The sequence below is a fragment of the Metabacillus sp. KJ11-3 genome (assembly GCF_055808295.1).
Genome location: NZ_CM147865.1, coordinates 865,071 through 980,413, shown reverse-complemented (window position 1 = coordinate 980,413; position 115,343 = coordinate 865,071). Strand labels below are relative to the sequence as shown.

General features: G+C 37.0%; 108 protein-coding genes, 1 tRNA gene, 6 pseudogenes, 1 riboswitch and 5 other annotated features (2 of these 121 cut by a window edge). Of the genes and pseudogenes, 10 read left to right on the top strand and 105 right to left on the bottom strand.

What is annotated here, in order from left to right:
* Together secDF and AC0L8O_RS05010 are read right to left on the bottom strand one after the other, a co-directional pair.
* Positions 1-1,154: the 5' portion of a protein translocase subunit SecDF gene (gene secDF / locus AC0L8O_RS05015; protein ID WP_473446834.1), read on the bottom strand. The gene continues 1,090 nt to the left of window position 1, outside the view; only the first 1,154 of its 2,244 coding nucleotides appear in the window; its start codon is at positions 1,152-1,154; its stop codon lies off the left edge, out of view.
* Between the two features lie 117 nt (positions 1,155-1,271).
* Positions 1,272-1,565 carry a post-transcriptional regulator gene (locus AC0L8O_RS05010; RefSeq protein ID WP_473448671.1) on the bottom strand — a complete coding sequence of 98 codons (294 nt, stop codon included), beginning with the start codon at positions 1,563-1,565 and terminating at the stop codon, positions 1,272-1,274.
* 139 nt (positions 1,566-1,704) lie between these two features.
* On the opposite strand from AC0L8O_RS05010, the gene spoVB reads away from it, so the two are divergent.
* On the top strand, positions 1,705-3,276 hold the full coding sequence (spoVB, locus tag AC0L8O_RS05005; protein WP_473446833.1) for a stage V sporulation protein B: 1,572 nt from the start codon (positions 1,705-1,707) through the stop codon (positions 3,274-3,276).
* 46 nt (positions 3,277-3,322) lie between these two features.
* Here spoVB and AC0L8O_RS05000 read toward each other — a convergent pair whose 3' ends face one another.
* Both AC0L8O_RS05000 and AC0L8O_RS04995 read right to left on the bottom strand, forming a co-directional pair.
* Positions 3,323-3,982, bottom strand: a complete 660-nt coding sequence (locus AC0L8O_RS05000; RefSeq protein ID WP_473446832.1) for a DUF421 domain-containing protein — start codon at positions 3,980-3,982, stop codon at positions 3,323-3,325.
* Between the two features lie 77 nt (positions 3,983-4,059).
* Positions 4,060-5,352, bottom strand: coding sequence for an ArsB/NhaD family transporter (locus AC0L8O_RS04995; RefSeq protein WP_473446831.1), 1,293 nt, complete (start codon positions 5,350-5,352; stop codon positions 4,060-4,062).
* A 279-nt stretch (positions 5,353-5,631) separates the two neighbouring features.
* On the opposite strand from AC0L8O_RS04995, the gene AC0L8O_RS04990 reads away from it, so the two are divergent.
* On the top strand, positions 5,632-5,955 hold the full coding sequence (locus tag AC0L8O_RS04990) for a TIGR04086 family membrane protein (protein ID WP_473448668.1): 324 nt from the start codon (positions 5,632-5,634) through the stop codon (positions 5,953-5,955).
* A gap of 227 nt (positions 5,956-6,182) precedes the next feature.
* Here the strand turns inward: AC0L8O_RS04990 and yajC are convergent, their stop codons facing one another.
* The 12 genes and pseudogenes from yajC to nadB form a co-directional block, all read right to left on the bottom strand.
* The gene (gene yajC / locus AC0L8O_RS04985) at positions 6,183-6,443 is read right to left on the bottom strand and encodes a preprotein translocase subunit YajC (RefSeq protein WP_473446830.1); all 261 of its coding nucleotides are present in this window, start codon (positions 6,441-6,443) and stop codon (positions 6,183-6,185) included.
* Positions 6,444-6,468: 25 nt separating this feature from the next.
* The gene (gene tgt / locus AC0L8O_RS04980; RefSeq protein ID WP_078432447.1) at positions 6,469-7,614 is read right to left on the bottom strand and encodes a tRNA guanosine(34) transglycosylase Tgt; all 1,146 of its coding nucleotides are present in this window, start codon (positions 7,612-7,614) and stop codon (positions 6,469-6,471) included.
* Between the two features lie 61 nt (positions 7,615-7,675).
* Positions 7,676-8,704 (bottom strand): tRNA preQ1(34) S-adenosylmethionine ribosyltransferase-isomerase QueA, encoded by a 1,029-nt coding sequence (queA, locus tag AC0L8O_RS04975; protein WP_473446829.1) that lies wholly within the window; start codon positions 8,702-8,704, stop codon positions 7,676-7,678.
* 48 nt (positions 8,705-8,752) lie between these two features.
* On the bottom strand, positions 8,753-8,953 hold the full coding sequence (locus AC0L8O_RS04970) for a DUF2905 domain-containing protein (RefSeq protein ID WP_026558625.1): 201 nt from the start codon (positions 8,951-8,953) through the stop codon (positions 8,753-8,755).
* A complete protein-coding gene (ruvB, locus tag AC0L8O_RS04965) occupies positions 8,946-9,950 on the bottom strand; it encodes a Holliday junction branch migration DNA helicase RuvB (RefSeq protein WP_473446828.1) in 1,005 nt (334 codons plus the stop codon). Before ruvB ends, AC0L8O_RS04970 begins: the two co-directional genes overlap by 8 nt.
* A gap of 9 nt (positions 9,951-9,959) precedes the next feature.
* On the bottom strand, positions 9,960-10,568 hold the full coding sequence (gene ruvA / locus AC0L8O_RS04960; RefSeq protein ID WP_026558623.1) for a Holliday junction branch migration protein RuvA: 609 nt from the start codon (positions 10,566-10,568) through the stop codon (positions 9,960-9,962).
* Between the two features lie 185 nt (positions 10,569-10,753).
* Positions 10,754-11,287 (bottom strand): BofC C-terminal domain-containing protein, encoded by a 534-nt coding sequence (locus AC0L8O_RS04955; RefSeq protein ID WP_473446827.1) that lies wholly within the window; start codon positions 11,285-11,287, stop codon positions 10,754-10,756.
* 126 nt (positions 11,288-11,413) lie between these two features.
* The gene (locus tag AC0L8O_RS04950) at positions 11,414-12,139 is read right to left on the bottom strand and encodes a YhcN/YlaJ family sporulation lipoprotein (protein ID WP_473446826.1); all 726 of its coding nucleotides are present in this window, start codon (positions 12,137-12,139) and stop codon (positions 11,414-11,416) included.
* A gap of 1,351 nt (positions 12,140-13,490) precedes the next feature.
* Positions 13,491-13,641: pseudogene (gene safA, locus AC0L8O_RS04945) on the bottom strand (SafA/ExsA family spore coat assembly protein); the annotation flags it as partial.
* 310 nt (positions 13,642-13,951) lie between these two features.
* A complete protein-coding gene (gene nadA / locus AC0L8O_RS04940; RefSeq protein ID WP_473448665.1) occupies positions 13,952-15,052 on the bottom strand; it encodes a quinolinate synthase NadA in 1,101 nt (366 codons plus the stop codon).
* A gap of 21 nt (positions 15,053-15,073) precedes the next feature.
* Positions 15,074-15,903, bottom strand: a pseudogene (gene nadC, locus AC0L8O_RS04935) (carboxylating nicotinate-nucleotide diphosphorylase).
* A gap of 1 nt (position 15,904) precedes the next feature.
* Positions 15,905-17,455, bottom strand: a complete 1,551-nt coding sequence (nadB, locus tag AC0L8O_RS04930; protein ID WP_473446825.1) for an L-aspartate oxidase — start codon at positions 17,453-17,455, stop codon at positions 15,905-15,907.
* A gap of 148 nt (positions 17,456-17,603) precedes the next feature.
* Between nadB and AC0L8O_RS04925 the strand changes: the two genes are divergently transcribed.
* Together AC0L8O_RS04925 and AC0L8O_RS04920 are read left to right on the top strand one after the other, a co-directional pair.
* A complete protein-coding gene (locus AC0L8O_RS04925; RefSeq protein ID WP_473448662.1) occupies positions 17,604-18,698 on the top strand; it encodes an IscS subfamily cysteine desulfurase in 1,095 nt (364 codons plus the stop codon).
* A 12-nt stretch (positions 18,699-18,710) separates the two neighbouring features.
* Complete coding sequence (locus tag AC0L8O_RS04920; protein WP_473446824.1) at positions 18,711-19,259, top strand: 3H domain-containing protein; 549 nt, start codon at positions 18,711-18,713, stop codon at positions 19,257-19,259.
* Positions 19,260-19,337: 78 nt separating this feature from the next.
* On the opposite strand, the gene pheA is transcribed toward AC0L8O_RS04920, so the two are convergent.
* The 21 genes and pseudogenes from pheA to AC0L8O_RS04815 form a co-directional block, all read right to left on the bottom strand.
* The gene (pheA, locus tag AC0L8O_RS04915; protein ID WP_026558617.1) at positions 19,338-20,216 is read right to left on the bottom strand and encodes a prephenate dehydratase; all 879 of its coding nucleotides are present in this window, start codon (positions 20,214-20,216) and stop codon (positions 19,338-19,340) included.
* Positions 20,217-20,236: 20 nt separating this feature from the next.
* Positions 20,237-20,680 (bottom strand): ACT domain-containing protein, encoded by a 444-nt coding sequence (locus AC0L8O_RS04910; protein ID WP_026558616.1) that lies wholly within the window; start codon positions 20,678-20,680, stop codon positions 20,237-20,239.
* A 164-nt stretch (positions 20,681-20,844) separates the two neighbouring features.
* Entirely contained in the window at positions 20,845-22,128 is a 1,284-nt protein-coding gene (gene obgE, locus AC0L8O_RS04905; RefSeq protein WP_473446823.1) for a GTPase ObgE, read from the bottom strand.
* Positions 22,129-22,179: 51 nt separating this feature from the next.
* On the bottom strand, positions 22,180-22,743 hold the full coding sequence (locus tag AC0L8O_RS04900; protein ID WP_473446822.1) for a Spo0B C-terminal domain-containing protein: 564 nt from the start codon (positions 22,741-22,743) through the stop codon (positions 22,180-22,182).
* A gap of 309 nt (positions 22,744-23,052) precedes the next feature.
* Positions 23,053-23,343: a 50S ribosomal protein L27 gene (rpmA, locus tag AC0L8O_RS04895; protein ID WP_026558613.1), complete on the bottom strand. Its 291-nt coding sequence runs from the start codon at positions 23,341-23,343 to the stop codon at positions 23,053-23,055.
* An 18-nt stretch (positions 23,344-23,361) separates the two neighbouring features.
* Positions 23,362-23,694: a ribosomal-processing cysteine protease Prp gene (locus AC0L8O_RS04890; protein WP_473446821.1), complete on the bottom strand. Its 333-nt coding sequence runs from the start codon at positions 23,692-23,694 to the stop codon at positions 23,362-23,364.
* A gap of 11 nt (positions 23,695-23,705) precedes the next feature.
* Positions 23,706-24,014, bottom strand: coding sequence for a 50S ribosomal protein L21 (gene rplU, locus AC0L8O_RS04885; protein WP_026558611.1), 309 nt, complete (start codon positions 24,012-24,014; stop codon positions 23,706-23,708).
* 12 nt (positions 24,015-24,026) lie between these two features.
* Positions 24,027-24,106 (bottom strand) — a sequence feature (ribosomal protein L21 leader region).
* 70 nt (positions 24,107-24,176) lie between these two features.
* On the bottom strand, positions 24,177-25,643 hold the full coding sequence (locus AC0L8O_RS04880; protein WP_473446820.1) for an Rne/Rng family ribonuclease: 1,467 nt from the start codon (positions 25,641-25,643) through the stop codon (positions 24,177-24,179).
* A gap of 182 nt (positions 25,644-25,825) precedes the next feature.
* Positions 25,826-26,691 (bottom strand): annotated as a pseudogene (locus AC0L8O_RS04875) (M50 family metallopeptidase).
* On the bottom strand, positions 26,684-27,481 hold the full coding sequence (locus tag AC0L8O_RS04870) for a peptidoglycan DD-metalloendopeptidase family protein (RefSeq protein ID WP_473446819.1): 798 nt from the start codon (positions 27,479-27,481) through the stop codon (positions 26,684-26,686). Before AC0L8O_RS04870 ends, AC0L8O_RS04875 begins: the two are co-directional and overlap by 8 nt.
* A 182-nt stretch (positions 27,482-27,663) precedes the next feature.
* The gene (gene minD / locus AC0L8O_RS04865; protein WP_026558607.1) at positions 27,664-28,467 is read right to left on the bottom strand and encodes a septum site-determining protein MinD; all 804 of its coding nucleotides are present in this window, start codon (positions 28,465-28,467) and stop codon (positions 27,664-27,666) included.
* A 2-nt stretch (positions 28,468-28,469) separates the two neighbouring features.
* Complete coding sequence (gene minC, locus AC0L8O_RS04860; protein ID WP_026558606.1) at positions 28,470-29,153, bottom strand: septum site-determining protein MinC; 684 nt, start codon at positions 29,151-29,153, stop codon at positions 28,470-28,472.
* A gap of 132 nt (positions 29,154-29,285) precedes the next feature.
* Positions 29,286-29,804: a rod shape-determining protein MreD gene (mreD, locus tag AC0L8O_RS04855; RefSeq protein WP_473446818.1), complete on the bottom strand. Its 519-nt coding sequence runs from the start codon at positions 29,802-29,804 to the stop codon at positions 29,286-29,288.
* Positions 29,805-29,806: 2 nt separating this feature from the next.
* A complete protein-coding gene (gene mreC, locus AC0L8O_RS04850; RefSeq protein ID WP_473446817.1) occupies positions 29,807-30,745 on the bottom strand; it encodes a rod shape-determining protein MreC in 939 nt (312 codons plus the stop codon).
* A 109-nt stretch (positions 30,746-30,854) separates the two neighbouring features.
* Positions 30,855-31,874, bottom strand: coding sequence for a rod shape-determining protein (locus tag AC0L8O_RS04845; RefSeq protein WP_026558603.1), 1,020 nt, complete (start codon positions 31,872-31,874; stop codon positions 30,855-30,857).
* 231 nt (positions 31,875-32,105) lie between these two features.
* Positions 32,106-32,795 carry a RadC family protein gene (gene radC, locus AC0L8O_RS04840; RefSeq protein WP_026558602.1) on the bottom strand — a complete coding sequence of 230 codons (690 nt, stop codon included), beginning with the start codon at positions 32,793-32,795 and terminating at the stop codon, positions 32,106-32,108.
* A gap of 105 nt (positions 32,796-32,900) precedes the next feature.
* Positions 32,901-33,470, bottom strand: coding sequence for a Maf family protein (locus AC0L8O_RS04835; protein WP_473446816.1), 570 nt, complete (start codon positions 33,468-33,470; stop codon positions 32,901-32,903).
* A 313-nt stretch (positions 33,471-33,783) separates the two neighbouring features.
* A complete protein-coding gene (locus tag AC0L8O_RS04830; RefSeq protein ID WP_473446815.1) occupies positions 33,784-34,803 on the bottom strand; it encodes an SPOR domain-containing protein in 1,020 nt (339 codons plus the stop codon).
* A gap of 272 nt (positions 34,804-35,075) precedes the next feature.
* Positions 35,076-35,849: a prepilin peptidase gene (locus AC0L8O_RS04825; protein ID WP_473446814.1), complete on the bottom strand. Its 774-nt coding sequence runs from the start codon at positions 35,847-35,849 to the stop codon at positions 35,076-35,078.
* A gap of 343 nt (positions 35,850-36,192) precedes the next feature.
* Positions 36,193-37,518: a bifunctional folylpolyglutamate synthase/dihydrofolate synthase gene (locus AC0L8O_RS04820; protein WP_473446813.1), complete on the bottom strand. Its 1,326-nt coding sequence runs from the start codon at positions 37,516-37,518 to the stop codon at positions 36,193-36,195.
* 127 nt (positions 37,519-37,645) lie between these two features.
* A complete protein-coding gene (locus AC0L8O_RS04815) occupies positions 37,646-40,294 on the bottom strand; it encodes a valine--tRNA ligase (protein WP_473448659.1) in 2,649 nt (882 codons plus the stop codon).
* A 73-nt stretch (positions 40,295-40,367) separates the two neighbouring features.
* Positions 40,368-40,610 (bottom strand) — a binding site (T-box leader).
* Positions 40,611-40,835: 225 nt separating this feature from the next.
* On the opposite strand from AC0L8O_RS04815, the gene AC0L8O_RS04810 reads away from it, so the two are divergent.
* Complete coding sequence (locus AC0L8O_RS04810; RefSeq protein ID WP_026558584.1) at positions 40,836-41,027, top strand: hypothetical protein; 192 nt, start codon at positions 40,836-40,838, stop codon at positions 41,025-41,027.
* Positions 41,028-41,067: 40 nt separating this feature from the next.
* On the opposite strand, the gene AC0L8O_RS04805 is transcribed toward AC0L8O_RS04810, so the two are convergent.
* The 9 genes from AC0L8O_RS04805 to hemA all read right to left on the bottom strand — a co-directional run bounded on the left by AC0L8O_RS04805 (position 41,068) and on the right by hemA (position 50,007).
* Complete coding sequence (locus AC0L8O_RS04805; RefSeq protein ID WP_473446812.1) at positions 41,068-41,271, bottom strand: hypothetical protein; 204 nt, start codon at positions 41,269-41,271, stop codon at positions 41,068-41,070.
* Positions 41,243-42,097, bottom strand: a complete 855-nt coding sequence (gene ysxE / locus AC0L8O_RS04800) for a spore coat protein YsxE (protein WP_473446811.1) — start codon at positions 42,095-42,097, stop codon at positions 41,243-41,245. The genes AC0L8O_RS04805 and ysxE overlap by 29 nt, the downstream gene beginning before the upstream one ends.
* A 194-nt stretch (positions 42,098-42,291) precedes the next feature.
* Positions 42,292-43,473 (bottom strand): stage VI sporulation protein D, encoded by a 1,182-nt coding sequence (gene spoVID / locus AC0L8O_RS04795; protein ID WP_473446810.1) that lies wholly within the window; start codon positions 43,471-43,473, stop codon positions 42,292-42,294.
* A 141-nt stretch (positions 43,474-43,614) separates the two neighbouring features.
* Positions 43,615-44,901, bottom strand: coding sequence for a glutamate-1-semialdehyde 2,1-aminomutase (gene hemL, locus AC0L8O_RS04790; protein WP_473446809.1), 1,287 nt, complete (start codon positions 44,899-44,901; stop codon positions 43,615-43,617).
* Positions 44,902-44,939: 38 nt separating this feature from the next.
* Positions 44,940-45,920, bottom strand: a complete 981-nt coding sequence (gene hemB, locus AC0L8O_RS04785; protein ID WP_473446808.1) for a porphobilinogen synthase — start codon at positions 45,918-45,920, stop codon at positions 44,940-44,942.
* Positions 45,917-46,717, bottom strand: a complete 801-nt coding sequence (locus AC0L8O_RS04780) for a uroporphyrinogen-III synthase (protein ID WP_473446807.1) — start codon at positions 46,715-46,717, stop codon at positions 45,917-45,919. Before AC0L8O_RS04780 ends, hemB begins: the two co-directional genes overlap by 4 nt.
* A complete protein-coding gene (hemC, locus tag AC0L8O_RS04775) occupies positions 46,717-47,649 on the bottom strand; it encodes a hydroxymethylbilane synthase (RefSeq protein ID WP_473446806.1) in 933 nt (310 codons plus the stop codon). Before hemC ends, AC0L8O_RS04780 begins: the two co-directional genes overlap by 1 nt.
* Before the next feature lie 155 nt (positions 47,650-47,804).
* Positions 47,805-48,635 carry a cytochrome C assembly family protein gene (locus AC0L8O_RS04770; RefSeq protein ID WP_026561732.1) on the bottom strand — a complete coding sequence of 277 codons (831 nt, stop codon included), beginning with the start codon at positions 48,633-48,635 and terminating at the stop codon, positions 47,805-47,807.
* A 19-nt stretch (positions 48,636-48,654) separates the two neighbouring features.
* Entirely contained in the window at positions 48,655-50,007 is a 1,353-nt protein-coding gene (gene hemA, locus AC0L8O_RS04765; protein WP_473446805.1) for a glutamyl-tRNA reductase, read from the bottom strand.
* Between the two features lie 317 nt (positions 50,008-50,324).
* Between hemA and AC0L8O_RS04760 the strand changes: the two genes are divergently transcribed.
* Positions 50,325-50,813: a hypothetical protein gene (locus AC0L8O_RS04760; RefSeq protein ID WP_473446804.1), complete on the top strand. Its 489-nt coding sequence runs from the start codon at positions 50,325-50,327 to the stop codon at positions 50,811-50,813.
* Between the two features lie 127 nt (positions 50,814-50,940).
* Here AC0L8O_RS04760 and yihA read toward each other — a convergent pair whose 3' ends face one another.
* From yihA to AC0L8O_RS04635, 25 genes and pseudogenes are all read right to left on the bottom strand, one after another.
* Positions 50,941-51,528, bottom strand: coding sequence for a ribosome biogenesis GTP-binding protein YihA/YsxC (gene yihA, locus AC0L8O_RS04755; protein ID WP_473446803.1), 588 nt, complete (start codon positions 51,526-51,528; stop codon positions 50,941-50,943).
* A complete protein-coding gene (gene lon, locus AC0L8O_RS04750) occupies positions 51,525-53,849 on the bottom strand; it encodes an endopeptidase La (protein WP_473446802.1) in 2,325 nt (774 codons plus the stop codon). The genes yihA and lon overlap by 4 nt, the downstream gene beginning before the upstream one ends.
* Positions 53,850-54,155: 306 nt before the next feature.
* A complete protein-coding gene (lonB, locus tag AC0L8O_RS04745; RefSeq protein WP_473446801.1) occupies positions 54,156-55,832 on the bottom strand; it encodes an ATP-dependent protease LonB in 1,677 nt (558 codons plus the stop codon).
* Between the two features lie 385 nt (positions 55,833-56,217).
* The gene (gene clpX / locus AC0L8O_RS04740) at positions 56,218-57,483 is read right to left on the bottom strand and encodes an ATP-dependent protease ATP-binding subunit ClpX (protein WP_026561726.1); all 1,266 of its coding nucleotides are present in this window, start codon (positions 57,481-57,483) and stop codon (positions 56,218-56,220) included.
* A 531-nt stretch (positions 57,484-58,014) separates the two neighbouring features.
* Complete coding sequence (tig, locus tag AC0L8O_RS04735; RefSeq protein WP_473446800.1) at positions 58,015-59,304, bottom strand: trigger factor; 1,290 nt, start codon at positions 59,302-59,304, stop codon at positions 58,015-58,017.
* A 264-nt stretch (positions 59,305-59,568) separates the two neighbouring features.
* Positions 59,569-60,579, bottom strand: coding sequence for a tetratricopeptide repeat protein (locus AC0L8O_RS04730; RefSeq protein ID WP_473446799.1), 1,011 nt, complete (start codon positions 60,577-60,579; stop codon positions 59,569-59,571).
* 216 nt (positions 60,580-60,795) lie between these two features.
* Positions 60,796-61,389, bottom strand: a complete 594-nt coding sequence (leuD, locus tag AC0L8O_RS04725) for a 3-isopropylmalate dehydratase small subunit (protein ID WP_473446798.1) — start codon at positions 61,387-61,389, stop codon at positions 60,796-60,798.
* A 24-nt stretch (positions 61,390-61,413) separates the two neighbouring features.
* Complete coding sequence (leuC, locus tag AC0L8O_RS04720; protein WP_473446797.1) at positions 61,414-62,841, bottom strand: 3-isopropylmalate dehydratase large subunit; 1,428 nt, start codon at positions 62,839-62,841, stop codon at positions 61,414-61,416.
* Positions 62,842-62,954: 113 nt separating this feature from the next.
* Positions 62,955-64,067 (bottom strand): 3-isopropylmalate dehydrogenase, encoded by a 1,113-nt coding sequence (leuB, locus tag AC0L8O_RS04715; protein WP_473446796.1) that lies wholly within the window; start codon positions 64,065-64,067, stop codon positions 62,955-62,957.
* Between the two features lie 222 nt (positions 64,068-64,289).
* Complete coding sequence (gene ilvC, locus AC0L8O_RS04710; RefSeq protein ID WP_026561719.1) at positions 64,290-65,315, bottom strand: ketol-acid reductoisomerase; 1,026 nt, start codon at positions 65,313-65,315, stop codon at positions 64,290-64,292.
* A gap of 101 nt (positions 65,316-65,416) precedes the next feature.
* A complete protein-coding gene (ilvN, locus tag AC0L8O_RS04705) occupies positions 65,417-65,932 on the bottom strand; it encodes an acetolactate synthase small subunit (RefSeq protein ID WP_026561718.1) in 516 nt (171 codons plus the stop codon).
* Positions 65,929-67,650, bottom strand: a complete 1,722-nt coding sequence (ilvB, locus tag AC0L8O_RS04700) for an acetolactate synthase large subunit (RefSeq protein ID WP_473446795.1) — start codon at positions 67,648-67,650, stop codon at positions 65,929-65,931. The genes ilvN and ilvB overlap by 4 nt, the downstream gene beginning before the upstream one ends.
* Before the next feature lie 115 nt (positions 67,651-67,765).
* Positions 67,766-68,017: a binding site (T-box leader), on the bottom strand.
* A 12-nt stretch (positions 68,018-68,029) separates the two neighbouring features.
* Positions 68,030-68,934: pseudogene (gene ilvE, locus AC0L8O_RS04695) on the bottom strand (branched-chain-amino-acid transaminase).
* A 482-nt stretch (positions 68,935-69,416) separates the two neighbouring features.
* A tRNA-Arg gene (locus AC0L8O_RS04690) sits at positions 69,417-69,493 on the bottom strand.
* Between the two features lie 111 nt (positions 69,494-69,604).
* Positions 69,605-70,117, bottom strand: a complete 513-nt coding sequence (locus AC0L8O_RS04685) for a metallophosphoesterase family protein (RefSeq protein WP_473446794.1) — start codon at positions 70,115-70,117, stop codon at positions 69,605-69,607.
* A gap of 23 nt (positions 70,118-70,140) precedes the next feature.
* Positions 70,141-70,725: an XTP/dITP diphosphatase gene (locus tag AC0L8O_RS04680; protein ID WP_473446793.1), complete on the bottom strand. Its 585-nt coding sequence runs from the start codon at positions 70,723-70,725 to the stop codon at positions 70,141-70,143.
* Positions 70,722-71,489, bottom strand: coding sequence for a ribonuclease PH (gene rph / locus AC0L8O_RS04675; RefSeq protein ID WP_473446792.1), 768 nt, complete (start codon positions 71,487-71,489; stop codon positions 70,722-70,724). The genes AC0L8O_RS04680 and rph overlap by 4 nt, the downstream gene beginning before the upstream one ends.
* 104 nt (positions 71,490-71,593) lie before the next feature.
* Positions 71,594-72,652, bottom strand: a complete 1,059-nt coding sequence (locus tag AC0L8O_RS04670; protein ID WP_473446791.1) for a GerMN domain-containing protein — start codon at positions 72,650-72,652, stop codon at positions 71,594-71,596.
* 305 nt (positions 72,653-72,957) lie between these two features.
* On the bottom strand, positions 72,958-73,767 hold the full coding sequence (racE, locus tag AC0L8O_RS04665; RefSeq protein ID WP_473446790.1) for a glutamate racemase: 810 nt from the start codon (positions 73,765-73,767) through the stop codon (positions 72,958-72,960).
* A gap of 15 nt (positions 73,768-73,782) precedes the next feature.
* Entirely contained in the window at positions 73,783-74,223 is a 441-nt protein-coding gene (locus AC0L8O_RS04660; protein ID WP_473448656.1) for a MarR family winged helix-turn-helix transcriptional regulator, read from the bottom strand.
* Positions 74,224-74,398: 175 nt separating this feature from the next.
* Positions 74,399-74,623, bottom strand: coding sequence for a spore germination transcription factor GerE (gene gerE, locus AC0L8O_RS04655; protein ID WP_003184172.1), 225 nt, complete (start codon positions 74,621-74,623; stop codon positions 74,399-74,401).
* Between the two features lie 147 nt (positions 74,624-74,770).
* Positions 74,771-75,224 (bottom strand): annotated as a pseudogene (locus AC0L8O_RS04650) (acyl-CoA thioesterase).
* A 326-nt stretch (positions 75,225-75,550) separates the two neighbouring features.
* Positions 75,551-76,312 (bottom strand): succinate dehydrogenase iron-sulfur subunit, encoded by a 762-nt coding sequence (gene sdhB, locus AC0L8O_RS04645; RefSeq protein WP_473446789.1) that lies wholly within the window; start codon positions 76,310-76,312, stop codon positions 75,551-75,553.
* The gene (sdhA, locus tag AC0L8O_RS04640) at positions 76,313-78,076 is read right to left on the bottom strand and encodes a succinate dehydrogenase flavoprotein subunit (RefSeq protein WP_026561707.1); all 1,764 of its coding nucleotides are present in this window, start codon (positions 78,074-78,076) and stop codon (positions 76,313-76,315) included.
* A 32-nt stretch (positions 78,077-78,108) separates the two neighbouring features.
* Positions 78,109-78,717 carry a succinate dehydrogenase cytochrome b558 subunit gene (locus AC0L8O_RS04635; RefSeq protein ID WP_473446788.1) on the bottom strand — a complete coding sequence of 203 codons (609 nt, stop codon included), beginning with the start codon at positions 78,715-78,717 and terminating at the stop codon, positions 78,109-78,111.
* A 487-nt stretch (positions 78,718-79,204) separates the two neighbouring features.
* Here AC0L8O_RS04635 and AC0L8O_RS04630 point away from each other — a divergent pair, with 487 nt between their 5' ends.
* Positions 79,205-79,642, top strand: a complete 438-nt coding sequence (locus tag AC0L8O_RS04630; RefSeq protein ID WP_473448654.1) for a YslB family protein — start codon at positions 79,205-79,207, stop codon at positions 79,640-79,642.
* Between the two features lie 35 nt (positions 79,643-79,677).
* Here AC0L8O_RS04630 and AC0L8O_RS04625 read toward each other — a convergent pair whose 3' ends face one another.
* The 14 genes from AC0L8O_RS04625 to zapA form a co-directional block, all read right to left on the bottom strand.
* A complete protein-coding gene (locus AC0L8O_RS04625; protein WP_473446787.1) occupies positions 79,678-80,907 on the bottom strand; it encodes an aspartate kinase in 1,230 nt (409 codons plus the stop codon).
* A gap of 163 nt (positions 80,908-81,070) precedes the next feature.
* Positions 81,071-81,253: riboswitch (Lysine riboswitch) on the bottom strand.
* A 72-nt stretch (positions 81,254-81,325) separates the two neighbouring features.
* Positions 81,326-83,104, bottom strand: coding sequence for an excinuclease ABC subunit UvrC (gene uvrC / locus AC0L8O_RS04620; RefSeq protein WP_473446786.1), 1,779 nt, complete (start codon positions 83,102-83,104; stop codon positions 81,326-81,328).
* A gap of 344 nt (positions 83,105-83,448) precedes the next feature.
* Entirely contained in the window at positions 83,449-83,763 is a 315-nt protein-coding gene (trxA, locus tag AC0L8O_RS04615; protein ID WP_026561701.1) for a thioredoxin, read from the bottom strand.
* A 179-nt stretch (positions 83,764-83,942) separates the two neighbouring features.
* Positions 83,943-84,920 (bottom strand): electron transfer flavoprotein subunit alpha/FixB family protein, encoded by a 978-nt coding sequence (locus AC0L8O_RS04610; protein ID WP_473446785.1) that lies wholly within the window; start codon positions 84,918-84,920, stop codon positions 83,943-83,945.
* 50 nt (positions 84,921-84,970) lie between these two features.
* Positions 84,971-85,744 (bottom strand): electron transfer flavoprotein subunit beta/FixA family protein, encoded by a 774-nt coding sequence (locus AC0L8O_RS04605; RefSeq protein WP_473446784.1) that lies wholly within the window; start codon positions 85,742-85,744, stop codon positions 84,971-84,973.
* 36 nt (positions 85,745-85,780) lie between these two features.
* The gene (locus AC0L8O_RS04600; RefSeq protein ID WP_473446783.1) at positions 85,781-86,557 is read right to left on the bottom strand and encodes an enoyl-CoA hydratase; all 777 of its coding nucleotides are present in this window, start codon (positions 86,555-86,557) and stop codon (positions 85,781-85,783) included.
* Positions 86,558-86,660: 103 nt separating this feature from the next.
* A complete protein-coding gene (locus AC0L8O_RS04595) occupies positions 86,661-87,248 on the bottom strand; it encodes a TetR/AcrR family transcriptional regulator (protein ID WP_473446782.1) in 588 nt (195 codons plus the stop codon).
* A gap of 136 nt (positions 87,249-87,384) precedes the next feature.
* Positions 87,385-89,067 carry an AMP-binding protein gene (locus tag AC0L8O_RS04590; RefSeq protein WP_473446781.1) on the bottom strand — a complete coding sequence of 561 codons (1,683 nt, stop codon included), beginning with the start codon at positions 89,065-89,067 and terminating at the stop codon, positions 87,385-87,387.
* A gap of 290 nt (positions 89,068-89,357) precedes the next feature.
* Positions 89,358-89,762 (bottom strand): DUF350 domain-containing protein, encoded by a 405-nt coding sequence (locus AC0L8O_RS04585; protein WP_473446780.1) that lies wholly within the window; start codon positions 89,760-89,762, stop codon positions 89,358-89,360.
* 13 nt (positions 89,763-89,775) lie between these two features.
* On the bottom strand, positions 89,776-90,309 hold the full coding sequence (locus AC0L8O_RS04580; protein WP_473446779.1) for a Smr/MutS family protein: 534 nt from the start codon (positions 90,307-90,309) through the stop codon (positions 89,776-89,778).
* An 86-nt stretch (positions 90,310-90,395) separates the two neighbouring features.
* Entirely contained in the window at positions 90,396-92,135 is a 1,740-nt protein-coding gene (locus AC0L8O_RS04575; protein WP_473446778.1) for an endonuclease MutS2, read from the bottom strand.
* Positions 92,136-92,194: 59 nt separating this feature from the next.
* Positions 92,195-93,919 carry a DNA polymerase/3'-5' exonuclease PolX gene (gene polX / locus AC0L8O_RS04570; RefSeq protein ID WP_473446777.1) on the bottom strand — a complete coding sequence of 575 codons (1,725 nt, stop codon included), beginning with the start codon at positions 93,917-93,919 and terminating at the stop codon, positions 92,195-92,197.
* Positions 93,920-94,121: 202 nt separating this feature from the next.
* Entirely contained in the window at positions 94,122-94,661 is a 540-nt protein-coding gene (locus tag AC0L8O_RS04565) for a CvpA family protein (protein WP_026561692.1), read from the bottom strand.
* A 9-nt stretch (positions 94,662-94,670) separates the two neighbouring features.
* The gene (gene zapA / locus AC0L8O_RS04560; RefSeq protein WP_473446776.1) at positions 94,671-94,943 is read right to left on the bottom strand and encodes a cell division protein ZapA; all 273 of its coding nucleotides are present in this window, start codon (positions 94,941-94,943) and stop codon (positions 94,671-94,673) included.
* 117 nt (positions 94,944-95,060) lie between these two features.
* Here zapA and rnhC point away from each other — a divergent pair, with 117 nt between their 5' ends.
* The gene (gene rnhC, locus AC0L8O_RS04555) at positions 95,061-95,993 is read left to right on the top strand and encodes a ribonuclease HIII (RefSeq protein ID WP_473446775.1); all 933 of its coding nucleotides are present in this window, start codon (positions 95,061-95,063) and stop codon (positions 95,991-95,993) included.
* Between the two features lie 176 nt (positions 95,994-96,169).
* On the opposite strand, the gene pheT is transcribed toward rnhC, so the two are convergent.
* From pheT to AC0L8O_RS04540, 3 genes are all read right to left on the bottom strand, one after another.
* A complete protein-coding gene (gene pheT, locus AC0L8O_RS04550) occupies positions 96,170-98,584 on the bottom strand; it encodes a phenylalanine--tRNA ligase subunit beta (protein WP_473446774.1) in 2,415 nt (804 codons plus the stop codon).
* Between the two features lie 18 nt (positions 98,585-98,602).
* Positions 98,603-99,637 (bottom strand): phenylalanine--tRNA ligase subunit alpha, encoded by a 1,035-nt coding sequence (pheS, locus tag AC0L8O_RS04545; RefSeq protein ID WP_026560863.1) that lies wholly within the window; start codon positions 99,635-99,637, stop codon positions 98,603-98,605.
* Positions 99,638-99,704: 67 nt separating this feature from the next.
* Positions 99,705-99,945, bottom strand: a binding site (T-box leader).
* Positions 99,946-100,001: 56 nt separating this feature from the next.
* Entirely contained in the window at positions 100,002-100,754 is a 753-nt protein-coding gene (locus AC0L8O_RS04540; protein WP_473446773.1) for a TrmH family RNA methyltransferase, read from the bottom strand.
* A gap of 158 nt (positions 100,755-100,912) precedes the next feature.
* On the opposite strand from AC0L8O_RS04540, the gene sspI reads away from it, so the two are divergent.
* Entirely contained in the window at positions 100,913-101,131 is a 219-nt protein-coding gene (sspI, locus tag AC0L8O_RS04535) for a small acid-soluble spore protein SspI (protein WP_026560861.1), read from the top strand.
* A 30-nt stretch (positions 101,132-101,161) separates the two neighbouring features.
* On the opposite strand, the gene AC0L8O_RS04530 is transcribed toward sspI, so the two are convergent.
* Both AC0L8O_RS04530 and AC0L8O_RS04525 read right to left on the bottom strand, forming a co-directional pair.
* A complete protein-coding gene (locus AC0L8O_RS04530; protein WP_473446772.1) occupies positions 101,162-102,247 on the bottom strand; it encodes a M42 family metallopeptidase in 1,086 nt (361 codons plus the stop codon).
* A 76-nt stretch (positions 102,248-102,323) separates the two neighbouring features.
* The gene (locus tag AC0L8O_RS04525) at positions 102,324-102,812 is read right to left on the bottom strand and encodes a dUTP diphosphatase (protein WP_473446771.1); all 489 of its coding nucleotides are present in this window, start codon (positions 102,810-102,812) and stop codon (positions 102,324-102,326) included.
* Between the two features lie 203 nt (positions 102,813-103,015).
* Between AC0L8O_RS04525 and AC0L8O_RS04520 the strand changes: the two genes are divergently transcribed.
* On the top strand, positions 103,016-103,408 hold the full coding sequence (locus AC0L8O_RS04520; protein ID WP_473448652.1) for a sigma-w pathway protein ysdB: 393 nt from the start codon (positions 103,016-103,018) through the stop codon (positions 103,406-103,408).
* Positions 103,409-103,444: 36 nt separating this feature from the next.
* Here the strand turns inward: AC0L8O_RS04520 and AC0L8O_RS04515 are convergent, their stop codons facing one another.
* The 15 genes and pseudogenes from AC0L8O_RS04515 to AC0L8O_RS04445 all read right to left on the bottom strand — a co-directional run.
* Complete coding sequence (locus AC0L8O_RS04515) at positions 103,445-104,341, bottom strand: nucleoside hydrolase (protein ID WP_473446770.1); 897 nt, start codon at positions 104,339-104,341, stop codon at positions 103,445-103,447.
* Positions 104,342-104,367: 26 nt separating this feature from the next.
* Positions 104,368-104,949 carry a TVP38/TMEM64 family protein gene (locus AC0L8O_RS04510; RefSeq protein ID WP_473446769.1) on the bottom strand — a complete coding sequence of 194 codons (582 nt, stop codon included), beginning with the start codon at positions 104,947-104,949 and terminating at the stop codon, positions 104,368-104,370.
* A gap of 69 nt (positions 104,950-105,018) precedes the next feature.
* Positions 105,019-105,288, bottom strand: a complete 270-nt coding sequence (locus AC0L8O_RS04505) for a DUF1294 domain-containing protein (RefSeq protein ID WP_473446768.1) — start codon at positions 105,286-105,288, stop codon at positions 105,019-105,021.
* Between the two features lie 99 nt (positions 105,289-105,387).
* Entirely contained in the window at positions 105,388-105,747 is a 360-nt protein-coding gene (gene rplT / locus AC0L8O_RS04500) for a 50S ribosomal protein L20 (RefSeq protein ID WP_026560854.1), read from the bottom strand.
* Between the two features lie 32 nt (positions 105,748-105,779).
* Entirely contained in the window at positions 105,780-105,980 is a 201-nt protein-coding gene (gene rpmI / locus AC0L8O_RS04495) for a 50S ribosomal protein L35 (RefSeq protein ID WP_026560853.1), read from the bottom strand.
* A gap of 21 nt (positions 105,981-106,001) precedes the next feature.
* Positions 106,002-106,523, bottom strand: a complete 522-nt coding sequence (gene infC, locus AC0L8O_RS04490) for a translation initiation factor IF-3 (RefSeq protein WP_169908260.1) — start codon at positions 106,521-106,523, stop codon at positions 106,002-106,004.
* An 82-nt stretch (positions 106,524-106,605) separates the two neighbouring features.
* Positions 106,606-106,732: a sequence feature (ribosomal protein L20 leader region), on the bottom strand.
* A gap of 177 nt (positions 106,733-106,909) precedes the next feature.
* Complete coding sequence (gene thrS / locus AC0L8O_RS04485; RefSeq protein ID WP_473446767.1) at positions 106,910-108,850, bottom strand: threonine--tRNA ligase; 1,941 nt, start codon at positions 108,848-108,850, stop codon at positions 106,910-106,912.
* Between the two features lie 641 nt (positions 108,851-109,491).
* On the bottom strand, positions 109,492-110,316 hold the full coding sequence (gene ytxC / locus AC0L8O_RS04480; RefSeq protein ID WP_473446766.1) for a putative sporulation protein YtxC: 825 nt from the start codon (positions 110,314-110,316) through the stop codon (positions 109,492-109,494).
* Positions 110,317-110,461: 145 nt separating this feature from the next.
* A pseudogene (gene dnaI / locus AC0L8O_RS04475) lies at positions 110,462-111,399 on the bottom strand (primosomal protein DnaI).
* A 170-nt stretch (positions 111,400-111,569) separates the two neighbouring features.
* The gene (locus AC0L8O_RS04470) at positions 111,570-112,415 is read right to left on the bottom strand and encodes a DnaD domain protein (protein WP_473446765.1); all 846 of its coding nucleotides are present in this window, start codon (positions 112,413-112,415) and stop codon (positions 111,570-111,572) included.
* On the bottom strand, positions 112,412-112,870 hold the full coding sequence (locus AC0L8O_RS04465) for a hypothetical protein (RefSeq protein ID WP_473446764.1): 459 nt from the start codon (positions 112,868-112,870) through the stop codon (positions 112,412-112,414). Before AC0L8O_RS04465 ends, AC0L8O_RS04470 begins: the two co-directional genes overlap by 4 nt.
* Positions 112,871-112,953: 83 nt before the next feature.
* Positions 112,954-113,412, bottom strand: coding sequence for a transcriptional regulator NrdR (gene nrdR, locus AC0L8O_RS04460; protein ID WP_026560848.1), 459 nt, complete (start codon positions 113,410-113,412; stop codon positions 112,954-112,956).
* A 48-nt stretch (positions 113,413-113,460) separates the two neighbouring features.
* Complete coding sequence (locus tag AC0L8O_RS04455; RefSeq protein WP_078432521.1) at positions 113,461-113,859, bottom strand: cytosolic protein; 399 nt, start codon at positions 113,857-113,859, stop codon at positions 113,461-113,463.
* Positions 113,860-113,994: 135 nt separating this feature from the next.
* The gene (speD, locus tag AC0L8O_RS04450; protein ID WP_026560846.1) at positions 113,995-114,375 is read right to left on the bottom strand and encodes an adenosylmethionine decarboxylase; all 381 of its coding nucleotides are present in this window, start codon (positions 114,373-114,375) and stop codon (positions 113,995-113,997) included.
* Between the two features lie 280 nt (positions 114,376-114,655).
* Positions 114,656-115,343: the 3' portion of a glyceraldehyde-3-phosphate dehydrogenase gene (locus AC0L8O_RS04445; protein ID WP_473446763.1), read on the bottom strand. Its footprint extends 332 nt past the window's final position; the window shows 688 of its 1,020 coding nt (coding positions 333-1,020); its start codon lies beyond the right edge, outside the window — the gene reads right to left on this strand; its stop codon occupies positions 114,656-114,658.

Genomic DNA, 115,343 nt, shown 5'->3' with positions numbered 1-115,343 from the left:
ATTGTGGCAAATCCTTTTACAGAGCTTGTCCCGAAGAAAAATAAAACTCCTCCAGCTAAAATTGTTGTAATGTTTGCATCTAAAATTGTTGAAAAAGAACGTCTTGATCCTGCTTTAAATGCCGAACGAACAGAGCGGCCTAATTTTAATTCTTCTTTAATTCTTTCATATGTAATAATGTTGGCATCCACAGCCATCCCTACACCAAGAATTAATGCTGCGATTCCAGGGAGTGTTAATACACCGTTCATCCAATCAAATACTTGAAGAATTAAATAAATATATGTTGATAATGTTATAACAGCAATTAATCCAGGTAAGCGGTAGAATATAAGCATAAACAAGAAAATAATTGCGATACCAACTATACCCGCTAAAACAGTACTGTCAAGGGCTTGTTCACCAAATTGAGCTCCGACAGATGTAGAGTAAAGTTCAGTTAGTTTCACTGGAAGAGAACCTGCATTTAGAAGGTTTGCCAAGTCCTGTGCTTCCTGAATTGTAAAGGTTCCTGTAATTGTAACATCTGTTTGATTAAAAACCTGATCAACGTTTGGTGATGATATAAATTTCGGCTTCTCTTTACTAACTTCTGCTTGGAAAGAATCACCTTCTTCATAATCAAGCCAGATGACTAGCTGATTATAAGGTGCATTTCCAACAATCTCCTGTGTGACCTCTTTAAATTTGGTTGCATCTTTTAATTTTATCGCAACATTCGGTTTTCCCTGCTCATCGAATGATTGCTTCGCTCCACCTTCAACCAAGTCAGAACCATTTAACATTTCTTTGTCTTCATAATCTCTAAATGTTAATTCAGCTTGTGTCGAAAGGATTTCCCTTGCTTTACTTTGGTCATTCACTCCAGCTAGTTGAACCCGAATCCGGTCATCACCTTCGATTTGAATGTTCGGTTCACTAACTCCCAGTACATTCGCTCTTTTTTGAAGTGCATTTACTGTACTGACTAATACATCTCTTGTTATCTTGTCACCTTCATTAGCCGGTGAAACTTCATAAAGAATTTCAAATCCACCCTGCAAATCCAACCCTAGTATGATGTTACTTGTTGCCTTATTTGTGTTAAAACCTATTAAGCTTCCCACAACAAAGACAAGAAGAAAAAACGCAACAATGCGTCCACGCTTTACCATTATGTATCCTCCTTAATCTCTAACAAATGAACTATTTGGGAGGCATGCTTATTTTATGTATCTAACGTCAACATTTCCCAATAAAAATTATACGATAGTAAATAAAGCAGAAGCAAACTAAATAAGACCTTTTAAGAGATTTTGTCCTTCCTCACTTTCAAACCAGTTGCCTCCTTTGAAAGATTCAACCGTCGCAAAATTCATAAATTCACCCACTTTAAGAGCAAGCACATCCCGTACAACTTCATGTACATATAGTTCAGGTGTTTTTTTCCACTTCTTCATTTTTAAGTACGTCCATAGCCTTTCTTCTGTTACATCCTCATATCCAAGTAAAATAAATTCTTCTAGTTTACTTTTAATTGCCGGTCTTACATGATCCCGATATTCATCAAACGGCTGCTTATTCATCATAACACTCCTTTTAGTCGAGTCGATTTCTTATATTTCAACAATTCACAATCTGCGTAGAACTTGTCATGCTTGGCCTATTTGCTCGCATATAGTAATTGTATATGATTCCACGTTATTTGAGAAGGCAGGGAGAAAAATGTCAAAGCAGACGTTTCTAAAAGGAACGCTTATTTTAATTCTAGCAGGGTTTATTACTCGTGTCCTAGGTTTTATTAATCGGATTGTCGTTGCTCGTTTTATCGGTGAAGAAGGAGTAGGGCTATATAATATGGCAGTTCCCACCCTGGTGCTGGTTATTACCATTACTCAGCTTGGATTACCTATTGCGATTTCAAAGCTAGTAGCAGAAGCGGAAGCACAGGGTGATCACCGGAGAATAAAAAAAATACTGGTTGTTTCGCTCTCTGTCACAGGTACATTAAGTCTTATTTTCACTCCAGCCATGATTTTACTTGCACCTTATTTATCTCAGCACGTCTTTACAGATCACCGCACCTATTGGCCTCTTTTGGCTATTGCACCAGTTGTACCAATTGTCGCCATTTCATCGGTGATTCGCGGGTATTTTCAAGGTAAACAAAACATGCGTCCTGCAGCCATTTCCCAAGTATTAGAACAAATTGTTCGAATTTCTCTTGTTGCAGTTTGCACAAGTGCTTTCCTACCATATGGAATAGAATATGCCGCTGCCGGCGCGATGATTTCTGCCGTTATCGGGGAATTAGTTTCACTTATATATTTAGTGACAATGTTTAAAATGAAAAAGAAAATAAAAATCCGCAGAAAGTTTTTCAATTCAGTAAAAAATGGGAAAGAAACATTGAATCAGTTAATGAACATCGCCCTTCCCACAACCGGGAGTAGATTCATCGGAAATATTTCCTGGTTTTTTGAGCCAATCGTCGTTGCAAATAGCTTATATATCGCAGGTGTCGCAACGGCCGCCGCAACTAAACAATACGGTGCACTCACCGGATATGCCATACCTTTACTTATGCTTCCATCATTTATTACCTTTTCGTTATCAACCTCATTAGTTCCTGCTATTAGTGAAGCAATGGCGAACAATCAATTAAAAACAGTTGAACACCGATTACAGCAAGCTCTACGCTTGTCCCTTATTAGCGGAGGATTGGCGTGTGTTATTTTATACGTATTTTCAGATCCGTTAATGACTGTTATGTACGGAACGAATAAATCAGCTATATTTGTTCAGGTAATGGCCCCTTTCTTTATTTTTCATTACTTTCAAGGTCCTTTGCAGGCTGTTTTACAAGCCTTGGATTTGGCAAAGGCTGCTATGATCAATAGTTTAATTGGCTCAGTTGTTAAAACAGCTCTCATCTTTGTCCTTGCCACACGTCCATCTCTAGGAATCATGGGGGCTGCACTCGCTATTGTTATCGGAATAATGCTTGTAACCTTATTGCACTTAGCGACTGTCATTAAGGTTGTACCATTCACAATACATGTTAGGGAGTATGTAAAGAATGGTGTAACAATGGTGCTTGCAGGATTAGCTGGATTCTTTGCCTATGAGTACATATTCGAAGCTACTCCTCTTATTTTTAGGTTACTTACTAGTTTGAGTATCACAACGGTCATTTACTGTTTACTTCTTCTCGTCTTTAAATTAGTTGAAAAAGATGAAGTAAAACGGATCCCCTTCGTTGGTTCTTATCTTTCAAGACTTATACCTGTTAAATAAGATAGAAATAAAAGAGAAGCTGAATGTCGTGTTCAGCTTCTCTTTCTTAATTTTTATCTTCATCCTTTAAATCGATATAAAATACTCCATTCCCAAACGTACATAAAGAAATTTGTTTCATTTCTTTGTAACCTAGTTTTTTAAGCTGTTGTCTTAGCCATAGGTTGTTTTTTTGAATGATATCCAAATTATTCTCCTGAATGATACCATCAACTATGAGCGGCAATTGTATTTCCGTTTGTTTTTTACCCTTATTTTGTTTCTCTATAACTGATAGTTTTCCTGAAGGTTCAAGAATGGCAAACTCAACATCCGCTACATTATTAATATCCTTGTCCCGGAGCTGAGTCATTAAATCATCGAAATTATATCGCTGTGTTCTCATGGCATGCTCATCAACTTTTCCCTGGTTAATGATAATGGTCGGCTTCCCATCTAATAAATGTCTAATTTTTTGATTTTTCAAGGAGAAATAGGCCAAGGAGATTTGAATGATCATTAAGATAAGCATAGGAATGACAGTATGTACGAGTGGATCTTTAGGATCTTCAATGGCCGTTACGGCCATTTCCGCGATCATAATAAAAACAACAAGATCCAAGATGCTCAATTCACCTATTTCTCTTTTTCCCATTACCCTAAAAATAAAAACGATGAGAAAATATAGTAACAGGGTCCGAATTAAGATCGTTAAATAATATTCCACTATATGTTCTCCTTTCCTCCCTCATCCATTATTCCTTATTTTGAACGATATGCTATGTTTTATGTAAAGAATTCACTTTATACTGCAAAGTGAATTAAGTAACGAATATACACATAGACGGAGGATATTCCAAGTGAGATAATGACAATAGGAAACCCAACTTTTAAAAATTCAATAAATTTAATATCTTCCTTTTCCTTAGCAGCTAAACCTGCTACAACCAGATTTGAACTTGCTCCCAATAATGTACCGTTACCTCCCAAACATGCGCCTAATGCTAAGGACCACCACAATGGGTCAAGGTTTGTCATTCCATAATCTTTGAATTCAAGAATCACAGGTATCATTGCCGCAACAAAAGGGATATTATCCACAAATCCTGATAGGACACCTGTCATCCAAAGAATGAGCATTGACGTTTTAGGTAAATCACCCTCTGTATAAAAAACTAAGCCTCTTGCAAGCTCATCAATAATTCCAACCTCTTCCAGCCCTCCTATTAACATAAAAAGGCCAATAAAGAAAAATAATGTTCCCCATTCTACCTGCTTTAATACCTCATCTGGCTTATATTCATCATGAGTTAATAATAACAATAACAAAGCTCCTGCTAATGCAATACTTGTTAAATCAATATGAAGAAGTGGGTTTAACATAAAACCTATGATCGTCATGATCAAAACAGAAACTGACTTAGGCAGTGCAGGTGTTACCTTTAAATAATCTCTGGCTCTTATGGAAGTTAACTTTTTCTGATCAATATGATCCGCCTTTAATTTGTCCCAATAAACAAAAATTAAATAACCCAGTATCACGAAAAAAATGAGCAGGACTATAGGGCTTAAGTGAATTAGAAAAGCATTAAATGTTAAATGCTCAACTGCCTGACCGATCATAATATTTGGAGGGTCTCCAATTAAAGTAGCTGTCCCCCCAATATTCGAAGCAATGATAATGGAAATTAAATAAGGGATGGCAGGTATATGAATCATTCTTACAATTGTTAGGATGATTGGCACAAGCAATAATACCATTGTAACATTGGCTAAAAATGCTGACCCAATTGCAGTTAAAGTTGAAATAACTATAAGTAATGGAATAGGTCGTCCTTTAACCATTTTTGCCATGACAATTGCTAAGAATTCAAACACACCTGTCTGACTTGTAACGATAACAATGAGCATCATCGCAAATAATAAGGCGATTGTATTCCAATCGATATACGTAACAAATGCCTTGTTAACATCATAAATGCCTACAATAAGCATGGCAATTCCACCTAAGCCGGCTGCTAGTGACCGATCAATCTTCTCCGTCATAATAACTATATATGTGATGAGAAAGATCATAACTGTTAGCACAGTAAACATTTCCTACTCCCCCTTTTAAATTCCTTCATTCTCATGATCTATCTGTTAAATCTTTCATTACATTTTTTCTGTCAATTAAACAGCAAGTCCCCATTACCATCATATGATGCAAGTCCACTAAAATATTTATAGTCTATTTTTTTCTTCCATGAATATTCTTTAATAAAGACGAGCATAAACAAGCTCGAACTAAATTTGTACAGATTGAAAGGGGGAAGCTTTGTGGAAACAAAAAAGTGGGGAAAAGCGATCCTATTTGGTCTTATCACCATTTTTGTTATGGCTCTTGTTACGAGTCTCATATTTTCTTTGCTTTTAAAATTCACAAGTCTCACTGAATCTTCGATTACATGGCTCATTCTCGGTTTATCTATTTTAGCCTTGTTCATTGGCGGATTTGTCGCAGGAGGAAACGGAAAGGAAAAAGGCTGGCTAATCGGAGGAATTACAGCTATTCTTTTTTCACTCATTATTCTTTTATTTAAATTTTTAGGTCATGGTGAAATCTTCTCGTTGCAAGAGCTCATGTATCATGGAGGATTTTTATTAGTGGCCATGTTAGGTGGTATTTTCGGAGTGAATTTATCTTCATCTAGAGCATAAGAAATGCGCAAGCGCCTTGATCAGCCCAGGACAAATAAGACACAAATGAATAGGAGACCTTGTTTGTCTTCAATTCATTTGCGTCTAGACCTAGAGGCAGTCAAAAGCACGACGTCCTATGTTCCGGGGCTAGGCTAGGCGCTGGAGCTAGACACCTAAACTGAGTACTATATTTTTACCTATAAATAAAAACCAGGGCCTATGTCCCTGGTTTTATTATGTACTTATTAATCTCTAATAACTTCACGTACAGATTTACGATCGAATGTAAGACGAGTTCCATCTCCAACTTTAAGAACAATTTTGTTCTCGTCAATTGAGTCAAGGATACCATGTAATCCACCGATTGTTACAATCTTGTCACCTTTAGATAGGCTATTTTGCATTTCACGAACCGCTTTTTGTTGTTTTTGTTGCGGACGAATCAGCAAGAAGTAAAAAATCGCAAACATCAATACTAACGGTAAGACTGTTCCTAGCATTTCCATTTATATCACCCCTTTCATGCGGGTATTAGAAGTTTTTAGCATTCGGTTTGTTAAAGCCGTAAGCTTCAAAAAATTCATCACGGAAATCGCCTAAGCGATCTTCACGGATTGCTTGTCTAACTTTCTCCATTAAGTTTACCAGAAAATATAGATTATGATAAGAAGTTAATCTCAATCCGAATGTTTCATCACTTTTTATTAAATGACGAATATAGGCACGTGAGTAATTTCTACATGTATAGCAATCACAATTTTCATCTAATGGGCCAAAATCTCTAGCATACTTAGCATTTTTTACAACTAAGCGTCCTTCACTTGTCATGAGTGTACCATTACGGGCAATTCGAGTTGGAAGCACACAATCAAACATATCAATTCCACGAATAGCTCCGTCGATAAGAGAGTCAGGTGATCCTACCCCCATTAAGTATCGTGGTTTATTGTCAGGCATGAGAGGTGTTGTAAATTCCAGCACACGGTTCATCACATCTTTAGGTTCTCCAACCGATAAACCACCAACTGCGTATCCAGGGAAATCCATGGACACCAAATCCCTTGCACTTTGCTTCCTAAGCTCCTCGTATTCTCCGCCCTGAATAATTCCGAAAAGACCTTGGTCGTTTGGTCTTGCATGAGCCTTTAAACAACGCTCTGCCCAACGGCTTGTGCGTTCTACAGATTTCTTCATATAATCATATTCAGCTGGATATGGTGGACATTCATCAAAAGCCATCATAATATCAGATCCCAGATCATTTTGGATCTGCATTGCTTTTTCAGGGGATAGGAAAAGCTTATCCCCGTTTAAATGATTCCGGAAATGAACTCCTTCTTCTTCAATCTTGCGAAATTCACTTAAACTAAAGACTTGAAACCCGCCTGAATCGGTTAAGATAGCCCGATCCCAATTCATGAAATTATGAAGGCCGCCAGCTTCCTTAACGATTTCATTACCTGGTCGTAACCATAAATGATATGTATTACTTAGAATAATACCTGCTCCCATTTCTTTAAGCTCTTCCGGAGACATTGTTTTGACTGTTGCTAATGTTCCAACTGGCATAAACACAGGAGTCTCAAAACTGCCGTGTGGAGTATGCACTCTTCCCAGCCTTGCTCCTGTTTGCTTACATGTTTTTATTAGTTCGTATCGAATTGGTGAAGTTGACACCTTATTTCCTCCTTAAACCAAGAAGTACAAAAGCACCTCTTATAAATAACACCATTTTTATTTAAATGATCAGCATCGCATCTCCAAAACTAAAGAAGCGATATTTCTCTCTTACAGCAGTTTCATACGCATTTATCACATATTCCCTAGATGCTAAAGCACTTACTAACATAATCAGCGATGATTTAGGAAGGTGAAAGTTTGTAACCATTCCATCAATCCCTTTAAATTCATAGCCTGGATAAATAAAAATATTCGTCCAGCCACTTTCGGCAACAAATTGACCATTATGTTTAGATGCAATCGTTTCAAGCGTTCTCGTAGAAGTTGTTCCCACTGTGATAATTCTTCCACCATTAGATCTTACGTTATTTAACAATGCAGCTGTTCCATCGGTTACTTGATAAAATTCTGCATGCATTTCATGCTCTTCTACCGTATCTGCACTTACCGGACGGAAAGTTCCTAAACCAACATGTAAGGTAATAAAGGCGATATGAACTCCCTTTTCTTTTAACTGGTCAAGAATTTCCTCTGTAAAATGCAACCCAGCAGTTGGAGCAGCTGCAGAACCAATTTCACGTGAAAACACAGTTTGGTAACGTTCACGATCATCTAATTGTTCTTTTATATAAGGTGGTAAAGGCATCTCTCCTAATTTCTCGAGCACTTCATAAAAAATACCTTCATATTCAAACTTTAGCAAACGTCCGCCATGATCACTTGTTCCAACACAGGTTGCTTTCAGGTTACCGGAACCAAATGAAATAATAGTACCCTCTTTTACCCTTTTAGCAGGTTTCACCAGTGTTTCCCATATGTCATCTTCCTGCTGCTTTAGTAATAATATTTCGATGCTTGCACCTGTATCTTCCTTGGTTCCGAATAAACGTGCCGGCATCACCCTGGTATTGTTTAATACTAAGCAATCACCAGCTTGCAAATAATTAATAATTGATTTAAACGATTCATGTTTAAGCTCACCATTATCTTTTTGAAGAACCATTAGTCTTGACGCATCACGTTCTTTTAATGGAACTTGTGCGATTAATTCTTCAGGAAGATGAAAATCAAATAATTCTACTTTCAAACCATTCACCTAATTTCTAACTTACTTATTTACCTTTATTGTTCTTTTTTATTTAAATCGACCAAAAAACGAGAAAACAAAGGAAAGAATAATACTGACGACAATACAGGTTACGATAGGGAAAAAGACTGTCGTATTTCCTTTCTTAAACACAATATCACCTGGTAGTTTTCCAATAAACTGTAGAAAAAATCCAACAACCAGAAGGATTCCGCCAATAATCATTAATACTTTTGGAAAATCAATCATGATGAGGGGCCTCCATTTGAAAATGTTTATAGACGAGATCTGTAACAATTCTTCCCCTAGGTGTTCGTTGCAGGAAACCTATCTGTAATAAGTAGGGTTCATAAACGTCCTCAATTGTATGTGATTCTTCTCCTATTGTTGCCGAGATTGTATCAATTCCAACCGGTCCACCACGAAATTTCTCAATAATTCCTAAAAGTAATTTGTGGTCGATATGATCAAGACCAAGCTTATCTACCTGAAGACGTTCAAGTGCATCCACAGCTAATACGGTTGAGATGGTTTCTTCACCCGTTACTTGTGCAAAATCTCTTACCCTTTTAAGAAGTCGATTGGCTATTCGTGGTGTACCTCTTGATCTTCTGGCCATTTCTATCGCTGCTTCGTGTTCCATACCAATACCAAAGAGATCAGCCGTTCTTTCAATAATATAAGCTAGCTGGTTCTCATTATAATATTCCAGCCTGCTTAAAACACCAAATCGATCACGAAGCGGAGCTGTTAAAAGGCCTACTCTTGTTGTTGCACCGATTAACGTAAATGGAGGGAGATCCAACCTGACAGATCTTGCCGTTGATCCTTTACCAATGACGATATCCAAGCAAAAATCCTCCATTGCAGGATATAAAACTTCCTCAATTGATCGATGCAAACGATGAATTTCATCAATAAATAACACATCACCAGGTTCGAGAGCAGTTAATACGGCTGCCAGATCCCCCGGTCTCTCGATCGCCGGTCCGGAAGTAGTTCTTATATTAACACCCATTTCATTGGCAATAATTGTTGCCAATGTTGTTTTCCCTAAACCTGGTGGTCCATATAAAAGTACATGATCAAGTGTCTCACTCCGCATTTTAGCTGCTTCAATAAACACCCTTAAATTTTCCTTTACTTTATCTTGACCAATATACTGTGACAGTGATTGTGGTCTTAAGGTTTGTTCTATATAGGATTCTTGTATATCCGCTTCACCCGAAACAAGGCGTTCATCCATGTTATCACCTTACTTTAATAGCTTTTGCAATGCTTTTTTTACATATTGATCTGTTGTTAACGTTTCTTTTTGTAAGGATGGAACAATTTTTTTAATCTCTCGTTCAGCATATCCCAGCACTTTCAACGCTTCTATCGCTTCGTTCAATGCATGATTTGCAGACTCTTTATACTCTATTTCTTCATGGTTAAAAAGATCAGGGGAATATAAGGCAGCGACATCGGCAAGCTTTCCTTTTAAATCCAGAATAATCTGACGTGCTGTCTTTTTTCCAACCCCGGGGAATTTCACTAAAAATGTGTCATTTTCATTTTCAATTGCCTCAATCACCTGGGAGGGATTACCAGATGCTAAAATAGCCAACGCTCCCTTCGGTCCAATACCCGTTACGTTCAATAATTTCATGAACAAAGCTTTTTCTTCCCTGGAAGAGAACCCGTATAACGCTATTAGATCTTCTCTCACATGTTGATATGTATAAACAATCGTTTCTTCTTTACGACTTTTTGTGTAACTAAAGGGGTTTGGGGCATGTATCTGGTATCCAATTCCATGATGATCGATCACGATATACTCAGGAGTGATATGATCCACAAATCCTTTAACAAATTCAATCATTTCCTCACCTCTTGCGACTGTACCTCATTGTGTCAATTAATTTCTTTCATCAGCGCACAATTGTTCTCATTATTATATCATACCATTAAAAGCAGTTAGTTTGTATTCCAAGATCGTTAATTTTTCATGAAGTACAAAAAAAGCTAACCCGATATTTATCTCTCAGATTAGCGTTCATAATACTATTACTTCTTTTCAATCTTTGAATATGTTTCATATATTTTTAACACTTCAAGATATTGATCTTTTGATTCAATTCTTATTCCTTCCATTAACTCATCGTGCTTGTGGCTCTCTAATTTCTCCACATCTAATTGAAAAAATGATTGTATAATATCATTGGAACCAGGTCTCCCATTAAAAATCGAAAATATACCGTCACCAGTAATGCCAAAATATCCATTCGTTTTTAACAATGGTGATATATCATCAACTTTACTTTGAAATACTATACTCTCCTTATTATGATCAAGTAGTATCCAATCAGAATACTTTTCCACTATTTCCCCTATAGAAGTTGCTTTCTCCAGGATAATTTCTTCACTTATCTCTCCATCTAAGTATTTTCTTTGTAACACTACTTTTACAGATAAAGGATGTTGAATACTATCTTCTTCTGCCATAACAGGTATGGTAGTATCAATGCTTACGAAACTACTAAGGAGAAAAACAACAAAACTACATACAGTTAGGATGTGACTGTGATAAGACATTCTCATCTATCTCACCTCATTCATATAAATTCACATGCAATCATTATTATTGTAGCCATTAGTAGAAGTTTTAACCAAAAGAAACCAAAACTAATATAAAAAGCAAGAGGCAAAGGCCTCTTGCTTTTTATATTAGCGGTTGTTTCCATTAAAAGGACGTTGAACAGCATTTCCAAGATCGTTTAGTAATTCGTTCACATCAGTATCAATGACATCTTTATCGACTCCGTTTTGAATATCATTATCGATGTTCCGAACACGGGTAAATGTCCCTTCATCCGTTACAACCTGAACATTTCTTCCATTGGCCATTTTACGAGTTTGACTTGTAATTTTCTCCTTCATATCTTGATCATTTTTATCATTAGAATCAACGGCCACTAACACATTATCGTCAGTTACCACAACTCGTGCGTTATCAACATTGTCCATTTTTTCAACCGCATTTTTTATTTTTTGAGCAGCCTCGCCATCACCGCGATTATAATAACCAACTTCATTTAAATGTCTATGATAATTCGCATCACCGTTACTGTAGCGATTATCACGAACAAGACCCGCATCCCTGTCTCCTAGTGGAACTGTTGGATTGCTTATATCTCGGGTGTTATTTCTATTATTTACTTGGCGAAAATAATGATTTCTATTATCACCATCGTTCATTCCATCCATCATCTCAGTAACAGGACCTTCATTATCTGCTCCATTTGTATTTTCGTTTGTATAGTATCCTATCGGTTGAGCTTGATTAGTGTTTCTGGTATTTTCTAACGCACCTTGATCTCCATTACAAGCGGTTAAACCAGTTGTTAAAAGGGCAATTGCAGTAAAAGCTGCAGCTTTTTTACCTTTTGTCAAAACAACAACCTCCCTGGAATATACATACAAGAGTTATGAGCTTAAGACATGCTCAATACTATCTTGTACTTTAACAAGGGAGATGACTCTGTTAGTTATCGGAAACACGATTAAATTTATGGGAAATGAAAAAAACAGGAGTAAGAGAACTCCTGCTTTCACGTTTATTTTTAATCTTCATCTTCCTCACGATCATAATTAGGCATCCCAAACATTTGACCACCTGCACCCGGCATTTGCATTTGTTGTTGTTGCGACGGATTAAATCCATACTGCCCGTATGGTGCAAATGGTTGTGGTGGTGCCATCATAGGTTGCTGACCATAGTAAGGTTGTGGTGCCATCATGGGCTGTTGACCGTAATAAGGTTGCTGCATCGGCATCTGATAGCCATATGGTGATGGTGCTGCCGGTCCACCGCATCCACAATCTCCTTGATCATACGCAGGAGCCACTGCTTGCGGATATGGTTGATTCGGCATATTTGAGTGATTTTCATAATCATCATTAGGTGCTTCACCATATGCTCCTAATACTTGATTTGGATAACCACCAAATCCCGGTCCAGGCATTACAGGTGAAACAGGTACTCCGGCATATGGATTAACCGGGAATCCCGCCCCATAATGAGCAGGAGCAACAGCTTGAGGATATGGCATATTTTGCATACCCGCGTGATCTTCATAATCATAATCATCATCGTCGTCTTCGTCAAATTCAGCCGGGCTAACTGCTGTTGGGTAGGGCTGCGGTTGAGTCTGCGGCATCATTGCCGGATTGTAACCATATGGCATCGGGTGCATTGGATAATAAGGTGGACAAAGTCCTGAACCCGGTAAAACTGGCGATACTGGAACCATGTACTGTGGCGCAACATATTGCGGTTGATACATGGCAGGTTGCGTTTGTGTTGGCATCTGCATATTTGGAATGTTCGGCATGTTTGGTACATTCGGCATATTTGCCATATCTTTTAAATCCTCCTCATGTTTTTCTTCTGGTAAGTAATATGGCTCTGCTTTTTCTACTTCTGCCTCTTCTTTTGTCATTTCAGGTAACACATTTGCCGGCTTTTGTGGTAAAGGTGGATTAGCCATATTTGGCATCATCGCCATATTCACCGTATAATAATTATTCACATCCATCCCAGTATATACCGGATGTTGAGCATTAGGTACAGGAGGTATAAATGGTTTTGATGGTTTTTCTGTTACAGGCTCTTTTGGAACTGTATCTTCAACATCAACAACTGCCTTTGGCTTTTCTTTTGCAAATGGATGCTCTGCCTTCGGCATTTCCTTCTTAATTGGTGCAGCCTGTTGAATCGGCGCTTCTTTTTTCACTGCAATATTTCCGGAAGGTACTTTAATTTTCATGCCTGGCATAATTAAATCCGGGTTACTTAATTGAGTATTCATACTCTTTAACTCTTCAAAATCAACCCCATATTTTTTAGCAATTTTCCATAAAGTATCGCCTTTTTGGACAATATGAATTTTCAACGCTTTCCCTCCTAAGCAAAGAAATAAATCTACCATCATTTATTCATGATGGAGGAATGAACATAATGATTTTCTTCTTCCAATTCATTGATTTCATTATGTTGAGCAAGTTATAAACAAATGATAATGCCAACAATCTTCATAACAATTTATGAATGGAAAGTAGTGAATATGATAAAAATACTTATAAAAAGTGGATAAACCTATAAAAACAAACTTATTACCATGCATATGAAGATGGCGATAGAAATATTATCCAAACTCAAAAAGAACCGGCCACTTCAATGATAGTGGTCGGTTCTTTTCTCTCTTATACATTCGCTAACATACGATCTAAAGCCAGGACAGCATCATTCGTTATATTGTCCGGCACTGTAATCTGGTTAATAATTTCGCCATTTTCCAGACCTTCTAACGTCCATAAAAGGTGCGGTAGATCAATTCGGTTCATTGTTAAACATGGGCACATAAAAGGATTTAGAGAAATAATCCTTTTGTTTTCATGGTTTTGAATTAATCGATTTACAAGATTCATCTCTGTTCCTATCGCCCATTTTGTTCCTTCTTCTGCCGCTTCTATCATGTCAATAATATACTTTGTGGATCCCGCATAATCAGATAACTCCACAACTTCACGGCTGCATTCCGGATGAACAATAATCTTCATATCCGGTTCTGTTTTACGGATATGTTCAATATTTTTCACTGTGAAATTTTCATGGACTGAGCAGTGTCCTTTCCAAAGAATAACAATAATATCTTCAACATTACCAGTATATTCAAGCTCATTGCTGATCGGATTCCATATCGCCATCCGTTCTAATGGTATACCTAAATCAAAGGCTGTATTTCTTCCTAGATGCTGATCTGGTAAAAATAAAATTCTTTCTTTTTGCTTAAAGGCCCACTCCAACATTTTTTTTGCATTTGAAGAAGTGACCGTTGCCCCACCATTTTTACCAACAAATGCTTTAATAGCAGCTGTGGAATTAACATATGTTAAAGGTAAAATTGTATCTCCAAATATGTTTTGTAGTTTTTCCCAAGCACGATCTGTTTGTTCAATATCCGCCATATCTGCCATAGAACAACCTGCTCTCATGTCAGGGAGAATGACTTTTTGATTTTGGGATGTAAGCATGTCCGCTGTTTCAGCCATAAAGTGAACACCGCAAAAAACGATAAATTCTGCTTCTTTATTTAATGCTGCCGCCTGTGCCAGCTGCAGGGAATCTCCAGTCACATCGGAAAATTGGACAACCTCATCTTTTTGATAATGATGTCCTGGAATATATAGCTTTGAGCCAAATTTTTGCTTTATTTCGCGGACTCGTTGTTCCATTTCCTCTATTGTTAAGTTCTTATAGGTTTCAGGCATCATTTCTCTTTTTTCATGTTCTAAAATATCCAGTAATTCCATCTTCCATTCCCCCTATTTAACGTTCAAACTAATGTCCAATGATTGATATGAATGAGTCAGCATCCCTAAGGAAATATAATCTACATTTGTGTTTCTATAGTCAGCAAGATTATGAAACCCAATGCCTCCTGATGCTTCTGTAATAATTGATTTTGGTGTGATCTCAACGAATCTTGCCACTTCATCAGGTGATCGATTATCAAACATAATAACATCTGCTCTTGCATCAATTGCTTCATGAAGTTGTTCTTCCGTCTCAATTTCAACTTCAATCTTTACCATATGGCCTGTTTGATTCCTTACTTTTTTTACAGCATTTGAAATTGAACCAGCAAATGCAATGTGGTTATCTTTTATCATCACTCCATCGTAAAGTCCAAATCGGTGATTAAAACCTCCACCGCAACGAACCGCATATTTCTCAAACATTCTAAAGCCTGGCGATGTTTTTCTGGTGTCGCAAATTCTCGTGTGATTAGAATTTAGCTTCTGAACAGCTGTATTGGTTAAGGTAGCAACCCCGCTCATTCGTTGTAAGATATTTAAAATCACACGTTCACCACTTAAAATAACAGAAACAGGGCCCTTGATTTCAGCGATGATGTCTCCTTTCTTTACTTTTTCTCCATCTTGTTTTTTTACATTTACTTGAAGATCCGTTTGGAACAAAGAATAACCCATTCCGATTATATCTGCTCCTGCAAAAAGACCATCTTCTTTTGCTAATATAATTGCTTCACCATTGGATTCCTTACCAAAAACCATTTGACTGGAGATATCAATTTCTCCAAGATCCTCTAAAAAAATTCTTCCAACTTCTTTTTTATTTTGATCGTATGCATGTTAAACCCCCACAAACATTTCGGATTTTGTGATCTTTACTTGTTTTCTTTGCCAATCATGATCATTTCGTTTAGGATAATCGATTCGATAGTGTCCGCCTCTACTTTCCGTTCTTTTAAAAGCAGACGTTGCAATAATCCAGCCGATTGTTAACATATTGATGACTTCTATTTCATTTATTGTGAAAGTCTTCACATTAATATTTTGACCAGATAGTTGATCCCGGTATTTCTCAAACCACTTTATTGCAAACTGCAATCCTGTAGTAGACCTTTGAATTCCAACATATGTGGTCATGATTTCTTGTATTTGTTTTTTTGTTGGTAATTTCGGCTTTTCATTTACTTGTTTAGCTGTATTTTTTGTTGTTCTTGACTGAGGTACTTTTGCCGAAATGGATGAGATATAGTTTGCTATCCTTTTTCCAAATACAAGCCCTTCCAACAGGGAATTACTTGCTAATCGATTAGCACCATGTACACCCGTACAAGCTGCCTCGCCTACTGCAAATAGATGTTGAATATTTGTTTCACCATTCTCATTTGTTTTAATCCCACCCATTAAAAAATGCATTCCCGGGGCAACTGGGATCTTACCACCTGCTAAATTAATATCATACTGTTTACAAAGCGCTGTTATCGTTGGAAATCTGGAATTGAAGTTTTTTATTGAGGAAATATCAAGAAATACCTGATTTCCTTTCTCCAACTCATCAAATATCGCTCGTGATACTACATCTCTTGGAGCAAGATCTCCTTGATGGTGGATGGTATGCATAAATGCTTTTCCATTTTGTGTAACTAAAGAAGCACCTTCTCCCCTAACTGCTTCAGAAATAAGGCCAACACACTTTCCGTTAATATGAAGCATTGTTGGATGAAATTGAACAAATTCCATGTCTGCTAACTCAGCACCAGCCCGAAAAGCCATGGCGATTCCATCACCGGTAATGACATCTTTATTTGAGGTTTGACCATAAACCGCACCACAACCTCCACTTGCTATGATGACATGACTTGCAAAATATGAGTTTATTTCACCTTGATTATTTTTCGTGTTAACTCCTTGGCAACAATTTTGCTCTATTATTAAATCTATTGCTATTTCATTTTCAACAATTTGTACGTAAGGTTTTGATTGATAAAATAGAAAACTAGTTAACTCTTTCCCTGTTGCATCTCCGCCAGCATGAATAATTCGATGGTGGCTATGCGCTCCTTCTTTACCGAGTAAAAGCTGTCCCTTTGTATCACAATCAAACTTTACACCTCGTTGAATCCACTCGTTTAATTCTCTAGGACCTTCTTGAACGAGATATTCTACGTTTTTAACGTGATTATGATAACACCCGGCAGCAATTGTATCCTCGAAATGATTTTTCCATGAGTCATTATTAGCAACTGCTGCTGCAATACCGCCTTGAGCAAGCATTGAATTACTTTGTGACCATGAAGATTTCGTGATTATTTTCACATGTTTATGACGTAGATGGTATGCAACAGTTAGAGCCGCAAGTCCACTACCGATTATAATAACATCTGTTTGAGGCATAGCACCCTCCTGTAATTTACACCTGTCTTGACACCTATATTTACATAAATTTAAAATAATGACAAGAGTTTTTATTTATAGTCTGAAAGATTAAGAGAAACCGGGAGTGAATAAATTGATCTATTTTGATTACGCTGCAACAACACCAATGAGCGAAAATGCACTTAATATATATGCAAAAGCTGCAAAAAATGCCTATGGTAACAGCAGTAGCCTTCACGATATTGGAGACATTTCAGCACGTACTCTTTCTGCCTCCAGGAAAGTTATTGCAACGATTATCAATGGACATGAAAAGGGGATTTATTTCACTAGTGGCGGCAGTGAAGCAAATATCTTAACTGTTCAATCTTTATTAAATGGTATTCAGCATAAAAAGCACATTATTACAACAGCAAATGAACATTCGTCACTTCATACGTTCTTTAAAAACCTCGAATCAAAGGGCTATGAAGTTTCGTATTTAAAGCCGAATCAGCAAGGTATTATGACACGTAACCAGATTCAAAGTGAAGTACGTAAGGATACAGCCCTGGTTTCCATTCAGCACGGAAATTCCGAAATTGGCACCATTAATCCTATCGAAGATATTGGCCAATTTTTAAGAGAAGAGAAGATTCTTTTTCATAGTGATTGTGTCCAAACGTTCGGTAAAATACCTATTGATGTTACACATATTGATGCGATTAGCATCTCAAGCCATAAAATCTACGGTCCTAAAGGTGTGGGTGCAGCATATATTAGCCCTTCTGTTCATTGGGAGCCACTATTACCCGGAACGACCCATGAATCAGGCTTCCGGCCCGGCACCGTAGACGTTCCGGCTATAGCAGCTTTCGCTACAGCTGCCAACGATATTTCAAAAGATCAACAAAAGGTGTATGATCATTTTGTCCAATTAAAAAATCAACTTATTGAGTTTCTAGAGCCTTATCACGATAAAATCAATTTAATAAATGCTCATTTACCATACACACTGCCAAATATCCTTCCCTTTCTTTTTAATGGAATTGAGGGGCAATATGTCATGTTGGAAGCAAATCGTTTTGGTATAGCCATTTCAACAGGAAGTGCATGTCAAGTTGGCATGCAGGCACCTTCACGTTCTATACTGGCTATAGGGTATACTGAACAGCAAGCGAAACAATATGTTAGAATCTCTTTAGGCAAGGACACAACATATTCACAAATTGAGAAACTAAGTAAAGTACTGATCAACATTGTTGAAAACTTTCGAAAGTGAAAGGAAGATAAAATGAATTCCGGGAAATTACTAGGGGAAGAAAGAAGAAATCTATTACTGGATAAATTATTAAAAGCAAGCAAACCCATTACAGGTGGTGAGCTTGCTGCATTTGCTAATGTAAGCAGACAGGTGATTGTTCAAGATATTTCATTGTTAAAAGCAAAAAAACACCCTATTATCGCAACAAGTCAAGGGTACGTGTATTTAGAAAAAAATAAACAAGATCAGCCATTAGTGGAAAGACTGATTGCTTGTAAGCATTCACCTACAGATACAAAAGAAGAATTAAATATTCTTGTTGACCATGGTGTCTTTGTAAAAGATGTCATCGTTGAGCATCCTGTCTATGGGGATTTAACTGCCTCTATTAGAGTTGGAAATCGTATTGAAGTAGAGGAATTTATAAAAAAGATCAGCCTAAACAAGGCCTCCTATCTTTCACAATTAACTGAAGGACTGCACTTGCATACATTACAAGCAGATTCAATTGATAAACTTGACCGTGCTTGTCATGATTTAGATAAGGCAGGAATTTTGGTAAAGGAAGAGGATAATTAGTTATAAAAAGGGGAGCGCCGCAAAATGACTATTCACCCAATTTGCGGCGTTTATTTATGTTTCTATAAAAAGGGATGGTTAGACACCTTCTTCAATTTCCTGGCGTATAAAATAAGCCTCATAAGTACCTAACAGCTTTACTCCGCAACCTAAAGCCTCTAACTCGGCAATCGCTCCCGGAATCAGCACCTCATCAACTCTCATATCGATATCTATTATAAAGAAATAATTCCCTAAGCCTGTTTTCATAGGTCTTGATTCTATTTTCGATAGATTTAGCTTTCGCCACGTAAAAGCCGATAAAACTTGATGAAGAGCACCTGACTGATCAGACGGTAACGTCACCATGAGTGTTGTTTTTTCTTTTTCAGCTGTAAGCTTCTTGCTAGGATATTTACCATCAACTGTTGGATGTACAATTGCAAACCGGGTATGATTATAATGATAATCATGAATATTGGGTTGTACGATCTCTAAGCCATATTCCTTAGCTGCAAGTTTATTTGCTATGGCTGCCACTAATTCTTCAGAATTATTTTTTACATATTGAGCAGCTGCCCCTGTGCTTGTTGCATAATCATATGTAATCCCCTTAAAGTTTTTATGCAAAAATTTATGACATTGCGCAATGGCATGGGAATGAGAATATACACGAGAAACATTTCTCCAAGCCTCTTTATTAGAAGGATGTACCATAAAATGTTGCTCAATTGGTGATACTATTTCACCGACAATATATAAGGGTTGTTCATGTATTAAATAATCGATTGTTAAATTAACAGAGCCCTCAAGTGCATTTTCTGTCGGTACAACAGCTAAATCAATTACACCCTCCGCCACAGCATCAATACATTGAGGAATGGTTGAATAGGCAATCTGCTCAATTTCGTCACCGAAATATGATTGCACAGCTAAGTGGGTAAATGTTGCTCTTGGACCTAAAAATCCTACTCTAATTGACAACTATCTTCAACTCCTTATGCTCCCTGACCTAAAATCTCAACTTTCTCTACAAACTCTAAACGCTTTAATTTTGCCATTAAGTGATTGATATCTTCATTCATTCCATTCGTATTGAGAGATAATGTCACATTGGCTCTCCCCTGTATCGGGATTGTCTGATGAATCGTCAGGACATTACAGCCTGCATTTGCAACGACTGACAACAATTGTGAGAGTGTTCCGCTCCGATCTTCTAAATGGAAAAAAAGGGTGATTAATTTTTCCTTTACCATTGTATGAAATGGGAAGACAGCATCACGATATTTATAAAAAGCACTGCGACTCATATCTACCCGTTGAACCGCTTCTGCAACTGAGTCAACCTTGCCTCGTTCAATTAATTTCTTTACTTCAAGCGTTTTTTTCATTGCTTCCGGAAGTATATCTTCTCTCACTAAATAAAAGGTATCATCCTTCATGTTTTCCCTCCCACAATTTTCTCAATGTAGATAATTTATCACAATATTGGCTAAATTTCTTCTATTTTCCTAAGAAAAACAGAAGTTTGTCCAAAATTCAACATATGTATGTGGTTCATACGTAAAAAGAGAGCCGTATTCAGCCCTCTTCTTAGTCTTCTATGTTATTCTACAAATTCAAATTCATAATCCAATAATTTTACGATATCCCCATCTTCTGCACCACGTGCTCTTAGTGCTTCATCAACCCCTAAGCCACGAAGCTGTCTGGCAAACCGTCTAACTGACTCCTCGCGTGAGAAATCTGTCATTTTAAATAATTTCTCAATCTTCTCACCTGTTAACACATAGGCACCTTCACTATCACGAGTAATAGCGAAATTCGGTTCTTCTTTCTTGAATTCGTATACCACACGGTTTTCTGTTTCCTCTTCTTCATAAAGCGGGAACTCCGGTGTCTGTTCGATTGCATCTGCTACCGCATATAAAAGCTCTCGAACACCATCTCTTGTGATTGCCGAAATTGGGAAAATTTGAAGTTCTTCATCAAGCTTTTTCTTAAATTCAGCGAGATTTTCTTCTGAATCAGGCATGTCCATTTTGTTGGCAACAATAATCTGTGGTCGCTCTGTTAATCGTAAATTATATTCTTTAAGCTCTGCATTAATTGTTAAATAGTCTTCATAGGGATCTCTTCCCTCTAGACCGGACATATCAATAACATGTACAATGACACGTGTACGTTCGATATGCCTTAAAAATTGATGACCTAATCCAACACCTTGATGCGCACCTTCAATTAGTCCGGGTAAATCAGCCATAACAAAGCTTCGACCATCTTCTGTTTCTACCATTCCGAGGTTGGGAACAAGAGTTGTAAAGTGATACTCTGCAATTTTCGGTTTTGCAGAAGATACAACCGATAGCAACGTAGATTTCCCTACACTCGGAAAACCAACCAATCCAACATCTGCGAGAACTTTTAATTCTAAAATAACATTGCGTTCTATACCGGGCTCACCATTTTCTGAAAGCTCCGGAGCAGGGTTTGCGGGTGTAGCAAAACGTGAGTTTCCACGTCCACCACGTCCACCTTTTGCAATAACAGCCTGCTGCCCATGCTCTGTTAAGTCAGCGATAACCTGTCCTGTTTCTTCATCTGTCACAACTGTTCCAGGCGGAACTTTTACGATCATTGGCTGTGAATTTTTACCGTGCTGATTTTTTGACATTCCATGTTCCCCACGCGGAGCTTTAAAATGACGCTTGTAACGGAAGTCCATTAACGTACGTAATCCTTCTTCTACTTCAAAGACTACGTCCGCTCCGTTTCCACCGTCACCACCTGCTGGTCCACCCTTTGGAACATACTTTTCACGACGGAATGCAACCATACCGTTTCCACCGTCGCCACCTTTTACATAAACCTTGACCTGATCGACAAACATTTGTCTTCCTCCGTTCTATATAACCCTCATAAAGAAGTATCCTTCTTTACCTTAGATTCTCGTATCATTTAGTGATACTGTTAATGTGATTTGATATGTACCAATAGCAATTTCCTCTATACAAATTGGACTATGGTCATTATTTTGAAACCATGATGTAACTTGTTCTTTCCCTTTTATTATTCCTTCAAAATCAAAAAAGAAACGCACAGTTTCTCTTGATGTATGTCCAGTATGTAATGTAATACAGACGCGATTTTCACCAGAATAATCAACTACATGATCCAGTATTTCCAAAAACTTTTTACTCCATTGGGTGATTGGTTTATCATATTGAGCAATATTTCTTGTCTCTCCCAGTACCTCATATTCCAATAAAAAATGATGGTTACTCCAATTAAAGGTCATCAGGTAACTAGCAAAAAGTGGTAGTTGCAAATTGCACAGTTTTGATTCCTGTTGCGCTTCAATGACAATCTCTTCAAGAATTTCTTGGACACGATCGTATTTTTGCAAAGAAAGATTTCCCTTAATTAATTGCAATTTGTTCATCCAATCATGACGTGAATGACTTAAAATATTAACGATATCTATTTCATTTTGTTTATTTTCCATACATTTTCTCCTACTAGGTTATTTTCATCAAGGAGTTAATTACCGTATTTAGGCTGTATTAAAAATTATAACAAACATTGTTTTGGAAAAGAGCTTTTTAATAAAAACTTTCTATAAAATATCATGGAAATTTATAACGTATCTTTTGCTTAAAACCGGAGTTAATAGAAGATTAGATATAGAAGCATTATGTAGAAATTTGTTTGCCTTCATTAACTAAAATCCATTTAGGAGTTAGCCTCATGAATAAATGAAAAGAAGTCTTTAAAAAAACTCTAACCTGGTGTTAGGCTAGAGTTTTTCATAAGCTTATGCTTCTTGAGCTACTGGATATACGCTAACTTTTTTGCGGTCACGTCCGAAACGTTCGAACTTAACAACACCATCAACTTTAGCAAATAGCGTATCATCACCGCCACGGCCAACGTTTTCACCTGGGTAAATTTTTGTACCGCGTTGACGGTAAAGAATTGAACCACCAGAAACAAATTGACCATCTGCACGCTTAGCACCAAGACGTTTCGAGATAGAGTCACGACCGTTTTTTGTCGAACCTACCCCTTTCTTAGATGCGAAGAACTGAAGATCTAATCTTAACATGAAGTTTCACCTCCTGCTTTATTCATCTGATACCGAGATATATTGTCCATAATCTCTTTCAATTGTTTGGAGAGAGACAACCATACCCTCTAACAATAATTGAACTCTTTCACTTGTAGATCCGTCGAGATTTGAAGGAAGTTTAACTTGTAAAAATCCTCCTTCTCCACCTTGATCAATTTGTGGTTCAATATTTGTTAGTGAAAGTACTGCATTCACAGCACCAAAGGTAACAGCAGAAGCTCCAGCACAAACAATATCTTTGCCGTATTCATCGAATGCAGCATGTCCAGAGAGTGTGAACGATGTGATAAGTCCCTCATTTGAACGATAAATTCTAGCATTTATCATATCAAATCGCCTTACGCGTTGATTTTTTCAATCACAACTTTTGTGTATGGCTGACGGTGACCTTGTTTTTTACGGTAGTTTTTCTTTGCTTTATATTTGAAAACAGTGATTTTCTTTTGACGACCTTGTTTTTCAACTTTCGCTGTAACAGTCGCACCGCTCACAGTTGGGCTACCAACTTGAACGTTGTCACCACCTACAAATAAAACTTTGTCAAACGTTACCGATTCACCTTGGTCAGCACCTAGCTTTTCAACGTAGATTACTTGACCTTCTTCAACCTTGATTTGTTTTCCACCAGTTTCGATAATTGCGTACATTCTCTGCACCTCCTATAAACTAAGACTCGCCAAAATCAGGTGAATGCCTGGCATTGCTTTAAAAACCATGATTTGAGCGGTTGTAGCACGGGTGCGCTACAAGTCATAACATGTTACATAATAACAAATCCTATTAAATTATGCAACTAAATTTTAATTGATTTAATAAGGGAGTGATGACAGCTTTTCCATTAGTAATCGTTCATCACCCATTTGCTTAATCCGATACGTAGGGACCTGTGATAATATCTCTGAGAATAGAATCTTAAATTTCAACATATCTTGAAGCCTTTTTAAGTGTTCTTCATTTGTTCCTTTTAATAAGTCGATGACTTCCCCTGTTGCTTCAATCCACATGGCTTCTTCATCCATAAATTGATATTCCCATAATTCTCTCTCTAATTTATATGCAACAGACTCAGCGGAGGCAATACGCCCTGAGCCACGACATGTTTTACAAAAATCTGTCACATTACTTTCTAACGACTTGCGTATTTTCTTTCTTGTTAGCTGTAATATATTTAATTCTGTAAAGCCGATGACTTTATGCTGAACACGATCCTTATTCATTTCCCGTTTCATCATCTCAAGTATCTTGTATTGATCTTGTTTATGCTTCATATCAATAAAATCAATCAAGATGATTCCACTGAGATTTCTTAACCTAATTTGTTTCGCTATTTCGATAGCAGCAAGTTCGTTCGTTTTCAAAACTGTGTCACGCATCGATAATTTCCCGGAAAATTTTCCGGTATTAACGTCAATAATTGTCATAGCCTCGGTTTGCTCAATTAAGATGTAAGCACCGTTTTTCAACCATACTAAAGGCTTGAGTAATTTTTCGATTTCTTGTTCTATTTTATATGTAGAGAAGATTGCCTCTTTATGTTCATGATATTGAACAGATGTTTTAGGAAAAAGCAGCTTTAGCTGCTGGACCCGTTCAATTTGATCACAAATTAACAAATCCTCATCTTTTATAACGATCTCAGATAAAATCCTGTCAATAAAATGTCTAGATTCGAATACACATATAGGCTTATCATGTGTTTGTTTCTTTACCTCTTTAAATTTCTGTTTTAAATGATCATACTCTTTTTCCAGCTCCACCTTTGATTGTTCCTTAGAAGCTGTACGAAAAAGAATCCCTTCTTGATCCTGTATAAACGTTTGAGCTATATTTAAAAGCCGTTGTCTTTCCTGTTCATCTTGTAGTTTTTTCGAAACGGCCAAATAGTTACCATACGGCATGTAGACAAGTAAATGTCCACCAAATTCAAGGTTCATGGTCAACTTTGGTCCCTTTTGTTCTGTCCCGACTTTAACAACCTGAACGAAAATCTTTTCTCCTTCTTTAATATAATGAGAAATTGATGGATTTGATTCAGATTGATTTGCTTGCTGAAAGCGTATAATGTCGTTTCGGTGAAGGTATCCATTTTGTGATAGTCCGATATCTACAAAGGCTGCCTGCATGCCTGGTAATACCTTTTTTACTCGACCAATATATATGTTTCCAACAATATCGTCTTCAGTGGAATAAGATTGGTGAATTTCTGCTAATTGTTCATGTTCGAAAATGGCGCAGCGGGTTTCTCTGCCTTTTTCATTTATAATTATTTTACGCACGTTATGTTAAACTCTCTCTTTCTTTGGCTTTGTCACTATTTTACTACAGGTTGCTTCTTCTAGCATCTTATCTAAGAAATAAGTGGTTTTGCAAACTGTTCTTTTGGTTAATTAAAGTTGTCAGGATGCTCGTTTCGATCAACCTAAACAGTTTATTCATAGAACTCTTAAGAATATCCATTTTAATAGTCATACACAAGGTCTCCTATTTTAGAGTCTGTTAGTTTATTTGCAAAGTATGCATGTAAAAGTTCATTTTCATCCATTTCTGACACCTTTGTTCCATTTCGTTCAACTATGATTAAGTGTTTGCAGCCGCGTTGGAATTGCAGGAGGACATGGTACACTAATTCAGATTCGTCCACCACAATCGGTTTAATTCTATTTATTTGGGTTTGTTTACCGTAATATCTCTCCATTAAAAAACGTAAACAGCTGTACATTTTATTTTTATGTTCATGATAGAGACTATAAACGAGAAAGGTTGTAATAATCCACATATTTAAATGGGTTGGAGAAAATAAGAGAATAGCTGTTACGTAAAAAGCTAAAAAGATAATAGATGTGATCATCATATAGGAATGAGCTTTTTGGTATGACCAATGTTTTGAAAATATAATAAATAATAGCTTACCACCATCTAATGGCCAAACAGGCAATAAATTAAACAATAAAACGGATACGTTATAAAATGTGAACAATTGATAGTCACTTATATGAATAACCTGAGAGATATAAAGGAGAAAAGCTGCTCCTTGAAGCCATAGATGCTGACATGGTCCTGCAAGTACAACCATGCATTCTTCTCTTAATGAACGATTTCCATGCTCATCAACCTCAGCAACTCCTCCAAAGGGGAGAAGCATAATGGACTTTATCCTCCAAGAAAAAAATGAGCACTGATTGCATGGCCCATTTCATGTACAAAAATAATGATCATTAAGAGAAATAATGGTTTAAAGTTAGCTGTAATGACACTAATTGCAATCATGACCCATAACAAAGGATGTATATGTATTTTTTGGAGAAGTGATAAGTATCTATTCAAATTGTATCACCTGTATTGGGTCAATAAAGGAATCACCCTTTTTGATCGCGAAGTAATAAGTTCCCTTTTGATTTTCTGAAAGTTTAATTTTGCCTAATTCTTTTCCCTTTTCAACAAAATCATAAAGCGGCACATCTATTTTGTCTAGATTTCCATACCAGGATTTAGTACCATCTGCATGCTGCAGGACAATTGTAAGGCCTGTATCTTCTTTTTCACCGGCCTCTATAATAATTCCTTCATTCATTGCTTCAACAGAAGGCCGATTCGTTTCCACCATAATTCCTTGACCATTATCTTTAAACGATTCCAGCACCTTCCCTGATGCAGGAACAGCAAGTTGGGCCACCTCTGTTTCATTTTCTGCTTTTTCATTGTCATTCGTGGCATTGTTAAACAAAGCTAATGGTTCACCGAACTGATCTCGATACCATTTGGATACAGTCGCAAATTGAAATTCTTCTTCAAGCGAGTAGTGTACAACTTCTTTCGCCTTATCAAACAGCGGAGATCCATTTTTAAAGACGATAGCTGTTATTAATACCAATACCGCTGAAAATAAGATTTTGAAGATAAAAACTTCGGTACGGAAAAGTGGGTGGGCTCCTCTTTGATTTCCTGGGCCACCTCCTTCATAGGTAGGGGGTGAATATACACCGCCATATCGCTCTTCCTCACTCATAAAAAGTGATGTTCTTTGTGATGTCTCGTTGGTTTGACTACCTACTATTCCTCGATCTCGTTTTCTTTTTGCAATTCTTTTTCTTATTTCGTCCGCTCGATGACTCATCCCCATCCATCCTTTTAGCAAGTTTGTACAAGTGTATGCCTTGTCCTTTTGGAATATGAATGTTTTTATAGGAGCTAGATAAAGTTGTTTGCTTTAAAGTGAAGATTAAGAAGGAAAAGAAAAAGACTAGAATTCATTTTGAGAAATCTAGTCTAGAATCTATGTATCTATGAATGTATGTTTTAAACACGAACACCAAAAAATCTTTTCAACTTAACAAGCATCCCTTTGTTTGGTTCATCTAAAGATTGTAATGGAACAGATTCCCCTAAAATACGTCGTGCAATATTTCTGTAAGCAATCGCTGCACGGTTGTTTGGATCCATAGCAATTGGTTCACCATTATTAGATGCTTTAATGACATCGTCGTCATCAGCTACGATTCCAATAAGGTCAATTGATAAATGAGTAACAATTTCGTCCACATCAAGCATGTCCCCATTTTTCACAAGATGATTTCGAATACGATTGATCACTAACTTTGGCGGTTCAATATCCTCTTGCTCTAATAAACCGATGATGCGATCTGCATCACGAACAGCCGATATTTCAGGTGTTGTTACAACAATTGCTTTATCTGCCCCGGCAACTGCATTTTTGTACCCCTGTTCAATACCGGCAGGACAATCGATCACGATATAATCGTAATCCTGTTTTAATTCATTCACCAGTTTTTTCATTTGTTCTGGCTTAACAGCTGTTTTATCACTTGTTTGTGCAGCTGGAAGTAAATATAACAGATCTTCAAAACGTTTATCTTTGACGAGAGCTTGATGCATTTTACAACGACCTTCCACTACATCAACCAAATCATAGATAATACGATTTTCAAGTCCCATTACGACATCAAGGTTTCGAAGACCGATGTCTGTATCTACTAGACAAACCCGTTTGCCTAATATAGCTAAAGCTGTCCCAATATTTGCCGATGTCGTTGTTTTCCCAACGCCACCTTTCCCTGAGGTTATGACAATTGCTTCACCCATTGTTAGATTCCTCCTTCAAACCTTGTTAAATTTGGTCGTAGATGAGTTAGTTGTTGTAATCTCTCAATTACCATTTCTTCATCTTCATTTAAATAAGCACATTCCATCTCAGAACCCTCATGAGGGGTATGATCTGGTGCTCGATTAATGATCTCACCGATTCGCAGTTGTGACGGCTTCATAAGTGAAGCAGCAATCACTGCTTGGTTATTCCCATCATTGCCAGCATGAGCAATCCCTTTTAAAGCACCTAAAACAAAAATATTTCCAGAAGCATTTACTTCTCCACCAGGATTAACATCCCCAATGAGCAGTAAATCTCCCTTTACTTTTAAAATTTGCCCGGAACGAACGATTTTGGTTACCGGCACAATTTCTGTTTCTTTTTTTAATCTCAATGCCTCATCTTTTGTAATGACATTGCTTTCTATTGATTCAACTAAAAGATTTCGCTTTTGTTTTATAACTGTTTCTAGTTTTTCTCGCTGATTCGCATTAATTAAACGGTTTCCAACCTTAACATTTACTCCAATAACAGGACCAGTTTGTTGAACATACTGTTTTAAAGATAGCATTTCCTCTAACTCTTGGAGCAATTGGTCAAAAGAACATGAATCATCGAGATGCAACGTTAAGCCATCTTTCGTGCCTTTAATCGTAACATATTGTTGTTTTTGGACCTTCATGACGTTCACCTCAACGATTTTACTATTCGACAGAACTGCCCGAATTCCTTTTTTTACGAGATAATTAGTAATCATTTTTTCTTATAGTTACTCATTTATCTTGTTTTTTTGTACAATCATCCACACATATTATTAATCTTCTGATTCAGCTTTTTTTAATTTCGTTAAAAACGACTTGAGCGGAAAAATAAAGAGTAACGCAAAAATGAAGTTTAGCCCAAGGGTTGTAAGTAACCTTTTGGTTGTAAAATCGTATAACGACATTTCGGTGGCACCAATTGCGTAATTAATGCCATATACGTAAAATTCCAGTATAGCGATGGCAAGAGTCGACAAAAAGATGACAATCAAAACATGTTTATGGAGCACCTTCATCGCCTTTGAAACTAGATAAGCAAGAAAAGCATAGGAAAAAAGATAGATCCCTATTACTTCAATATAGACCACGTCATGTAAAAAGCCAAATATTAACCCGAATAACATACCTTGTGTCCGATTTAAATACACCGTAATAAAGATAACAAAGACCAGCAAAAATCTAGGTATATATAAATAATCTTCACCAAAAAAGGAAATGTTCACAAGTTGAGCGAAGGTACTTTCACATATAAAGACAAAAAGAACTAGAAAGGGAAGAATAAAACGTCTCAAAATTATTCCTCCTCTTCCTCGGCTAGCGCGTCAACAGGATCCTCAGATGAGGCAACACGATCTGCTACCCATACCCGATCAACATCATAAAAATCTGCTGTTGGTTTAATATAAGCCATTTGCTCTAACCCATATGAATCAGGCTCTACTTCCATTATTTCTCCAATTAAAATTCCTCGTGGAAAAACTCCACCCTTACCGGATGTTATGACTTTTTGACCTTCAACAAGCTTTACATCAGACTCAATTTTTCGTAGTAAAAGGGCGCCTTTTTCTTTGTCATACCCCTCTATTAAGCCTGTTACGGTTTCATTGCTTTTGGTTGTCTCTTTGTTTTCATCTTTATTTTCTTCTTCATTCTCTTTCACTTCTGCCGGCTGTACCTCAGCTGAAATTCTATTTTTTAAATCTGTTGCACTTAATAACTGGACTGTTGAAGAAAATTGAGAAGTTGATTTCACTTTCCCAATCAAACCTTGTGCTGTTACAACAGCCATATTTGGCTCGACGCCGTCTTGTTCACCTTTATCAATTGAGATATAGTCATACCATTTATCAGGATTCCGCCCTATAACAGCTGAATAAATAGGATTGTATTTTCGTAAATCTGAGACTTCTCCCAGCTCAATTTTCAATTTTTCATTTTCAACTTTATAATCTTGAAGATCTGCCTCGAGCTGCATATACTCATCGAGCCTGCTTTTTAATAGCTCATTTTCTTCGTATGTATTTTTAAGGTCTTTTATATTACCAAAAACATTTGATACATATGTAGCAGGTTTATGAAAAATAGACTGAAAAACACTTACCGTATCTTGTAAGAATTGCTCTGGCCATGACAGCTGTCGGTCGTCCTTTAACGAAAAACCAATTAATGACACTAACACAATAACACTAACAAGTAACAAGATTAGGCGTTTGTTTAGAAAAAACTGTGGCATGATGAACACCTTCTTATTTACAATTTAAAAACACACCGGCACGTGTACGTGTAAGCAGAATATCCTTACATCCAATTACCGGTGTTTCAAAACTTATTTCGCGATTTACTTAACGGCTGTCTCTTGCTTTATTTTTAAACAGATGAATGTGTTCTAACGCTTTACCAGTTCCAATGGCAACACAATCCAACGGATCTTCGGCAATCAATACCGGCATATTGGTTTCTTCCCCGATGACTTTATCAAGATTTCGGAGCAATGCTCCACCACCAGTTAACACAATTCCTCTGTCCATAATATCTGCAGCAAGTTCTGGGGGAGTTTTTTCCAATGTATTTTTTACAGTGTCTACAATTGTATATACTGTATCTTTTAAAGCTTCTGCAATTTCTGCTGCTGTAATTTCAATGGTTTTAGGTAATCCGGTTAAAAGATCGCGTCCTCTGATGTCCATGTTTTCTACACCGTCTGGTGAACCAGCTGATCCTATTTCAACCTTTATAGCTTCAGATGTACGATCACCAATCATTAAGTTATATGTTTTTCGAATGTAAGTAGTAATCGCCTCATCCATTTCATCTCCTGCGACACGAATAGATTGACTTGTTACGATACCGCCAAGTGATATGATGGCTACTTCTGTTGTACCTCCACCGATATCAACAACCATGCTACCCGTTGGCTCCCAAACAGGTAAATTAGCCCCAATAGCGGCAGCAAACGGCTCCTCAATTGTATAGGCATCTCTGGCTCCTGCTTGTCTTGTTGCATCAATAACGGCTCTTTCCTCAACAGCGGTAATTCCAGATGGTACACATACCATGACATAAGGCTTTCTTGCGAATACACCTTTCGTCGTTGCTTGCTTAATATAGTACTTCATCATCGTAGCAGTTGTTTCATAATCTGCAATAACTCCGTCTTTCATAGGTCGAAGGGCCACAACATTTCCAGGCGTACGACCGATCATATTTTTCGCATCATTACCTACAGCTACAATTTGCTTTGTGTCTGTTTGCAGTGCCACAACTGATGGCTCACGAACAACAATTCCTTTTCCTTTTACAAATACTAGCGTATTTGCAGTCCCTAAATCTATCCCGAGGTCTCTTGTCCCAATTCCGAACATAGGGTGTATCTTCCTTTCTGAAACGAATGTACTTTTTACTTATTATTTTCAGGAAAATTGACAGAATACAACTTTCTTCTTTGTTAGATTAACGTGCGTGTCAAAACAAACCAATGTGGATTTCACGTTTTGACATGTTTCCTCACTCTTCCCCAAAACAAAGAGTCTTTTGGTTCTTTCCTAAAAAAACTCATAAATCTTATTATATCGTAATTACTCAAAAAAAAAGTATTAGATATAGCCTTTTTCTTTCAAACTTACATATTTTTGTTCACCGATGATAAGATGGTCCAAAAGTTCTATCCCTAACATCTTTCCACACTCAGTTAGACGCTTCGTCACTTCGATATCCTCCCGGCTTGGTGACGGATCTCCGGAAGGGTGATTATGTATACAAATTAAAGAAGCAGCAGACCGCTTCAAAGCTTCTTTGAATACCTCCCGCGGGTGAACGATCGATGCATTAAGACTGCCGATGAACACTGTTTGTTTATGAAGAACTTGGTTTTTGGTGTTTAAATACAAGCAGACAAAGTGTTCTTGACTTAAAAAACGCATTTCTTCCATGACATAATTGGCTCCGTCTTGTGGAGAGCGAATGACAAACCGATCATCATATGTTAATCGATTCATACGTCTGCCCAACTCTAAAGCAGATAAGATTTGCACAGCTTTTGCTGTTCCAATGCCTGAGATCGTTGTAATTTCCTCGACTGATGCATCCTTTAACATTCTCAATCCTTCAAAATGCTTTAACAATTTCTGTGACAATTCCAAGACCGATTCCTTTTTCGTACCAGTTCGGAGCAGTATAGCTAATAACTCCTGGTTTGACAGCTTATCAGCTCCTTCATTTAAAAGACGCTCTCTTGGTCGTTCATCTTGTGGGAAATCCCGGATTTTAAAGGTTGACGGTTCCATTTATCCTCCTTCGTTTCCCCTTCTGCTCATAAACTTTTCTCTATGTGTACTATCATGTTCCTACACTATAGTTTTATGCCATGGATGACTTAAATAAGTTAGGTGCTACCACTTAAAACCTGCATGCAGAAGTTCTCTTTTTGTTCTAGCAATAGGTAAACCCATTACAGCATAATAATCACCTTTTATCTCTTTCACTAAAAGTGCACCAAATCCTTGTATACCGTAGGCCCCTGCCTTATCCATCGGTTCTCCTGTATTAATATAATCTTCGATTTCTCTTTGAGATAATGAATAAAATGTGACACTTATTTGTTCACAAAAGGAATGGTGATTTGCATTGTGAAAAATTGAAACACCTGTATACACCTCATGTGTTTGTCCTGAAAGCATTGTCAGCATTTCCCGTGCTTCCTGTTCATTTTTTGGCTTTCCAAGCATTTTCCCTTGGTACACAACAAGGGTATCAGAACCTATGACATAGAAATTCGGTTTTGTTTTTGCAACACTTTCCGCTTTTTGTTGGGCCAATGACTGAACCATGTCTGCAGGATGAAGATTCTCGTCTACAACCTCCTCAACCTCACTATTTATCACTTCAAAAGGAAGTTGCAGAAGCTCTAGAAGTTCTTTTCTACGGGGAGAAGCTGAAGCTAAAATGAGGTTTGAATTCATGTGTAAAACATCCTTTCTTCGTTTCAGATTAGAAGATACTTCTATATCTTACCAAATGAGGTTTTTTTGGACAATTTTTCATTTTTAAATTTTGTGTATAGAAAAGCGCAAGCTCATTGTACAGCCTAGGGCAAATAAGATACAAATGAATAGTAGACGTTCTTTGTCTGCACTTCATTTGCCGCTAGACCTTAGAGGGGCTAGACGCTGGATCTGGGTATTAAAAATAAGTATAAATTTTATACTTTCTTACCTTATAAAAAAACAACCCCAAATCTCCTCTATATGTAGATAAAGGAGCTTTGGAGCTGTATTAATTACCCTGTAAGGTTTGAACAACGTCAAGGATGGATTGTTGTGCTTCCCAGCCTTTATTTTCCTTAATATTTGCTGAAGCTTGAGATAACTTTTCAATTAAATTTTTTTCATTATCATTTCCTGTTTCAATTGCTTTCAATTGTTGTTCTATTTTTGTCAGTTCATCAGCATTAACACTCTGATTATTCGTTACAGCTGCTGACAATGCAGCTAACGTTGTAATGGTGCTTACCCAATCTTCAGGTGTTTTTGTAGTTGAAATGGACAGAGATAGCTGCTTCCCTCCCCAAAAATCCGGAAATTGCTGTTGTTTATATTGTTCATTCATGGAACTAGTTTCTGTTTTTTCTTTACCTAATCCTGCTAACACCGTAAAGGAGCCATCAGTTTCAATAACGGATGAGGCCAGCCCCTTTCCTTTAATTTCCGCGGCTATAGTTTCCGCTCCTTCTTTTGACGAGAAAATTCCACCTTGTACCGCATAAAGCTGCAATGATGCTGTTGAAGTGGCAGTGCTTGTCGGCTGATCGTCATCTTTTTGCTCAGAAGGATTAGCAGCTTCTGAATCATCTGTCACAATGACGTCTGTTGGAGTAGTTGCAGCTGGCATATCATCATTTGACAAGAAATTTAAAGCAATATATCCAAATCCGACCCCAAGTCCCACAGCTAACAATACAATCGTCGTCATCTGCTTCATCGGAAAACCAAGATTACGGCTGGTTTTCTTTTTAGGAGAATATTGAAATGGCGTCACATTTTGATTTGATAATACTTTCTTCTTCTTAGAGGGTATAACAACTTTTGGATCCTCTTCAAAAACAGGATCATCCTCTGGTAAGAGCCATGGAAAATCATCTTCTTCTTTTTTGGCAGAAGCCATTTCTTTTTCGGCTTTACGTTTTTCTTCCCATAAGGATATTTGGTATTGATCATTTGTTTCCTTTGTTTCTGATAAGGGACGGTCCTTTCCATTTATTTTAATTTTCACAGTATCTGAGGTCTGCTTGTCCATATGCCTACCACCCTTCTTATAGCACGAGCATTCATATTGATCTTATGCTAACAAAAGCACACAAAAAAAGAACAAGACATTTGTCGTCTTGTCCATAATATTTTCCGCCATTTTCTGACAGTTTGCTACTCATCTTCATTTACTTATTTTTGTAAACGCCTATAACACATGGATTTCACAAGATTTTTATTCGACAATCTATCCAATCCCCTCCGAAGAACAATTTTTAAAAGAATCAGTAAACAATTATGGCTCAAAACTACTAAACTCTTTTAAAAAAAGTAAGGAATGAAAATTGCTACATACAACTGAATTAGATACTGACCATAGAAATAAGATATTAAAGCACCAAGCACGAGAAATGGACCAAAAGGAAAAGGTTTTCCCGTTTTAATAAAGCCCATCATCATTCCCATAATCCCAATAACTGTGCCGATTAATATAGCTAGAAAAAAACTTAATAAAACAAGTTTCCATCCTAAAGCAAGCCCAAAAACAGCCAATAGCTTCATATCGCCACCACCCATGCCTCCACGACTAATTAAAATAACGACAAGCGGCACAAAGATTCCAAATACTAAACCTGCAAAAGGATCCCACCAAGGATCTGTTGGAATAATAAGCCGTTCTCCTAAAAATAAAAATAGAAAAATTGCATTTACTTTATCAGGGATTATCATATATTTTAAATCAGAAACAATTACAATCATACATAACGATATAAGAGTCCAGGAGATAACCAATTCTTTTGACCATCCCACCAATAGCGGTGAAATCGTAAAAAGAATTGCAGTGAGAAACTCGATTGTAGGATATAAAGGTGAAATAGATGACTTGCAGTTTCGGCATTTACCATTTTGAAATAGGTAAGATAGTATTGGGATTAATTCAACTACTGATAGTTTTTTGTTACATACTGAGCAGGCTGAACCAGGGTATGTGATCGATTTTTTTAATGGAACGCGTAGTCCTACAACATTGTAAAAGGAGCCGAGGACAGCACCTAGGATGAAGATGTAGGCGTGTAGAATGAAGGGTGTTAGCATTTCAAGGGCTCCTTTTCAATAGAAAGATACACAATAACTATACTCTAATTACTAGAAATTAATACTTTTTCGACTACCTCTGCATCCTCCCAGTCTATCAAAATCTCCGTTTTTTAAAATACGAATTGTAGGTCAATTATACCAATTCAACAAACAGAATATAATGAATTTATATAATCTTTACAAAAAGATAACAAATTAGTCGATAACTATGTAGGTAATATGTCTTAAAATATAAAATGTAAAGAGCGAGTGAAAAAGATAAGAATTCTTTAAGCTTCCTATTAATCACCTTCCGTAAATCCGAGTTACTTAATATCCGCTTATATTAAAACTTAATTTTTCAAATATTTTTATTACCAGAATCTTTTTTAAGCAGGTAATTTCGAATAGAGGAAATAAAATAAAGTGATCCGGTAACTATTATTAGATCGTTTTTTTTATTTTCATTTGACACGAGCAACTCATTCAGCAGTCCCTGCCAAGACATAGAAAAAGTTTTTTTATCTAACTCACATGCAGAATATAAGTCTTCAGCCCTTGCTGCTCTCGGAAAATCAAACGTCGTAAAATGCATGGTAGTTGCAACAGTGCTCAATCGGTCAATCATTTTCTTATAATTTTTATCACTTAGTGCGCTGAATAAAATATGAATTCGTGTATGGGAATAATGCCTTTTAATCGTGTCAATTAAACTTTCAATTCCTTCATCATTATGTGCTCCGTCAACGATCACGACCGGATTTTGATGAATAAGTTCAAAGCGGCCTTTCCACATTGATTTCTTTATTCCTTCTATAACTTCATCATAGGTTACTTTTACTGCCCCTTGCTCTTTTAAGTAGTCAATAACAGAAATAGCAAGTGCTGCATTTTTAATTTGATGATTTCCTCTCATCTTAATTTTGACATTTTCATATGTATTGGTTTTTGTTTTTACAGAGAACTTTTCACCATGTTCCCAGGGTGAGAGGTTCTTTACACTTATATCTTTACCAAATGAGTAATAAGGAGCATTTTTCTCTTTTGCTGTTTGCACTAGCACCTCAAGTGCGTCTTCTTTTTCAGCTGCTGTGAAAATTGGTCTTCCCTTTTTAATGATACCTGCTTTCTCACGAGCAATATCAGTGATCGTGTCACCGAGTATATTCATGTGGTCATACCCTATGTTTGTAATAACAGATAAAATAGGATCTATGACGTTAGTAGAATCCAACCGGCCACCAAGTCCTGTTTCCAGTAATAGAAAGTCAGGTTTATTGACTTTCCCAAAATATAAAAACATCATCGTTGTAATAATTTCAAATTCAGTTGGTGAACCTAAGTCAGTATTTTCTATTTTCTCTGCATATGGCTTTACTTCATTTACTAAAGATAGCATCTCATCATCTGTTATAGACTGGCCATTTACACTTATTCGCTCATTAAATGTTTCGATATAAGGTGAAGTAAAAGTGCCTACCTTGTAACCTGCTTCCATGAGTATATGCAGCATATAAGAAATTGTGGACCCTTTACCGTTCGTTCCCGCTACATGAATGGTCGGGATATTTTTTTCTGGATGGTCTAGCTTATTTAACAGCCATTCCATTCTTTTGAGGCCTGGTTTCACACCAAATTTTAAACGGTCATGAATCCAGTTTATTGCATCATCATACTGTGAAAACACACACATAGCCTCCTTTTCCATGTAAAAACTCGGGAGAACTAATAGTTAGTACCACCCGAGTCACACTTCTATTTAAATCTTAACTGACAGTAATGTTTTATCAATTAACTTGTTATTGAGGTATCAATTATCCTCTTAGCTCTTGAATTCTAGCTAAAACGATGTCACGTTTTTCCAGATAATCTTTTTCTTTTGCTTTTTCTTCCTCAATTACCTTTTCAGGTGCTTTCTTAAGGAAACCTTCATTACCTAATTTCTTCTGAACGCGTTCCACTTCTTTATCGAGTTTTTCACGTTCTTTTTCAAGACGTTTAATTTCTTCTTCAATGTTGATTAATCCTTCAATCGGCAGGATGATTTCAGCACCCGTTACAACAGCTGTCATTGATTTTTCGTTCGCTGTAACTTCTGTGACGATATTTAATGAACTTGTGTTACAGAATTTCTCAATATACGCAAGATTATTTTCCAGTTGTGCTAACACAGCTAGATCTTTCGCCTTGATTGTCATTGGAATTTGCTTGCTCATTGGCGTATTTACTTCAGAACGAATATTACGAACCGCACGAATGACTTCTACTAGTAGTTTCATTTCTGTTGCCGCTTTATGATCTGTTAAATCTTCATTAACAGTTGGCCATGCTGCGATTGTAATCGACTCCCCTTGATGTGGAAGAGACTGCCAAATTTCTTCTGTTATAAATGGCATGAAGGGGTGTAATAACCTCATTGTGTTATCTAGCACATAAGCAAGGATTGAACGCGTTGTTTTCTTCGCTGCTTCATCCTCCCCATACAATGGCAGCTTCGCCATTTCAATGTACCAATCACAGAAGTCATCCCAAATGAAGTTGTAAAGTAATCGTCCTACTTCACCAAACTCATACTTATCAGCCAGTTTCGTCACATTTTCAATAGTTTCATTTAAGCGAGTTAAAATCCATTTATCAGCAACTGACTTTTCACCTGATAAGTCAATTTCTTCAAATGTTAAACCATCCATATTCATGAGAGCAAATCGGGATGCATTCCAGATTTTGTTCGCAAAGTTCCATGTTGATTCCACTTTTTCATAGCTGAATCGTAAATCTTGACCTGGTGAGCTTCCTGTTGATAGGAAGTAGCGTAGTGAATCTGCCCCATATTGCTCAATGACTTCCATCGGGTCTACACCATTTCCTAAAGATTTACTCATTTTACGACCTTGCTCATCACGTACAAGTCCATGAATTAAGACATCCTTGAATGGACGTTTACCTGAGAACTCAAGTCCTTGGAAGATCATGCGAGATACCCAGAAAAAGATAATATCATAGCCTGTTACAAGAGCATCTGTTGGATAATAACGTTTAAAGTCAACTGATTCTGTATCAGGCCAGCCCATTGTTGAAAATGGCCATAAGGCAGAACTGAACCAAGTATCAAGAACATCATTATCTTGTGTCCAATTTTCAATATCTGCCGGCGGCTCTTGATTTACATATACCTCTCCAGTTTCTTTATGGTACCAGGCAGGTATTCGATGTCCCCACCAAAGCTGACGGGAAATACACCAGTCACGAATATTTTCCATCCAACGTAAGTACGTTTTCTCAAAACGATCTGGAACAAAGTTTACTTTTTCATCTTCTTCCTGAAGTTTTATTGCTTCATCTGCGAGTGGTTGCATCTTGACAAACCATTGAGTTGAAAGATATGGTTCAACAACCGCACCGCTTCTTTCACTGTGACCAACAGAATGCATATGTTCTTCAATTTTGAATAATACACCTTGTTCTTGTAGGTCTTTTACAATTTTCTTTCTACATTCAAAGCGATCTAAGCCATTATAAGTTCCAGCATTTGAATTCATAGTTCCATCTTCGTTCATGACTAGAATTCGTTCAAGATTATGACGGTTTCCAAGTTCGAAGTCATTCGGGTCATGTGCAGGCGTTATTTTGACAGCACCTGAACCAAACTCCATATCTACATAATCATCGCCAACAATTGGAATCTCACGTCCAACAATTGGTAAGATAACTTTTTTTCCAATTAGGTGTTTATAACGTTCATCCTCAGGGTGAACAGCGACCGCCGTATCTCCAAGCATTGTTTCCGGACGAGTCGTTGCTACTTCGATTGAACCGGAACCATCAGCAAGTGGATAGCTCATATGATAAAAAGCACCTTGAACATCTTTATAAATAACTTCAATATCTGAGAGAGCTGTTTTTGTTTGCGGATCCCAGTTAATGATATACTCTCCTCGATAAATAAGTCCTTTTTTGTAAAGGGTGACAAACACTTCACGAACCGCTTTTGATAAGCCCTCATCAAGGGTAAAACGTTCGCGTGAATAATCTAAACCTAAACCAATTTTCGCCCATTGCTCACGAATATGGCCTGCGTATTCTTCCTTCCACTTCCATGTTTCTTCAACGAATTTTTCACGACCTAAATCATAGCGTGATTTACCTTCTTCACGTAGCTTTGCCTCTACTTTTGCTTGTGTAGCAATACCAGCATGGTCCATTCCCGGCAGCCATAATACATCATAGCCTTGCATTCTTTTCATACGAGTCAAGATATCTTGTAATGTTGTATCCCAGGCATGACCTAAGTGAAGTTTACCTGTAACATTTGGCGGGGGAATGACAATTGTGTATGGCTGTTTTTTCTCATCCCCTGTAGCCTCAAAGTATTTTCCTTCTAACCAAAAGGAATAGCGGTTTTTTTCGATTGCATTTGGATCATATTTCGTTGGTAATGATAGCTGTTGTTCATTATTTTCCATTCCGTTTTTCTCCTTCACACTATATTTCTCCTTGGATTTTTTGATAGTAAAAATAAAAAACTCCCTTCATCCATAAAAGGACGAAAGGAGAAAATTTCGCGGTACCACCTTTTTTTATAGACTGATTCAGCAAAAAAGCATAAATCAACTCTATACACTCTATATGATAACGGTTTTCACCGACCTCTTCTACTATTCTTTCAAGGAAGTAACTCCTGGGCGACCTTCCAAAGCCTCAACATAAGAAATCTTCCAGCAAATGATTTCTCTCTCTGTAAAGTGAAGACATTGTACTCTTCCCAATCAACGTTTACTAAATATGTAGTTGTTTCTTTCATCTATCTTATATTACTAAATAATTCATTTTACCGTCAATATTTTCTCCATTATTCCTTCCATTCATACAGGCACTTATCACATTTTTTGGAATATCTTACATTAGTGGACGATTTGTACGAAAATTTGATGTTGAACGTATTTTATGAACATGTATAAAAAAGGTGAGAGTTTTTCCAAAAATGAGTGTAAGGAGAGTTATGATATGAAGAAGCGTTATAATCCATATTCGTTACCACCCTGGGTTAGACAAATACGTGAGGTTGGTATTCAAATCATTATTCCGTTAACCATTTTTCAAGGAATACGTACTGTGTTTTTTCCTACAACATTTGATGTTCTTCTTTTAGGGATCTTAATCGGTTTAGCTATTGCTTTACGTTACGATTGGATTTAAAACAAAAAGAGGGGATGCTCCCCTCTCCCTCTTTAAAACTTTATGATTGTTCCTCTGCCTCTATTTTCTTTTTCTCTTCAATCTCAGATACTTTCATCACAAAATATTCTACATTTTTAAACTGCCAATATGCCCTTACTAAATGTTTATTTCTGTCCAACTCAGAGCGCTTTTTCTTCTCCTTCTTATATGTTTTGATTAAATGACATATACGATCAGGATATGCCAAATAGCTTAAAAACAAGGCTCATTTCCTCAGCAGTATAAGGGTATCCCTTTTGATACGTATAAAACCAGTTAACACAATCGTCACTTTGAATCGGATAGGTGGATGCCGTTCGATTCATAAACAGCAAAAAATCATCTATTGGTGAGGCATATTTTGATCGCTCAAAATTCGTTAAATACCCGTTTCCATCATCATCATATAAAAAATGGCGTGCCGATATTTTCCCATGAATTAAGACAACTCTAGTTGACTTTTCTTCTTCCATTAAATTGGACCATTCTTCAAGTTTTTTCTTTGAAAAATCTATCGCACGGGATACTTCTGTATAGTAGGTGACTGCTTGTAATTCAAAAGGTGAAAGATAGATTTTTTGTTCACATTGCTCGACGAATGCTTCGTACATTTCTTTTGCCTGATTCCATCGTTCTACCGTTTCTTCATAATGATTTGATACATCCTTGGTACGAATGTCTAGTTTCTTTTCTGTTTTTTTATGAAGAGTTGCTACCTCTTTAAATAAATATTGATGTCTGGCATCTCGTTCCTCTTCTTGTTCATTTGATAACCATGGCATTAGATAGTAGTATTCACCATTATAGTACGATAAAAGTTGCTGTTGGTTATTGCTGACTAGTGGTACATGATGAGAGTATTTATTATCTTTTAGAATTCTTAAGGAATCTACAAAGTAAGGATTAAAACCTTTTGAGAGCTTTTTCAATACAAATGGACCTGTATCTGTATATATCTTTATTGCTTTTTTACTTATATCCTCAGTGTATTCAGGGGATAGGTTATAATCATGTAACAGCGGCCGAATTTCACTCATTGACAATTGCACCGTTTTTTCACCTCAAATCTTCGGCTTGAACTGAAAAAAACAGCTGAGGATCAGGTAGCCCCCATGCTGTTTTTTATACTATCAGTAGGTATAAGATTTTAGGAATGATAGTATAAGAAAAACTAAGGCTTTCGCCATTTGACTTGGCGACAAGCCAAGTTTTCCTAATTACTTCATACTCAAGTCAAATCATTTTATTTGCTGGTTGAATAGGCTGGAATATAAAGAATTTGTCCTTCATAAACATCTTGATCAGCTTGAAAATCATTAACACGTACAATTTGCTGTATTGATATTTCGTATCTATCACAAATTGAGTTGAGTGTATCACCTTGTTGAACAATGCACATTTTTAAACGAGAAAAGTCTTCTTCGTCATCTCTGGCAAATAAACTGGTTAAATAATGTGAATCCTTCTGCTCTTTCTCATCTCTCTCATCCTGATCTTCAAGCTCTTCCACTTCCTCAACCTCAGCTTCAGATTTTGAAAAGAAGGAATATTGGACTTCTTGCGGCTCTTCATTTTGTTCTTCTTTTCTTACTTCTACTGAGAACGGATCATAAAGATCTTCCTGCTCTTTCTCTTCACCTTGAGCTGGCTCACTATTAAGTTCCTGTTGCTGTTCAGTCTCTTCCGGTTCAATCTCTACCGGTTCTTCTACTTGCGCTGAGAGATCCTGTGCAGAGATTTCAGTTAAGGTTTCTTCTTCACTTTCTTCACGACTTTCCGTAACCTCTTTTTGAATGGTAATCGATGGTGGTGACAATTTGTCCATGTCCGAATCATCCGATTCACTTACATCATAAAATGATGAAAAAGGAGATACAGCTGTCCTTTCAGCTTGAGCGAATGATTCCTCACCAATAACTTCTGTTTCATCTTGACTTTCCCTGTACAATGGTTCAAGCTCTTCTTCTCTAGTTGTTTCAACCTCTTCATTTTGCACAGCTTCACTATCTGAAATCCCGCTTATCGACAAATCTGCTATTAATTTCAAACATTTTAGTTCAGGAAGTTCATAATCAAATGACTCAATCGAAACATAAACATCATCTAATTGTGAAATGCGATTCCTTGGAATGGTAATATCGACTGGAAAGCGATGACTTAATTCACTAATCCCATCATCCCTCGTTTCCACCTCATTTACATATCTTACGTTTGCATATTCAAAGGAATCCCCTTCACTACCATCTTGATCTATTTTGTATTCACCTGTCAGCAGTAGTGCTCCACGAATTGAGATGTACTGATCATGTTCATGAATTGAAATATCAGGATCTAAAGAAATAGATAAAAGTTCAGATACTTCCTGTCCTTTTTGAAACCATACAGATTCTTCAACAGAAAAACGCAGTTGCTGTTCCTGTGACAAAATAATTCCTCCTTTCAAATAGCCTAGTAAAATAACTATGACATTACAGATGTATGTCTGAAAGGAGGAAAATATGAATTAATTTTACCTGTTTCCTGTACAAAAAAAGATCCACCACATTTTGTGATGAATCTTTGTCTTTTATTTTAATAAAGAAAATGCTTTTTTAGCCGCTTCAATTGTACGATCCAAATCTTGATCTGTGTGAGCTGTAGACAAGAATAAGCCTTCAAATTGTGAAGGAGGAAGGAATATTCCTTCATTTGCCATCGTTTGATAATACTTGGCAAAATACTCCAGATTTGATGTTTTAGCTTTTTCATAATTTGTTACATCTTGGTTTGTAAAGAAGAAGCCAATCATAGATCCGGCACGATTGATCGTATGTGGAATCTCATATTCTTTTGCAGCCTTAGATAAACCTTCTTCAAGTTTGTCTGCTTTACGATGAAATTCCTGATAAGATTCTCTTGTTAGCTGCTTTAATGTTTCATAGCCTGCTGTCATGGCTAATGGATTTCCTGATAATGTTCCAGCTTGATAAATTGGACCACTTGGAGCGATTTGCTGCATAATTTCCGCTTTCCCGCCATATGCCCCAACAGGTAGACCACCACCTATGACTTTACCAAGACAAGTTAAATCTGGAGTCACACCATAAAAATCTTGTGCACATCCATAGTCAACACGGAAGCCTGTCATGACTTCGTCAAAAATCAATAATGAACCATATTGTTCTGTTATTGAACGTAATCCCTCTAGAAAGCCTGGTTGAGGAGGGACAACTCCCATGTTACCTGCTACCGGTTCTACAATAACACCTGCAATATCTTCTCCAAATTGCTCAAAAGCGTATCGAATGCTTTCTAAATCATTATAAGGAACTGTAATTGTATCCTTAGCAATTCCCTCCGGAACACCCGGGCTATCAGGCAATCCTAGCGTCGCTACACCAGAGCCTGCCTTAATTAATAAAGAATCACCATGTCCGTGATAACACCCTTCAAATTTCACAATCTTATTGCGGCCAGTAAAGCCTCTTGCTAAGCGCAAAGCACTCATAGTAGCCTCAGTTCCTGAGCTGACCATTCGTACAACTTCAATTGAAGGTACACGATCAATGACAAGCTTTGCAAGCTCATTTTCTATTAATGTAGGCGCACCAAAGCTTGTCCCTGATTCAACAACCTTTTTAATCGCTTCAACTACCGTATCATTGGAGTGACCGTGGATAAGTGGTCCCCATGATAATACATAATCTATATACTCGTTTCCGTCAATGTCATAAATTTTTGAGCCTTTTCCCCGTTCCATAAAAATTGGGTTCATTCCAACTGACTTGAAGGCTCTAACAGGACTATTTACTCCTCCTGGCATTAACGTTTGTGCTTCCTTAAATGCTGTTTCACTTTTAGCGTAACTATTCATCGGAGTGTTCTCCTTTCAACTTTTTCGTAAGAGGTTGTTTAGTTTTCTTCTTTAAGCCAGCGGGCAACGTCTTTTGCAAAATATGTAATCATTAAATCCACACCAGCACGCTTCATTCCGACAAGCATTTCTGTAACGATGGCTTTTTCATCTACCCATCCATTTTGAGCAGCCGCTTTTATCATTGAATATTCACCACTTACATTATAAGCTACAACAGGTACATTAAACTGATTTTTCACATCACGGATAATATCGAGATATGCTAAAGCAGGTTTCACAATCAAGAAATCCGCACCCTCTTCAAGATCTGACTGTGCCTCTCTCAATGCTTCATCACGGTTAGCAGGATCCATTTGGTATGTCTTACGATCCCCAAACTGCGGTGAACTGTGTGCTGCATCTCGGAACGGTCCATAGAATGCACTAGCGTATTTTACAGCATATGACATAATTGGAATATGCTCAAAGCCAGCTTCATCCAATCCATGTCTAATTGCGGCGACAAAGCCGTCCATCATGTTTGAAGGAGCAATGATGTCTGCACCTGCTTTCGCTTGACTTATTGCCGTACGAGCAAGTAGATCTAGTGTTGGATCATTTAACACCTGACCGTTCTCAACGATACCGCAATGTCCATGATCAGTGTATTGACATAGGCATGTATCTGCTACAACAATTAAATCAGGAAATGCCTCTTTCACTTGTCTAGTTGCTCTTTGAACAATCCCTTGATCATGATAAGCTTGTGTTCCTACTTCATCTTTCTCGGCTGGAACCCCAAACAAGATAATGGATTTAATTCCCAATGAAACAATCTCTTCTATTTCTTTATTAAGGAGATCTAGTGATAAATGAAACACACCGGGCATTGATGGTACTTCATTTTGTTTGTTTTCTCCTTCTACAACAAAAATTGGATAAATAAAATCTTCAGGGCGAAGATGTGTTTCTCTCATCATTGCTCTTAAATTATCACTGCTGCGTAATCTTCTATGTCTTGTAAATTGAATATTCATTGAATACCCTCCTTATTTTCCACTGCCTCTATCATCACTTTTATCATATCCTCAATTGTATAAGAATCAGGCATTATCCCAGTAAATCCATACTCCATTAACGTATTACTTGTAATTGGCCCTATGCAGATAAAGGTTATTTTTTTAAGATGTTCCAACAATTCCCTTTGATAGAGTACCTTCATAAAGCTATCAACAGTTGAAGAGCTGGTAAACGTTATAAAATCTATTTCATTACGTTCAATATATGACAATAGTTTGCTTGTCTCTGAATCATTATGTACAGTTTCATAAACAACTAAGTCTTTTACATAGAATCCATGAGCTGTTAATTGTTCGATTAATACTGGCCTTGCGAGATTACCACGTATGACTAGGATTCTTGTGTCACGCTTAAGCTTTTCTTTTATTTTTTCAGCTAGCTTTTCAGCCACAAATTCTTCAGGTATGACCGAAACTGATAAATTAAGCTTTTCCATTTGCTTACTTGTTTTTCTCCCAACAGATGCGGCAACCATATGTTGTAAAGCAGTATAAGGTATATTCCACTGGTCTAGATATTTCTTAAAGAATGTAACACCATTGGCACTTGTAAAGACAATACAATCAAACTCGTCCAAACCATTTAATGTTTGTTTTATATTTTCTTCGTTCGACTGATTCCTCTTTATTTCAAGCAATGGAGTAGATATCGCAAATCCACCCACTTCTTCAACCTTTTGAATAAACTCTTCCACCTGAGCTTTAGCCCTAGTTATTAACACTTTCTTTCCTTGCAATGGAAGAATGGTATTCATTATTGATCAAGCTCCTCTTTTACTCGATCAATCAAGGCTTTTGCCCCCTGATTTGTTAGAAGTTCAGCAACTTTGCCGCCGATTTCATTAGGATCAGTGCCAGAGACCTGTTCTTTATATACCTCTTTACCATCTGGTGAAGCAATTAATCCTGTAAATAGTATTTCTTTTTGAATGTTCACAGTGGCAAAACCAGCGATAGGTACTTGACAGCCGCCTTCCATCTTTGTTAAAAAGGTTCTTTCTGCCGCTACCGCTAATTGTGTTGGTTCATCTGTAAACTTTGCTAATAAGTCTAATAGCTCATGATCATTTTCACGACATTCAATAGCTAATGCGCCTTGTCCAACTGCTGGTAAACAAACCTCTGGATCTAAAAACTCAGTTACGACTTCTTTACTCCAACACATTCTTGATAAGCCTGCAGCTGCTAAAATAATCGCATCATAGTCTTCTGTTTTCAGCTTTTCAAGCCTTGTGTCGATATTTCCTCTAATCCATTTAATTTCTAAATCAGGACGCTCAATTAATAGTTGGGCACTTCTTCTTAAACTACTCGTTCCGATAATAGCTCCGCTTGGTAAATCAGAAAGTTTTTTGTGATCTTTAGAAATAAGTACATCTCTATGGTCTTCACGATTTGGAACACACCCAATCGTTAAACCTTCAGGAAGAATTCCCGGCATATCTTTCATACTATGAACAGCCATATCAATGTCTCCATCTAACATCGCTTGTTCAATTTCTTTCACGAACAGCCCTTTTCCGCCGACCTTTGATAATGTAACATCTAGGATTTTGTCACCTTTCGTGACAATTTCCTTAATTTCAAATTCAAAAGGTAATCCAAATGATTTTAATTGATTGATTACCCAATTTGTTTGAGTTAATGCTAATTTACTACGTCTAGAACCTACTACTATTTTTCGCATAATTGCCTCCTACATTGAAATGCGCAAGCTCCTTGATTAGCATCGGGCAAATAAGTCAATTTTGTAATTGACTTGACCCTAGAGGTGCTAGGCGCTGGAGCTCGACACCAAACTAAATACAAAATTGGTACTTCCTTACCTGTTAAAAAGCCATATCATGAATCCCAAAAATGAAATCTAGATAAACTACCGAACAAGAAAAAGTTAATTAATAACACCAGAAAGGACGCTAAGTTCAGTAAGGCCACAGATTTACCTTGCAATTCCTTTACAATTCGCATATATAAATAGACTCCATATGTAAAAATGACCATAAAAGAACCAAGCACCTTTGCATCATACCAATGAAAATTTTGTACTTTTATATAAGCCCAAATGATACCAAGTATTAGACTTAATAACAGCATTGGTACCCCAATGACATTTAATACATATGACATATGATCAAGTTTTGACAAATCTTCAATTCTAAGAAGGCGCTTTCCCCATTTTTTCTTTTTCAATAAATTATATTGAATGGTATAAAGAATGGAAAAAACAAAAGACAAAGAAAATGCCCCATAGGATAAAATGGCCATTGTAATATGAATCAACAATAATTCTGATACGAGCTGACTTGAAACAGCAGCTGATTCATATTGCGTTGGAGCAAAGGTATGTAGGGCCATCATGATAAACCCGATCACATTTGTAAAGAAGATGATAAACTCTGCTTTTAAGAAACGATTTAACACGACAGACAAAGTAACGAGTACCCACGTATAGAAATACAATCCCTCAAAAACATTCAATACAGGAAATCTTCCTGTTTCAAACATGCGTGCAAATAAAAAAATTGTTTGTAAGAGCCAAACAATAGAAAGCAACCAGAAGGCAGCTTGTTTCGCCTTCCGGTTGTTATTTAAAAAATCTATAAAATATAAAAGTACACATACTGCATAAAGAATAATGGTTACTTCATTAATTCTACTTAAGCTCATCTCCATAAAAGAAAAGTCCTCTCACTTACGATTGAAGTGAAGCACGATAAATCTGTTGGTTCGTACCGACCTCATGACTCTCTGATTTATCTATTTTCATTTGCTCTTCAACAGCATCTTCAATATTAAAGATTTTCATAAATAAATCTAATGATTCCTGAGCATTTTCTTCTCCGGAAAGTTCTTTCACTTTTACGATTGGATCTTTCAGCAACTGATTAATAATACTTTTGGTATGCTTGCTCAGTACCTTTCTTTCACGGTCAGTTAAATTAGGCATTTTACGTTCAATACTTTCCATAGTTTCAGCTTGAATCGCTAAAGCCTTTTGGCGTAAAGCTGAAATAACTGGTACAACTCCAAGAGTGTTAATCCATTGCTTAAATTGAACAATTTCTTCTTCGATCATTAGTTCAATTTTTTCAGCTGCGATCTTTCTTTCTTGTAAATTTGCTTCTACGATTCCTTGCAAATCATCAATATCATATAAAAATACGCTATCTAATTCTGCGAGTCTAGGGTCTAAATCACGTGGTACAGCAATATCCACCATGAATAATGGTCGACCTTTTCTCATTTTCTCAACATGTGTCATCATGTCTTTCGTAATCACAAAATCTTTTGCACCTGTTGAGCTAATAAGAATATCTGCTTCAATAAGGCCACATTGAAGTTCATTTATCCCCTTTGCATATCCATCAAATCGACTTGCTAACTGCTCTGCCTTTTGAAGAGTCCTATTCATAACAGTCACTTTACCAACACCGCTGCCATGTAAATTTTGTGCTGCCAGCTCTCCCATTTTCCCGGCACCTAATATAAGTACATGTTTAGAGCGAAGGTCACCAAAAATCTTCTTCGCAAGTTCAACTGCTGCATAACTAACTGAAACTGCATTTGCGCCAATCTCAGTTTCAGAGTGGGAACGTTTTGCCAGTGTAATCACTTGTTTAAACAACTGATTGAAAACCGTTCCAATAGTATGGTTCTCTTGTGCTTGCAAAAAGCTTGACCGAACCTGACCAAGAATTTGAGTTTCTCCCAAAATCATTGAATCTAAGCCACAAGCAACTTTACATAAATGTTCAAGTGCACCATCCTGCTCAAGGATCGTTAAGTATGGTGATATGTTTTCTTTATCTAATCCGAACCAATCAGCCAAAAAGGCCTTTATATAATAACGACCTGTATGAAGTTGATCTACGACAGCATAAATCTCTGTTCTATTGCAAGTCGATACGATCACATTCTCAAGGATACTTTTTTGTTTTTTTAACTGTTTCATCGCATCAGTAAGCTCATTAGGTTGAAATGAGAGCTTCTCGCGAATTTCAACAGGGGCTGTTTTATAATTTAAGCCGACAACAAGTATATGCATTTTCTTATACACCCCCATGTACAAGGATCTCTACTTATTAGTATATCACTCTTCATTTTAATTCCCTCAAAAAAATGTGAACAGTCTTTGAAACTGTATGTTATGATAATTTATGTTTGTATGTTTGTATGTTTGACTGTTGCACTTTATCTGTGTAATACTTCACAAAGATTCTACACAGTATGACACTATTCTCAACTATTCTCTCTGTACAATATCAGATATTATGCTGTTAATCAAGTTATTGGTTTGGATATGCTTACAGTATTTACTAGTATGTACAATTATGATTATCATTATTTGACAAGAGGTGCACAATGAAAAAAATCACATTATTACCAGCCATTATATTGCTTAGTGTTGGCATTTTTTATTCTATCCAAAAATTAAATATTCATTTATTTGAAGGACAAAGCAGCTGGGAATTTTTATTAATTTTACTTGGCTTTGCATTTTTAATTAGCGGCCATTTCGAACAGGATTCAAGTGCTATTTTACCTGGAATTATTTTAGGAGGAGTCGGGGTTCATTTTTTCTTTTTTGAAAAAGTTCCATCATGGCCGGCACATTCAGCTTCATTTTTATTTATTATCTCAGTCGGCCTTATTTTAACAGCAATAAAAACAAAGTCCGGGTATTTACAAGGAGTAATCTTACTTGCAATCGGCTTATTTTTACACTTTTTTCCCGCAATAATGGGGTCCCTCTCTATTGTTGAAAATGGAGTGAACAGCATTGAAACATACTGGCCATTTTTATTTGTTGTTATTGGCGGTGTTCTATTAGTCGTTATACGTAAAAAGTAAGAGACTCTGGTTATGACCAGAGTCTCTTTTTGTACTATCAGAAAGTATATAAATTTTGTAGATAATCGTATAAGAAAAACTAAGGCTTTCGCCATTAGGACTTGGCGACAAGCCAAGTTTTTCTAAATTATTCCGATGTATATTCTCCGATTATCTTCCAGGCTTCGTCTTTTCCTAATCCTGTTTCAGATGAGAAAATAACAAATTCATCGGATTTTTCCATATTCAAGGCGTCTTTAATTACTTTTGCGTGCTTTTGCCATTTTCCTTTTGGGATTTTGTCCGCTTTCGTTCCGACAATTATAGTCGGAATGTCATAATGCTTTAGGAAATCATACATTAGCATGTCATCATTTGTTGGCGGATGGCGAAGGTCGATCAGCAAAATGACGGCTCGAAGCTGCTCACGGGACGTAATATATGTTTCAATCATTTTCCCCCAAGCTTCTCTCTCTTTCTTACTAACCTTCGCATATCCATAACCAGGTACATCTACAAAATGTAGTTGTTCGTTAATAATATAAAAGTTTAACGTTTGGGTTTTCCCTGGCTTTGATGAAATTCTAGCTAGAGCTTTCCTACCTAGCATTTTATTAATAAAGGAAGACTTTCCAACATTCGATCTACCAGCTAAAGCAATCTCAGGTAAATCTCCTTCTGGATATTGTTGTGGCTTAACAGCACTAATCACGATTTCTGAACTTGTAACCTTCATTCTTTCTCCTCTGTTAGCGCATGTTTTAACACTTCATCTAAATGTGAGACAAGGACAATGGTCAATTCTTTTCGGACACTTTCCGGAATATCGTCCAAGTCTTTTTCATTATCCTTTGGTGCAATGATTTTTGTTAATCCTGCCCGATGTGCACTAAGTGTTTTTTCTTTTAACCCGCCAATTGGCAGTACCCGTCCACGCAGTGTAATTTCACCAGTCATCCCAACTTCTTTACGAACTGCTCTGCCGGTTAATGCTGAAATCAACGCTGTTGCCATTGTGATACCCGCTGATGGCCCATCCTTTGGTACAGCACCTTCTGGTACATGAATATGGATATCATTCTTTTCATGGAAATCACGATCAATATGAAGCTCTTCAGCACGGGAGCGGATATAACTAAACGCAGCCTGAGCTGATTCCTTCATAACATCTCCAAGCTTCCCTGTAAGAATGAGCTTCCCTTTACCAGGTGCTACTGACACTTCAATTGAAAGTGTGTCACCGCCTACAGTTGTATAAGCTAAGCCAGTTGCTACACCTACTTGGTCTTCTAATTCCGCCTGTCCGTATCTAAATCGTTTCTTCCCTAGAAAATCTTCAATATTTTTATCTGTAATGACGATTTTTTTACGTTCCTGCTTAACAATCATTTTAGCCGCTTTTCGGCAAACACCTGCTAGTTGGCGTTCTAAGCTACGAACACCAGCTTCTCTTGTGTAATAACGAATAATGCTTTGAATGGCATCTTCTCGTAGTTGCAGATGTGATTTTTTTAAGCCGTGATCTTTTAACTGTTTTGGCAATAAGTGATCTTTTGCAATATGAACCTTTTCCAGTTCAGTATAGCCCGCTATATTTATAATTTCCATACGATCGCGAAGTGGCCCCGGGATCGTAGCAAGATTATTTGCAGTTGCAATGAACATAACTTTTGATAAATCATATGTCTCTTCAATATAATGATCACTAAAATTATGATTTTGCTCTGGATCCAATACTTCAAGCAAGGCTGATGAAGGATCTCCCCTAAAATCACTTGACATTTTGTCTATTTCATCTAATAGAAAAACAGGGTTTACTGTTCCGGCTTTTTTCATACCTTGAATAATTCTGCCAGGCATTGCTCCTACATATGTTCGTCTATGACCACGTATCTCTGACTCGTCTCTTACACCACCAAGTGAAATCCTGACAAAATGACGATTTAATGATTTTGCCACTGACTTAGCTAATGATGTCTTACCAACACCAGGTGGTCCTGCAAGGCAAAGAATTGGCCCTTTTAGCGAGTTTGTCAACTGTTGGACGGCCAAATATTCGATTACCCTGTCTTTTACTTTTTCAAGACCGTAATGTTCTTCATTCAAGATTTCTTCCGCAACATTCACATCTAGACGATCTTCAGTTGCTTTTGTCCACGGTAATGAGATTAGCCATTCAATATAATTGCGAATAACGGCACTTTCAGCAGAGCTTGACGGTACCTTTTCATATCGATCAAGTTCCTTTAGAGCAACTTCCTTCACATGTACCGGCATTCCGACTTCATCTAAACGCTCTTTAAGTGTGGAAACTTCCCCTAGCTTTCCTTCCTTTTCACCAAGCTCTTTTTGGATTGCCTTCATCTGTTCACGTAAATAGTATTCTTTTTGTGTTCGTTCCATTGATTTTTTTACACGTTGACCGATTTTTTTCTCAAGTTGGACAACTTCTTTTTCATTATGGAGGATTGAGATCACTTTATTTAAACGCTCTGTCACATCAAGAGTCTCTAGTACCTCCTGCTTATCTTTAAGTTTTAAAGGTAGATGTGAGGTAATAATGTCTGCCATTCTTCCAGGTTCTGTGATATCAGATACTGTTGCATATGTTTCTGCTGAAATCTTCTTCGAAAGCTTTATGTATTGCTCAAAGTATTCTAGCATGGTTCTCATTAACGCTTCTTCTTCAACACTTTTTTCTTCCGGGTCCGGATATACGGCAACTTCAACAGCGTAATATTCTTCTTCATCTACAAAGCGTTGGATTTCCCCACGCTCTAATCCCTCAACAAGCACTCGAATGGTCCCGTTAGGTAATTTTAACATTTGCTTAATTTTCGTTAATGTTCCAATTTCATAAATATCTTCTTTTTTTGGCTCATCTATCGAAATCTCTTTTTGTGTCGTTAAAAAGATAATATGATCATCCATCATTGCCTTTTCTAACGCCTGTACAGATTTATCTCTCCCTACATCAAGATGTAGTACCATTGTTGGATATACTAACAAGCCTCTTAATGGTAGGAGGGGTACGATTTGAGTAGTTGATTTCGCCATGCGTTTACACCTCCATGACAATATAGTTCATTCTTGTACAATTCTATCTTATTCTTTTTATAGTGTCTATTTTAACCACTTTTAGTCAATAGGTAGTATACCCTAAACTAATCTACCTGAAAAAAATTGTGATAGATGAAGCATCGGCTAAACTCATATAGTATTAAGAAAAAGAATAATGCCTATTTTACACTATAATTCCTGCTTAGATAATATATTTTATAGAATATATATGAAAACATGAGTAGAGACCTCCTTCTATAATGACCAATACATGGTCTTAAGTTGGTAGGTCCCTTTATGAGATTAAACTGATTCCTGATGTGGAAAGTTTTGTGAACTTTTTTGAATTCTATTAGGTATTTCAGTTGGCGGATCAACAAGAGCTATATCAAATACCTCTTGTAAATGTGTGACAGGAATAATCGTAATTCCTTCAATATCTTTCAGAATCGATTGGACATTCTCCTTTGGAATAATCACAGTGTCTGCTCCTGCCTTTTTAGCTGCCTTGATCTTTGGTATAACTCCACCAATCGGCTTAACATTTCCGTGAATACTGATCTCTCCAGTCATCGCGACTTTATTGCTGATAGGGATTTTGTGGATAGCTGAAAAAATACCTGTTGCCATTGCAATACCAGCAGAAGGTCCATCAATTGGTGTCCCTCCTGGGAAATTCACATGGATGTCATAATCTGCAGCCTGAATTCCCATCGAGCGTAAAACAGTGATCACATTTTCCACTGAACCTTTCGCCATACTTTTTCTGCGAATGGATTTCGAACGGTCACCTATGCTTTCTTCTTCCACAATACCTGTAATATTAATTGTGCCCTTTTCTTTTTCAGCAGGAATAACCGTTACTTCTATTTCGAGTAATGCACCCGTATTCGGCCCATAAACAGCGAGACCATTTACTAAACCAACCTTTGATGTTTCTTCAATTTTCTTTTCATGACGTGGCGTTAATTGACTTGAATGGATGACCCATTCTATATCTTCAACAGTAATTTCCTTACGATCTTCTGACATGGCCATTCCTGTTGCAATTTGCATTAAGTTTACAACTTCACGTCCATTTCGAACATAAGATGTCAGCAAGTGAATTCCTGCTTCACTAACTTCCATTTCTACCTTATCTGCTGCTTTTCTAGCAACGACAGCGAGTTCTTCCTGCTCTAAATCTCTAAAAAAGACTTCGAGACATCTTGAACGAATTGCCGGTGGAATTTCGTTTGGTGTTCTTGTAGTAGCTCCTATTAAGCGGAAATCGGCTGGTAGACCATTTTTAAAGATATCATGAATATGCGTTGGAATCTGTGTGTTCTCTTCGTTGTAATAAGCACTTTCTAGGAAAACTTTCCGATCCTCTAACACCTTTAATAGCTTATTCATCTGAATTGGATGTAATTCTCCAATTTCATCAATAAATAAGACGCCTCCATGTGCGTGTGAAACTGCTCCTTGTTTTGGTTGGGGAATTCCAGCCTGTCCCATAGCCCCGGCTCCTTGATAAATAGGATCATGAACTGATCCGATTAACGGATCTGCAATTCCCCTTTCATCAAACCTCGCTGTTGTTGCATCAAGTTCAACAAAAACAGCATTTTCTTTGAACGGTGATCTTTTATTACGTTTTGCTTCTTCTAATACTAATCTCGCCGCTGCTGTTTTTCCAACTCCGGGTGGTCCATATACAATAACATGCTGAGGATTAGATCCACAGAGGGCAGCACGCAAGGAACGAATCCCATCTTGTTGTCCCACTATATCTTGAAAGCTCTTTGGACGAACTTTTTCAGCTAAAGGTTCTGTAAGTCTAATAGCCCTCATCTTCCTTAGCTGTTCCATTTCTTTTTTAGATTCTCGATCAATTGAAATCTTTTGACTTCGCTGATTTTTTAATAAGTTCCAAAAATACAATCCAATAACAATCCCAAAAAATAACTGAATAAACAAAGCGATACTAGTCCAGCTCATTTGTCGGTCCCTCCTACCATGATGTCGTCTTACCGCTACGATGGAAATAAAACTACATATATGACTTCGTTGAGAGGTCTTTTCCAATCCTTTTGCCCTAGTCAATTTTTTCACTAACTTATTAAATATGATCTGTTTTTTCTATATGTATAGGAAGATCATCTCCCCATAGGTGGACAATAGGGCAAGCTTTGCTTGCCATCTTTTTGTAGAAGCGGTTATTTATAGCTAGTATCTCCTTTGTTTCTTTGGAATAAACATCACTCTAAGGAAAGTTTTAGCTTATGAATACGTATAAAAGAAACTCATTAGTTATTGCGGTAGAATAAGCCCTAACATACAAAAAAGGAAGCCGGTAGTATGCGGCTTCCTTTTTGTATATATGTTATGCAGATGTCTTTTTGTCTTCTTGGATAACAGTTCCATCACTTAAAACAAGTTTAGGAGGTGTTTCTCCCAAAACAGTTTCAGCTGTAATGATAGCTTTTACAATATCCTCACGTGATGGTAAGTCAAACATCATATCAAGCATAATGCCCTCGATAATTGACCTTAAACCACGTGCACCTGTTTTTCTTTCAATCGCTTTTTTAGCAATTTCTAAAAGAGCTCCATCTTCAAATTCAAGTTCAACACCATCTAAATCAAGCATTTTTTGGTATTGCTTTACAAGTGCATTCTTTGGTTTAGTTAAGATTTCAACTAATGCCTCTTCATCTAGCGGCTCTAAACTTGCAATTACAGGTAAACGACCAATAAATTCAGGTATTAAACCAAATTTTAATAAGTCTTCCGGTAGTACCTGGGAAAGTAATGCTTTCTTATCAAGATCAGCATTTTTGTTATCTGAACCAAAGCCAATTACTTTGCGTCCTAGGCGACGTTTGATAATTTGCTCAATCCCATCAAATGCTCCCCCACAAATAAATAAGATATTTGTTGTATCAATTTGAATAAATTCCTGATGTGGATGTTTTCTACCACCTTGTGGAGGAACGCTCGCCACTGTACCTTCAAGAATTTTCAAGAGTGCCTGTTGTACACCTTCACCAGATACATCACGTGTTATAGATGGGTTTTCGGATTTACGGGCCACCTTATCAATTTCATCAATATAGATGATTCCCTTTTCAGCCTTTTCTACATCGTAATCTGCAGCTTGAATAAGTTTAAGTAAAATATTTTCAACATCTTCTCCAACATATCCTGCTTCAGTTAGTGACGTAGCATCAGCAATCGCAAATGGAACATTTAATATTCTAGCTAAAGTTTGAGCTAGTAAAGTTTTCCCGCTACCAGTTGGCCCGATCATCGAAATATTACTTTTTGAAAGCTCAACATCATCAATTTTACTATTAGAGTTAATCCGCTTATAGTGATTATACACGGCCACAGCTAATGATTTCTTTGCTTGATCTTGGCCAATTACATATTCATTCAGGATCTCTTGGATTTCTCTTGGCTTCGGTACATCTTTAAATTCAACTTCTTCCTCTGTTCCCAACTCTTCTTCCACAATCTCAGTGCAAAGCTCAATACATTCATCACATATATAGACTCCAGGTCCGGCTACAAGCTTACGAACCTGATCTTGAGTTTTTCCGCAAAACGAACATTTTAATTGTCCTTTTTCATCGTTAAATTTAAACATTGTTTCACCCCTTATATCTTTATCTCAAACAAGCTATTCCATCTTACCCTTATCGCTTTTACTAACAGAAAAATAGGTAGATGAAGATGGACCAAAGAAAAACAATTGTCTAGAAAAACTTGACTGGACGCCAATGCCTAAGGCGGAGCCTTTGGTTTTTCTTACTACTGTCAACATGAAAGCTTGAAACTTTTTGACAGTTATAAATAAGTATGTACTGCATTTTACCATAACTGGAACACTAAAAGGTAATAATACCACTTGAGCAAATTGAAAAAGCTTACAAACCTTTTTGTTTATTGCTCCATTTAATTTCACTCTTACTATATGTATGTATTGACTTTCTAATATCATTCCCAAAGGAATATAAATAAAACATGATTGTATAAAACAAGGCACGATCTGCTCGCGCCTTGTTCTTATATCCCATTCTTAACGTGCAGTATTATTCCTTCTTGGAGATTCAAGTAAGAAATAATATAGTTCTGGGAAAACTCCACGTAAAGATTCGATAAGTCTCACTTTATTATATTATGCAACAACTTTGCTGTTTTCCACAAGAAAATCGATTGCTTTACGAACTTTTAGATCTTCTTTAAGTCCTTCAGCGTTTCCACCTAAAGCTTGTTTGATGTTTTCAATCGGCATGTTGTACATTTCAGCCATTTTTGCTAATTCTGCTTCTACATCTTCATCAGAAACTTCAATGTTTTCAGCTTTAGCAATTGCTTCTAGAGTTAAGTTATATTTCACACGCTTCTCAGCATCCTCTTTCATTTGAGCTTTTAAAGCCTCTTCGTCTTGACCAGAGAATTGGAAGTATAACTCTAGATTCATTCCTTGCATTTGTAGACGTTGTTCAAATTCTTGCATCATACGAGAAATTTCATTGTCAATTAAAGCACTTGGAATATCAACTTCAACACCCTCAGCAGCTTTTTCTACTAAAGTATCACGCAGATTGTTTTCTGATTCGGATTTTTTTGCTTCTTCAAGGCGAGTTCTTGTTTGAGCTTTTAATTCATCGAGAGTTTCAACCTCTTCATTAACGTCCTTAGCAAACTCATCATCTAATGCCGGAAGTTCTTTTGTTTTAATTTCATGAACTTTCACTTTGAATACTGCTGGTTTACCTGCAAGATTTTCAGCATGGTATTCTTCAGGGAATGTTACTTCCACTTCTTTTTCTGCTCCAGCTTCCAAACCAACTAGTTGCTCTTCAAACCCTGGAATGAAAGAACCTGAACCGATTTCTAATGAATAGTTTTCAGCAGCTCCGCCTTCGAATGCTTCACCGTCTACATAACCGTCAAAATCGATTACAGCCGTATCACCATTTTCAATTGTACCTTCTTCTTTTACAACTAATTCAGCATGACGCTCTTGTAATTGTTTTAGTTCGCTTTCAACATCTTCGTCTGTTACAGTATCGTCTAATTTTTCAACTTCTAGACCTTTGTATTCACCTAATTTCACTTCAGGTTTAACAGTTACTTTTGCAGTGAAAATTAAGCTTTTGCCTTTTTCGATTTGTTCTACATCGATTTCCGGACGATCAACCGGCTCAATACCAGCTTCATCAACTGCATTTGGATATGCTGTTGGTAAAATAATATCTAACGCATCCTGATATAAAGATTCTACACCAAAACGTTGTTCGAACATTCCACGTGGAATTTTACCTTTACGGAATCCAGGAATTGAAACTTGTTTTACTACTTTTTTAAATGCTTCATCAAGAGCTTGTGTGAAGTCCTCTGCAGAAACTTCAACCGTAAGAACGCCTTCGTTCCCCTCTAATTTTTCAAATTTAACTGACATATTTGCTGTCCCTCCAAAGATCTATCATGATTTGTGCGAATAAGTGATAGGTAAATTGTGGTTGCTTGTCACAGTTTAAACAATCGCCCACTAACATATACCTGTTTTTATGTACGGTAAAAGTAACCGAATACTAAACATGCTTAGGATTTCGCATAAGAAAGAAGGTCAATTTGTCCAAAATTAAATAGACCTTAATTACGATGATCACTATTTTGCAACCATTTTATTATAACATAGAATGAATTCCTTTCAACATATAGCTCATATTTGAAAATAAGAAATTTCTTCTATTTTATATATTTTTTCACAAGCTTCCTGTAAAGATATCGCGGACTTGGCGTAAATTTGTTCAATTTCTTCATCTTCAATAGAAATTCCATGTAGTGAATAACCTACAACATGTAAGGCTGCAGCCCATAGTTTTACATCCTCAGGCTGTGGTAAAAAAGGGTACATAACATATAAATGTCTAATCCATACCTCTTTTACAGCTTCAAAAAGGGTAGGATTTTCACTGCCCAATGTATCATCTAAGTAATTTAATACTTTTTTTGCAAACGGAACATCAGCTGGATCCTTTAGTTTTGCAGGTACAACATTCATCGCTTCCCCAAACTTTACAACCGTTACTTCCTTCTCTAATTCATGCTCGATCATAACATGTAAGATCATCGATTTAATCGTTGGATGTACTTCTTCTCCTTCTAATAGAAGTCTGAGAGTGTTAATATGCTTATTTATATTTCTGTCTCTCAACGAATGCACATATCCCATTTGTTTTTGAGGATCTTGTAATAAATCTTCAACGTACATTTCTTCATTACTTTCTTCGTCTTCTTCCTCTACCAGTATCTCTTCACTATTTTGATTCATTCTACGACTAAATTCCAATAACTTATAAAAGTGTTCGGCACTTTCTGCAGGAAGATGGTTTTCTTCTAGAACCGCTTCAATGGTTGACTGGACTTCCTGGTATTCCCGAAGTTGAATTAATATCGTCAAATAGATTTGTAGTACGGTAAAATAATGCCCGATATCCTCCTGCAGCATTTTTTTACAAATGTCTTTCGCCTCACTTAGTTCTCCGAGTTCCATCAAACAAATAGCCATCCCTAGCTGGATTTCCGCTTTGTCTTCTTTTAACTTTTTCGCTTCTGCGAACATATCTAATGCTGCGTGATATTTCTTTTCTTTTAAAAGAGCCATTCCTTTATCAAGATAACGCTCTTTTAAATTTGGAAATAATACAACATTGTCCTTTTTTTGTTTCATATATGGTCAACTCCAGCACCCTATCTTTGCATACAAGTGTATCAATCCAACAGGTGGAAAACAAGTTTGGGTGTCATTGAATACGGCTAATAACAATGATTTTCAGACATCATGGGTTATAAAAAGTTTGTGGTGCGGATCATTTTCACAAAGAAAATGCTGCAAAAGTGAGAATTAACTTACAGCATTTTAAAAGAATCCAAAAAAGAGCAATCATTATAAAAATGATGCTCTTCTTTCTTCAAACTGTTTAATTTTTTCATCATAATTTAAAGTTAGATCGATTTCATCTTTTCCATATAGAAGCATATCTTTCCAATAAGGGTCTACCTCAAATGATTTGGACAACCCATGATTATCAGAAATTAATTGTTCTCTAAGATTAATCGTTAACACATAGTTGTCATCATTGGTCTTCTCACGTATCACATCTAAATCTGATTGATCTAATGTTATAGGCAATAAACCGTTTTTAAGACAGTTCTGATGAAAGATATCTGCATAAGACGGTGCAAGAATGACTTGAAAGCCATAATCAGACAGGGCCCATGGAGCGTGCTCACGAGATGATCCGCAGCCAAAGTTTTCACCTGCAAGTAAGATTGTGGCTCCTTTGCTTTTTTCTTGGTTTAATTCAAACTCAGGGTTTTCAGATCCATCGTCTAAATATCTCCAATCAAAAAATGCAAAACGGCCATAACCTGTTTTTTCTATTCTTTTTAAGAATTGTTTTGGAATGATTTGATCTGTATCTACATTTGCTCTATTTAATACAGCTACTTTACCTGTATGTGTAGTAAAAGGTTGCATGTTGTCCCTCCTAATGTTGTACTTTTAGATGCTCATCGCATTTTTTTGAATATGACGGACATCCACAAATCGTCCATGTAAAGCTGCTGCTGCAGCCATTGCAGGGCTTACTAGATGTGTTCTAGCTCCTTTACCTTGTCTTCCTTCAAAGTTACGATTTGAAGTTGAAGCACAACGTTCACCTTCTGGAACAACGTCATTATTCATACTAAGACACATACTGCACCCTGATTCTCGCCATTCAAAGCCTGCTTCTTTAAAGATTACATCCAGACCTTCTTCTTCTGCTACTCTTTTTATTTTTTGAGAACCCGGTACAACAATAGCACTTACATTTTCCGGTACCTTTTGCCCTTTAAAGCTTTGTATAATTTCTGCAGCCTGTCTTAGATCTGTTAAGCGAGAGTTTGTACAGGATCCAATAAAGACGTGCTCAATAGTAATATCTTCAATCTTAGTATTTGGTTGTAATCCCATATAGCTAAAAGCACGATTTGCTTCATCAAGTTCTTCAGCATTTTGGAAATCATTTAAATTAGGAGTTTTTTCATCAACACCTACTGACATACCTGGATTTGTTCCCCAAGTAACCATTGGTGCAATTTCTTCACCATTTAATGTTATAACTTGATCATACTCGGCACCTTCATCTGTTCTTAACGTTTTCCAGTATTCTACGGCACGATCAAACTCTTCATCTTTAGGAGCATACTTTCTACCTTTAATGTAAGAGAAAGTTGTTTCATCAGGTGCAATAAGACCAGCTCTGGCTCCCGCCTCAATTGACATGTTACAGATAGTCATTCTTTCATCCATTGAAAGGCTTTCAATGACTTCACCTGTATATTCAATTATATAGCCAGTACCAAAACGAACACCATATTTACCTATAACAGCAAGAATAACATCCTTTGCTGTTACTCCCTTTTGAAGCTTACCTGGTACATGAATATTTAACGTCTTAGGACGCTGTCTCCATAATGTTTGAGTTGCTAGTACATGTTCAACCTCACTAGTTCCAATTCCAAAAGCAATCGCACCAAATGCACCATGAGTTGAAGTGTGGCTGTCTCCACAAACAATTGTTTTTCCAGGTAGTGTTAGTCCTAGTTCCGGTCCAATTACGTGAACAATTCCTTGATCTTCACTTTGCAGGTCAGCTAACCGAATACCGAATTCCTGACAGTTTCTTTCCAAAGCACTAATTTGGTTTTTCGCAACCTCATCATTGATCACAAAACGATTGACAGTTGGGACATTGTGATCCATTGTTGCAAATGTTCGGTCGGGTCTTCTTACTTTACGATTTTTCTCTCGTAATCCTTCAAAAGCCTGTGGTGATGTTACTTCATGAATTAAGTGTAGGTCGATATATAAAAGATCCGGCTTTCCCTGTTCTTGTTGGACGATATGTTCGTCATAGATCTTTTCTATGATCGTTCTTGGCTTCATGGTCATAAACCTCCTTTAATAGATGGAAAATGAGGGGCTGACAATCATAATTGTCATACCCCTCAGGTCCTGATGCAATATATATCTGCATCAGGATTTTATAGTCGGTAAACTTACTTAGAGTAAGCCTCCATAATATTAATAATTGCATGATCATCGGATATTGCATTTTTTATTTCTTCAGCCATTTGCGTAGTTGAAATAGCTTTTTCACCATTTGCAAGATCAGCTGTACGTGCGCCTGAGTTTAAGACGTTATCAACAGCTTTTTCAATTGCCTTTGCTTCTTCTTCCATTCCAAAAGATTGGCGAAGCATCATGGCTGCTGAAAGAATTGTAGCAATTGGGTTTGCTTGGTCTTTACCAGCTATATCTGGCGCTGAACCGTGAATTGGTTCATATAAATGCAAACCTGTTGAAGATAGACTGGCAGATGATAGCATTCCTAGGGAACCTGTAATCATAGATGCTTCATCACTTAAAATATCCCCAAACATATTTTCCGTCACAATAACATCAAATTGTCGAGGCGAGCGGATAAGCTGCATTGCCGCATTATCAACTAACATATGCTCTAACGTTACTTCAGGGTATCTTGCAGCTACTTCTTCTGCTACTTCGCGCCATACTCTACTTGACTCCAGAACATTTGCTTTATCAACAGATGTCACATGCTTACGACGTTTCCCGGCGATCTCAAATGCTGTAACAAGAATTCTCTCGATTTCCTTTCTCTTATAGAACAAGGTATCGACAACTGCATCTTCACCATCTTTAATCACACGCTCACTTGGCTTACCGAAATATAACCCGCCTGTTAGTTCTCGTACGATAACAAAATCCACTCCATTAACATACTCCCTCTTCAAAGGGGAAGAATCTAACAAACTATCAAATGTTGTAATCGGGCGTAAGTTAGCAAATAAGTCTAATTCCTTACGCAATGCTAGTAGACCACGTTCCGGTCGAAGTTCAACAGGATTTTGATCCCATTTCGGACCTCCAACAGCTCCTAAAATGATGGCATCAGATTTTTTACAAATTTCAATTGTTTCTTGTGGCAGTGGATTGCCTTTTTGATCAATGGCCGTACCACCTATCAAACCATAGTTAAATTGAAATTGATGATTGAAATGTTCAGCGACAGCTTTTAATATTTCGACAGTTACATCAACTACTTCTTTACCAATTCCATCACCCGGTAGCAATGCGATTGTTTTTTTCATGTTCTATCCCCCTTCACTCTAAGTTCCTTAATTTTGTAGACCTGTTTTTAAATTTTGGTACATGTTGCACTGCTGCTACATCAACTTTAACGTAACAGGAACACCTGCTTCATTATGATTTAATCAGAGTTTTTCTAATAATTTAGCAATCTCCAGCTTTTTTACGAAACTAAATACGAACCTGGAGATTGCTCACAATCACAGAGATTTATATCAAACAGATTAGTTTTTTACACTCACTGCTTCTTTTTGTTTTTGTTTAGATTTTACAAACGGCATCATAGCACGTAATTTTTTACCAACAACTTCGATTTGGTGCTCATTTTCATTGTTATTAATTGCGTTAAATTGTGGACGATTTGCTTGGTTTTCAAGGATCCATTCTTTTGCAAATTTACCTGTTTGGATGTCTTTAAGAACTTCCTTCATTGCTTCTTTAGAACTGCCGTCTACAACGCGCGGTCCTGATACGAAGTCACCCCATTGAGCTGTATCAGAAATTGAATATCTCATACCAGCCATACCATCTTCATACATTAAATCTACGATTAATTTTAATTCGTGTAAGCACTCAAAGTATGCTACTTCCGGTTGGTAACCCGCTTCTACTAATGTTTCAAATCCAGCTTTTACAAGTGAAGTTAATCCTCCACAAAGTACTGCTTGCTCACCGAATAGATCTGTTTCTGTTTCTTCTTTAAATGTTGTTTCTAATACACCAGCACGTGCAGATCCAACACCTTTTGCATAAGCTAATGCTTTATCTTTCGCTTGACCTGTTACGTCTTGATAAATGGCGAATAATGCAGGTACACCAGCACCTTCTTCATATGTTCTTCTTACCAAGTGACCCGGTCCTTTTGGAGCAACTAAGAATACATCAACATCTGCAGGTGGTACGATTTGGCTGAAATGTACGTTAAAACCATGTGCGAATACTAAAGAATTTCCAGCTTCTAAACCTGGTTTGATTTCTTCTTCGTAAACTTTTGCTTGTTGCTCATCTGGAAGTAATACCATTACTAAATCGCCAAGCTCTGCAGCTTCAGCAACAGATACAACATGATGTCCATCTTCTACAGCTTTATTGAAAGATCCACCTTGACGAACTCCAACTACTACGTCAACTCCGCTTTCTTTTAGGTTAAGTGCATGTGCATGACCTTGTGAACCATACCCAATGATTGCTACCTTTTTCCCTTGTAATGCTGCTTCGTTTACGTCACCGTTATAATATACTTTTGTCATTTTATACTCTCTCCTTCAAATCTTTTTTTAGAATTAAATTAGGTTTCTTGCTATATATGAATCTTTTAAACCTGGCTTAATCAGGCAAGATTACAAACAAATTAAACAATTGAAATAGGAACTTCTTTTGATGCTCTTTGCGTACCACGCGTAAATGCAGTTGTTCCGGTACGTGCAATTTCTTTAATGCCATATGGTTTTAATAAATCGATAAGCACTTCAATTTTCTCAGGCTCACCAGTAACCTGCACAACAACACTTTCTCGACTTACATCAATAACTGTTGCTCTAAATGGTTGAATAAGTCCTTGAATCTCCATTCTTGTTGCTGGTGTTGACATTACTTTTATTAATGCCAATTCTCTGGATACAATGGAGTGTGAAGTAATATCTGTTACTTTAAGAACATCTATTTGTTTATTTAATTGCTTCGTGATTTGTTCAACTTCTTTTTCCTCTTGGACATTTACAACAACTGTCATTCTTGAAACACCTTCTGTTTCAGCATGACCTACTGTAATACTTTCAATATTGTAATGTCTTTTTGTAAACAACCCTGTAATTCTATTTAAAACCCCGGTTTGGTTCAAAACAGTTAATGAGAGGATTCGTTTCATAGTTTGACACCTACCATTTCATGCAGCCCTTTGCCTGTAGCAACCATTGGATACACGTTCTCATCCTTGCATACGTGAATATCAAGTAATACTGGTTCGTCTGATAAGATTGCAGCTTTTAATTTTTCTTCCCAACCATCTTCTTTTACAATTCGAACCCCAGTCATGCCATAAGCTTCTGATAATTTTACGAAATCAGGTTGTGAAACAAACTTAGAATGAGAATATCTTTCTTCATAGAATAGCTCTTGCCATTGTCTAACCATTCCAAGAGCTCCATTATTTAAAATCACCACTTTTATTGGTAAGTTTAATTCATGTATAACTGATAGTTCCTGAAGAGTCATTTGGAATCCACCGTCACCAATAACAGCAATTACAGTGGAGTTACGATCTGCAAGTTGCGCTCCAATCGCTGATGGTAAACCGAAGCCCATTGTTCCAAGGCCACCTGATGTTACCCATCTATTCGGATTATTAAAATTGTAATATTGTGCTGCCCACATTTGATGCTGACCAACATCCGTCGTTACGATTGCTTCGCCATTCGTCCATTTGTGGATAAGCTCTAAAATGTTCTGCGGCTTTAACTCTGAATCACTTTCTCGATAAACAAGTGGATATTCTTTCTTATTTGAAGCCAACTGTTCATTCCACTCTTTGTTATCACCTTGTTTGCCATCTTGTTTTAATAATTGTTGAAGAACTAATTTTGCATCTCCCACAATTGGAATTTGTGTTGGAACATTCTTACCAATTTCAGCCGGGTCAATATCGATATGAGCAATGATTGCCTTTTTCGCAAAATGTTGAAGATTTCCGGTTACACGATCATCAAATCTGGCGCCAACACTGATCAATAAATCACAGTCATAAATGGCCATGTTTGCTGTGTACGTTCCATGCATACCCGCCATCCCTAAAAACAATGGATGATCTGATGGGAATCCACCTAAACCAAGTAAAGTATTTGCGATAGGAATTTGCTGTTGTTCTGCATACTGTCTTAATTCCTCATGGCCGTTTGCATGCAACACACCTGCACCAGCCAAAATAACAGGTTTTTTCGCTCGACTTACAGCCTCGACCAATTTACGGATTTGAAGGTAATTTGGCTCATTAGTAGGTTGATATCCTGGAAGATTTACTTCCATATCATATGAGAAATCCCCTTCAATTGTAGCGATATCTTTAGGGATATCGATTAATACCGGGCCTGGTCTTCCCGTAGTGGCAATATGAAATGCCTCTTTAACAATTCTTGGAAGCTCATTCACTTCACGAACCTGATAATTATGTTTTGTAATTGGAGTAGTAATTCCTAAAATATCCGCTTCCTGGAAAGCATCAGATCCAATCACAGAAGATGCAACCTGCCCTGTAAAAACAACTAATGGTAGTGAATCTATCATCGCATCTGCTAATCCGGTGACAAGATTTGTAGCTCCTGGTCCAGATGTAGCAATCACTACTCCCGGTCTTCCCGAAACTCGTGCATAGCCTTCAGCAGCATGAATTCCGCCTTGCTCATGGCGAGTTAAAACATGGAATAAACCTGAATCATATAAGCTATCATAGATTGGTAATACAGCACCACCGGGATAACCAAAAATAACTTCAACCTTTTCCTGCTTTAAAGCTTCCACAAGCATTTGTGACCCTGACATTGTGTTTGTACATTTGGCAGTTGAGCTGTTCAACTGTACATTTGTACTCATTTTCTTTCCTCCCTTTCCTGGCATATTAGCCCTTTGTATTTTTCACAAAAATTCAATTAATTCAGCATATAAAAAACCTTCCCACCCCTCATAAGACTCCACATAAATTGTGTGCCAAAGGGGCGAAAAGGTTAATAAACTTTTTCGCGGTACCACCCTTCTTCATGGTCATTGTTGACCACCTTACGAACAGAGCATCTGTTCACTTTGATAACGAGTACCGAAGAATGGGACTCGGCTAACCCTACTAAATTTCAGGTTAACACTCAGAGGCGAGTTCATCTTTGGGAATATCACCGGCTTCCAGCTACCCCGGTTCTCTGTAGATACTTTTCCAAAAACTACTTTTCCTCTTCACCGTTTTACTATATGCAAATCATTAGCTTACATGAAGATTTTCAGGTATGTTTTCAACCTTGATACCTTCTTCAACAACTTTCTTCCGAAAAGCTACTAGAAGCTTTTTCGTTTCCACTCCAGGAACACCTTGACCAATCGTGCGTCCATCCACTTTAACAACAGCAATAACTTCTGCCGCTGTGCCAGTTAGGAAAACCTCGTCAGCTGTATACACATCGTGACGGGTAAATGGCTCTTCTCGCACTTCATAGCCCATTTCAGCAGCTATATCAATAATGGCATTTCGTGTAATTCCTTCTAGAGCACCTATATATCCAGGGGGGTTAATAACTTCCCATTTTTTAAGATAAAGACATTGTCGGCAGAACCTTCTGCAACATAGCCCTGGTCGTTTAACATTAATGCTTCACTCACATTGGCCAAATGTGCTTCGATTTTTACCAATACATTGTTTAAATAATTTAGAGATTTTACTTTTGGACTTAATACATCAGGTCTATTTCTTCTCGTTGCCACCGTCACAATTTCAATACCAGTTTCATACAAATGCTTAGGGAATATTGATAGTGGTTCGACAATAATAACAGTATTTGCCCGTTTACAATTATAAGGATCTAATCCTAGGTCACCAGTTCCTCTTGAGACAACTAATCGAATGTACGCATCGCTCAAACCGTTCTTTTTGACAGTTTCAACGACTAATCCAGTTAGTTCCTCTTGTGAGTATGGTATGGTTAGCATAATCGATTTTGCCGATTGATAAAGCCGATCCATATGCTCTTTCATTCTGAAGATATTTCCACTGTATACTCTAATACCTTCAAATACTCCATCACCGTATAAAAACCCGTGATCATAAACTGAAATTTTCGCATCCTCTTTCTTTACAAAATTGTCATTAAGAAAGATCCACTGGTCACCCATAAGAGCACACCTTTCTTTAAAAAGTTCAAAAATTAAACCACTGAACATTATATTTGTAAAGGAAATTATAAATGGAATTTTGAATTTTCCATACTTTTTAAAATGTTCGTGTAACTTTTATTTGAACTTATATTACGCTCAATAAATCCAAGTGTCAACAGTGTTTCACGAATTATTTGATAATTTAGATTACTCATTTTAGTTGTATCCGCTTACATCGTTGGTATAATTGGAAAGGCTATTATCAAAAAAAATTGTGAATTTTTTAAAAATCCGCATATGTATAGATCTTTTCACGAAGAAATTTTCAGGGGTATTTTTCAAGTGGAGAATTTAGTGTTTAACATTTAAGAACATCTTACAACTCTTTTTATTTAAGTAAAACAAAAGTGTAAGATAATCTAACACATTTTTGGTGACTCATGCTAAAGGAAACAAAAAACCTTCCATCAAAAGATGAAAGGTTGTATGTATGATATGAATGGCGTCCCAGGAGAGATTCGAACTCCCGACCGACGGCTTAGAAGGCCGTTGCTCTATCCAGCTGAGCTACTGGGACATTGTATTAAAGATAAACATAAGTGGCAGCGACATTTATTATTATATTTCTCGTTATGATAAAAGTCAATAGATTTTTAAGATTTTTTATGAGGAGGGAGAAACATCTCCCTCACTCTATTGAAAATTCTTTCGTAAGCTCATTTACAATATGACCATTTACTTCAAAAAACGTAACATTAACAAGGTTCTTCTTAATTTCCAGTATAGCATATGTCTTCTGTCTGCGCAGCACTGGAAGACGAATGCTGCCGGGGTTTATCAGTACTACACCATCAATTAACTCAGCACCTGCAATATGTGAATGCCCGTAACAGGCAATTTTAGCATTTGTTTCGATCGCCCTGTATTTCAGATTTATGAGCGACATCTTTACATTATATAAATGCCCATGAGTCATATATAAGGTAGTTCCATGTAAATCTTCAATAATTTCATTTGGTAAACTTGAACCAAAATCACAATTCCCTTTAACACCAATAAACCCTCTTAACTCTTCACAATCATAAGGTAACTCTGAATCACCACAATGCAACATCAAGTCCACTTCATCTTGATGCCTGTTTTTAATGTCTATAATTTCTGAGGTCAATCCATGACTGTCACTCATTATTAAAATCTTCATGCTACCTTCGCTCCGTTTTGAATTCATTTCATTAGTTCTTTTATTTTTCTTAACGCATCTGCCCTATGACTAATCTTGTTTTTCTCTTCTTTTGTTAATTCTGCCATTGTTTTACCTGTGCTATCTATACAAAAAATCGGATCATAGCCGAATCCACCTAGACCTTTTCTTTCTTTCGCAATATATCCCTCACATGTTCCAACAACTGTTTTAGTTTTTAGCCCTGGTACTGATAGGGCTAATGCACAAACAAATCTTGCCGTTCTCTGATTCATATCCACGTTCTCAAGCTTCTTGAGCACAGCATCTATGTTTGCTTGATCATCTTTTTCAGGACCTGCATATCTTGCAGAGTAGACTCCCGGCTCACCATTTAAGTAATCGATTTCTAATCCCGAATCATCTGCAATGGTTATTAGCTGATATTGCTTAGAAATAGCTTCAGCTTTTAGAATACTATTTTCTTCAAATGTCTGACCTGTTTCGTCAACATCAATTGAATCTGGAAAATCCAATAATGATTGAACTTGATATCCAAGTGGAGCAAGCATAGCTTGAAATTCTTTAACTTTACCTTGGTTTTTTGTTGCAATGATTATATTATTCACTTTGACATAACCTGCTTCTTCTCATTTTCTTCAATAAGCAATGAGATGTCTCCCAGTACTTCCTTCTGATGTTCGATAAGTGATTTGATTCCTTTCTCGGCTAGGTCTAACATGCTGTTTAATTCATTTCGAGTGAATGTTGCTTCCTCCCCGGTTCCTTGAACCTCAACAAGTTGACCCGAAGATGTCATAATTATATTCATATCTACTAATGCATTTGAGTCTTCTATGTAATTTAGGTCTAAAATTTCACCAGCTCGAGAATCTACTCCTACGGACACTGCTGCAAGAAAACCTGTAATTGGCAGTGATTTGATTTTTCCTGCTTTCACAAGTTTTTCTAATGCGATAACCATTGCCACATATGCACCTGTTATTGAAGCTGTTCTTGTTCCTCCATCTGCCTGAATCACATCACAGTCGACCCAAATCGTTCTCTCTCCAAGCTCATTTAAATTTACAACTGCTCTTAGTGATCTTCCGATTAAACGTTGGATCTCCATTGTACGACCTGTAATTTTCCCTTTTGACGATTCTCTTATCGTCCGTTGTTCGGTCGCTCTTGGTAACATCGAATACTCGGCAGTAATCCAGCCCTTCCCTTCACCTCTCATAAACGGTGGTACACGATCTTCGACACTTGCATTACAAATAACCTTTGTATTCCCAACAGTGATTAATACAGAACCTTCAGGATGTATGACAAAGTCCTTTATAATGTCAACTTTCCTTAATTGATCTGCTTTACGTTCATCATGTCTCATTTTTCTTTCCCTCCAATGAAACTTTTGTAAACAAGAAATAAGAGGTAGCCTTGTTAAAAGCATACCTCTCTATACCCTTTATATAGTATATCAAAAACATATGATTAAAAACTACCCGTATTCACTTTGGCCGGTCTAGTGACAGGCTCTGTTAGTTTTTCCCCATTTTCATTAATTAACTCTGCCTTTCCATTAACAGTTACTGCCACACTCTCAATACCTTCTTGTTCAGTTAATGTTAAGACCAAAGTATTTAATACGTCTGAAGAAATAATCTTTTGTTCTTCATCAAAGCTGCCGAAGATGGATTCATTAAAATCAAGTGTCACTTTTCCATCTTCATATTTCGGAGCACTTAGCAATTCTACTCCGTCTTGGAAATCACTCATTAATCCTAATGAAGGAGATGGACCTTCAGTTAGTTCATTCACAGCAGAGACAATTGAATCCGTCTCTTCATTGCTTATACGCTTTGTTACAGGAACATAATACTGTTGACCATCTGACTCCGCCATATAGTATACAGTTAATGGCTTAGTATTTGTTATATCTACAACATCAGTCGAGTCATGATTAATGCCATCTTCTCTACTCACGCCATCCTGAATTGGTGTACTGTTAACAGGCATTTCTTTCTGTTCATGTCCGTTCACCCAAATTTTCACTTTTTCTACATTATCAAATTGTGTTAATGTCCATGTAATAGCTTGAAGGATTTTTGCTTCATCTTCTTTTTTATAGTTATTAAATTCTTTAGAAAAATCTGCAACAGCTGTCCCATCTTTTATATTCACACCTAGAACTTGCGTATCAGCCGGTAATACCGCTTTGAATCCATTAGGCAGCATATTAGATACCGGCCCTCCTTCTACCAAATACTCTAGTGATTGTTTTGCAACACTATCAGTTTTGGGAAGATTCATTGAATAAGGGACAACAAAACCACTCTTATCAAATAAATAAAGTTGACTTGTGATCGTTTCTTCAGCTTGATCTGATTTTACATTTTCAGTTTCTACTTTGACCCCTTCTTCTGTAATCGTAACATCTTGTGGTGGATCAATTTCCTTCGTTGCTTGTTCCGCATTGAACAATCCACAACCAGATAGGAGCAATGATGAGGCAAGAACAGTAACTGCAATCTGTTTGTTGTATTTAGACATTTCAATCCCTCCAAAGGCAGTTTGTACTACTATGTATACGAGCTATTCTCTATTTTAGACCGACTTTTTGTACAAACTTATTTTTTACTTTTGGTGAGAAAAACAAAAGCGCAAGCGCCTTGATCAGCCTAGGGCAAATAAGCCAATTTAGAATAGAAGGCGTTCTTTGCCTTCAATTCTAAATTAGCTAGACCCAAGAGGGGCTAGGCGCTGAAGCTAGACACCTACCTAAGTACAAAACTTTATGTTCTTACCTGTAAATAAAAAACACAGTTACGCATTCGCACTGTGTTTTTCGATTCTTTTCAATTCATATTATCTAACGTAATGGACTCAACATGTTGAATCGGATGTTCAAACCATTTTGAAGCTATTTTTTCGAACAACTGCTTTGGACCTGTTGTTAGAAATTTGTGCTCTTTTTCGCCTGATGATTGATTAAGGGTTTTATTAAAGGATAAAATTGTACTTACCTCACGAGCCGTTTCATCTCCGGAACAAATTATTTTCACAGCTTGTCCCATAAACTCTTCAATTTGGTTTTGAAGAATAGGATAGTGTGTGCAACCTAAAATTAATGTATCAATTTTACTGCCCTTAAAAGGTGCCAGAGACTCCTCCACGATCGCTTTTGCTTCTTCCCCTTCATATTCCCCGCTTTCTACTAACGGGACAAATTTCGGACAAGCTAGGCTTTCAATAGTTAGGCAATTATTTAATGTTTTAAGTGCTGTTTCATAAGCAGAGCTTTTAATTGTGTTAAACGTGCCAATAACGCCAATATAATCATTCTTTGTAACCTTTACAGCTGTTCTGGCACCGGGGAAGACAACGCCAATAACCGGGATATCTACAGTATCTTGAATTTCCTGTAGAGCAATGGCTGTTGCTGTATTACATGCGATAACAAGCATTTTAATATGATGATTTTCAAGTAAGTATTTTGTCATTTCCCATGTGAACTTCCGGACTTCTTCTTCCGGACGTGGTCCATAGGGACAGCGTGCTGTATCACCTAAGTAGATGATTTCTTCTTTTGGTAATTGTCTCATGATTTCCTTTGCAACAGTAAGTCCGCCTACTCCGGAATCAATGACACCAATCGGTCTTTTCAATTCATCGCCTCATTCTTAACTCATTTCTTGTTGTAGTTTAATCAGTGATTTCTCTAGAGCATGCAATTCATCTTGATCGAAGTTTATAATCATATCATTCAGATAGTGTTGCCTTTTTTGTATGACTTCTTCAATTATACGTTCACCCTCATCTAACAAGTGAATTCTCACCACTCTTCGATCTTGAGGGTCTTTTACTCTTAACACAAGCTTATTTTTCTCCATACGGTCAATTAAGTCTGTTGTGGTACTGCATGCTAAAAACATTTTAGTAGAAAGTTCTCCAATTGTTAAGTCACCATTTTCCCACAACCATTGTAAGGCAACAAACTGTGGAGGTGTTATATGATAATCATTTAAAATGTCCCGACCCTTTTGTTTAATAATTCCTGATATATGACGAAGCGCCTTTTCAAGATCAGCTACTGTTTTCTTTCGATCATTTGCTTGATTTATGCTGCTCAATCTTTCACCCTCGCTTATATTATTCTTGTATGCATCATTTTTTGTGCACCTTTATATCAATTTTATTTTCCATGTTTTTTTCTTAAATTGCAAGTTAGAGATTTTTCTAGAAATACAAGACAAAATAATAACCGGCTTCCTTTTTAAAAAGGAGAGCCGGTATTGGTTAGAGCTCGAGTTCACCCATTCGAAGGAGCTCAACAACCGCTTGAGAGCGTCCCTTAACACCAAGCTTTTGCATCGCATTTGAGATATGATTTCGAACCGTTTTTTCACTAATAAAGAGCTCACTAGCAATCTCTTTCGTTGTTTTGTCTTGCACTAACAATTCGAATACTTCTCTCTCTCTTTTCGTGAGTAGTGGCTTTGATTGAAACTCTTTCTCTTTCAAGTATTGTAACCCTCCTTGCTAAGGTGAGAGCTGGTCTAACGGATGGGTATATATTTAGTCAACATATACTATGTGAAACCGCGAAGCACTGTGACACAATTCATACGGAAAAGATGATTGACTACGTCCATTTTATGCAGTCATGTTCTATGCACCACTTAGCATTTCTTTTTCTCTCTCTGTCCATGGAACACTTTTACCTGTATGCTTGTTTATTTGTACAATTGCTCCTCTGCCTTGCAAAGAGGCTCTCTCCCAGTTCGTTTATTCCTAGATAATGTAGATCAACGGATGATGTTCCAACTCGATTAATTTTTACATTTAACGTGATCTTCTCATCAAAATAGGTTTGATGTAAGTATTCACATTGGAGATCTGCTACAACAGGAATAGTTTCTCCTTTGGGATCTAACCATTTTTGCATCAATCCATTGTTTTTAAAAAATTCTATCCTTCCTTCTTCAAAGTATGTAAAAGGTGCCGTATTGTTCATATGTCCAAACATATCTGTTTCAGAAAATCTAATTTTTATTTGATGGGAAAACGAAAAACTGTTTTTATACTCTTCATTAAAGATTTTAATAAATGAGACTTTTTTCATTACACTCATCCTTTCAACTTGTATTTACAAAATGCATTATTCGCAAAGTTTGTTGCTATGTAAAATGTTGTAGGGTGGTTGATTTCCGCTACAGGATGCTAGCTTCCGTGGTGCGGGCGGTGAGCCTCCCTCGGCGCTATCGCCTGCGGGGTCTCCTGTTCCGCTACTCCCACTGGAGTCTCGCACCTTCCGCTCCAATCAACCTAATCAGTTGTGTTCAAAAAACTTATTAAAGCACAACAATCCTTTTTGAAAAGACCCTTTAGAAAAGTACCTTACAAAAAAAGAGACTAACTATTAATAAGTCAGTCTCTTCCACTCAATCCTTATACTTGGTCACTACCGAAGAAATTACGGAAGGATTGGATTGCTGTATCTCTGTTTAGTGCTGCAATTGATGTTGTTAAAGGAATACCCTTTGGACAAGATTGAACACAGTTTTGAGAGTTACCACAGTTCGCTAAACCACCATCTCCCATAATCGCCTCAAGTCGCTCAGAACGATTCATTTCACCAGTTGGGTGTGCATTAAATAGTCGTACTTGTGATAATGGAGCAGGCCCAATAAAGTTTGATTTACTATTAACATTAGGACAAGCTTCCAAGCATACACCACAAGTCATACATTTCGATAATTCATAAGCCCATTGACGCTTTTTCTCCGGCATCCGTGGTCCAGGCCCTAAATCATACGTTCCATCAACAGGGATCCATGCTTTCACTTTCTTTAATGAATCAAACATACGTTTCCGGTCAACTTGCAAATCGCGAACCACCGGGAATGTACGCATCGGCTCAAGGCGAATCGGTTGTTCAAGCTGGTCAACTAATGCTGTACAAGATTGACGAGGCTTACCATTAATCACCATCGAACATGCTCCACATACTTCCTCTAAACAGTTCATATCCCAGTTAATTGGTGTTGATTGCTTACCATCAGCATTTACAGGATTTCGTCTGATTTCCATTAAAGCCGATATAACATTCATGTTAGGACGATAAGGAATTTCAAATTTTTCCTGATAAGGGGCTGCATCAGGTGATTCTTGTCGCGTAATAATAAATTGAACTACTTTATTCTCGCTCATTTAGTTCTCCCCCTTTTTGCTTTTTGAATAGTCACGTTTTCTTGGTTTGATTAATGAAACATCAACATCATCATAGTGGAATTCAGGTGCAGTACGGTCACCTGTATATTTAGCCATCGTTGTTTTTAAGAATTCCTCATCATTACGATCAGGGAATTCAGGCTTATAATGTGCTCCGCGACTTTCATTACGGTTATAGGCACCAAGTGTCACAACACGAGATAATTGAAGCATATTTTTTAATTGACGTGTGAATGCCGCCCCTTGGTTACTCCACTTAGCAGTGTCATTAATATTGATATTATCAAATCTTTCGATAAGCTCTTGAATCTTTTCATCTGTTTTTAAAAGTTTATCATTATGTCTAACTACCGTAACGTTATCTGTCATCCATTCACCTAATTCCTTATGAAGGATATAAGCATTTTCGTTACCATCTAAGCTCATAATATTATTCCACTTATCTTCTTCCTGCTTAACATGTCCTTCAAACAGAGTAGAAGATAAATCATCTGCACTCTTTTCTAAGCCATTAATATATTTAACAGCGTTAGGTCCGGCAACCATGCCACCGTAAATAGCTGATAAAAGTGAGTTAGCACCTAAACGGTTTGCTCCGTGCATAGAATAATCACATTCACCTGCAGCAAAGAGACCTGGAATATTTGTCATTTGATCATAATCAACCCAAAGTCCACCCATTGAATAATGAACGGCCGGGAAAATTTTCATTGGAACTTTACGTGGATCGTCACCCATGAATTTTTCATAGATTTCAATAATACCGCCAAGTTTAATATCAAGTTCCTTAGGATCTTTATGAGATAAGTCTAGGTATACCATGTTCTCACCGTTAATACCTAGCTTTTGCTCAACACAAACATCAAAAATTTCACGTGTTGCAATATCACGAGGAACAAGGTTACCATATGCCGGATATTTCTCTTCAAGGAAATACCACGGCTTTCCATCTTTATATGTCCAAACTCGTCCACCTTCTCCGCGAGCAGATTCACTCATTAAACGGAGTTTATCGTCTCCCGGTATAGCGGTTGGGTGGATTTGAATAAACTCACCATTCGCATAATAAACACCCTGTTGATAAACAATAGATGCAGCTGACCCTGTATTGATAACTGAGTTAGTAGATTTACCAAAAATAATTCCTGGGCCGCCGGTAGCCATAATCACAGCATCTGAGCGGAATGATTCAATTTGCATCGAAGTAAGGTTTTGTGCTGTAATCCCACGGCAAACTTGATCATCATCAATTACCGCACCTAAAAATTCCCATCCTTCGTACTTTGTTACAAGACCAGCAACCTCGTAACGTCTTACCTGCTCATCTAAAGCGTAAAGCAATTGTTGTCCCGTTGTAGCACCAGCAAATGCTGTCCGGTGATGCTGTGTACCGCCAAATCTTCTAAAGTCCAACAATCCTTCTGGCGTTCTGTTAAACATTACACCCATTCGGTCTAATAAGTGAATGATGGCAGGTGCCGCCTCTGTCATTGCCTTAACAGGTGGTTGGTTCGCTAAAAAATCTCCCCCATAAACTGTATCATCAAAGTGTTCCCACGGTGAATCTCCCTCACCTTTTGTATTAACTGCTCCATTAATTCCACCCTGTGCACACACTGAGTGTGACCGTTTAACAGGAACTAATGAAAAAAGATCTACTTGAACGCCGGCTTCAGCAGCTTTAATTGTAGCCATTAAACCTGCTAATCCGCCCCCAACAACGATGATTTTATTCTTACTCATAAAGCCCACTCCCTTTAATAGCTATTACTGGATTAGACGAATGCAAATATTGCACGAACACCTACATATGAAAGCGCCAAAAAGATTGCGAGCGTCACATATGTAGAAATGACTTGTGAGCGAGGAGTAACGGTAATCCCCCAACTTACTGCGAAAGACCATAAACCGTTAGCAAAGTGGAAGACTGTTGAAATAACACCCACTAAATAGAACACAAGCATAAATGGACTACTTAAAATCGAAGCCATCATATCATAATTCACTTCTGCTCCAAGTGCAGCAGCAATTCTTGTTTCCCAAACATGCCAAGCGATAAAGATAAACGTTATAATCCCTGTAACACGCTGCATCATAAACAACCAATTTCGAAGATAGCCGTAATTACTTACATTGTTTTTTGCTGTAAATGCAATATAAACTCCGTAAATAGCATGGTATAAAATTGGAAGGAAAATGATGACGATCTCTAACACATACCTAAATGGCAACATCTCCATAAAATGTGCAGCTTTGTTAAAAGCCTCTGCACCTCTTGTGGCAAAATGATTGACAATAAGATGTTGAATCAAAAAGATTCCTACCGGAATGACTCCTAGTAATGAGTGCAGTCTACGATTAATAAACTCTCGGTTTCCAGCCATAAAAACTTACCCCCTAGTATCAATAATGCGCTCACTTTTGTAATAAACTCTTATTTTTACCTAATTAATCCTTTCCTAATAAAATTTACTATTCTACATAATGGTCAACTATTAAGATTAGTAAATATTACTAGTTTAAGCTGACAGTCTATGAAATTATCTGTCTGATTAATTGAGATAATTGTAACAAGTACATTTTACTCCCTTAAAGAAAGAGCGTCAAGAAAACGCGTTCATAAATTAAAATTTTTCGACAACTGTTTTCCTTCACATTTTATTTTATCAATATACATTAAATTTTGATAACCATCTTTCGTAGCTTATTTTTAAAAATTAGGGGTTATGTATAGAACATTTGAACGATTGTTTCAATTTTGCTTAATATTACATGTGTTTAACGGTTGTGTTGATATATAATATTAATGAGAAAGAGGGGAATACCGTGAACAAACAATCAGCTTTACTAAATACCGATGAATTAGAACATATGCAAATGCCAGCTTTTGGATTCGAACTATTACGGGAAGTGTTAATTCCAGATTTGCTTGGTCAAGACTTTCCTCAGATGCTTTATTGGGCTGGAAAAGGCTTGGCAAGAAAATACCCTGTCACTTCACTTGATGAACTAGCCAACTTTTTTGCAGCAGCCGGTTGGGGAGACCTGGTCTTACTTCATAAAAAGAAAAATGAAATGGAATTTGAATTAAGCGGCGAGCTTATTTCAAACCGTTTTAAAAAAGTAAATGAATGTACGTTTCAATTAGAAGCAGGTTTTATTGCGGAACAACTACAAATGATGAACAATCAAATTACCGAAACATATGAGCAAGTGAAAAAACGGGCGAATAAAGTTGTGTTTACAGTAAAATGGGACCATAAAGATGTTCTGGAAGAAGTTCCACTTGGAAAAAGAAGTAAAAGATAGTGATAAGGGGGAACATCTCCCTTATCACTTAAAAATTATACCCTTGCAGTTGTTTTTGATAATTCAAACGCTGTGTGAAGAATATCAACTGCCGATACCATGTGCTGCTGAGAGATGACAGTTGATACTTTTATTTCAGATGTACTTACCATCTTTACTTCTATATTTTCCTTCGCTAATACATCAAACATTTCTGCTGCAACTCCCGGATTTGAAACCATACCAGATCCAACAATTGATACCTTTGCTAGACCACTTTCCGATTCGATTCGTTCGAATTGAAGCTCATTCTTATGTTGTTCTAAAACTTGCAACGTATCCTCTAAATCACTTGTTTTAACTGAGAATGATATTGTTGTTTTGTTATCACTTGTTGTGTTTTGAATAATAATATCAACATTTACGTTATTTTTAGCTAATGTCGTAAAGATTGTGGACAATGTCGTTAATTCATTCGGCAATCCGATAACCGATACTCTCGTCACTTGATCTTCAAACGCAATTCCTCTAACAATTAAATTTTGTTCCATTTCTGTTTCCTCCTCGATCATTGTCCCACGTTCATTTTCCATACTTGATCTTACCTCTAGGGGCACATTATAATTCTTTGCGAATTCAACTGCCCGCGGGTGTAGAACCCCTGCTCCCAAATTGGCCAGTTCTAACATTTCGTCATAAGAAATAGCTTCTAATTTTCTGGCTCCTTTTACAAAACGGGGGTCAGTTGTGTACACACCTGTTACATCTGTATAGATATCGCACTTATCAGCACCTAAAGCTGCAGCAAGAGCAACTGCTGTAGTGTCAGATCCTCCTCTTCCTAAAGTAGTAATTTGGTTATCAATAGATAGACCTTGGAACCCTGCAACTACAACAATTTTACCTTTTCCTAACTCACTACTTAGCTGTTCGGTTTTAATATTGGTTATTCTGGCATTTCCGTGTGCTGATTCTGTTTCAATACCGGCCTGCCACCCTGTAAAAGAAATGGCATCATATCCCTTTTCAATTAAAGCCATGGATAACAACGATATGGTCACTTGTTCCCCTGTTGTTAAAAGCATATCCATTTCCCGCTTACTTGGCTTTGAAGTTAATTGTGTTGCAAGTTTTACTAATTCATCTGTAGATTTTCCCATTGCTGAAACAACAACTACTACATCATTTCCAGCTTCTTTTTCCTGAATTACTCGGTTGGCAACATTTAAAATTCTTTCAACAGAGCCAACAGAAGTACCGCCAAATTTTTGTACGATAATACCCAATGAAATCTCACCTTTCAGTTGTTTTTCTATGATCGTTTATTATCTGTTTTAATAAATGAGCAAGAATTGGATATAGAGATGTTTTCTTAATCATTGCAAAAAATAAAAAAGCAATGAGACAAAAAACATCCCATTGCTAATTAAACGAAAAATTTCGTTTATACAATGAGATAGCTCTCCAAGAACATATCGTTTCTTGACAATTTTACATCTCTTAAATGTAAAACCAGCGATAAAAGCAAATGGTGCAATTATCACTTCGGCGAACATTCCTTTCACCAATTGTCATCGGAATCCATTTTTCCTCAAACCGGCTACTCTTAATGGTCGCACCTCTACCATCATTTACAAACTAACGATCAATATCAAATTAATAAAATCTTATCAGACATTCCTTCAAAAGGCAAGAAAATACTTTTTAGCTCTCTTTGTGGAGATGCTCTAATATGTTGTTGGCAATGTTATCAGGCATACCCGCTCTTTTAAGATCATCCACACTAGCTTCCTTCATTTTTTTTACAGAGCCAAAATGCTTTAGTAATGATTTTTTTCGTTGTTCACCAACTCCCGGTATATCATCCAATATAGATTGAAATGCATTTTTCCCCCGTAGTTGACGGTGAAATGTAATCGCAAACCGATGCACTTCATCTTGAATTCTCTGAAGTAAATAAAATTCCTGACTGTTTCTTTCAAGTTGTATAAATTCCGGAGGTGATCCAATAATAAGTTCTGATGTTCGATGCTTATCATCTTTTACTAATCCTGCTACCGGGATATCCAGACCCAGCTCATTTTCCAGCACATCTTGAGCCGCGGATAAATGTCCTTTTCCTCCATCAATAATAATGAGGTCCGGTAGTGGAAGTTGTTCTTTTAATACACGGCTGTAGCGTCTCCTCACTACCTCACGCATCGAGTCATAGTCATCCGGACCTTTTACATCTTTAATTTTATATTTACGGTAGTGTTTTTTAGCAGGCTTTCCATCTTCAAACACGACCATTGCAGAAACAGGATCTGTTCCTTGTATATTTGAATTATCAAATGCCTCTATTCGATTCGGTGTATGAATACCTAGTTTATCACCAAGATTTTCTACAGCCTTAATAGTGCGTTCTTCGTCTCTTTCAATTAATAGAAATTTTTCTTTCAGAGCGATTTTTGCATTCTTATGCGCTAATAAAATCAGATCCTTCTTTTTCCCACGTTTAGGCTGAAGAGTTGTCACATCTAATAGCTGTTCCACTAAGTCATATTCAATACTGTCCGGTAAAAGGATTTCCTTTGGAATAAAATGGTTAGACTTAGAGTAGAATTGTCCTAAAAACGTTAGGAACTCTTCTTCAGGATTATCATAAATAGGAAACATTGACACATCGCGCTCTATCAATTTTCCCTGTCGAATAAAAAAGACCTGAACACACATCCATCCTTTGTCATAAGCATATCCAAATACATCTCGATCAATAAAGTCATTTAAAGTCATCTTCTGTTTTTCCATTGTGGCTTCGATATGAAGAATTTGATCCCTAAACTCCTTAGCTCTCTCAAACTCCAGCCCTTCAGCTGCTTTTGTCATCTTTATCGACAATTCCTCTTTAATACCTTTATAGCCTCCATTAAGAAATTTCGAAATTCCCTCCACCATTTGCCTATTCGTTTCTTCTGAGACATCATGTACACATGGTGCTAAACATTGTCCCATATGATAATAAAGACATACACGATCAGGTAGAGTCGAGCATTTTCTTAACGGATATAAACGGTCTAAAAGCTTAATTGTCTCTCGGGCAGATTGAACGTTTGGATAAGGCCCGAAGTACTTTCCTTTATCTTTTTTTACTTGTCTTGTTACTAAAAGACGCGGGTGACGTTCATTTGTAATCTTAATAAACGGATAGGTCTTATCATCTTTTAGCATGACATTATATTTTGGATCGTATTTTTTAATTAAATTTAACTCGAGAATTAATGCCTCTAAATTTGAAGATGTAATAATATATTCAAAATCTGTGATCTCATTTACAAGCCTTAATGTTTTCCCATCATGAGAACCGGTAAAATAAGAACGCACGCGATTTTTGAGCACTTTTGCCTTCCCAACGTAAATGACTGTTCCTTGACGATCCTTCATAATATAACAGCCTGGTTGATCTGGAAGAAGTGCAAGCTTTTCTTTTATGTGATCTCTCATAGCCGGACACTCCCCTTTTTTTGCTGTGATTAGATAGGCAGTAATTCCCCATTTTAATCAAATAAATTAAAATAGCGAATTACTGCCTATATGTTTATTTTATCATGCTCTATATATTTCGTCGTGGTAAATAATTACATAAACAAAAGCGCAAGGCCTTGATCAGCCTCCGGCAAATAAGACGCAAATGAATAGAAGACGTTTTTTGTCTTCAATTCATTTGTGGCTAGACCCTAGAGGGGCTAGGCGCTAGAGCTGGATGCCGCGCACTTTCCACAGTTAAAAGAATTTTATATAGTTTCCTAAGCATTGAAAAAGGATTGACTGCTGTCAATCCTTTCGAATTAGATATGTTTGTTTAGAACCTCAGCAAGAGCTTCTTTTGGTTGATAACCAACAGCTTTGTCAACAACTTCGCCATTTTTTAGAACTAATAAAGTTGGAATGCTCATAACACCAAATTTTCCAGCTGTTTCCTGGTTTTCATCTACATCAACTTTGACGATTTTTACTTTATCTCCCATATCTGAATCAAGTTCTTCTAGAACTGGAGCAATCATTTTACATGGTCCACACCAAGGTGCCCAAAAATCGACTAATACAACGCCTTCGTTCGTTTCACTTGAAAATGTTTGATCTGTTACATGTGCAATTGCCATTATTAATTCCTCCTAAATAATAAGGGTTAAATATGTTTAAAGTATAGCATCCAGCTGCAAAGTTAGCTAATAATTTGCTTCTTCCTTACTTTTCCCTATGTACAAGAAGAAAAACATGTTTTTTAATATGGTGTAGCTAATTAGAAAAAGCACGCAATGCAACGTGCTTTAGTTGTTACCTATGCATGAATTTGTAATTTCCTGAATTCCTCCGTTAATAATGGGACAACTTCGAAGAGGTCACCGACAATTCCATAATCAGCTACTTTGAAAATATTCGCTTCCGGATCTTTATTAATCGCGACGATTACCTTCGAATTTGACATACCTGCCAAATGCTGAATAGCTCCGGAAATACCACATGCAATATATAAATCCGGTGTGACAACTTTACCCGTTTGACCAATTTGCAGTGAATAGTCGCAATAATCCGCGTCACAAGCTCCACGTGATGCTCCTACCGCTCCACCCAAAACATTGGCTAGTTCCTTTAATGGCTCAAAACCTTCTTCACTTTTTACACCGCGTCCCCCTGCGATGACTACCTTTGCCTCTGATAAATCCACACCTTCTGATGCTTTACGGACTACTTCTTTTACAATTGTCCTAAGGTCTCTTATTTCAACTGATAGGGAAGAAGTCTCACCAGTTTTTGTTTCATCTTTTTTTAGTGGATTTATATTATTTGGGCGGATCGTAGCAAAAATTAGTCCATCCGTAACTATTTTCTTTTCGAATGCTTTTCCAGAATAAATTGGGCGAGTAAAGACAATATTACCTCCTGCAATTTCAATGGCTGTTGCATCAGAAATTAATCCCGAATCTAACTTTGCAGCAATCTTTGGTGATAAATCCTTCCCTAAAGAGGTATGACCAAATACAATCCCTTCTGGCTTCTCTTCTTTAATGACCGATAAGATTGCCTGTGAATAGCCGTCCGGTGTATAGTTTAGCAATCTTTCATTCTCTACAGTCACCACTCGATCAGCACCATAGTGAAATAGCTCTGAAGTTAAGGAAGCTACATTTTCTCCTACTAAAACTGCGACAACTTCTCCACCTTCTGAAATCGTTTTTCCGGCAGCAATGGCTTCAAACGATACATTTCTTAACTGTTGATCACGAACCTCACCTAAAACAAGCACTTTTCTTGACATCTTTTTTCCCCCTGTTTCCGTATTTGACCTTTTCCCTCTCCCTAAAACCTCTAGATGACTTTTGCCTCATTTCTAAGCAAAGATACCAATTCTTTTACTTGATCTTCTACTTCACCCTCTAATACCTTTCCCGCTTCTTTTTTAGGTGGTAAATAGATTTCAATTGTCTTTGTTTTTGGTTCTACGTCATTATCCGCTAAATCCAGATCATCGATTTCCAACTCTTCCAACGGTTTTTTCTTTGCCTTCATAATTCCTGGTAATGATGGATAGCGAGGTTCATTTAATCCCTGTTGAGCTGTTACCAGTAATGGTAAGGATGTTTCAATCACCTCTGAATCTCCTTCAACATCACGTATAACTGTTGCCTTGTTTCCATCAATATCAAGCTTTGTAATCGTTGTGACATAAGCGATATCAAGTAATTCGGCTAATCGTGGTCCTACTTGCCCAGATCCCCCATCAATAGCAACATTTCCCCCTAGAATTAAATCTACATCTTTTTCCTTAAAATACTCAGCCAAAATTCTTGATGTTGTGTATTGATCACTGTCTTCCATATCATCTTCTGTATTAATCAATACCGCCTTGTCACATCCCATAGCTAATGCTGTTCTTAATTCTTTTTCAGATTCTTCCCCGCCAATTGTGATAACGGTTACTTCGCCTCCGTTTTTATCACGTAATTGGATTGCTTCTTCAATTGCGTATTCATCATAAGGGTTGATAATATATTCTGCACCATCTTCGCTAATTGCACCATTGTTTATGGTGATTTTTTCTTCTGTATCGAAGGTTCTTTTCATCATGACATAAATATTCATTTTCCCATCCCCCATTTTAAAGTTTCCCGTTTCGTTTTAATTGCCTCTGAAATTAGGCTTTCTTTTTTCAATAAAAGCGGAAATACCTTCTCTTGCATCTCCACTTTTAAAAAGTTCTCCAAAAAGTTTTGCCTCGAGATCCATTCCTTCCTGATAGGTTAATGTTTTATGTGAATGTAATAACGATATGACAGCCCTCACAGAACCTGGACTTTTTGCAGCAAATTTCTGTGCTAAACCTCTCGCTTCCTCTAAGAGTTTTTCCTGAGGATAGGCATGATTGGCAAGGCCCAGTTTCACTGCCTCCTGACCTGAAATCGGCTCACTTGTAAGCATCATTTCTAAGGCACGGCCAGTACCAATATATTTGGGTAAACGTTGAGTTCCTCCAAAACCAGGTATAATACCAAGTTGAAGCTCAGGAAGACCAAGTTTAGCATCTTCAGCTACAAGACGCAGATGACAAGACATTGCTAACTCAAGTCCTCCGCCTAACGCAGCTCCATGAATAGCTGCAATAATTGGGATTGGAAATTTTTCGATTCGTTCAAATAATTGTTGCCCTGATTCAGCAAGTTGAGAAAACACTCCACCACTTTTAGCAAATTCAACAAATTCTTTTATGTCTGCACCTGCTGAGAAAAATCTGCCTTCCCCGTGAAGAATGACAGCTCGAATTTCATTGTCTTCAAGAATATGGTCCAGCATCTTAGAAATATCTTTCAATACATTTGATGATAATGCATTTGCAGGTTCGTGATTAATAGATACAACTGCAACTCTGTTCTCTTTTTTTATTTGTAAATACTTCATTTTTTTCCTCCCTGCTTCATCATACATACTTAGAATGTATTTCATTTACAAACGAAAAATAACTTATATGAAGAGAATGACAATCTTGCCATTTCACTAGCTATTAATTTTTAGTTGAAAGACCGTTAACAAATAATTCATGAACTTTCTTTGTTTGATCTGTTAACCTATATTTCTGATCATTCATAACCCATGTTGTGACGGTTTCATCAATTGTGCCGAAGATCATTTGTCTGGCCAGCCTTACATCAAGTTCTTCTCTGAATTCACCATTCTCTTTACCATCACTTATAATCTTATCAACTATATTTAAGTATCCCTTTAGCACTTCATTTATTCGAAGGCGTAAATCCTTATTTGATTGCCTTAATTCTAACTGTGTAACAATTGCAAGGTGGTGATCTTCAGATAATAAGGTAAAATGCTTATCAATTAACGAATATAGTTTGTCTGCTGCCTTTTTTTTGCTTTTTATCTCTTCTTCAATTTTTTCAATAAAGACGCCCATTTTTTCTTGAAAGAGTGATACAAGAATATCTTCTTTGTTCTTAAAATATAAGTAGATTGTCCCATCCGCCACTCCAGCCTGCTTGGCTATTTTTGAAACTTGTGCTTGGTGGTAACCATTTTCTGCTATGACAATAACTGCTGCATCAATGATTTGTATATATTTTGGTTTCTTCTGTCTCAATGTAATGTTCGACTCCCTTTCAGTTAATGAATGAATCATCATTCATAATTTAATCATAGAATTTCCTTCCCTTTCTGTCAAGCCCTCATCTGTTTTTTTCATAATTGGAGAGACAGAAGCCCCTCCAATTATACGATCAATTAGCGTTCTTTACTTTTTCCTCTTCAATTAATGCACGTCTTAGTATTTTCCCCACAGCTGTCTTAGGTAATTCATCTCTAAATTCATAAATATGCGGCACCTTATACGCAGCTAAATGTTTGCGGGCATATTCATTAAATTCCTCTGAAGTGGCCTGTTGATTTTCTTTTAATACAATAAAGGCTTTTACTGTTTCACCCCTGTATGGATCCGGTATACCTGCTACAACAACTTCCTTTACTTTTTCATGCTCATAGAGGACTTCCTCTATTTCACGTGGATAAATATTAAATCCTCCAGCAATGATCATATCTTTTTTACGGTCTACAATATAGAAATATCCTTCTTCATCCATGTAGCCAATATCTCCGGTCAAAAGCCAATCATTTTTCAAAGCTTCTTCTGTTTCTTCTTTTTTATTCCAATACCCCAGCATAACCTGTGGACCCCGTACTGCTATCTCACCAAGCTCATTCGGCTCGGCTATCCCTCCATGTTCATACGACAGAATCACAGCATCTGTACTTGGCCAAGGAACGCCGACACTTCCCTTTTTTCTTTTCTCCCAAATGAAATTAGCATGAGTAACAGGGGATGCCTCAGATAAACCATAACCTTCTACAAGTTTGCCACCTGTAACACGCTCAAACTTCTCTTGTATCTCAGCGGGTAATGGTGCAGAACCGCTTATACAGCATTCGATTGATGACAAATTATATTTTTGAAGATCTGGATGATTTAATAAAGCAATATAAATCGTTGGTGCACCGGGAAATAACGTTGGTTTTAATTTATGAATCGTTTTTAATGTGTCGGATGGATCGAATTTAGGTAACAGAATCATTTTAAATCCTTGCATAACTGATAAATTCATCACTGTCGTCATTCCATATACATGGAAGAATGGAATAATGCCTAAAATAGATTCTTTCCCTCGTTTTGATTTATACATCCACGCAGAACACATTTTTGTATTCAGAGCAACATTGTCATGTGATAACATAACACCCTTAGGGAAACCCGTTGTTCCTCCTGTATATTGAAGTAATGCAATATCTTCGGATGGAATGTATTTATATTCCTCAACAGTCGGTTCAGCTAATTCCATGATTTTTTGGAACAAATGAGTATTGCCTTGATGTTCTACTTTAATAACCATTTGATTTTGCTTTTTTTGTACAAATGGATATAAAAGATTCTTAGGAAATGGTAAATAGTCTTTTATACTTGTTACAATAATATGATTTAAATTTGTTAACGCTTTCATTTTAGAGACTCTCGGATATAATAAATCAAGCGTTACGATAAACGTGGACTCGCTATCATTTAATTGATACTCCAGCTCTCTTTCCATATATAACGGATTCGTTTGAACGACGATGCCGCCAGCTAATAAGACACCATAATAGGAAATCACTGCTTGAGGACAATTCGGCAGCATAATCGATACCCTGTCACCCTTTTGTAAGCCTAGAGACTGTAGATAGTTAGCCATTTTTAAAGACTGCTGATAAAGGTCTGTATAGGTTAGTTCTTTACCTAGAAAATGGATGGCGATTTGAGATGGAAATTCTAAAGCAGATTGTTCGAGATAATAGTACAACGGTTTTTCATCGCTTTTCATGGTATGAGGGATTTCTGCTGGGTAAAGATTTAACCAAGGTTTTTGACTTTCCATTTTTTCTCCTCCTTTTGAGGGAAATATAAAATGACAGATTGGTTAGAAAGGAATAAAAGAGGACATACATACATGTTAAAACCGATAAACAAATCATTTTTCGCGCTTATAAAAAAGTATATCAGCTTTTTGTGTTTTCAGAAATATAAAATAATAAAAAAGGGCCAGATTTTATGAATCAGGCCCTTTACTTGTATTTAAAAAAAAGCTAAATAAATAATGCCAATCAACACAAACAACCCGCACAAACCAAACATCACTTTCGCCAACGTCTCCACTCTACACTCTCCTTATAATGCCTCACCGATAACAAATGATAAACCAACTGAAATGATAAGAGATATAAATCCAACAGCACGGTTGTCTCTTTGAATTTCATCATCAATTCTAAACTTTGGCGTCATAAATTCATAAATGAAATAGCCTAACAAAAGTAAAACAAATCCATACACTCCGGACCCTAACATTTCTAAAAGACTCTCGTGTTTCTGAATAGAAAATCGAAAAATATTAGCAATTCCAAAGATTTTTCCTCCTGTTGCCATTGCAACAGCTAAATTACCATTTTGAATCTCTTCCCAATTTTTATACTTTGTGACAAGTTCAAAAATGGTTAAAAATAAAATGATACTCAGAACTACAACGCTATAGTAGGCAGCAATTTGAACCCAATCATTCTCCCAAAATGTACTCACGCTCTTCCCCCCACTATTTAAGCTCAACAATTGTGACGCCTGTTCCGCCTTCACCCGCTTCCCCAAACCGAGTGCTTTTTACACTTCGATGATTCTTTAACAATTCTTTCACACCAGTTCGAAGTGCACCTGTTCCTTTACCATGAATAATTGAAACCCTTGGATAGCCGGCTAATACAGCATCATCCAAGTATTTCTCAACTCTTAGTAATGCATTTTCAAATCGTTCCCCTCGTAAATCCAATTCCAATGAAACATGGTAGTCCTTTCCTTTAACAGCAGCTAAAGGCTTTTCTTGCACCTGTTGCTTAGGTCTCTTAATATATTCAAGGTCTTTTTCTTTTACCTTCATTTTTAAGATTCCCATTTGAACCTGCCACTCCTTATCATTTACCTTTTCAACCAAATGTCCCTTTTGATCAAAACTAATGACTTTTACTTCATCACCAGGAAGGAGTTCATGTTTAACAGGTTGTTTCTTCTCAACCTTTTTCGATTTTTTGAATACAGGCTGTGCCTCTTCAAGACGCTTTTTCGCATCGATCAACTCATGCTCTTTTACTTGAGCGTGCTGTTCTTTTCGAAGTTTCCTTAAATCTCTTATAATGTTTTCCGCTTCCCGGTTTGCTTCTTCTAATTTTTCTGAAGCCTTTCGTTCCGCTTTTTCAAAAAGGGCATCACGTTGTTCATTGAATTCAATGATCTGTCTTTGAAGCTCCTTATGAAGTTTTTCTGCTTCATGCCGGATTTTTTTGATTCCATTAACTCAATTTCAGCTGTTTTTTTGCTGGATTCTAATGAAGCAATCATCGTGTCAACTTCATTGCTCTCATCACTCATTTGTGACCTTGCCTTTTGTATAACATTTTCCTGCAGGCCCAGTCGTTTTGAGATTTCAAACGCATTACTACGTCCCGGGACACCTATTAAAAGTTTATATGTTGGGCTCAAAGTTGTGATATCAAATTCTACACTTGCATTAATGACACCATCTCGGTTATATCCGTACGCTTTTAACTCCGGATAATGAGTTGTTGCAACCACTCTCGCTCCACGGCTGTACACTTCATCCAATATAGAGATAGCAAGCGCAGCCCCTTCTTGTGGATCTGTTCCCGCTCCAAGCTCATCAAATAACACAAGACTATCGTCATCCACTTTATGAAGGATATCCACAATATTAACCATATGTGAAGAAAACGTACTTAAGCTTTGTTCAATCGATTGTTCGTCACCGATATCTGCATAAACTGCCTTGAAGACCGCAACCTCTGATCCGTCAAGTGCCGGAATGTGCAATCCTGATTGAGCCATTAATGTACATAAACCAAGTGTTTTAAGTGCAACGGTCTTCCCACCGGTATTCGGTCCTGTAATAACTATGGTTGTAAAGTCTGTACCTAATTCAATATCATTCGGAACAACTTCACTTTCAGGTAATAGAGGGTGTCTTGCTTTAAACAAGCGGATAACACCTTCTTGATTGACAATAGGCTTTATCCCTTTTATTTGTTTTGCATATTTCGCCTTTGTGAACATAAAATCCATATTGGCCAAGCATTCTACATTCTGCAGGAGATCATTACTATTTTCGGCTACTTCATTTGACAGTTTTGCTAGAATACGGTCGGTTTCTACCTTTTCCCTCACTTTTGCTTGTTGAAGAGTGTTGTTTAGGTCAACTACGACTTGCGGTTCGATAAATAGAGTTGCACCTGAACTGGACTGGTCATGAACAATCCCACCGTATGATCCTCTATACTCCTGTTTTACAGGTAATACAAAACGATCATTTCGAATCGTAATGATCGCATCAGAGAGCATTTTTGATGCATTAGAAGAACGAATCATTGATTCTAGTTTATCTCTTACTCTTGCCTCGGTTGTTCTAAGCTGCTGGCGAATGCCTTTTAATGTTTCACTTGCACTGTCCAATACATACCCATTATCATCTATACATTCGGAGATCCTTCTCTCCAAATCATGAATGACAACAATTTGCTCAGCAAGGATTGGCAAATGAGTTAATTCAATTTCTTCCTCTATCATTTTTTCAATAAAACGTTTCATTTGCCGGCCTGCATATAAAGTGCCTGCAACTTCAATAAGCTCAACTGAACTGAGCATTCCGCCGATTTTTGCTCGCTTGACTGTTGCTCTAATGTCAACAAGTCCACCCAATGGGATATTTCCTTTTAGTCGGAGTACTTTTGCAGCCTCATCTGTTTGTTCCTGAGAAACAGCCACTTCTTGATACTCACTAGAAGGTACGAGCGCTTTAACCTTTTCTTTGCCAAGTGTTGATGAAGCATGCTTAATAAGCTGCTCTTTCACTTTTTCATATTCAAGTACATGCAAAACTTTCTGCTGCAATTCGGTCTACCTCCTAATAATTACACAGACCTTCAATATTAAATCATAACGATAATTTGCTATTCCTTATGATGTCTGTTTAAAAATGCTTTTAGCTGGTCAATGTCCCATGTATTAATAACCGTATCACGTTCAATCCAGCCTTTTTTGGCTGTAGAAATACCAATATCCATATCATCTAACATGTCTATATTATGTGCATCTGTATTAATGACAACTTTCACACCCGCTTCTTGGGCCTTGCGAATATGTTCTGCACTCAAGTCTAAACGCTGAGGGTTCGCATTTAACTCTAATGCTGTGTCTGTTTCCTTTGCAAGTTGAATAAGCAAATCTATGTTTACATCATAACCTTTTCGCTTGCCAATGATTCGACCAGTTGGATGTGCTATGATGTCAACATGATGATTGTGTAACGCTGTTTTTAACCGTTCCATAATTACTTCTTGTGATTGAGAAAAACTTGAATGAATGGAGGCAATGACAAGATCCATCTCGGCTAGCAATTCGTCATCATAATCTAATGTAGCATCAGGCAAAATATCCATCTCAACTCCAGCAAGAATTGTAATATCATCATATTCTTCGTTTAAGGCATCTATTTCCTGTCGTTGTGCTCTTAGTCTCTCAGGAGTTAATCCATTTGCTACCTTTAAATATTGGGAATGGTCCGTAATGGCGATATAACGATACCCTTTTTTGCGACACGCTTCAACCATTTCACGAATAGTAAAAGCTCCATCACTCCAGGTAGAGTGCATATGAAGATCACCTTTTATATCCTCCAAGTGTACAAGCTTGATGTCATGATGGAAAGAATCAACCTCTGTTCCATCTTCTCGAATTTCAGGAGAGAAATGAGGTAGATTAAAATACTGATAAAAATCCTCTTCTGTTTCAAATGTTTTCACTTCATTTGTCTCAACATTTTCTACGCCATATTCACTAATCTTTTCTCCACGGTCTTTTGCAAGCTGTCTCATTCTGACATTATGGTCCTTCGATCCTGTGAAATGATGCAGGGTTGTGGCAAATTCCGCTGGTTTAACTAGTCTAAAATCTACACTTACCTCATAGTCATATGTAAGCTGGACAGATACCTTTGTATCACCGTTTGCGATAACATCCGAAATATTAGGAATGTTCAACAGTTGGTCCCTTACATGTTTGGGTTCATTTGTCGATATAATAAAATCTAAATCTTTAATTGTTTCACGCATACGTCTCAAACTGCCAGCACGTGAGTAGCTTTCAATATCCTTACATTTCTCAAGATATGACTCGATTTCCTGTGCAATTGGAAGCATAAACGAAATTGGTAAGCGTTCTGGACGACTTCCGATTTCTTCAATCGCAGCTAAAATCTTTTCTTCTGATTTTTTTCCAAATCCCGCTAAACTTTGTATTTTATTTTCTTTACAGGCTAATTTAAGCGCTTCAACACTATCGATGTGTAATTCCTTATATAGCTTTGCAATCTTTTTACCACCTAAACCCGGCAGTTTTAATAAAGGGAGTAAACCTGCAGGCACTTCCTCTTGTAATTGCTCAAGAACCTCTGATTTTTCCGTTTCCACAAATTCTTTAATCACAGCTGAAGTCCCTTTTCCTATACCGGGAATCTTCGTAAAATCATCAATTAAAGCTAAGCTTCTATCATCCACTTCTAAAGCGTTAGCAGCTTTTCGAAACGCAGATATTTTAAAAGGATTTTCCCCTTTTAATTCCATTAAAACCGCTATCTTTTCTAATAATCGGATCACATCTTTTTTATGAATGTTCATTTATTCCACCTCTTTATCTAGCACTTTCTATAAAAATGATACATTATTTACGAAAAAGTACAATTCTTAAGTCACCTTTTACGGAAAGAGACTGACTTAAACTAAGGGTAAGTCCACCTGCACCATTATATATTCTACAAAACTTGGATGTAGTCAATATATACGAGTGATGAAAGAAATACCCTCTTTAAGTCAGCCTCTTTTAAGACATGTATTGAATCCAAAGTTCATTTACTTTATCAGAAAAATAAGGTGTGTGGTTCACAATAAGATTTGCTAATACCGAATGGTCTAAAGCACTTTGAATTTGTTCCATTGGAATTAGTGCTGCAATAAATAGGATAATAAATAAAACAAGATATGACTCTAAAAATCCAAGTATTGATCCAGCAGCCCTATTTAATTGTTTTAAAATCGGAAGAAGTGCCACAAAGTCCAGCATTGATCCAATAATCTGCATAACAATTTTTGTCCCAATAAATAATAATACAAATGCAACAGCTCGGTAATAAGCTCCCTCAAGGTCATCGCCACTGAGTAATGTTAATATTGTTGGACCTTCTCCTGATACCGGGTAAGGAACCCACAGCTTTAATTTTGGTGCAAGATCATCAAAATATTGGTATGCTACAATATAAGAAATGATAAATCCGGCTAAGTGAATAAACTGTAGAATAAATCCACGTTTTAAGCCGACCAATATTCCGAATAATAGAATAATAAACAAAACAAAATCTAGCATATTTCAGCTTCAATCCTTTTCAAATAATTGTTTCTCGAGTTTTTCATACTCTTCTTTTAGCTTTAAATAGTCATGGACAACGTTAACAGCTGTTAACACTGCCAATTTATTTATATCAAGAGACGGATTTTTACTATTAATCTCTCTCATTTTATCATCAACCATTGCAGCAACAGCTCGAATATGGCTTGTGCTTTCAGAACCAATAATTGAAAATTGTTGACCATATATGTCTACTGTTGTTTTAGACTTAGAACGTTTTGACAACGATAAATCCTCCATTTCCTGCAAATCCTAATTTATATCATAACATGAAGCTTTATCATATGGGAAGAAGGACAATTTTTTGAACATATGCAACAAGTTATAGTTAGTTTTTATTTAGAAAGGGTGTAATAATTGGCGAATTCCGTTATAAAAGTAGGGCAAGAACAAATCACCAAAATGGAGAGTTATTATAACAAAAACAAAATAGAAAAGACCCCACCTGGAGCGGTTTTTTCCGCGAAAGTAAATGGATGTACGATTACCGCATACAAATCCGGAAAAGTACTTTTTCAGGGAAATTCTGCTGAAGCTGTGGCTGCGCAATGGGGCACAGTTGCTCAAACAACTAGGAAACAGCCTTCCATTGCAAAAGCACCTAGTGGATATCAACCACCGGCAAATATATCAAACTTGTCTATTATTGGTTCTGATGAGGTGGGCACAGGAGATTTTTTCGGCCCAATTACAGTTGTTGCAGCATATGTTAAGAACGATCAAATTGAACTATTAAAAGAATTAGGTGTCAAAGACTCGAAGAACCTTAAAGACCCTCAAATTTGTGAAATTGCAAAAGATCTGATTCAAACAATTCCTTATAGTTTGCTTGTCTTACATAATGAAAAATATAATGATCTACAACAGCAAGGAATGTCACAAGGAAAAATGAAGGCTATTCTACATAATCAGGCTATTAATCATTTACTTATGAAGATTGATCCGGAAAAGCCTGATGGTGTTCTAATCGATCAATTTGCTGTGCCTGGTGTTTATTTCAACCATCTTCAAGGAAAAAAAGTGTATAAAGAAAATATCTACTTTTCAACAAAAGCTGAAGGTGTTCATCTTGCGGTTGCGGCTGCTTCCATAATTGCTCGTTATTCATTTATTCAAGAATTTTACAAATTGTCCCAAAAAGCGGGTGTGGTGATTCCAAAAGGTGCAGGATCACAAGTAGATATTGCTGCTGCAAAGATCCTTCAAAAAAAAGGTAGTGAGTTTTTAGCTTCTATAACAAAGAAGCATTTTGCCAATACAGAAAAAGCCTTAAAAATTGCTAAGAAATAGTTAGTAGATCGATTTATTTTCGATTCTGACAATTTATTAACGATTTCTAACTGTTATCAACGATTCTTAGAATTTATTTTCGATTTTCAGATTTTATTTACTATTAGACAAAGTTCAACATAATTCGACACACACCAAAAAAAACGAATCACACAAAGTGATTCGTTTTTTATCCATTATCCTCTTAAAGTTGCCCCAATCTTCGCTTCAACAGCATCCAATACTTTCTGATGTGTTTTTGTAACATCTTCATCAGTTAACGTACGTTCCGGATCAAAGTAGCGTAATGAGAAAGCAACTGATTTTTTCCCATCTTCAAGGCGGTCACCTTCATACAGGTCAAATACAGCTACTTCTTTTAGCATTTTTCCACCTGATTCTGTGATAACTTTTTCAATATCACCTGAGACAACATCCTTATTCACAACTAATGCGATGTCTCTTGTGATGGATGGATAACGTGGTATGCTTTCATAACGTGTTTCTTCTACATTCGTAGTTAATAGATCAACTAATGATAGCTCAAACACATATGTTTCTGTTAAATCCAATTCTTTCTGAACCGATGGGTGAACCTGCCCTACAAAACCAACAAGCTTTTCACCAAGATAAAGCTCAGCTGTACGACCTGGATGCATCCCCTCGCGCTTCGCTTGCTTGTATTCAACTTGAGAGGTTAATCCCAATAAGTCGACAAGACCATCTAAAATACCTTTTGCTACATAGAAATCTACAGGCTTTTTCTCAGCTTGCCAAGAGTGTGAATGCCATAACCCTGTTATAGCGCCTGACAGGCGTTCTTTTTCAAGTGGTTGAACATCTTTGCCTTGTGAAAGGAATACTGAACCAATTTCATATAATGCTACCTGATCAATTTGGCGAGCAAGATTGTAACGTAATGCATCTAATAAATGTGGAAGCAAACTTAATCGTAATACACTGCGCTCCTCACTCATAGGTAGAGCAAGTCTCGTTAGTTCAGACGTTTCCAAAGCAAATTTCGCTGCTTTTTCTTCACTAGAAAGAGAATAAGTAATCGCTTGATAAAGACCTGTTCCTTCTAAGTAGCGGCGAACTTTTCGGCGTTTTTCCTGATACTCTGTTAGCTTTCCTGGAATTGCTTGACCAACAGGTAATGTTGTCGGAATATTATCATATCCGTAAAGTCTTGCAATTTCTTCTACAAGATCTTCTTCAATCGTAATATCACCACGGCGAGTAGGAACTTTCACTGCCAATGTAGAATTATCGAGAACTACCTCAAATTGAAGACGCTCAAGAATGGATTTCATTTCTTCTGCTGAAATATCCATACCAAGAACTCGATTCACTTTTTCAACCGTTGTTCTTACTGTTTTTGGCTCAAAAGAAGCAGTACGAACTTCTACATTTCCTTCCAACACTTCTCCACCGGCATATAGTGAGATTAATTGTGCAGCTCTTTCTGCAGCTGCAGGGACACGATTAGGATCAACTCCCTTTTCATAACGTGCACTTGCTTCACTACGTAAGCCATGATCTTTTGAAGCTGTACGGATACGCCCCCCATTAAATAATGCAGATTCCAATAAAACGGTTTTCGTGTCAGATTGAACCTCTGAGTTTGCTCCACCCATAACACCAGCTAATGCAACAGGTTCAGTTCCATTTGTAATCACTAAATGTTCGGAAGTAAGTGATCGTTCCTGATCATCAAGTGTAACTATTTTTTCGCCATCTTGTGCACGTCGAACAAGTATTTCCTTAGATCCTAACCGATCATAGTCAAATGCATGAAGAGGCTGACCATATTCTAATAAAACGAAGTTTGTAATATCAACCACATTATTATGAGGACGAATTCCCGCTGCCATTAGGCGTGTTTGCATCCATAAAGGTGAAGGTGCAATCGTTACGTTTTTAATGACCTTCGCAATGTATAATGGATTATCTTCCGGTGCATCTACTTTTACATCAACTAAATCTGATGCTTTTTCTGAAGAATTTTCATATGAGATTTCCGGATACTTCACTTTGCGACCTAATATTGCAGCTACTTCATGAGCAACACCAAGCATACTTAATGCGTCAGCACGGTTTGGAGTTAATCCAAGCTCAAGTACAGCATCATCTAGATTCAACTGTTCCAGTGCATCTGCCCCTACTTCTACATCATTTGGGAATACGAAGATCCCTTCTGAATATTCTTTAGCCACTAGCTTGGACTCAATACCAAGCTCCTGAAGGGAACAAATCATTCCGTTAGAGACTTCACCACGAAGTTTTGCCTTTTTAATTTTAAAGTTACCAGGTAAAACTGCACCTACTGTAGCAACTGCGACTTTCTGACCTTTATCAACGTTTTTGGCACCGCAAATGATTTGTGTAAGCTCACCATTCCCCAAATCAACTTGACATTTATTTAATTTGTCTGCATCCGGATGTTGCTCTTTTTCAACGACGTGACCAATGACAACGCCCTTTATGCCATCGTTTAAAACGTCAACACCTTCTACTTCAATTCCGCTACGTGTAATTTTTTCAGCTAACTCATCAGGTGTGATTCCTGACAGGTCAACATATTCTGCTAACCATTTATATGAAACAAACATATTGTTATATCCTCCTTTTTACGCTCGTTTGAATTGTTTTAAGAATCGTACATCATCTGTATAGAAATGACGGATATCATCAATACCGTATTTTAGCATTGCGATACGCTCAGGACCCATCCCAAAAGCAAATCCGCTGTATTTCTTTGAATCAAATCCTGCCATTTCAAGGACATTTGGATGAACCATTCCAGCTCCTAGAATTTCAATCCAGCCTGTACCTTTACACACATTACATCCTTTTCCACCACATGAGAAGCAGGATACATCAACCTCTACTGAAGGCTCTGTAAATGGGAAAAAGCTAGGACGAAGGCGAATTTCACGTTCTTCACCGAACATCTTTTTAGCAAATACTTCAAGTGTACCTTTTAAATCACTCATGCTGATATTTTCATCAACAACAAGTCCTTCAATCTGTGTGAATTGATGTGAGTGTGTCGCGTCATCGTTATCACGTCGATATACCTTACCAGGACAAATAACTTTAACAGGCCCTTTTCCTTCATGTTTTTCCATTGTTCTAGCCTGAACAGGTGAAGTGTGTGTACGTAAAAGCAGTTCTTCTGTAATATAGAAGGAATCCTGCATATCTCGTGCCGGATGACCTTTCGGAAGATTTAATGCTTCAAAGTTATAATAATCTGATTCCACTTCAGGGCCTTCTGCAATTTGATAGCCCATTCCAAGGAATAAATCTTCAATTTCTTCAACAACAGCCGTAATCGGATGATGATTCCCAACTTTTACTGGACGACCAGGTAATGTTACATCGATCGTTTCTGTTGCCAGCTTTTGTTCAACAGCCAGTTGTTCTAAATGCTCCTGCTTGCTTGAAATAGATGTTGCAATTGCTTCTCTTACTTCATTTGCAAGTGCCCCCATAACAGGGCGTTCTTCAGCCGATAGCTTTCCCATTCCTCTCAACACTTCTGTAATCGGCCCTTTTTTCCCTAAATAAGCGACACGAATATCATTTAATGCCTTTAAATCCTGCGCTTGTTCCACTTTTTCAAGCGCCTCTTGTTGAAGCTGTTTTAATTGCTCCTGCATTTGTTTTTCCTCCTTTATTTAAAAACCTCATTAGCGGTTTTTTTGCAAAATAAAAAACCCGCCCCATAAAAGGGACGAGTTGAATTCGCGTTACCACCCTTGTTAGCTATACTTTGATTTTGCCCTAAGTATAGCTCACTTCATTTCCATAACGGTAAAAACCGGAACACCTTTACGTCTATTTAACGGTCCAAGTGTCAACTCGAGAGGTGAATTCATTTACTTTTATCCAAAAAATGCTCTCAGTCTCGGCATTTTCTCCCTGAATGAACGAACTGTAAATTACTAGTCTCTGTCATCGTTTTGTTTCATATATGTAATGTCTATCTTATTATAATCAAAACAATATGTTCCCGCAACCTGCCTATTTTCGCAAATGATAAAGAAGAATGCCTGCGGCAATTGCAACATTTAACGATTCTGCTCCACCATAAATAGGAATGTACAGATTTTTAGTTGTTTGATCTAATAAATCTTTTTTTACACCACTACCTTCGTTTCCAAGGAGGAGACAAAACTGGTCAGCTTCTGGAACTTCTTTATAACTTACTCCATTTTGCAAAGATGTGCCGTAGACAGGGATGTTGTTGTTCTTATAAACATTCAGCCACTCATCTAGACTGCCTTTTATGATTGGTAAATGAAATAATGAACCTTGACTGGAACGAATTACTTTAGAGTTAAAATGATCAACTGTTCCTTCACCTAAAATCACTCCGTCTATTCCAGCTGCATCTGCTGTACGAATAATCGTTCCCAAGTTACCAGGATCTTGAACACTATCTACTAATAACACTTTTGTCCACTTTTCAGGTGTGTAAGTTATCTGAAACTCACAAATGGCTGCCACTCCTTGTGGAGCCTCTGTATCACTAATTGCTTTCATCACATCTTTCGTAACAAAAGTAATATTAATATTATCGACATCCCAGGTATGTGGCAAACTTATTTCTTCTGAAATAATAAGTATTTTGATCATTTCTTTATTTTTTAAAGCCTCTTCAACTAAGTGAAAGCCTTCAATTATAAATGTACCGGTATTTTCACGCTCTTTTTTTGTATGTAGCTTCTTCCATTGTTTCACTTTTGGGTTTTTAACTGATTCAATCCGCTCCACTTTCATACTCCCTTTTTGAACTATTCCAATTTCTCTTTCCAATCATACATAATTCTTACGTAATTAACAAATTCTATCTTTAAAAGCTGTTATCTAGTCATCATCTTCTAAAAACTAGATTTTTAGCTATGACTACTTTTAAAAGGAGTGTAATGCAAGTGAATTTAAACCTTCGTCATGCGGTTATCTCAAATGTTTCAGGAAATAATCAAGATCAGCTACAAGACACCATTGTGGATGCTATTCAAAGTGGTGAGGAAAAAATGCTGCCAGGTTTAGGAGTCCTCTTTGAGGTCATTTGGCAGAATGCAAATGAAGGTGATAAAAAAGAAATGTTAACAACACTGGAGCAAGGTCTTAATAAAAATGTACAGTAAAAAAATGCTGGGGAATTCCCCCAGCATTTTTTAATCAAAAGTAATTTTATTTACTGTTTCACGGTCTAATCGTTTAATTACTTCAGCTATAAGCTTAACAGCATTTTCATAATCATCACGGTGTAACATTGCTGCATGTGAATGAATATATCGAGTAGCGATTGTAATCGATAATGCCGGAACGCCATTTGCAGATATATGAATAGCACCTGAATCTGTACCGCCTCCAGCAATTGCATCAAATTGATACGGTATGTTCAGTTCATCCGCTGTATCTGTTACTAAATCCCTTAAGCCTTTATGCGATACCATGGAAGCATCATATAGAATAATTTGTGGACCTTCTCCCATTTTACTAGAAGCTTCCTTATCAGAGATACCAGGGGTATCACCAGCAATACCAACATCTACACCAAAAGCGATATCAGGCTGAATCATATTGGCAGATGTACGGGCACCTCGTAAACCAACTTCTTCTTGTACAGTTCCTACACCATAAACCACATTCGGATGATCTGTATCTTTTAATGTTTTAAGAACATCAATCGCGATTGCACAGCCAATTCGGTTGTCCCAAGCTTTTGCAAGAAGCATTTTTTCATTTTTCATAACAGTGAATTCAAAATAAGGAACAACTTGATCACCAGGCATTACACCGAATTCCATAGCTTCTTCACGGCTTGATGCCCCGATGTCAATAAACATATCTTTAATCTCCACAGGCTTTTTACGCGCTTCAGGAGGTAAAATATGTGGAGGCTTAGAACCGATTACTCCAGTAACCTCACCTTTTCTTGTCACAATCGTTACGCGCTGTGCCAACATAACTTGTGACCACCAGCCACCAACGGTTTGGAATCGAAGAAAACCTTTATCATCGATTTGTGTCACCATAAATCCAACTTCATCTAAGTGACCAGCTATCATTACTTTGGGACCGTTTTCTTGTCCTACCTTTTTAGCAATTAAGCTTCCTAAGTTATCTGTCACAACTTCATCAGAAAATGGAGATATGTATTTTTTCATAACATCGCGTACTTCACGTTCGTTACCTGGGATTCCGTTTGCATCTGTTAAGTCTTTTAGCATTGTTAATGTTTCATCTAACTTCGTCATTTATGTAGGCCTCCTTCAATTAACAATCAAGTATATTATACAATAAAGGATCTATAGAAAGAAAATAACGCCCTCCTTAGTATCCTTGTTGTTGTCGTTTGTGATTCACTTCATTTTTTAATATGTATGCTTTTTCCATTTGAATTGAAGTAAAACCTAATAATTTCCCGAGTAATAAATATTCCTCAAACATGTTTTTGTAGGTAGACAAAGATGAATTGTGTTTAAATGCTGATACGGTTTCATAGACAATTAAAAATTGCTCAGTTAATGTTGCGCTTGATTCTCGGTCTTCGAAGTGCATCGAAATATCTATGTTTAATTCTAATCCTAAGGACAAAATAAAGTGGATACCATCTACATATTCTTCCAATATGATATCAGTATGCGCAGGCGGCTTTAGACTCCAAAATTTAAAGCACCTGGTTTCATTTGCCAACTCACCAATTTCAACTAATAAAGCAAGTATTTTTCGATCAACAAGATTCTCTTTCTCAAGATTATGTTGCGTTTGTATTTTTTCATCTAATTCCTGCTGCATGTTAAATAGTACGGTAAAATTCATAAAGTATTCCTCCAACAATTGTTCACTCTAAGAAAAGCGCAATTTGCTAAGCATTCGGCTAGGCTAGACACCAAGACTTAGTACAAAATTCTATACTTTCTTAACGTATAAAAAAATTATATCAAATTTTTTAAAAAACTTGGAACCTTTTCCGTCTCTCAATCGTATATAAGAAAAATTGCCCTCAGGAGGGGTTTATGATGATTGTCATTTTATTACGTTTGTTGTTAATCGTCTTGATTGTCTTTCTTCTTTATACAGGAATTAAGTTTTTATTTAATCCAAAACGAAAGCTCGAATTAGCACATGAACAAAAGCAGTTTTATTTTCTTGATGAAAAAGATAATGTAAGGAAAAACTTTTTACTTACGTACAAAGGCGCCTTATTTGAAGGAGAGAAATATTTAGGTACAACAACAAACTCTTTTGAGGTAGTCTCGATCTTTATTTGGTCAAAATCAACCAATGAATTGCAGGGACTGACATTGGAGGATTTCGAACATATTCAAGAACAAGTGAAGTTACGTTATCCTCATAGTAAGGTAGATTGGAAAAGTCCGATTAAGGAATTGATTTTTAAAAAAAGTCAGAATTAAAAGAAGAGCTTGAGATCCTCCATCTCAAGCTCTTCTTCACATAGAATGAAGGACAACTCGATAATAGTGATCGAAGAATTTCTCTCGATCAACACGTATGGCAATATTTCGATTCCCGTCAATTTTTTGTTGAAACTCCATCATCCCGAGTTGTTCCTCTTTTTCAACCTCAACTTCGATAGATCCTTGTTGATAGTCACAAATCTGGGGATCAAATAAACAAGCTGCGGCAAGAGGATCATGAAACGTCATATCATTTGACTGCAGCCAGGGTGAGCCAAAGTCTTCCACAGCTTTCATGAGCGGAGTAGAAAATAATTCTTCTTTTTCATTCTTTTTAAGAACTAATTGGGTGGTAACATTAAGCCCAAAGGTAGTATGAACAGGAACATCTGTATGATAAACAACCGCTGCTGCTTGTGGATCTACCCAAGAGTTCCAATTTGATATTGGCATTTCCATGGTTTCCTCCAATTCTTTTGAAAAAACACCACTCATGATATGGATTTCTTTTAGGAGCTCCGGTATCTCTGGATCCGCCAAAAACAATAAAGCAATGTTTGTTAAATGCCCTACGGCTAATAGCGAAATTTCATTGGGATTTTCACGAATCGTTTGCCTCATAAAATCAACAGCTTTGTTTTTCATAAATGATTTTTCATGATACCAGTTTGCCAGGTGTTTTGCTCCATCAGGTTTTGGATAAAGGGGGCTTGGCATTAGTGTATAGTCAACACCTGCTGCAATCGGAATGTCCTTCCCAGCTGCTTTACATATGGCATCTGCTATCATTGCCCTTTTTTCAACTTCCCCGCCTATTGTCGTGATCCCCACCAGTTCACATAGAGGCTGATTTAATAAATAAGCCAAGCAAAGGGCATCATCAATGTCGCCACCAATATCTGTATCAAGAAGAACCTTCTTTTTTACCATCAAATCATCCACTTTCTACGTTCTTATCATGCTTTTTCCCTTATAAAAAAGTCATTCCACTTAATCAACACTTGTTTTTCTCTAAAATAGTAGATAAGGATAAACAAGCCGATCACAATCCCAACTAAAACGACAGGAGGTAATGTCTGAATAGATGCTCCTAAAAACGTAAACAAAAGAGTTGAAGGAATGTGTGTGAGAAAAGATAGTTTTGTATAACGTCCAAATGTTTTGGCTTTGTCTAAAATGCATAACGAAATAAGCGAAAAGTTAATAAAAGGGATCATTCTTAATATCATGATTTGAATAAAAGAAAAGTTTGTATAAGTTCCCAACCATTTTTCCTTCATTTTCATTAAGCGATCCAATAGTTTAGGAAAGAGTTTTGTAACGAAATAAAAGGTAATGCTCGAGCCTGTTAATCCAATGATTGAATACACTGATCCTAGTTGTGCACCAAATAAAATTCCTCCAGCTATACAAACTACCGCAACAGGAAGAAATAAAAACTGCCTGATCATATGAAATAAAATAAAAGCAATTGGCGCAAAAAAGCCAGTCGTTTGAATGACGGTCAACACGGTAGAAGTGGCCAGTTGAATAGTCATCACCGCTTTCTAAGTTGTAATCCATAGATGAAAGTTGTATTGATTCCATTGTACGGGAAGATTTTACGTTTATGCCAAAGAAATTGTTAAATAAACCAAAAGTATAATGTGTCCGACTGCAATAAGGGGAAAGAAAACAATAAAAGATGTATGTTTTGTTTTATGACGATAGACTCTCATCCCAATATAACCGCCGATAGCTCCTCCCAAGAGAGCAAATAACCACAATGTTGATTCTTTTATTCGCCATTCTCCCCTAATAGCACGCTTTTTATCTGAGCCCATTAAGAAGAAGCAGAAGATGTTTACTAATAGATAATAGACTAATACATAAAGCATTCTATTCACTTCCTTTCTGTATGTAAATTACCTAAAAACTCCCTTGATATGAAAAAGAGCCGACTCTATCTACTTAGAGTCAGCTCTTATACCGTTCAATTATTTGTTAAGCTGTGCTTTAGCAGCATCTGCTAATTGAGCAAATGCTTTTTCATCAGCAATAGCTAAGTCAGCAAGCATTTTACGGTTCACTTCGATACCAGCAAGCTTTAATCCGTGCATTAAACGGCTGTAAGAAAGACCATTAACACGAGCAGCTGCATTGATACGAGTGATCCATAATTTACGGAAATCACGTTTCTTTTGACGACGATCACGGTATGCATACATCCATGATTTCATCACTTGTTGATTTGCAACTTTGTATAATCTATGTTTAGAACCGAAATAACCTTTAGCTAATTTTAAAACTTTTTTACGACGTTTACGTGAAACGATACCGCCTTTTACTCTTGGCATGTAAATTCCCTCCTATATTACGATGGTCCGAATTATTTAATATTGTCTAATAAATGACGAATACGTTTGAAATCGCCTTTGCTTACTACAGTTGATTTACGTAATTTACGTTTTGCTTTAGTAGATTTGTTAGCGAATAAGTGACTTGTGTAAGCATGTGAACGTTTAAGTTTACCAGAGCCTGTTCTTTTGAAACGCTTAGCAGCTCCACGGTGAGTTTTCATTTTTGGCATAAGGTATTCCTCCTTAAGGGATTATTGCTTTTCATTTTTCGGTGCTAGAACTAAGAACATGCTGCGACCATCCATTTTTGGATGTGATTCAATTGTACTTAAATCTGCACATTCTGCTGAGAAGCGATCAAGCACCTTTTGACCGATTCCTTTATGTGTAATTGCACGTCCTTTGAAGCGGATAGAAGCTTTTACTTTATCGCCCTTCTCTAGGAATTTGCGTGCATTTCGAAGCTTAGTGTTAAAGTCATGCTCATCAATTGTAGGACTTAAGCGTACCTCTTTAAGATTGATGATTTTTTGATTCTTACGAGCTTCTTTGTCTTTCTTTTGCTGTTCAAAACGAAATTTACCGTAATCCATGATGCGGCAGACAGGAGGCTTTGCATTAGGAGCTACTAAAACTAAATCTAGGTTAGCTCTTGTCGCAATTTCTAAAGCCTCTTGGCGAGATTTAATTCCAAGCTGATCTCCGTTGGCACCGATTAGACGAACCTCACGTGCGCGGATTCCGTCATTTACCATCATATCTTTGCTAATAATTAGCCACCTCCAAGGTTTTATCAAAACTGAATAGTAATTCTTAACACCGTCATTGTAGTAGATCTTGGCCTTTTTATTTGAGACAAATAAAAAAGTGTGGATGTAAAACACCCACACTACGATTGTATACGTAAACTATATCATCGTTACCTGCCAACTACAAACGGATGTGTCAATCAGGTGAGAAGCGGGTGCTTCTACTTGTTAAAATATAAGACTATTCAATTACCTAGAGAATTATACCATCTATAGAAAGATCTTGCAAGCAAATAATATACTTTTAAAACAACAAATGTAATTCTATCAGAAGAATTCTGTTCTTGCAATAACTTTTTTGATTTCACATTCAAACTCGGTGGAACAACCCCACTGAATAAATTCTCACTTTATGATCTTTTTACTTCCTCTTGAACGTGTTGAATAAATTGTTCAAATGCGATTGTTTCTGATTTTTGTTCACCATACTTTCGAACATTAACTGCATTTTCAGCAATTTCATTATCTCCCACAACAAGCATATAAGGTATTTTTTGAATTTGCGATTCACGAATTTTGTAACCAATCTTTTCATCTCGGGAATCTAACTCTACGCGAAGTCCTGCCTCTTGAAGTTGTTCCTGAACTTTCTTCGCATAATCTAGATGAATAGCAGGTGAAACCGGAATAACCTGAACTTGTACCGGAGCTAACCATGTCGGGAATGCCCCTTTGTACTCTTCAATTAAGAATGCAACAAAACGCTCCATTGTTGATACAACACCGCGATGAATAACAACCGGACGATGTTGCTTTCCATCTTCTCCAACATAATTCAAGTCAAAGCGTTCTGGAAGTAAGAAGTCTAATTGAACAGTTGATAACGTTTCATCCTTGCCAAGAGCTGTTCTTACTTGAACATCCAGCTTTGGTCCGTAGAATGCCGCTTCACCTTCTGCTTCAAAATAGTCATGGCCTAATTCATCCATTGCACCCTTTAACATGCTTTGCGCTTTTTCCCACATGCTATCATCATCAAAGTATTTTTCTTTATCTTCCGGGTCACGGTATGACAATCTGAATGAATAGTTCTCAATTCCAAAATCTTTGTAAACCGCTTCAATTAATCGAACAACGCGAATGAATTCATCCTTGATTTGATCGGGACGCACAAAGATATGAGCATCATTTAATGTCATTCCACGTACACGTTGTAAGCCAGTTAGCGCACCTGACATTTCATAACGGTGCATTGTTCCAAGTTCAGCGATACGAATTGGCAGCTCACGATAGCTGTGAATATCATTTTTATAAATCATCATATGATGTGGACAGTTCATCGGACGAAGTACTAAGTCTTCATTATCCATTTCCATAATTGGAAACATGTCTTCTTGGTAATGCTGCCAATGTCCGGATGTTTTATATAACTCAACACTTGCCAAAACAGGTGTATAAACATGCTGGTAACCTAATCTTTCTTCCTTATCAACAATATACCGCTCTACAATACGGCGTATTGTCGCACCTTTTGGAAGCCATAACGGTAAACCCTGACCTACCTTTTGTGATGTTGTGAAAAGACTAAGCTCTTTCCCTAATTTACGATGATCACGTTCTTTTGCTTCTTCCAAAATACGAAGGTGCTCATCTAAATCAGCTTTCTTGAAAAAAGCTGTTCCGTAAATACGTTGAAGCATTTTATTTTTACTGTCACCACGCCAGTAAGCACCTGCAACACTTAATAATTTAAATTCTTTAATTTTACCTGTTGAAGGAAGATGGACTCCACGGCATAAATCAAAAAATTCACCTTGTTCATAAATAGAAACAGCTTCACCTTCTGGAATTGCTTCTAAAAGCTCTAATTTGAGAGGATCCTGGATTTCTTCGTAACGGCGCTGAGCTTCCTCACGACTTACTTCTTTACGAATAATTTCAAGATTTTCATTCACAATTTTTTTCATTTCTTTCTCGATGACTGGTAAATCCTCAGGTGTGATCGCCTGTTCCATATCGATATCATAATAAAATCCATTTTCAATGACCGGTCCAATTCCCAGTTTAACGGGTTGGTCTTTAAACACACGTTTAATCGCTTGTGCCATTAAATGTGCTGTTGAATGGCGCATAATCTCCAAAGCTTCATCACTATCTTGTGTAACAATTTCAATGGCACCATCTTGTTCGATCGGTGTACGCAAATCAATTAATTGACCATTTATTTTCCCTGCAAGTGATTTCTTTTTTAAACCAGGGCTAATGGATGCCGCAATATCTTCAGTTGTGGTACCTTTTGCAAACTCCTTCACAGCTCCGTCTGGAAACGCAATTTTTATAACGTCTGACATCCTTGTTCACTCCTTCTTTGAAATGTGGAAGCGCCTCGATCAGCCTCGGGCAATTAAGACACTTAGAAATAGAAGGTGCTTTTACCTTCAATTTCTAAGTGGCTTATGACCTCGTGGGGGCTAGACCTGACAGTCAAGAACGCGTCGTTAATCGCCATGACTGCACTTGTACTTCATGTACTTCAACTCTACACCAACACAAATTTCAAACCTAGCATCAGTGTTTCGCTCTTAAAAACAAATAAAACTCGCCCCCTAAAAAGGGACGAGTTTAATAAACTTAGTCAATGGATCGTGGTTCCACCCTTGTTCCCAAAGTCTGTAAAACATCATCATTCATGCATTCAAAAGTAAGTTAAATAAGACTTTGGCTCAACATCGATAACGGGAAGACCGTCAGCTATTAATAAGTTAGGATATAACTGTTCACAACTGAAGTTTAAAGGTGGTAAGTTTGCTCATCGTGTTAGGAAGGTTTCAGCATTTCCTTCCCTCTCTGGGAACCGTATAAACAAGCTCATGTCCTTATCATGACAGATCTTTTGTTCAATTATTACGTATTATAAATTGTTTTTCCGATAAAATCAAGATGATCTTTAAGCTATATATTATGTACGATGTACTTTTCATCTCATCTATGTTTAATTATGAAAATCCTCCAACCGATGGATTGTGACTCTCTCTTCAAATATATTTAAGATTGTTTGGATCATGCCATCTAGAGAATCATTTGCATAGAGAGAAATCTTTACAGGGACCATCGACACCAGTGGGGCTAATAGCTTTGTATCTATATACATTGGATGTTTGTGTACAAAGTCCTTATCAATTAACCTCTTTAAATCCTCATCTGGTATCAAACACTTGTTTTCGTTATAAATCACATATTCTTTATCATAAACAAGGTGAACCCTCGGGATTTTGCTTTCATTTCCACATAAATATTCTCGTAAACTTTGTATAAAATTTTGATATTCCTGTTCCATCTTGTATTCCTCAATCGCAATTTCCACATAGTCTCTTAAACTACTAAGATATTTTTGCAATCTGAACTTTTGAAAGGACGAGTAGGTGAAATATAAATCCGGTCGCAAAAATTCCTCTAATGCCTCTTTTACAAAGTGTTCTCTTGGTACTAATTTTTGCACATTCGGAATTTCTTCCCTTTCTCCCTCAATTATAGATTGTGTAATATGTAAAATCTGCTGTTGTTCCTCTTCATCTGAAAAATAATAAAGTTCTTTCAGCATGTTCATAATCAAGCGCTGCTCTTTATGACAAATAATAAATTGAGTAAGACCCGGTATAACAAATTGCTCTAGTGTGATATCCCACGATTTCGGGGTGATTTTTATACACTGATTGTTTACTAATTGTAGCTCAGATAAAGCTGTTTCAGATATTGAACGAAAAATTGAATACATCGTCCTTGCCTCTTTCGGAGACCCAAATAATATCTCAAGCATGTTTGTCCCCCCTATTTGCCAGCACTTCAATCTATGTATATGGGGGGATTTCTTATTTAGAAGTAAATAAATGGGTTTACATTAGAAAAAAGACTACCTCAGTTTTGAGATAGTCGATTCATGAATCTATAAAACAACTCGCTTATTACCCTCTTCGGTTTCTACCGATCAGTTCAATTGGAATTGTCATATGTTTTATCCGTTCCATAATCCTTGCTGCTTTAACCGGCTCTTCTTCTCCACGTTGAGAAATGGAAAGATGATGTTGAAGTTGCTTCAAGTTAAAATTTGATGAAATAAAAATAGGCAGATTTTCAAGCATTCGATACTGTAGTATTGTTCCCAGAACTTCATCCCGTGCCCAGCTTGATACAGATTCTGCACCTAAATCGTCCAGCATCAATACAGGTATTTTTTTCACCGCATCCAACTTTTCATCGAGTGATGAATTTTGAAACGAGCCCTTTAATTCCCTCATAAATTCCGGTACATAAACAAGCATTGAAGGTACTTTATGTGAGGCAAGTTCATTTGCGATAGCACCTAAAATATACGTTTTGCCAACTCCGAAGGATCCGTACAAGTAGATACCTTTTGGATGACTCCCACTGTTATAGGCTTCAACAAAATCCTGAGCGATACTAATAACCTGAAGGCGGCTTGTTTCCTCGACATCAACGTCGATCTTGTCAAACTGTGCTTCAAGAATGTCCTTTGGAATGTACATACTTTTAATCAGTGCCTCATTTTTTTCCTTTCATCTTGAAGCTCTTTTGTTGGGCATTTATCATATTGAATATCAATGATTCGACCTTGTATGATTAAACGAGGATGATAGCCTTGCAATAAATTTTTGCATTCAGCCAAAGATGGACATATTTCACAGTTTTTGCTTTGATTAATAAATTCATAAAGCTTCATTAAACTCCTGTTAATCATCCCGTCTTCAATTTCTGTTGAGTGCTTAGTGATAAATGCTTGTACATCAGGATTATTTAGCACCTGTTTCTTTAAATCGTTGTATCGTTCATTAAAATCAGGTCTGCTCGTTAATTTTTTTAATGACTTGCTCATATGTTCCATATTCTACTCATTCCTCCTTTCATTCATTTCACCGCTTTTATTATCCTTATATTTTTTAATCCGATCAAATAATTTCTTCTTTTCTAGTTCGAATTGCTCCAAATTCTTATTCTTTACTCCCTCTTTGTTTTGTTGCTGTTCTTCTTTGTCTGTATTACCTTCGTCACCTTTTAACCATTCGGGAAGGATTTCCTTTCGAATGGGCGTTTTCTTACTTTGATTTTTTTCTTTGATGTTGTTTTTTCCTCTGCCCATTGTTGATATTGACGATGTTCCTGTTTCGCTAAGTCCATTGCTTCCTTCACGGTTTTAACTTGTTTTCTTGTCCAATGACTTGCAATTTTTTGTACATAAGCTCTTGTAAGCTTCATATCTGTTTTCAGCATAACGTAATAAATCAATACATTCACAACACCCGGCTCAAGCTTTTGTTGAACCATGACCTCTTCAATAATTTGCAAATCACCCACAGCCGGCGGGACTCCTCCTGCAACATCTGTTAGAAATTGTCTTGGTGAAATGGTTTCTAATTGAACCATTAGTTCTTCTTCTTTTGATAATTGTTTTTTGTTAAGCTTTGACCGTAACGTGAGTGGCTGTTTCTTATCCACAAGATTCGGTAATTCATCTCCCACTTGGAATTGATACCAATCTCTCGCTGATTTTCTGAGCAATTCTACATCAATCATATCATCCTGATCAAGACTTGACATGGCCACATTTTTCATATCAACTGCACCAATTCCATATAGATAAGACAGCTTTTTAATCACCTCTTTTATTGGAGGTGTAAAAGCTTTTGGAGAAATAAGCGCATCAGATAAACCGGAGAAAAATAAATCGAAGTCAAATGAAGCATCTGATATTTCCAATGTAGACCGGCTATCTGATTGGAGGTATTCTCTGTCATTTTCAAGTGTTAGATCATCCATTGTTTCTTTATTTACTCTACCCATCATTTCTGCAGACCGAACGGAATCAAACACATCATCAAACGATTTCGTAATCTCCTTCATTCCCTCTTCCATTTGATCATCTGAAAAAATCTTTTTAGTTGTAAAAACTTATTCCGACCAACACGATTATACAGATAAATATTTAATACACCATCTTGAAAAAACTCATTAGGTCGAATAGGTGTCTGTAATTCGTATACGTATCTTTTCACACCATCAATTTCATCTAGATATGTTTTCAGCAATCCTAGTCCTTCTAATTTTATTCGTTCATGATAAATTTCCCGCAAATTACTTTGCATTAGAGTCATTAAACTGTGATGAGTCGTTTCAACACTCCAAATGCGATTTTGCTCTAATTCTCCCCATAAAGTCATATAAAGACTAAAAGATTTTGAACCTATTAACGGCTGATAAAGTAATGTCATGATTTTTCGATCTAAGTCTTGTAGAACTGAGTTGCTTTTAACTGTATATCGATCAATAGCAAGCAGTTCTTTCCAATGCTGTTCCATACCCCTCAACCTTTCATCCCTATTGTAAAACACACCACTGAAAAAAGAGCTGAAGGATTTCTCTCCATTAGCTCTTTCATCACTTATCTTACTTTCTTTATAAGGTCTGTTAATTCCTCAATAAAGACATTTATATCTTTAAACTGTCTATAGACAGATGCAAACCGTACATATGCAACTTCATCTATTCTAGCCAGCCTATCCATTACCATTTCGCCTACTAGTTCACTGTTAACCTCAGAAACACCTTGATTTCTGAGCTCTTTTTCAATTTCATGAACAATGTCTTCAAGCTTTTGCAAAGGAACAGGTCTCTTTTCACAAGCTTTAATGAGACCTCTTAAGATTTTCTCTCGACTAAATTCTTCCCTTGTTCCTTCTTTCTTCACAACAATTAAAGGAAATTCTTCGACTTTTTCAAATGTTGTAAAACGATATTGACACTCTTCACATTCACGGCGTCTGCGTATTGATCTCCCTTCATCTACAGGTCTAGAATCCAATACCCTTGTCCCATTATGCTGACACGAAGGACATTTCATATGACCAACTCCTTCTTTACGTCATATCCAGGTTTATGACCCAGGTCTTTATCTTCCACTTTTTCCTGCACCAACGAATGTTTCTTTTTGATCAAGCTTTTTATATAAATCTAGAATGATTTTTTTACTGTAACCAAAGTCTGTTGGTAACACGGTATTTGTGGTTGCTGTCAGATCAACAGCTGTTTCAAAAGGACGCACAGAAATAACCGTTACAATTAAAAATGCCTTTCTGGGGCGGTCAATGTTCACGCTCATTTCTCCACGTTCTTCCGATACCGATGTCACTGTCATCCCCGGGTTTTGTTCAATTAACTCCTTTACTGACTGCAATGCTTTTTTATTTGTTGTTTTATAATAACGGCTTTGCAAGTCTGGATTATAATGTTTATCTCTTGTTTCTTGGTGCGTGCTAAAAAAATCTTTTATTTTATTCACAAAACTCATTTTAGAATTCCCCTTTATTATTTATTTTTCCCTATATGTATGAAAAGTTATTCTATTACTATCATACTGAAATTTTCCGATAATAAAAAGAGGTGCAGATTAAATAATCTACACCTCTGAATGTTTTGTTTCAAATTAAAGAGCTTTCGCTTCCGCTTGCTTTACTTGTACAGGTCCCATACCTCTTGGTATTTCAATATTTTCACGTGTCTGTGCACCTAAAGACTCTGCAATATGGTCTGCAGCAATATTTGGATCTAAATCACCACAAGTGTAAACATCAATACTTGCATAACCATGCTCCGGAAAACTATGAATGGTTAAATGAGACTCAGAGATAATAACAACTCCACTTACTCCTTGAGGAGCAAATTTATGAAATGCAACCTCTCTAATTTCTGCACCTGACTTTAACGCCGCATTTACAAATGTTTTTTCAATGTAATCCATGTCATTTAACTTATCAAAATCGCATCCCCATAATTCTGAGATTACGTGTCTACCCATTGTTTCCATATTCATGGATCCCCCTTTAACTAGTTTTTACATGAATTCTTCGCGTATGGTATGTGTACTACCACGGGGGAAAGTTAGTCCAGAGAGGTCCTAACCCTTTAAGTAGCCTTAACACCTTGGCTTTGATAAGAAGTTCACGAAAAATAGTATACTTTGTTTGTATATGTTTTGCAACAAACTTTTGAAAAATTATTTGTCATCTCTTAGTTAAAGGGTTTCATCCAACATGATCATGCATGTATTACTTTTTCCGTAGGAATTTTAATTATTCTTTAATTTCTCATACACCTAATAATTGTGACATACTTTTTTCTACCATTTTTGTTAAATCAACTACTCTGCATGAATATCCCCATTCATTATCATACCAGGCCAGTACTTTTACTTTATGTTGATCAATGACCATGGTTGATAAACTATCGACGATTGCCGAGAAGGGATTTGTATTATAATCAACGGATACGAGAGGCTCTGTAGAATAGTCAAGAATGCCTTTTAATGAAGTTTGCGATGCTGATAAAAAGGCATGATTGATTTCATCTGCTGTAACAGATTTATCCACATCAACAACTAAGTCAACAAGTGAAACATTTGGTGTTGGTACTCTTAATGCCATACCATGAAGTTTACCTTTCATTTGAGGCAAAACAAGTTCCAGAGCTTTTGCAGCACCAGTTGTCGTAGGAATGATGGACTGTCCGCAAGCCCTTGCTCTCCTTAGATCTTTATGCGGATTGTCAATATTTCTTTGGTCATTCGTGTACGCATGAACGGTTGTCATGAGACCATTTCTTATTGTAAACTCCTCATCAAGTATCTTTATGACAGGTGCTAAACAGTTCGTTGTACACGAAGCATTTGATATAATTATATGCTGATTGGCATCATAATTTTGTTCATTGACTCCCATAACAATCGTGATATCTTCATCCTTTCCCGGAGCTGTTAGTATCACTTTTTTAGCTCCA

What these genes read in the sequence shown, in the direction of transcription:
- AC0L8O_RS05010 (WP_473448671.1), bottom strand. Translation starts at nt 1,565, where the DNA reads ATGAATAAGCAGCCGTTTGATGAATATCGGGATCATGTAAGACCGGCA.
- spoVB (WP_473446833.1), top strand. Translation starts at nt 1,705, where the DNA reads ATGTCAAAGCAGACGTTTCTAAAAGGAACGCTTATTTTAATTCTAGCA.
- AC0L8O_RS04995 (WP_473446831.1), bottom strand. Translation starts at nt 5,352, where the DNA reads ATGTTTACTGTGCTAACAGTTATGATCTTTCTCATCACATATATAGTT.
- AC0L8O_RS04990 (WP_473448668.1), top strand. Translation starts at nt 5,632, where the DNA reads ATGGCTCTTGTTACGAGTCTCATATTTTCTTTGCTTTTAAAATTCACA.
- yajC (WP_473446830.1), bottom strand. Translation starts at nt 6,443, where the DNA reads ATGGAAATGCTAGGAACAGTCTTACCGTTAGTATTGATGTTTGCGATT.
- AC0L8O_RS04970 (WP_026558625.1), bottom strand. Translation starts at nt 8,953, where the DNA reads ATGATTGATTTTCCAAAAGTATTAATGATTATTGGCGGAATCCTTCTG.
- ruvB (WP_473446828.1), bottom strand. Translation starts at nt 9,950, where the DNA reads ATGGATGAACGCCTTGTTTCGGGTGAAGCGGATATACAAGAATCCTAT.
- ruvA (WP_026558623.1), bottom strand. Translation starts at nt 10,568, where the DNA reads ATGATTGAATTTGTTAAAGGATTTGTGGATCATATCACTCCTGAGTAT.
- AC0L8O_RS04955 (WP_473446827.1), bottom strand. Translation starts at nt 11,287, where the DNA reads ATGAGAATGTCTTATCACAGTCACATCCTAACTGTATGTAGTTTTGTT.
- nadB (WP_473446825.1), bottom strand. Translation starts at nt 17,455, where the DNA reads ATGCCTCAAACAGATGTTATTATAATCGGTAGTGGACTTGCGGCTCTA.
- AC0L8O_RS04925 (WP_473448662.1), top strand. Translation starts at nt 17,604, where the DNA reads ATGAGCGAAAATGCACTTAATATATATGCAAAAGCTGCAAAAAATGCC.
- AC0L8O_RS04920 (WP_473446824.1), top strand. Translation starts at nt 18,711, where the DNA reads ATGAATTCCGGGAAATTACTAGGGGAAGAAAGAAGAAATCTATTACTG.
- AC0L8O_RS04910 (WP_026558616.1), bottom strand. Translation starts at nt 20,680, where the DNA reads ATGAAGGATGATACCTTTTATTTAGTGAGAGAAGATATACTTCCGGAA.
- obgE (WP_473446823.1), bottom strand. Translation starts at nt 22,128, where the DNA reads ATGTTTGTCGATCAGGTCAAGGTTTATGTAAAAGGTGGCGACGGTGGA.
- AC0L8O_RS04900 (WP_473446822.1), bottom strand. Translation starts at nt 22,743, where the DNA reads ATGGAAAATAAACAAAATGAAATAGATATCGTTAATATTTTAAGTCAT.
- rpmA (WP_026558613.1), bottom strand. Translation starts at nt 23,343, where the DNA reads ATGTTAAGATTAGATCTTCAGTTCTTCGCATCTAAGAAAGGGGTAGGT.
- AC0L8O_RS04890 (WP_473446821.1), bottom strand. Translation starts at nt 23,694, where the DNA reads ATGATAAATGCTAGAATTTATCGTTCAAATGAGGGACTTATCACATCG.
- rplU (WP_026558611.1), bottom strand. Translation starts at nt 24,014, where the DNA reads ATGTACGCAATTATCGAAACTGGTGGAAAACAAATCAAGGTTGAAGAA.
- AC0L8O_RS04870 (WP_473446819.1), bottom strand. Translation starts at nt 27,481, where the DNA reads ATGAGTCATCGAGCGGACGAAATAAGAAAAAGAATTGCAAAAAGAAAA.
- minD (WP_026558607.1), bottom strand. Translation starts at nt 28,467, where the DNA reads ATGGGTGAAGCAATTGTCATAACCTCAGGGAAAGGTGGCGTTGGGAAA.
- minC (WP_026558606.1), bottom strand. Translation starts at nt 29,153, where the DNA reads ATGAAGGTCCAAAAACAACAATATGTTACGATTAAAGGCACGAAAGAT.
- mreC (WP_473446817.1), bottom strand. Translation starts at nt 30,745, where the DNA reads ATGCCACAGTTTTTTCTAAACAAACGCCTAATCTTGTTACTTGTTAGT.
- AC0L8O_RS04845 (WP_026558603.1), bottom strand. Translation starts at nt 31,874, where the DNA reads ATGTTCGGAATTGGGACAAGAGACCTCGGGATAGATTTAGGGACTGCA.
- radC (WP_026558602.1), bottom strand. Translation starts at nt 32,795, where the DNA reads ATGGAACCGTCAACCTTTAAAATCCGGGATTTCCCACAAGATGAACGA.
- AC0L8O_RS04835 (WP_473446816.1), bottom strand. Translation starts at nt 33,470, where the DNA reads ATGAATTCAAACCTCATTTTAGCTTCAGCTTCTCCCCGTAGAAAAGAA.
- AC0L8O_RS04830 (WP_473446815.1), bottom strand. Translation starts at nt 34,803, where the DNA reads ATGGACAAGCAGACCTCAGATACTGTGAAAATTAAAATAAATGGAAAG.
- AC0L8O_RS04825 (WP_473446814.1), bottom strand. Translation starts at nt 35,849, where the DNA reads ATGCTAACACCCTTCATTCTACACGCCTACATCTTCATCCTAGGTGCT.
- AC0L8O_RS04815 (WP_473448659.1), bottom strand. Translation starts at nt 40,294, where the DNA reads ATGGAAAATAATGAACAACAGCTATCATTACCAACGAAATATGATCCA.
- AC0L8O_RS04810 (WP_026558584.1), top strand. Translation starts at nt 40,836, where the DNA reads ATGAAGAAGCGTTATAATCCATATTCGTTACCACCCTGGGTTAGACAA.
- hemL (WP_473446809.1), bottom strand. Translation starts at nt 44,901, where the DNA reads ATGAATAGTTACGCTAAAAGTGAAACAGCATTTAAGGAAGCACAAACG.
- hemB (WP_473446808.1), bottom strand. Translation starts at nt 45,920, where the DNA reads ATGAATATTCAATTTACAAGACATAGAAGATTACGCAGCAGTGATAAT.
- AC0L8O_RS04780 (WP_473446807.1), bottom strand. Translation starts at nt 46,717, where the DNA reads ATGAATACCATTCTTCCATTGCAAGGAAAGAAAGTGTTAATAACTAGG.
- hemC (WP_473446806.1), bottom strand. Translation starts at nt 47,649, where the DNA reads ATGCGAAAAATAGTAGTAGGTTCTAGACGTAGTAAATTAGCATTAACT.
- AC0L8O_RS04770 (WP_026561732.1), bottom strand. Translation starts at nt 48,635, where the DNA reads ATGGAGATGAGCTTAAGTAGAATTAATGAAGTAACCATTATTCTTTAT.
- hemA (WP_473446805.1), bottom strand. Translation starts at nt 50,007, where the DNA reads ATGCATATACTTGTTGTCGGCTTAAATTATAAAACAGCCCCTGTTGAA.
- AC0L8O_RS04760 (WP_473446804.1), top strand. Translation starts at nt 50,325, where the DNA reads ATGAAAAAAATCACATTATTACCAGCCATTATATTGCTTAGTGTTGGC.
- yihA (WP_473446803.1), bottom strand. Translation starts at nt 51,528, where the DNA reads ATGAAGGTTACAAGTTCAGAAATCGTGATTAGTGCTGTTAAGCCACAA.
- lon (WP_473446802.1), bottom strand. Translation starts at nt 53,849, where the DNA reads ATGGCGAAATCAACTACTCAAATCGTACCCCTCCTACCATTAAGAGGC.
- lonB (WP_473446801.1), bottom strand. Translation starts at nt 55,832, where the DNA reads ATGAGCTGGACTAGTATCGCTTTGTTTATTCAGTTATTTTTTGGGATT.
- clpX (WP_026561726.1), bottom strand. Translation starts at nt 57,483, where the DNA reads ATGTTTAAATTTAACGATGAAAAAGGACAATTAAAATGTTCGTTTTGC.
- tig (WP_473446800.1), bottom strand. Translation starts at nt 59,304, where the DNA reads ATGTCAGTTAAATTTGAAAAATTAGAGGGGAACGAAGGCGTTCTTACG.
- AC0L8O_RS04730 (WP_473446799.1), bottom strand. Translation starts at nt 60,579, where the DNA reads ATGAAACAAAAAAAGGACAATGTTGTATTATTTCCAAATTTAAAAGAG.
- leuD (WP_473446798.1), bottom strand. Translation starts at nt 61,389, where the DNA reads ATGCAACCTTTTACTACACATACAGGTAAAGTAGCTGTATTAAATAGA.
- leuC (WP_473446797.1), bottom strand. Translation starts at nt 62,841, where the DNA reads ATGAAGCCAAGAACGATCATAGAAAAGATCTATGACGAACATATCGTC.
- leuB (WP_473446796.1), bottom strand. Translation starts at nt 64,067, where the DNA reads ATGAAAAAAACAATCGCATTGCTACCGGGTGATGGAATTGGTAAAGAA.
- ilvC (WP_026561719.1), bottom strand. Translation starts at nt 65,315, where the DNA reads ATGACAAAAGTATATTATAACGGTGACGTAAACGAAGCAGCATTACAA.
- ilvN (WP_026561718.1), bottom strand. Translation starts at nt 65,932, where the DNA reads ATGAAACGAATCCTCTCATTAACTGTTTTGAACCAAACCGGGGTTTTA.
- ilvB (WP_473446795.1), bottom strand. Translation starts at nt 67,650, where the DNA reads ATGAGTACAAATGTACAGTTGAACAGCTCAACTGCCAAATGTACAAAC.
- AC0L8O_RS04685 (WP_473446794.1), bottom strand. Translation starts at nt 70,117, where the DNA reads ATGAAGATTTTAATAATGAGTGACAGTCATGGATTGACCTCAGAAATT.
- rph (WP_473446792.1), bottom strand. Translation starts at nt 71,489, where the DNA reads ATGAGACATGATGAACGTAAAGCAGATCAATTAAGGAAAGTTGACATT.
- AC0L8O_RS04670 (WP_473446791.1), bottom strand. Translation starts at nt 72,652, where the DNA reads ATGTCTAAATACAACAAACAGATTGCAGTTACTGTTCTTGCCTCATCA.
- sdhB (WP_473446789.1), bottom strand. Translation starts at nt 76,312, where the DNA reads ATGAGCGAGAATAAAGTAGTTCAATTTATTATTACGCGACAAGAATCA.
- sdhA (WP_026561707.1), bottom strand. Translation starts at nt 78,076, where the DNA reads ATGAGTAAGAATAAAATCATCGTTGTTGGGGGCGGATTAGCAGGTTTA.
- AC0L8O_RS04635 (WP_473446788.1), bottom strand. Translation starts at nt 78,717, where the DNA reads ATGGCTGGAAACCGAGAGTTTATTAATCGTAGACTGCACTCATTACTA.
- AC0L8O_RS04630 (WP_473448654.1), top strand. Translation starts at nt 79,205, where the DNA reads ATGCAAATGCCAGCTTTTGGATTCGAACTATTACGGGAAGTGTTAATT.
- uvrC (WP_473446786.1), bottom strand. Translation starts at nt 83,104, where the DNA reads ATGAGAGATCACATAAAAGAAAAGCTTGCACTTCTTCCAGATCAACCA.
- trxA (WP_026561701.1), bottom strand. Translation starts at nt 83,763, where the DNA reads ATGGCAATTGCACATGTAACAGATCAAACATTTTCAAGTGAAACGAAC.
- AC0L8O_RS04610 (WP_473446785.1), bottom strand. Translation starts at nt 84,920, where the DNA reads ATGTCAAGAAAAGTGCTTGTTTTAGGTGAGGTTCGTGATCAACAGTTA.
- AC0L8O_RS04605 (WP_473446784.1), bottom strand. Translation starts at nt 85,744, where the DNA reads ATGAATATTTATGTCATGATGAAAAGAACCTTCGATACAGAAGAAAAA.
- AC0L8O_RS04600 (WP_473446783.1), bottom strand. Translation starts at nt 86,557, where the DNA reads ATGAAGTATTTACAAATAAAAAAAGAGAACAGAGTTGCAGTTGTATCT.
- AC0L8O_RS04590 (WP_473446781.1), bottom strand. Translation starts at nt 89,067, where the DNA reads ATGGAAAGTCAAAAACCTTGGTTAAATCTTTACCCAGCAGAAATCCCT.
- polX (WP_473446777.1), bottom strand. Translation starts at nt 93,919, where the DNA reads ATGAACATTCATAAAAAAGATGTGATCCGATTATTAGAAAAGATAGCG.
- AC0L8O_RS04565 (WP_026561692.1), bottom strand. Translation starts at nt 94,661, where the DNA reads ATGCTAGATTTTGTTTTGTTTATTATTCTATTATTCGGAATATTGGTC.
- zapA (WP_473446776.1), bottom strand. Translation starts at nt 94,943, where the DNA reads ATGGAGGATTTATCGTTGTCAAAACGTTCTAAGTCTAAAACAACAGTA.
- pheT (WP_473446774.1), bottom strand. Translation starts at nt 98,584, where the DNA reads ATGTTTGTTTCATATAAATGGTTAGCAGAATATGTTGACCTGTCAGGA.
- pheS (WP_026560863.1), bottom strand. Translation starts at nt 99,637, where the DNA reads ATGCAGGAGCAATTAAAACAGCTTCAACAAGAGGCGCTTGAAAAAGTG.
- AC0L8O_RS04530 (WP_473446772.1), bottom strand. Translation starts at nt 102,247, where the DNA reads ATGACGAAGTTAGATGAAACATTAACAATGCTAAAAGACTTAACAGAT.
- AC0L8O_RS04525 (WP_473446771.1), bottom strand. Translation starts at nt 102,812, where the DNA reads ATGAATTTTACCGTACTATTTAACATGCAGCAGGAATTAGATGAAAAA.
- AC0L8O_RS04515 (WP_473446770.1), bottom strand. Translation starts at nt 104,341, where the DNA reads ATGGTAAAAAAGAAGGTTCTTCTTGATACAGATATTGGTGGCGACATT.
- AC0L8O_RS04510 (WP_473446769.1), bottom strand. Translation starts at nt 104,949, where the DNA reads ATGACTATTCAACTGGCCACTTCTACCGTGTTGACCGTCATTCAAACG.
- AC0L8O_RS04505 (WP_473446768.1), bottom strand. Translation starts at nt 105,288, where the DNA reads ATGCTTTATGTATTAGTCTATTATCTATTAGTAAACATCTTCTGCTTC.
- rplT (WP_026560854.1), bottom strand. Translation starts at nt 105,747, where the DNA reads ATGCCAAGAGTAAAAGGCGGTATCGTTTCACGTAAACGTCGTAAAAAA.
- rpmI (WP_026560853.1), bottom strand. Translation starts at nt 105,980, where the DNA reads ATGCCAAAAATGAAAACTCACCGTGGAGCTGCTAAGCGTTTCAAAAGA.
- thrS (WP_473446767.1), bottom strand. Translation starts at nt 108,850, where the DNA reads ATGTCAGACGTTATAAAAATTGCGTTTCCAGACGGAGCTGTGAAGGAG.
- ytxC (WP_473446766.1), bottom strand. Translation starts at nt 110,316, where the DNA reads ATGCTTGAGATATTATTTGGGTCTCCGAAAGAGGCAAGGACGATGTAT.
- AC0L8O_RS04470 (WP_473446765.1), bottom strand. Translation starts at nt 112,415, where the DNA reads ATGAAGGAGATTACGAAATCGTTTGATGATGTGTTTGATTCCGTTCGG.
- AC0L8O_RS04465 (WP_473446764.1), bottom strand. Translation starts at nt 112,870, where the DNA reads ATGGAACAGCATTGGAAAGAACTGCTTGCTATTGATCGATATACAGTT.
- nrdR (WP_026560848.1), bottom strand. Translation starts at nt 113,412, where the DNA reads ATGAAATGTCCTTCGTGTCAGCATAATGGGACAAGGGTATTGGATTCT.
- AC0L8O_RS04455 (WP_078432521.1), bottom strand. Translation starts at nt 113,859, where the DNA reads ATGAGTTTTGTGAATAAAATAAAAGATTTTTTTAGCACGCACCAAGAA.
- speD (WP_026560846.1), bottom strand. Translation starts at nt 114,375, where the DNA reads ATGGAAACAATGGGTAGACACGTAATCTCAGAATTATGGGGATGCGAT.